Source organism: Sphingobium sp. YBL2 (assembly GCF_000943805.1).
GTDB classification, from domain to species: domain Bacteria; phylum Pseudomonadota; class Alphaproteobacteria; order Sphingomonadales; family Sphingomonadaceae; genus Sphingobium; species Sphingobium fuliginis.
In genome coordinates this window covers 1,015,001-1,130,343 of sequence record NZ_CP010954.1, presented here as the reverse complement: position 1 = coordinate 1,130,343, position 115,343 = coordinate 1,015,001, and the positions used below count along the sequence as shown (strand labels likewise).

Annotated in this window: 93 protein-coding genes, 2 rRNA genes and 1 pseudogene (1 of these 96 cut by a window edge); 40 read left to right on the top strand and 56 right to left on the bottom strand. The window is 65.2% G+C overall.

Annotation, left to right across the window (positions count from 1 at the left end):
* Positions 1-5: 5 nt before the first annotated feature.
* Positions 6-527 carry a MarR family winged helix-turn-helix transcriptional regulator gene (locus TZ53_RS05345; RefSeq protein WP_044662872.1) on the top strand — a complete coding sequence of 174 codons (522 nt, stop codon included), beginning with the start codon at positions 6-8 and terminating at the stop codon, positions 525-527.
* Between the two features lie 181 nt (positions 528-708).
* Here TZ53_RS05345 and TZ53_RS05340 read toward each other — a convergent pair whose 3' ends face one another.
* Positions 709-1,683, bottom strand: coding sequence for an SDR family NAD(P)-dependent oxidoreductase (locus TZ53_RS05340; RefSeq protein WP_025552002.1), 975 nt, complete (start codon positions 1,681-1,683; stop codon positions 709-711).
* Between TZ53_RS05340 and TZ53_RS26650 the strand changes: the two genes are divergently transcribed.
* Positions 1,682-1,870 carry a hypothetical protein gene (locus TZ53_RS26650; RefSeq protein ID WP_128830886.1) on the top strand — a complete coding sequence of 63 codons (189 nt, stop codon included), beginning with the start codon at positions 1,682-1,684 and terminating at the stop codon, positions 1,868-1,870. The genes TZ53_RS05340 and TZ53_RS26650 overlap by 2 nt on opposite strands.
* Here TZ53_RS26650 and TZ53_RS05335 read toward each other — a convergent pair.
* Together TZ53_RS05335 and TZ53_RS05330 are read right to left on the bottom strand one after the other, a co-directional pair.
* Positions 1,849-2,643, bottom strand: a pseudogene (locus TZ53_RS05335) (SDR family NAD(P)-dependent oxidoreductase). The gene TZ53_RS26650 and the pseudogene TZ53_RS05335 sit on opposite strands and share 22 nt — an antisense overlap.
* An 11-nt stretch (positions 2,644-2,654) precedes the next feature.
* Entirely contained in the window at positions 2,655-3,269 is a 615-nt protein-coding gene (locus tag TZ53_RS05330; RefSeq protein WP_025550578.1) for an EthD family reductase, read from the bottom strand.
* Positions 3,270-3,352: 83 nt separating this feature from the next.
* Between TZ53_RS05330 and TZ53_RS25555 the strand changes: the two genes are divergently transcribed.
* Positions 3,353-3,982 carry a TetR/AcrR family transcriptional regulator gene (locus tag TZ53_RS25555; protein WP_025550580.1) on the top strand — a complete coding sequence of 210 codons (630 nt, stop codon included), beginning with the start codon at positions 3,353-3,355 and terminating at the stop codon, positions 3,980-3,982.
* Between the two features lie 138 nt (positions 3,983-4,120).
* Entirely contained in the window at positions 4,121-4,909 is a 789-nt protein-coding gene (locus tag TZ53_RS05320; RefSeq protein WP_025550582.1) for an SDR family oxidoreductase, read from the top strand.
* 37 nt (positions 4,910-4,946) lie between these two features.
* Here the strand turns inward: TZ53_RS05320 and TZ53_RS05315 are convergent, their stop codons facing one another.
* Positions 4,947-5,849, bottom strand: coding sequence for an NADP-dependent oxidoreductase (locus tag TZ53_RS05315; protein WP_025550584.1), 903 nt, complete (start codon positions 5,847-5,849; stop codon positions 4,947-4,949).
* 169 nt (positions 5,850-6,018) lie between these two features.
* Here TZ53_RS05315 and TZ53_RS05310 point away from each other — a divergent pair, with 169 nt between their 5' ends.
* A complete protein-coding gene (locus TZ53_RS05310) occupies positions 6,019-6,957 on the top strand; it encodes an SDR family NAD(P)-dependent oxidoreductase (protein WP_025550586.1) in 939 nt (312 codons plus the stop codon).
* Here TZ53_RS05310 and TZ53_RS05305 read toward each other — a convergent pair.
* From TZ53_RS05305 to TZ53_RS05275, 7 genes are all read right to left on the bottom strand, one after another.
* Positions 6,954-8,036 (bottom strand): phosphotransferase, encoded by a 1,083-nt coding sequence (locus tag TZ53_RS05305; protein ID WP_044660655.1) that lies wholly within the window; start codon positions 8,034-8,036, stop codon positions 6,954-6,956. The genes TZ53_RS05310 and TZ53_RS05305 overlap by 4 nt on opposite strands.
* 277 nt (positions 8,037-8,313) lie before the next feature.
* Positions 8,314-8,925, bottom strand: coding sequence for a TetR/AcrR family transcriptional regulator (locus TZ53_RS25550; RefSeq protein WP_025550590.1), 612 nt, complete (start codon positions 8,923-8,925; stop codon positions 8,314-8,316).
* Between the two features lie 41 nt (positions 8,926-8,966).
* Complete coding sequence (locus tag TZ53_RS05295; RefSeq protein WP_044660654.1) at positions 8,967-9,359, bottom strand: SMP-30/gluconolactonase/LRE family protein; 393 nt, start codon at positions 9,357-9,359, stop codon at positions 8,967-8,969.
* 164 nt (positions 9,360-9,523) lie between these two features.
* Positions 9,524-10,528, bottom strand: a complete 1,005-nt coding sequence (locus TZ53_RS05290; RefSeq protein ID WP_025550594.1) for a phytanoyl-CoA dioxygenase family protein — start codon at positions 10,526-10,528, stop codon at positions 9,524-9,526.
* Between the two features lie 85 nt (positions 10,529-10,613).
* On the bottom strand, positions 10,614-12,938 hold the full coding sequence (locus TZ53_RS05285) for a TonB-dependent receptor (RefSeq protein ID WP_025550595.1): 2,325 nt from the start codon (positions 12,936-12,938) through the stop codon (positions 10,614-10,616).
* 81 nt (positions 12,939-13,019) lie between these two features.
* A complete protein-coding gene (locus TZ53_RS05280; protein ID WP_025550596.1) occupies positions 13,020-13,451 on the bottom strand; it encodes a carboxymuconolactone decarboxylase family protein in 432 nt (143 codons plus the stop codon).
* Positions 13,448-14,302 carry an SDR family NAD(P)-dependent oxidoreductase gene (locus TZ53_RS05275; protein ID WP_025550597.1) on the bottom strand — a complete coding sequence of 285 codons (855 nt, stop codon included), beginning with the start codon at positions 14,300-14,302 and terminating at the stop codon, positions 13,448-13,450. The genes TZ53_RS05280 and TZ53_RS05275 overlap by 4 nt, the downstream gene beginning before the upstream one ends.
* A gap of 219 nt (positions 14,303-14,521) precedes the next feature.
* Between TZ53_RS05275 and TZ53_RS05270 the strand changes: the two genes are divergently transcribed.
* Positions 14,522-15,550 carry a GlxA family transcriptional regulator gene (locus TZ53_RS05270; RefSeq protein WP_083199093.1) on the top strand — a complete coding sequence of 343 codons (1,029 nt, stop codon included), beginning with the start codon at positions 14,522-14,524 and terminating at the stop codon, positions 15,548-15,550.
* Between the two features lie 56 nt (positions 15,551-15,606).
* On the opposite strand, the gene TZ53_RS05265 is transcribed toward TZ53_RS05270, so the two are convergent.
* From TZ53_RS05265 to TZ53_RS05250, 3 genes are all read right to left on the bottom strand, one after another.
* Positions 15,607-18,180: a TonB-dependent receptor gene (locus tag TZ53_RS05265; RefSeq protein ID WP_025550601.1), complete on the bottom strand. Its 2,574-nt coding sequence runs from the start codon at positions 18,178-18,180 to the stop codon at positions 15,607-15,609.
* Between the two features lie 509 nt (positions 18,181-18,689).
* The gene (locus TZ53_RS05255; RefSeq protein ID WP_044660652.1) at positions 18,690-19,964 is read right to left on the bottom strand and encodes a hypothetical protein; all 1,275 of its coding nucleotides are present in this window, start codon (positions 19,962-19,964) and stop codon (positions 18,690-18,692) included.
* A 193-nt stretch (positions 19,965-20,157) separates the two neighbouring features.
* Positions 20,158-21,003, bottom strand: coding sequence for a sterol desaturase family protein (locus TZ53_RS05250; RefSeq protein WP_025550607.1), 846 nt, complete (start codon positions 21,001-21,003; stop codon positions 20,158-20,160).
* An 84-nt stretch (positions 21,004-21,087) separates the two neighbouring features.
* Between TZ53_RS05250 and TZ53_RS25545 the strand changes: the two genes are divergently transcribed.
* Entirely contained in the window at positions 21,088-21,930 is an 843-nt protein-coding gene (locus tag TZ53_RS25545; RefSeq protein WP_052628098.1) for a LysR family transcriptional regulator, read from the top strand.
* 160 nt (positions 21,931-22,090) lie between these two features.
* On the opposite strand, the gene TZ53_RS05240 is transcribed toward TZ53_RS25545, so the two are convergent.
* Positions 22,091-22,990: a LysR family transcriptional regulator gene (locus tag TZ53_RS05240; protein ID WP_025550700.1), complete on the bottom strand. Its 900-nt coding sequence runs from the start codon at positions 22,988-22,990 to the stop codon at positions 22,091-22,093.
* Positions 22,991-23,093: 103 nt separating this feature from the next.
* Between TZ53_RS05240 and TZ53_RS05235 the strand changes: the two genes are divergently transcribed.
* Entirely contained in the window at positions 23,094-25,082 is a 1,989-nt protein-coding gene (locus TZ53_RS05235; RefSeq protein ID WP_025550698.1) for an oxidoreductase, read from the top strand.
* Positions 25,076-26,047 carry a TauD/TfdA dioxygenase family protein gene (locus TZ53_RS05230; RefSeq protein ID WP_044660651.1) on the top strand — a complete coding sequence of 324 codons (972 nt, stop codon included), beginning with the start codon at positions 25,076-25,078 and terminating at the stop codon, positions 26,045-26,047. Before TZ53_RS05235 ends, TZ53_RS05230 begins: the two co-directional genes overlap by 7 nt.
* A 105-nt stretch (positions 26,048-26,152) precedes the next feature.
* On the opposite strand, the gene TZ53_RS25540 is transcribed toward TZ53_RS05230, so the two are convergent.
* From TZ53_RS25540 to tcuA, 13 genes are all read right to left on the bottom strand, one after another.
* On the bottom strand, positions 26,153-26,797 hold the full coding sequence (locus TZ53_RS25540) for a TetR/AcrR family transcriptional regulator (protein WP_128830827.1): 645 nt from the start codon (positions 26,795-26,797) through the stop codon (positions 26,153-26,155).
* Between the two features lie 101 nt (positions 26,798-26,898).
* Positions 26,899-27,450, bottom strand: coding sequence for a hypothetical protein (locus tag TZ53_RS05220; RefSeq protein ID WP_025550693.1), 552 nt, complete (start codon positions 27,448-27,450; stop codon positions 26,899-26,901).
* 453 nt (positions 27,451-27,903) lie between these two features.
* Positions 27,904-28,053 (bottom strand): hypothetical protein, encoded by a 150-nt coding sequence (locus TZ53_RS26645; protein WP_157009776.1) that lies wholly within the window; start codon positions 28,051-28,053, stop codon positions 27,904-27,906.
* Positions 28,054-28,114: 61 nt separating this feature from the next.
* Entirely contained in the window at positions 28,115-29,029 is a 915-nt protein-coding gene (locus tag TZ53_RS05210; protein WP_025550689.1) for an NAD(P)/FAD-dependent oxidoreductase, read from the bottom strand.
* Positions 29,030-29,033: 4 nt separating this feature from the next.
* Complete coding sequence (locus TZ53_RS05205) at positions 29,034-30,035, bottom strand: SDR family oxidoreductase (RefSeq protein ID WP_025550687.1); 1,002 nt, start codon at positions 30,033-30,035, stop codon at positions 29,034-29,036.
* A gap of 146 nt (positions 30,036-30,181) precedes the next feature.
* Positions 30,182-31,192 (bottom strand): methyltransferase, encoded by a 1,011-nt coding sequence (locus TZ53_RS05200; RefSeq protein ID WP_229742586.1) that lies wholly within the window; start codon positions 31,190-31,192, stop codon positions 30,182-30,184.
* Positions 31,185-32,009, bottom strand: a complete 825-nt coding sequence (locus tag TZ53_RS05195; protein ID WP_044660649.1) for a cyanophycinase — start codon at positions 32,007-32,009, stop codon at positions 31,185-31,187. Before TZ53_RS05195 ends, TZ53_RS05200 begins: the two co-directional genes overlap by 8 nt.
* Positions 32,002-32,886 carry an isoaspartyl peptidase/L-asparaginase family protein gene (locus TZ53_RS05190; protein ID WP_044660648.1) on the bottom strand — a complete coding sequence of 295 codons (885 nt, stop codon included), beginning with the start codon at positions 32,884-32,886 and terminating at the stop codon, positions 32,002-32,004. Before TZ53_RS05190 ends, TZ53_RS05195 begins: the two co-directional genes overlap by 8 nt.
* Entirely contained in the window at positions 32,879-35,656 is a 2,778-nt protein-coding gene (gene cphA / locus TZ53_RS05185) for a cyanophycin synthetase (protein WP_044660647.1), read from the bottom strand. Before cphA ends, TZ53_RS05190 begins: the two co-directional genes overlap by 8 nt.
* Positions 35,657-35,819: 163 nt before the next feature.
* Complete coding sequence (locus TZ53_RS05180; RefSeq protein WP_025550679.1) at positions 35,820-37,292, bottom strand: aldehyde dehydrogenase family protein; 1,473 nt, start codon at positions 37,290-37,292, stop codon at positions 35,820-35,822.
* Positions 37,289-38,710 carry an MmgE/PrpD family protein gene (locus TZ53_RS05175; RefSeq protein WP_165363357.1) on the bottom strand — a complete coding sequence of 474 codons (1,422 nt, stop codon included), beginning with the start codon at positions 38,708-38,710 and terminating at the stop codon, positions 37,289-37,291. The genes TZ53_RS05180 and TZ53_RS05175 overlap by 4 nt, the downstream gene beginning before the upstream one ends.
* A 1-nt stretch (position 38,711) precedes the next feature.
* Positions 38,712-40,118, bottom strand: a complete 1,407-nt coding sequence (locus TZ53_RS05170) for an MmgE/PrpD family protein (RefSeq protein WP_025550674.1) — start codon at positions 40,116-40,118, stop codon at positions 38,712-38,714.
* A 24-nt stretch (positions 40,119-40,142) separates the two neighbouring features.
* Positions 40,143-41,672 carry an FAD-dependent tricarballylate dehydrogenase TcuA gene (gene tcuA / locus TZ53_RS05165; protein WP_044660645.1) on the bottom strand — a complete coding sequence of 510 codons (1,530 nt, stop codon included), beginning with the start codon at positions 41,670-41,672 and terminating at the stop codon, positions 40,143-40,145.
* Positions 41,673-41,879: 207 nt separating this feature from the next.
* On the opposite strand from tcuA, the gene TZ53_RS05160 reads away from it, so the two are divergent.
* The gene (locus TZ53_RS05160) at positions 41,880-42,818 is read left to right on the top strand and encodes a LysR substrate-binding domain-containing protein (protein WP_025552300.1); all 939 of its coding nucleotides are present in this window, start codon (positions 41,880-41,882) and stop codon (positions 42,816-42,818) included.
* Positions 42,819-43,308: 490 nt separating this feature from the next.
* On the opposite strand, the gene TZ53_RS05155 is transcribed toward TZ53_RS05160, so the two are convergent.
* From TZ53_RS05155 to TZ53_RS05145, 3 genes are all read right to left on the bottom strand, one after another.
* Entirely contained in the window at positions 43,309-44,487 is a 1,179-nt protein-coding gene (locus tag TZ53_RS05155) for a mandelate racemase/muconate lactonizing enzyme family protein (protein WP_165363356.1), read from the bottom strand.
* Positions 44,484-46,139 (bottom strand): GMC family oxidoreductase, encoded by a 1,656-nt coding sequence (locus TZ53_RS05150; protein ID WP_044660643.1) that lies wholly within the window; start codon positions 46,137-46,139, stop codon positions 44,484-44,486. The genes TZ53_RS05155 and TZ53_RS05150 overlap by 4 nt, the downstream gene beginning before the upstream one ends.
* Positions 46,140-46,256: 117 nt before the next feature.
* Entirely contained in the window at positions 46,257-47,144 is an 888-nt protein-coding gene (locus TZ53_RS05145) for an SMP-30/gluconolactonase/LRE family protein (RefSeq protein ID WP_171009945.1), read from the bottom strand.
* A gap of 231 nt (positions 47,145-47,375) precedes the next feature.
* Between TZ53_RS05145 and TZ53_RS05140 the strand changes: the two genes are divergently transcribed.
* The 3 genes from TZ53_RS05140 to TZ53_RS05130 are packed head-to-tail and all read left to right on the top strand — an operon-like array spanning position 47,376 to position 51,294.
* Complete coding sequence (locus TZ53_RS05140; RefSeq protein WP_044660642.1) at positions 47,376-48,866, top strand: aldehyde dehydrogenase; 1,491 nt, start codon at positions 47,376-47,378, stop codon at positions 48,864-48,866.
* Between the two features lie 21 nt (positions 48,867-48,887).
* Positions 48,888-49,634 (top strand): cyclase family protein, encoded by a 747-nt coding sequence (locus tag TZ53_RS05135; protein ID WP_044660641.1) that lies wholly within the window; start codon positions 48,888-48,890, stop codon positions 49,632-49,634.
* On the top strand, positions 49,627-51,294 hold the full coding sequence (locus tag TZ53_RS05130) for a thiamine pyrophosphate-binding protein (protein WP_052628095.1): 1,668 nt from the start codon (positions 49,627-49,629) through the stop codon (positions 51,292-51,294). Before TZ53_RS05135 ends, TZ53_RS05130 begins: the two co-directional genes overlap by 8 nt.
* Before the next feature lie 212 nt (positions 51,295-51,506).
* Here TZ53_RS05130 and TZ53_RS05125 read toward each other — a convergent pair whose 3' ends face one another.
* A complete protein-coding gene (locus TZ53_RS05125) occupies positions 51,507-52,958 on the bottom strand; it encodes an MFS transporter (protein WP_025551962.1) in 1,452 nt (483 codons plus the stop codon).
* Positions 52,955-54,823 carry an NAD(P)/FAD-dependent oxidoreductase gene (locus TZ53_RS05120; protein WP_229742588.1) on the bottom strand — a complete coding sequence of 623 codons (1,869 nt, stop codon included), beginning with the start codon at positions 54,821-54,823 and terminating at the stop codon, positions 52,955-52,957. The genes TZ53_RS05125 and TZ53_RS05120 overlap by 4 nt, the downstream gene beginning before the upstream one ends.
* A gap of 192 nt (positions 54,824-55,015) precedes the next feature.
* Here TZ53_RS05120 and TZ53_RS05115 point away from each other — a divergent pair, with 192 nt between their 5' ends.
* From TZ53_RS05115 to TZ53_RS05100, 4 genes are all read left to right on the top strand, one after another.
* Positions 55,016-55,492 carry a hypothetical protein gene (locus tag TZ53_RS05115; protein ID WP_025551965.1) on the top strand — a complete coding sequence of 159 codons (477 nt, stop codon included), beginning with the start codon at positions 55,016-55,018 and terminating at the stop codon, positions 55,490-55,492.
* Positions 55,493-55,537: 45 nt separating this feature from the next.
* Positions 55,538-56,962 carry an NAD-dependent succinate-semialdehyde dehydrogenase gene (locus TZ53_RS05110; protein ID WP_044660640.1) on the top strand — a complete coding sequence of 475 codons (1,425 nt, stop codon included), beginning with the start codon at positions 55,538-55,540 and terminating at the stop codon, positions 56,960-56,962.
* Positions 56,963-57,069: 107 nt separating this feature from the next.
* Positions 57,070-57,966 carry a TauD/TfdA dioxygenase family protein gene (locus TZ53_RS05105; RefSeq protein ID WP_197565236.1) on the top strand — a complete coding sequence of 299 codons (897 nt, stop codon included), beginning with the start codon at positions 57,070-57,072 and terminating at the stop codon, positions 57,964-57,966.
* A gap of 42 nt (positions 57,967-58,008) precedes the next feature.
* Complete coding sequence (locus tag TZ53_RS05100; protein WP_044660639.1) at positions 58,009-59,616, top strand: thiamine pyrophosphate-binding protein; 1,608 nt, start codon at positions 58,009-58,011, stop codon at positions 59,614-59,616.
* A gap of 139 nt (positions 59,617-59,755) precedes the next feature.
* Here TZ53_RS05100 and TZ53_RS05095 read toward each other — a convergent pair whose 3' ends face one another.
* Positions 59,756-60,505 (bottom strand): SDR family NAD(P)-dependent oxidoreductase, encoded by a 750-nt coding sequence (locus TZ53_RS05095; RefSeq protein WP_044660638.1) that lies wholly within the window; start codon positions 60,503-60,505, stop codon positions 59,756-59,758.
* Between the two features lie 123 nt (positions 60,506-60,628).
* Between TZ53_RS05095 and TZ53_RS05090 the strand changes: the two genes are divergently transcribed.
* On the top strand, positions 60,629-61,015 hold the full coding sequence (locus TZ53_RS05090) for a carboxymuconolactone decarboxylase family protein (RefSeq protein WP_044660637.1): 387 nt from the start codon (positions 60,629-60,631) through the stop codon (positions 61,013-61,015).
* Between the two features lie 182 nt (positions 61,016-61,197).
* Here the strand turns inward: TZ53_RS05090 and TZ53_RS05085 are convergent, their stop codons facing one another.
* From TZ53_RS05085 to TZ53_RS05065, 5 genes are all read right to left on the bottom strand, one after another.
* Complete coding sequence (locus tag TZ53_RS05085) at positions 61,198-62,175, bottom strand: LacI family DNA-binding transcriptional regulator (RefSeq protein ID WP_044662865.1); 978 nt, start codon at positions 62,173-62,175, stop codon at positions 61,198-61,200.
* Between the two features lie 175 nt (positions 62,176-62,350).
* The gene (locus tag TZ53_RS05080) at positions 62,351-63,289 is read right to left on the bottom strand and encodes a DUF6282 family protein (protein ID WP_025551921.1); all 939 of its coding nucleotides are present in this window, start codon (positions 63,287-63,289) and stop codon (positions 62,351-62,353) included.
* 16 nt (positions 63,290-63,305) lie between these two features.
* Entirely contained in the window at positions 63,306-64,064 is a 759-nt protein-coding gene (locus TZ53_RS05075) for an HpcH/HpaI aldolase family protein (RefSeq protein ID WP_238320118.1), read from the bottom strand.
* Positions 64,065-64,092: 28 nt separating this feature from the next.
* Positions 64,093-64,995, bottom strand: a complete 903-nt coding sequence (locus TZ53_RS05070) for a hypothetical protein (RefSeq protein WP_044660635.1) — start codon at positions 64,993-64,995, stop codon at positions 64,093-64,095.
* Positions 64,996-65,024: 29 nt separating this feature from the next.
* Positions 65,025-67,955, bottom strand: coding sequence for a TonB-dependent receptor plug domain-containing protein (locus TZ53_RS05065; RefSeq protein ID WP_025551926.1), 2,931 nt, complete (start codon positions 67,953-67,955; stop codon positions 65,025-65,027).
* Positions 67,956-68,503: 548 nt separating this feature from the next.
* Here TZ53_RS05065 and TZ53_RS05060 point away from each other — a divergent pair.
* The gene (locus TZ53_RS05060) at positions 68,504-69,880 is read left to right on the top strand and encodes an MFS transporter (protein WP_044660634.1); all 1,377 of its coding nucleotides are present in this window, start codon (positions 68,504-68,506) and stop codon (positions 69,878-69,880) included.
* A 109-nt stretch (positions 69,881-69,989) separates the two neighbouring features.
* Here the strand turns inward: TZ53_RS05060 and TZ53_RS05055 are convergent, their stop codons facing one another.
* Positions 69,990-70,916, bottom strand: a complete 927-nt coding sequence (locus TZ53_RS05055) for a 3-keto-5-aminohexanoate cleavage protein (protein ID WP_044660633.1) — start codon at positions 70,914-70,916, stop codon at positions 69,990-69,992.
* 83 nt (positions 70,917-70,999) lie between these two features.
* Here TZ53_RS05055 and TZ53_RS05050 point away from each other — a divergent pair, with 83 nt between their 5' ends.
* Positions 71,000-71,455 carry a PaaI family thioesterase gene (locus TZ53_RS05050; protein WP_044660632.1) on the top strand — a complete coding sequence of 152 codons (456 nt, stop codon included), beginning with the start codon at positions 71,000-71,002 and terminating at the stop codon, positions 71,453-71,455.
* Here the strand turns inward: TZ53_RS05050 and TZ53_RS05045 are convergent.
* From TZ53_RS05045 to TZ53_RS05025, 5 genes are all read right to left on the bottom strand, one after another.
* Positions 71,443-72,255 (bottom strand): amidohydrolase family protein, encoded by an 813-nt coding sequence (locus TZ53_RS05045; RefSeq protein WP_044660631.1) that lies wholly within the window; start codon positions 72,253-72,255, stop codon positions 71,443-71,445. The genes TZ53_RS05050 and TZ53_RS05045 overlap by 13 nt on opposite strands.
* Positions 72,245-73,159: an amidohydrolase family protein gene (locus tag TZ53_RS05040; protein ID WP_044660630.1), complete on the bottom strand. Its 915-nt coding sequence runs from the start codon at positions 73,157-73,159 to the stop codon at positions 72,245-72,247. The genes TZ53_RS05045 and TZ53_RS05040 overlap by 11 nt, the downstream gene beginning before the upstream one ends.
* A 20-nt stretch (positions 73,160-73,179) precedes the next feature.
* Positions 73,180-74,133 (bottom strand): alpha/beta hydrolase, encoded by a 954-nt coding sequence (locus TZ53_RS05035; RefSeq protein WP_044660629.1) that lies wholly within the window; start codon positions 74,131-74,133, stop codon positions 73,180-73,182.
* The gene (locus TZ53_RS05030; protein WP_025551181.1) at positions 74,133-75,506 is read right to left on the bottom strand and encodes an MFS transporter; all 1,374 of its coding nucleotides are present in this window, start codon (positions 75,504-75,506) and stop codon (positions 74,133-74,135) included. Before TZ53_RS05030 ends, TZ53_RS05035 begins: the two co-directional genes overlap by 1 nt.
* A 90-nt stretch (positions 75,507-75,596) precedes the next feature.
* Positions 75,597-76,394 carry an SDR family NAD(P)-dependent oxidoreductase gene (locus TZ53_RS05025; protein WP_052628092.1) on the bottom strand — a complete coding sequence of 266 codons (798 nt, stop codon included), beginning with the start codon at positions 76,392-76,394 and terminating at the stop codon, positions 75,597-75,599.
* A 296-nt stretch (positions 76,395-76,690) separates the two neighbouring features.
* Between TZ53_RS05025 and TZ53_RS05020 the strand changes: the two genes are divergently transcribed.
* From TZ53_RS05020 to TZ53_RS05000, 5 genes are all read left to right on the top strand, one after another.
* Positions 76,691-77,236, top strand: a complete 546-nt coding sequence (locus TZ53_RS05020; RefSeq protein ID WP_025551184.1) for a carboxymuconolactone decarboxylase family protein — start codon at positions 76,691-76,693, stop codon at positions 77,234-77,236.
* A gap of 222 nt (positions 77,237-77,458) precedes the next feature.
* Positions 77,459-78,805: an MmgE/PrpD family protein gene (locus TZ53_RS05015; RefSeq protein ID WP_025551185.1), complete on the top strand. Its 1,347-nt coding sequence runs from the start codon at positions 77,459-77,461 to the stop codon at positions 78,803-78,805.
* Complete coding sequence (locus tag TZ53_RS05010; protein ID WP_025551186.1) at positions 78,798-79,595, top strand: SDR family NAD(P)-dependent oxidoreductase; 798 nt, start codon at positions 78,798-78,800, stop codon at positions 79,593-79,595. Before TZ53_RS05015 ends, TZ53_RS05010 begins: the two co-directional genes overlap by 8 nt.
* Positions 79,596-79,629: 34 nt before the next feature.
* Positions 79,630-80,511, top strand: coding sequence for an NAD(P)-dependent oxidoreductase (locus tag TZ53_RS05005; protein ID WP_025551188.1), 882 nt, complete (start codon positions 79,630-79,632; stop codon positions 80,509-80,511).
* Positions 80,512-80,542: 31 nt separating this feature from the next.
* Complete coding sequence (locus TZ53_RS05000) at positions 80,543-81,334, top strand: N-acyl homoserine lactonase family protein (protein WP_044660628.1); 792 nt, start codon at positions 80,543-80,545, stop codon at positions 81,332-81,334.
* Positions 81,335-81,358: 24 nt separating this feature from the next.
* Here TZ53_RS05000 and TZ53_RS04995 read toward each other — a convergent pair whose 3' ends face one another.
* Together TZ53_RS04995 and TZ53_RS04990 are read right to left on the bottom strand one after the other, a co-directional pair.
* Complete coding sequence (locus TZ53_RS04995; protein WP_044660627.1) at positions 81,359-82,393, bottom strand: ABC transporter substrate-binding protein; 1,035 nt, start codon at positions 82,391-82,393, stop codon at positions 81,359-81,361.
* 21 nt (positions 82,394-82,414) lie between these two features.
* Positions 82,415-85,330, bottom strand: coding sequence for a TonB-dependent receptor domain-containing protein (locus tag TZ53_RS04990; protein ID WP_157009775.1), 2,916 nt, complete (start codon positions 85,328-85,330; stop codon positions 82,415-82,417).
* Between the two features lie 335 nt (positions 85,331-85,665).
* Between TZ53_RS04990 and TZ53_RS04980 the strand changes: the two genes are divergently transcribed.
* Positions 85,666-86,463 (top strand): DUF2189 domain-containing protein, encoded by a 798-nt coding sequence (locus TZ53_RS04980; RefSeq protein WP_025549805.1) that lies wholly within the window; start codon positions 85,666-85,668, stop codon positions 86,461-86,463.
* 5 nt (positions 86,464-86,468) lie between these two features.
* Here the strand turns inward: TZ53_RS04980 and TZ53_RS04975 are convergent, their stop codons facing one another.
* The gene (locus TZ53_RS04975) at positions 86,469-87,374 is read right to left on the bottom strand and encodes a LysR family transcriptional regulator (protein ID WP_044660625.1); all 906 of its coding nucleotides are present in this window, start codon (positions 87,372-87,374) and stop codon (positions 86,469-86,471) included.
* 96 nt (positions 87,375-87,470) lie between these two features.
* Between TZ53_RS04975 and ilvD the strand changes: the two genes are divergently transcribed.
* Positions 87,471-89,324, top strand: a complete 1,854-nt coding sequence (gene ilvD, locus TZ53_RS04970) for a dihydroxy-acid dehydratase (RefSeq protein ID WP_044660624.1) — start codon at positions 87,471-87,473, stop codon at positions 89,322-89,324.
* Positions 89,325-89,571: 247 nt separating this feature from the next.
* On the opposite strand, the gene TZ53_RS04965 is transcribed toward ilvD, so the two are convergent.
* A complete protein-coding gene (locus TZ53_RS04965) occupies positions 89,572-90,003 on the bottom strand; it encodes a MarR family winged helix-turn-helix transcriptional regulator (protein ID WP_025549807.1) in 432 nt (143 codons plus the stop codon).
* Between the two features lie 95 nt (positions 90,004-90,098).
* Between TZ53_RS04965 and TZ53_RS04960 the strand changes: the two genes are divergently transcribed.
* The 5 genes from TZ53_RS04960 (at position 90,099) to TZ53_RS04940 (ending at position 96,747) form a co-directional block, all read left to right on the top strand.
* The gene (locus TZ53_RS04960; RefSeq protein WP_025549808.1) at positions 90,099-91,250 is read left to right on the top strand and encodes an HlyD family secretion protein; all 1,152 of its coding nucleotides are present in this window, start codon (positions 90,099-90,101) and stop codon (positions 91,248-91,250) included.
* Entirely contained in the window at positions 91,247-92,803 is a 1,557-nt protein-coding gene (locus tag TZ53_RS04955; RefSeq protein ID WP_025549809.1) for a DHA2 family efflux MFS transporter permease subunit, read from the top strand. The genes TZ53_RS04960 and TZ53_RS04955 overlap by 4 nt, the downstream gene beginning before the upstream one ends.
* Positions 92,804-92,813: 10 nt before the next feature.
* Complete coding sequence (locus TZ53_RS04950) at positions 92,814-94,253, top strand: efflux transporter outer membrane subunit (protein ID WP_025549810.1); 1,440 nt, start codon at positions 92,814-92,816, stop codon at positions 94,251-94,253.
* Between the two features lie 290 nt (positions 94,254-94,543).
* The gene (locus tag TZ53_RS04945; RefSeq protein ID WP_025549811.1) at positions 94,544-95,827 is read left to right on the top strand and encodes an HD-GYP domain-containing protein; all 1,284 of its coding nucleotides are present in this window, start codon (positions 94,544-94,546) and stop codon (positions 95,825-95,827) included.
* Between the two features lie 62 nt (positions 95,828-95,889).
* On the top strand, positions 95,890-96,747 hold the full coding sequence (locus tag TZ53_RS04940) for a class I SAM-dependent methyltransferase (RefSeq protein WP_025549812.1): 858 nt from the start codon (positions 95,890-95,892) through the stop codon (positions 96,745-96,747).
* Between the two features lie 47 nt (positions 96,748-96,794).
* On the opposite strand, the gene TZ53_RS04935 is transcribed toward TZ53_RS04940, so the two are convergent.
* Positions 96,795-97,196, bottom strand: a complete 402-nt coding sequence (locus TZ53_RS04935; RefSeq protein ID WP_044662863.1) for a DUF2147 domain-containing protein — start codon at positions 97,194-97,196, stop codon at positions 96,795-96,797.
* Positions 97,197-97,255: 59 nt separating this feature from the next.
* On the opposite strand from TZ53_RS04935, the gene TZ53_RS04930 reads away from it, so the two are divergent.
* Positions 97,256-97,954: a methyltransferase domain-containing protein gene (locus tag TZ53_RS04930; RefSeq protein ID WP_025549814.1), complete on the top strand. Its 699-nt coding sequence runs from the start codon at positions 97,256-97,258 to the stop codon at positions 97,952-97,954.
* Here TZ53_RS04930 and TZ53_RS04925 read toward each other — a convergent pair.
* The 3 genes from TZ53_RS04925 to pncB form a co-directional block, all read right to left on the bottom strand.
* Positions 97,884-99,017, bottom strand: a complete 1,134-nt coding sequence (locus TZ53_RS04925; protein WP_044660623.1) for an NAD(P)/FAD-dependent oxidoreductase — start codon at positions 99,015-99,017, stop codon at positions 97,884-97,886. The genes TZ53_RS04930 and TZ53_RS04925 overlap by 71 nt on opposite strands.
* Positions 99,014-100,078, bottom strand: coding sequence for a type III polyketide synthase (locus TZ53_RS04920; RefSeq protein WP_025549815.1), 1,065 nt, complete (start codon positions 100,076-100,078; stop codon positions 99,014-99,016). Before TZ53_RS04920 ends, TZ53_RS04925 begins: the two co-directional genes overlap by 4 nt.
* 81 nt (positions 100,079-100,159) lie before the next feature.
* Positions 100,160-101,464: a nicotinate phosphoribosyltransferase gene (gene pncB / locus TZ53_RS04915; RefSeq protein WP_044660622.1), complete on the bottom strand. Its 1,305-nt coding sequence runs from the start codon at positions 101,462-101,464 to the stop codon at positions 100,160-100,162.
* A 420-nt stretch (positions 101,465-101,884) separates the two neighbouring features.
* On the opposite strand from pncB, the gene TZ53_RS04905 reads away from it, so the two are divergent.
* The 6 genes from TZ53_RS04905 to TZ53_RS04880 are packed head-to-tail and all read left to right on the top strand — an operon-like array spanning position 101,885 to position 109,707.
* Positions 101,885-101,974, top strand: coding sequence for a potassium-transporting ATPase subunit F (locus TZ53_RS04905; RefSeq protein WP_037483019.1), 90 nt, complete (start codon positions 101,885-101,887; stop codon positions 101,972-101,974).
* A 13-nt stretch (positions 101,975-101,987) separates the two neighbouring features.
* Positions 101,988-103,691 (top strand): potassium-transporting ATPase subunit KdpA, encoded by a 1,704-nt coding sequence (gene kdpA, locus TZ53_RS04900; protein WP_044660621.1) that lies wholly within the window; start codon positions 101,988-101,990, stop codon positions 103,689-103,691.
* Positions 103,692-103,704: 13 nt separating this feature from the next.
* A complete protein-coding gene (gene kdpB / locus TZ53_RS04895; RefSeq protein WP_025549817.1) occupies positions 103,705-105,735 on the top strand; it encodes a potassium-transporting ATPase subunit KdpB in 2,031 nt (676 codons plus the stop codon).
* 23 nt (positions 105,736-105,758) lie between these two features.
* A complete protein-coding gene (gene kdpC, locus TZ53_RS04890; RefSeq protein ID WP_044660620.1) occupies positions 105,759-106,343 on the top strand; it encodes a potassium-transporting ATPase subunit KdpC in 585 nt (194 codons plus the stop codon).
* Entirely contained in the window at positions 106,340-109,000 is a 2,661-nt protein-coding gene (locus tag TZ53_RS04885; protein WP_044660619.1) for a sensor histidine kinase, read from the top strand. Before kdpC ends, TZ53_RS04885 begins: the two co-directional genes overlap by 4 nt.
* The gene (locus TZ53_RS04880; RefSeq protein WP_044660618.1) at positions 108,997-109,707 is read left to right on the top strand and encodes a response regulator; all 711 of its coding nucleotides are present in this window, start codon (positions 108,997-108,999) and stop codon (positions 109,705-109,707) included. The genes TZ53_RS04885 and TZ53_RS04880 overlap by 4 nt, the downstream gene beginning before the upstream one ends.
* A 134-nt stretch (positions 109,708-109,841) precedes the next feature.
* Here TZ53_RS04880 and TZ53_RS04875 read toward each other — a convergent pair whose 3' ends face one another.
* Positions 109,842-111,737: a potassium transporter Kup gene (locus TZ53_RS04875; RefSeq protein WP_025549819.1), complete on the bottom strand. Its 1,896-nt coding sequence runs from the start codon at positions 111,735-111,737 to the stop codon at positions 109,842-109,844.
* 214 nt (positions 111,738-111,951) lie between these two features.
* Between TZ53_RS04875 and TZ53_RS04870 the strand changes: the two genes are divergently transcribed.
* Entirely contained in the window at positions 111,952-112,242 is a 291-nt protein-coding gene (locus tag TZ53_RS04870) for a hypothetical protein (RefSeq protein ID WP_044662862.1), read from the top strand.
* A gap of 122 nt (positions 112,243-112,364) precedes the next feature.
* Here the strand turns inward: TZ53_RS04870 and rrf are convergent.
* Positions 112,365-112,479 (bottom strand): 5S ribosomal RNA (gene rrf / locus TZ53_RS04865).
* Positions 112,480-112,644: 165 nt separating this feature from the next.
* Positions 112,645-115,343, bottom strand: a 23S ribosomal RNA gene (locus TZ53_RS04860); it runs 96 nt beyond the window's last position.

Genomic DNA, 115,343 nt, shown 5'->3' with positions numbered 1-115,343 from the left:
CGAACATGCCTCGCAAGCCTCTGGACCAACTCAACGCCGGCCGTTCCTTCTATGCACAGCGCATGCCCGAGATGGAGAGCGAGCATTTCGGGCCGCTCTGGCATTTGTTCACGGTCGGGCATCTGGTCACGACCGATCTGGACGGCATCGCGGGCAAGCTGGGATATAGTTTCGCTGATCTCGACCTTCTCGGCACGCTGGCGATCGATCAGGACATGCCGCACCGGGCGACCGATCTCGCCTCCACCCTCCATATATCCAATGCCGTGATCTCGACCAGGATCGCGCGCCTGGAAAAGGCGGGCGTGCTGAAGCGCCAGCGCAACCCGGAGGACCGACGGGTTTTCGACCTGGCGCTGACGCCGCCGGGACGCGCGCTCATCGAGCGAGCCATTGTCGACATTGCCGCGCAGTCGAAGCTGGTCCGCTTCTTCCGCCAACTCAGCCCCACCGACCGGCAGACCTTGTCCCGGCTGCTGGGCGACCTGCACCAGCGGTTCGACCGCGAATTCATCGGCGGGCTGTAGCACCGCCAGGTCTGGAGCGCGCTGCACTGAATCGGACGCGGGTCGCGCGCTCCAAATTCCGTTTCCGCATCCTTTCGGGCGGAAAACCGGTTCTCGCCCTTCGACAGGCTCAGAACAGGCTTTTCCGCCCGATGCTTTAGCCCGATGCCCGGTCCGCCAGCGACCGCGAGGCATGTTCCGGTCAGATCAGGCCTTGGCGGCGCGCCGCTTTGGCGACGGCGGTGAATTCATCATAGACGGTCAGAGGTTCATGAACGATGGCATCGTCCGTGACGCTGCCCCAGTGAGCGGCAATATCCTCCACGCTGGGCGGCATAGGCCCCATCGGCGCAACCCAGCCATCGGCGGCGCAGATGCGCACCTTCGCGTAACGGCCGCTATTCTGCGAATAGATGCCGTGGGTGGAAGTGCATTGTTCGCTGACCAGATAGACTGCCAGCGGCGTATTGAACGCCACTTCGATGCGGCCCTCGCTCGCGGCGTAATCGGCGCCTTGCACCGCCTCCGCAAAGGCGGGGATTTCCATGAAACCAGCGTCCATTTCCGCTGCCAGCCGGGATTGCGCGGTGGGCAGCAGCAGGTTCGACGTGATGCCATAGGCCGATCCCTCGATGGCGACGATATGGCTGAGGCCCATGAGGCCGCCCTTTGCCGCTGCGTAATTGGCCTGCCAGGCGTGGCCGAACATGGCGGATGCCGAACCGGTGAAAAGGAACCGGCCGTAGCCGTTTCGACGCATTGCGCGATAGGCGGGCTGGGCGACATAGATGGCCCCTTTCAGATGCACGTCGATGATCGCGTCGATCTGCTCATCGGTCAGATCTTCGAACCGGCCATTGCGCAGGAAGCCTGCATTGTTGATGCAGATGTCGACCTTGCCGAAGGCATCTAGCGCGGTCTGGACAATGGCCGCACCTCCCTGTCGCGTCGACACGCTGTCGTAATTGGCGACCGCTTCCCCGCCCTTGCCGCGAATTTCCTGGACCACCAGGTCCGCCGCATTATGCGATTGCCCCTGCCCCGATCCGCTGCCTCCCAGATCGTTCACGACGACCTTCGCGCCGCGCCGGGCAAGCTCCAGCGCGTAATCCTTGCCCAAACCGTTGCCTGCGCCGGTGATGATCGCCACGCGGCCGTCGAAACGCAAATCGGTCATGTCCATCCTCTTCTTCCATTCTCTTTCGGCCCATGCGTTCGTCACGCGCAAACAGGCGGTCATCCATGGCGAGCGGCAGCCGGGGCGATCCTATCCCTTCGCCCGACCGGCGCCAGCATGGGCAAGAAAGATCGGCTATTCGATGAAAACAGGCGTCAGGGGTACTCAGTTTACGCTCTGGACCTGACCGCCGTCCACGCGGACATTGGCGCCGGTCATGTATCCGGCATGCGGGCTCGCGATCATGCAGACGACATGGGCGATCTCCTCGACCCGGCCGATGCGGCCGACGGGGATCGGCGTCAACTCGCGAGCGGCGCGGGCTTCTGCTTCCTCCAGGGAAATGTCGCCCCAGCCCATGTTCCGCTTGAGATTGCCGAGCCATGCCTCGACTGCCGGAGTGAGGATCATGCCGGGGCTGACACTGTTCGCGGTGACGCCGCAGGGTCCCAGTGCCTTCGCCAGGCTGACGGTCATGTTCAGCATGGCCGCCTTGGCCGCGCCATAATCCGGGCCGAAGGCGATGGGCTGCGTGGCCGCGGCACTGGCGATGTTGATGATGCGGCCCCATCCTTTCGCCTGCATCGCGGGCAGAAGCCGCCGGATCATCCGCGCGGCGGCAATGGCGTTGAGCTGATAGGTACCCTCCCAACCCTCTTCGTCCACCTCCGTTCAATGCATGGCAGAGGTGCCCACGGCGCCGCCGGCATTGTTCACCAATATGTCGACCTCCCCGACTGCCTTCGCCACCGCGTCCGCCCCTGCATCGGTGGAAAGATCGCCAATCGCCACGCAGACGCCGCGGCCAATCGAATCCGCCACGGCACGCGCCTTTTCCGCATCGCGGCCATGCACAATCACGGCGCAGCCTTCCGCCGCCAATAGTCGGGCTATGCCCGCGCCGATGCCGGAACTGCTGCCCGTCACCAGCGCGCGCTTGTCTGCCAGTCCAAGGTCCATGCCTGCCTCTCCTATGCTTTCACGATATGCTCGATGGCGATCATGGTCGCGTAATCGCTGACGAACTCGGCCACGTCCGCCGTAATCACGGCGATGTCCTCCGGGCTTCTGAACAACCCGTCGCGCAGCGCCGCTTCGCTTGGAAAATGAAGATGGGCCATGCCGAACCAGGGAACCGCCGGCGAAAAACGATCCTGCACATAGCGGTTCATGCCGACATGGATTTCGCAGGCGAGCGGGATATGTTCGTTCCAGTGCCGTTCCACATCCTGTCGTGGCAAAGCTTCGATGGCGCGGATGAAGGAAAGCTGGGAAAGGCCCGGCGTGATGCCGATCGGCAAGCGCGCAGCCGCTGCCTTGCCGACGATCTGGGCGGAGGAGCGCACCTCCACGTCTTCCCAATCGGAGCGGATGCTGTGGGCATCGAGCGCGGCGTCGGACCAAAGTTCGATCACCGCATCGTAAACCGGCGGCGTCGGAACACCGCCGGGCTCAGCCGGAGCATTCAGCCCTTTATGCACGACGATCCGCTCGGCCGCCTTGGCCCAGGTCTGCGCCGCGGCCCATTCGGGCGCGGATGCGGCCATGACGGACCGCGGTCCGCGCAAAAGGATGACCCGCTTCATCTTGCCCTCTCCCTGATCGCTCTTGCGCGACCGACTCGCATTTAATAAAATAAACGGTATAGTTTTATTTCGATGGAGCAAGCGTGCCCGGCGAAGACATCACAAGACCGCGCCGGGGGAGGCCGACCAATGCGGATGCGCCGGTGCGCGAGGCCGGACTGATCGAGGCAGCGGCGCGCGCCTTTCTGATGCACGGCTATGCCGGCGCGAGCATGGACCATATCGCCGCCGTCGCCAGGGTCAGCAAGGCGACAATCTATGCCCGCTTCAACAACAAGGCCGCGCTGTTCGAGGCCGTCGCCCTCCACAGCGTCGCGTCCATGCGCAGCGATGTGCGAAGCATCGCGACCGAGGGGCGGGAACCCGCCGGGGTGCTGACGGACTTCGCCCTTCGCATCACCGGCGAAGTGGCGGAGGCGGAGCGGATCGCCCTGCTCCGTCTCGCCATCGCCGCGAAGGAACGCTTCCCCGACATAGCCAAGCGGCTGCACGGCCATATCGCTGATACGGTGGCGCCGATAACCGCCTATCTCACCCATTTGCGGGAGGCGGGGTACGAGATCGACGATCCCGCCCAACTGGCCCAGCACTTCATCAATCTGGCCAATGGGGGGCTGCGTTTCCTCCTGACCGACGACTTCACGGACGAGGCGTTTCGGCAGCAATGGGCGACCCGCGTGGTCGCATTGTTCCTGCGAGGGATAGAGCGCTGAGCGGCAGACGGCATCCATGTCGATAGGGACATGCATCAAGCATGCATTGTTTACGCGCTTCTCCCCCCTCCGATTGTCGACCTCGCGCTTTTCTGAGACGTCTGGGGGCGAGTGGGCGAGTGGGCGAGGAGACGGCATATGAGGCGCTGGCTGATCACAGGCATTTCGAGCGGCATCGGCGCGGCGTTGGCGAAAGCCGCTCTGGCGCGGGGCGACCATGTCACTGGCGCCGCCCGCGACGCGCAAGCGATCAGCGCATTCGAAGCGGAGGGCGCAGGCCGCACCAGGGGAATCGTCGCGGACATGAGCGATCCCAGGCAGGTTTTGAGGCTTGCATGCGAAGCGCTGGCGGCCGGGCATGTGGACATATTGGTCAACAATGCCGGGCAGAGCCTGTTCGGCGCGGTCGAGGAGGTCGATCTGGATGATGCGCGCGGGCTGTTCGAGGTCAATTTCTTCAGTCCCTGGGCATTGACCCAGGCGCTGCTGCCGCATTTCCGCTCGCGCGGATCGGGCACGATCGTTCAATTGTCGTCGGGCTGCGGTCTGAACGGCACGCCCGGCCTCGGCGCTTACTGCGCGAGCAAATTCGCGCTGGAAGGCTTGACCGAAACGCTGGCGCTGGAGGTTGCAGCCCTGGGCATCCGCACCATGTTGGTCGAGCCGGGCGCGATCGCCACCCGCTTCATCAGCCATGGCACGCGCGAGGCGCAGCTCCGCATTGCCGATTACGGCTTTCTGTCGGGGCAGGGCAAGACGGTGCTGGACGGCTATTACGCCACCGCCGCCAGCCCGCCGGAAGCGGTGGCGGAGGCGATATTGGCGGCGCTGGACGGCGAAACGCTGCCCCTGCGCCTGCCGGTGGGAGAGGATATGCGCGGGGCGCTGGCGCAAAAGGCATCGGCGCTGGCTGCGCTGGCCGGTTGACGATGCGGCACTGAAGACTGCGCTATCGCAAGGATTTTCAGTTCGTCAGGATGACCTTGCCGTTCAATCCGCCCGCATCGACCAGCCGCTGCGCTTCCGCCGCTTGATCGAGCGGCAGGATGCGGGCGATGGGCACGGCGATCCTGCCCTGCGCGACGGCGGCGCCCAGACGGACGGCGTCGGGACCGCTCGGGACGACCGCGAAAAATTCTGGCGCAGACGGCAATTCGTCGCTCGGGATCGGCGTGGTGGCGGCGGTCAGCACCCGGCCGCCGGGCTTCAGATGCCGGCAAAGCGCGCCGACTGCTTCGCCGCCCACAGTGTCGATGACATGATCGAAGGACGCGCCGCTCCAATCCTCCTTGCCCAGGGCGATCACATCGTCAGCACCCAGAGCGCGCACAGCCTCGACATGAGCGGCGCGGACGGCGGCGGTCACATGGACGCCCCGCTCCTTCGCCGCAAACAGGGCGAAACGGCCGACGGCGCCCAGCGCGCCCGTCAGCATCAGCCTCTGGCCCGCCTGAAGGTCCAACCCGCGTTCGACCATCTGCAATCCGGTCAGGCCAGCGGTAGGTATCGCGGCGGCGGTCGGCAGATCGAGGCCATCGGGCACCGGCGCCAGATGATCGGCGGCCACGGCGACCTGCTCGGCATAGCCGCCCTTGCGAAACGGATCGAGCATGCCGAAGACGCGGGCGCCGGGCGCAAAGCCCTCCCCGCCGATGACTTCGCCCGCCACGTCATAGCCCAGGACATGAGGGAAACCGACAGGCGCGAAGCTTTCGAACAGGCCCGCCCGCCATTTGCCGTCCGCCGGATTGACGGCCGCGGCCAGGATGCGCACCAGCGTTTCCCCCTGCTTGGGCTGCGGTGGCGGCAGATCGGCAGGTTCCAACACCTCCGGGCCGCCATGGCGGTTGATCACGATCGCCTTCACCCCTGCATCTCCTTCATTCGGCCAGGATCATCGACGCGCTCCGTTGGCGCTGATCTTGTGGCGAAGCCGGGCATCGGCGGGAAGCATGTCAGGCGCAATCATCACGTCGGTGATTAGGGTCTTAAGGTGCCAGCGGCTACTCTCCCGGCACAATTGATGGGAGCAGGATATGCAGAGACTGAAGGGCAAGGTGGCCGTCGTGACCGGCGCGGGCCGCAATATCGGCCGGGCCGAAGCGATGCTGCTGGCGGAGCAGGGCGCGAAGGTCGTCGTCAACGATCTGGGCGGCGGCCCTTATGGCACGGAGAGCGGCGACGCATCGCTGGTTGAAACCGTCGCGCAGGAGATACGCGACGCGGGTGGCGAGGCGATCGGCCAATATTCCAGCGTGGCGACCCGCGAGGGCGGCGAGGCGGCGGTGCAGGCGGCCATCGATGCCTTCGGCCGGATCGACATTCTGGTCAACAATGCGGGGATCGTCCGCCCGGCGCGGATAGACCGGATGACGGACCAGGACTGGAATCTCTGCATGGACGTCAGTCTGACGTCGAGCTTCTTCACCTGCCGCGCCGCGGCGGCGCATATGATCGCGCAGCGGTCCGGCGTAATCGTCAATACGGGGTCGCCATCGGGCTTCGGCCATTGGGGCATGGCCAATTATTCCGCCGCCAAGGAAGGCCTTCTGGGCTTCACCCGCACCATTGCGCGCGACCTGGGGGAATTCGGCATTCGCGCCAATCTGATCCGCCCGGTGTCGCATCTGACGGGCACGCATACGCCGGAAATCGACGAGACCATCGCTGAATCGGCGCGGCTTGGCATTCCGCTGCTGTGGAACAAGCCGATGGCGCAGCCGCGCATGACCGCCCTGCCCGCCCATGTCGCGGCGCTGGTCGTATGGCTGTGCACCGATGCCGCCTCCCATGTCAGCGGGCGGGACTTCTACATCCAGGGCGACGAAGTGGCCCTGATCCCCGAACCTGAAGCGATCCGCACCAGCATCCATCCCGGCGGCTGGACGCTGGACGCGTTCGACGAGCAGGCGAACCGCGACTATCTGTTCGGCTCGATCCAGAACCGGTTCGTGCGAACGCCTGATCCGGTTTAAAGCGGACCAACCGGCGGGGCGGCATGATCGACCGCCGCCCAGCCGAAACGCGGCGCGGTGGCGGCGTTATTCTCCTCCGCCTGCCATTCGACCGGATTCACCATCCAGTAGAACAGGCCATAGACGATATGCGCGCGGATGGCGCGCCATGCCTCTTCCTCGGACGGCGGATGGGCCACGCCATGGCGGGCCAGCGCGGCAAGATAGCCCGCGACCAGATCCCTCTCCCAAGCCCGCCGGTCCAGCGGATCGAGCGCGGAGATGTAGAAATAGGTCACGTCCTGCGCCCAATGGCCGCGACGCGTGGTCTGCCAGTCGAGGAAGCCCGGCCGCCCCTCGCGGGTGAGATACATATTGCCCAGATGCGCGTCGCCATGGATGACGCAACGCGGACCCTGCTCCCCGAAAAGGCGCAATTCCTGCAGCGCCGCATGAACCCCCTCCCGGTCGCGGCAAGCCGCCGGAATGCCGAGCGACCGGGGCAGCCCCATATAATGCGCCCATGTTTCGGGCTGGAGCTGACCGCGCCCGAAATCGCCCCAGGCTTCGTCCGGCAATGGATCATGGCGCATCAGCCAGCCAAGATCGCCATCGTCCTCCAGCGCGGGACTGTTCCACCAGCGCGCGTGCAACGCGGCCATGTCGTCCAGGAAAGCGGCGGCCTGATCGCGGGTCAGCGGCTGCTGCACGCGGCAGATATGGGCGCCGGTCGGTCGCAGATCCTCCATGACCACCATCCCCTGATCGGCATTCGCCGCGGCGTAGAGGATTTGCGGCAGCCCCAGCAGCAGGCGCGGCGCCAGCTCCGCGAAAAAGCGCGCCTCCGTCTGGTAGCAGAATTTCACCAGCTCCCGATGCTCGGCAAGACCCGCCTTGATGCACAAGGCCCGCGGCAGGCCATGGCCCCGCCCGGCGTCATTATAGGTCGCCGTCACCATCATCTTGGTGCCCGTGCCCCAAAGGATTTCGTGGACGTCGAGCCTCTCGACCCGCGTTCCGGGATAGCGCGGTGCCAGAGCTTCGCCCAGCCAGGAGGCGGTGACGTCTTCAGGGACCAACGGCAACCATGGTTCTTTCATGCAGCCTCCTCCATATGCAGCTTCGATAACAGGCAGGCGACCAGATGCCCGACGAGCGTTTGCAGCAAGACATGCCCTTCCCCGTCATCGCAGCGCCGGCGGGGAATTCGGCGTCCATGGAGCGCTTGACCCCGGCGGAAAATAAGGTTCGCATGGGATGGTCCGGCAGATCGCAACATAGCCTAAGAAATCCCGCCCAGGGCTGAGGGAGCCGCCGACGCGCCCGGTGCCGGCCACAGCCGTTCCCGGCCATCCGCGATCGGAGCAAGACCCTGCTTCACATTCCCTTCACGCCCTGAAGAACCAGTCTGACGATGGCGGCGACGTCCATGTGCAGATTGTCCGTACCCACCAACAGGCGATGCATCGGCGCCAGCACGGCGAGGTCGTAGAGGAAGCAGGCGGCCCTATCCGGATCGCGTACACCGCAATTGAGGAGAGGCTGGCGCAGCATGGCCTGCGCCTGCGTCAGCCCGTTCCGGTTCGCCGCCAGTGCCAGCGCAGGCAGATTTGTCGCCTCCGCCACCAGCAACCGGTACATGGCGAGCGCATCCTCGTCCGTGGCCATCGCGTTGAGGGCACCGACCATGCGGGTCAATATCGCCTCATCGCTCGCGGCTTCGCGGCCGATCCGCTCGATCATGGCGAAACGGCGGGCGATGAACTGCTCCAGAACCGCTTCGAGAACCGCGCGCTTGTCCGGAAAGCCGGCATAGAGGGTCCTTTTCGACATGCGCGCCAGCGCGGCAATGGCGTCCATCGACGTGCCGGAAAAACCCTCCCGCCGAAACAGATGCGCCGCGGCGTCGAGAATGCGGGAGCGAGCGTCCAGCACATCCAGTTGCGGGGGCATGACACGCCCGACTATCGCATCATCGTCGGCCGTCACGGCTGCTGGGTCAGATCGGGGTCGAAGTCTTGCCGAATGGGTCATGACCGGTGTTCGTCCCTCATGCCACGAAAGCGAGCGGCAGGCCCGGCCCCGGGCGAACGGCCGCGCAGCAGCCGACCCGTTCCGGCTGCCGTGATCCAGACATCCCGGCCATTCTCGGCGCCGAAGGCGATGTTCGTCACCATGCGATCATCGATCGGCATGTCGCCGCGCAGGCCGATGGCGGGATCGACGATGGTGATACCGCCTCGCCCAATGGAGACGATGCAGACATGCCCGCCCGCCTCCACCGCGAAGCTGTCCGGCATGATGTGGCCCGACGCCGTGGCGGCGACTTCGCCGCTGAGGCGCCCATCGCCCAATTCCACCACCAGCGCCGATCCATCGGAAAGCGCCACCGGCCTTTCCGGAATCAGAAGGCCGCTTGCCATGACCTCCACGAACCTCTCCCATGCCTGCTGCCCTGTTCGACAGTCAGGTAGAGAGGATCGATCCCGTTCGGGCAACGGCTTTCACACAGGCGCCGACAATGCATCACAAGTCCGTACGACCGGCCTTATGGCGCCGGGACGTGCCGGCTGTTCCGCGGGATGTTTCAGTGCTGCGGACGGATGAACATGGCGGTGCCGTGGTCGGATGCGACATAAACGGGATCACCGATCTTCACCAGTTGCGGGATTTCCTCCAGCGCCAGCGGCATGCCCGTCAGCCGTCCTCGGGTTATCCGGCAGAAACTGTCCTCATCGATGCGGAAGGTGCGCTGTTCCCCCTCCTTCGTTTCCACGGCGATGGCGCAGGCGTCGAGCGCGGCGACCGTGCCGACGGTCGGGATATTGCCCGATTTCGGCATGCCGCGAATATCCATCGACAGGCGGAAATGGCGGTCGGACCGGTTGGCAAGTCCGCTATGGGGCGTTTCCAGGCTGAACACCAGCAGGTCGCCGGGTTGGTAGAGGGCGCGGCACCAGGCATCGGCCGGGATCACATCGTCGCCTATGCCCTGGGGCGGCCGGGGAAAATCATTCATCCGGGGACGGTGCAACCCTTCGGCAACAGCCAGGCCGCCCGTCTCCTCATCGATTGGAGCGAGCGGCATCCAGCAGATTTTCAGTGGCAGCCCCTTGTTGTTGGGACCATCGCAATGGACGAAGTTGAACCGCGAGTCCGGCCGACCCGTGCCCGGCGGCAGCGCGTGATATTCGGTATTGGGCACCCAGAAGACCTCTTCCCCGAACAGCTCCTCGAAAAAGGCGCGGATCGCGGGCTCCGCGACGAATTGATCCCGCGGATAGCGCGCCAGCAGCGGATCGGTGGCCGGCGTGCCGTCGTTGCGGATCGGAAAATCGTCGAGCGGTGCGCCATTATACACGGCCGCGTCGTCGCGCGCAGGGTCGACGACTCCCAGGTCGCGCAAGACATCCAGGTAGACGGCGCGCAACCGGCCGACAGCATCCCTGTCCAGCACGTCGCGGAAGAACCAGTAGCCGTCCCGATCCCATGCGGCATCCAGCGCCGCGCGATCGCCCAGCAGATGATTGGCGGTCCTGAGCTCGCGCATTGGCGGGGTATCAGGCGAGGTGGAAGTAATCATGTCGGCCATGTCCGGTCTTCCCATAAACGTCGGGCCAGGCCGACCCGCATCCGTCCCGCGAAACAGGACGGATGCGGGGCAGCCGCCCCTTTTTTCAGAAATGATAGCGCAGGGTCACGCCATAAGTCCGCGGCAGGCCGGGCGTGTGGCTGGTGTAGCCCAGGCTGTCGAGGTTGATGAGCAGGAAGTCGTATTTCTTCTTGGTCAGGTTGTTGACATAGAGGGCGAGGTCTAAGCCCGATCCCATGACCCGGTTCCAGCTCGCGTCCAGATTCACCAGATTATAGCCCTCTGCATCCGTATAGCCCGGCACAACCGTATCGTTCCCGACATAATCGTCGGTATGATAATAGCTGATCCCGATGGACGCATCGCCCTGAGAACTGTCCAGCGGTGCGAGCAGCCGCGCGCCCAGCGTGTAGACATTGCGCGGCGCGCGGGCGAAGGGATCGTTGCTGTGGTCGCTGCCGTCCGGATAGATGAACTTCGTGAACTTCGCGTTGGTATAGGCATAGTTGGCCGACAGTTCCAACATGGACACCGGACGGAACAATATGTCCGCTTCGATGCCCCAGATGCGCGCCTTGCCCGCATTGGTCGTGACAGTGGTGGGGGGCAAGGCCAGCGGATCGGTCAGCAACCGCTGGATGTCGTTATATTTGGCGTAATAGGCGGCCAGATTGGTGCGCAGGAACATGCCGCCCATGCGCCAGTCGGCCTTCACCCCCAATTCGACATCGTCCACCGTTTCCGGCCTGAAGGTCCGGCGCAGCCCGGCCTCGGTCGAGGCGCGGGCGCCGAAGCCGCCGGTGCGGTAGCCATGCCGGTGCGCAAGGTAGATCAGCTTGTCCTGCGCGATCTTATATTCCAGGCTGAGATTGTAGGTGACTTCGGAAAAGCTGTCGCCCACGTTCAACTCGCACTGCGAAAGCGGCACGGCGGTTTCCGGCGTCGCGGGATTATTGTCGAGGTCGCGGGTGAAACGGCATGCGGTGGCCGTGCGATTGCGGATCGTCGCCTCGCGCTTGTCTCGATTGTAGCGAACGCCGGCCGTCAGGCTCAGGCTGTCGTTGAAACGATAGGTGCCCTGCGCGAAAGCGGCGAAGCTGCGGTTGCGGCCCGCCACATCGGTATTGCTGAACGCAGCGGTGGGATAGCCGAAAATATCTTCCGGCTCGACCAGGCCCGGATCGACGCTGCCGACCGTGGAAAGACCCTGGTTGCGACCCTTTTCCCAGAAATAATAAAGGCCGGTGATCCAGTTGAAGTTTTCGGTTTCGCCCAGCAGTTGCAGTTCTTCCGAAAACTGCGCGGTCCAGTCTATCCGCTGCTGTGGATGCAGCGAATTCATGCTTCCATCCATATCGTCGAAGATGTTGTCCTTGACGTGACGATAGCCGACGATGTTCTTGACCGTCAGCATGTCGTTGAGCGGAATGGTCGTGGTGTTGGCGATGTCGTGCGTCTCCACCTTGGTGAAGATGTTCGATCCATTGGCGATGCGATAGGGGCCCCGCGCCTGCTGTTCGGCGAGCAATTGCTCCAGCGGGCGATAGCCACGCGCCGCGCGGACGGCGGCGCCGTTCAGCGATCCGGTGGAACGGACCTTGGCGAGAAAGCTTGCCGTGCCGCCATCGTCTTCGTGGAAATAATTATAGACGGTCAGCGATTCGACGCCGCTGTCGTTCTTCATCAGCACGGAGGCGCGCACACCCTCCTGCGCGGTGTCGTTGACGTTGCGGCCCAATATCTCGTCATAGACGAAGCCGTCGTCGCGCTGACGCTGGCCGGCGACGCGCACCAGTATATTGGGCGACAGGGGCACGTTCAGCATGCCCTCCACGATGAAGGTGTCCAGATTGCCGTAGGTGACGCCGACGCGGCCTTCGAAATTGTCGGTCGGCCGGTTGGGACGGATGATGATCGCGCCGCCGGTCGTGTTGCGGCCGAACAGCGTGCCCTGCGGCCCGCGCAGCACTTCCACCGATCCTATGTCGAACAGCGCGCCATTGACCCCCTGCGTGCGCGCAAGCACGATGTCGCCCATATAGGTGGAAACGGACTGGTCCGCGAGCAGGGTTAGTTCCTGCTGGCTGAGGCCACGGATCGCGAAATTGGGCAGCGAACGGCTGCCGCCCTGTCCGGGAACCGACACAAGGCTGGGGACCACGCGGCTGAGGCCCGCGACATTCGAAATATTGGCGCGCTCCAGCGTAGCGCCTGACACCGCACTGACGGAGAGCGGCACATCCTGCAACCGTTCCTCACGCCGCCGTGCCGTTACGACGATGTCGTCACTGCCGAAGGCGGCCTGCGCATGCTGGAGTTCCTGTTCGGGCGCCGCCTGCGCCGATGCAATTGCCGGAGCCGCTGAAAGCAGGCAGGCACAGGACGACATCCAGAAACTCGAGATTTTCATGACAACCTCCCCTGAAACATTGATGTTCGCTTTTGTTGTGAAATCGTGACCGCCTCGCCGCCGGGCCGGTCGGTTGCCTCGTCACAGCAGGCCGCGTTCCTCCGACGTCGGCAGATCTTCGGGCGATATGCCGGCCTCGCGCATGGCCATGATCACCGCTGTCTGGGCAGAGGCGATGCAGGGGAAACCGACATAGGGCGTCAGTTGGACCAGCAGCCCTTCCAGTTCCTCCACCGTCAGGCCATTGGCCAGGCCGATCTTGACATGGTTTTTCAGCTCCAGCGATTGACGCGACGCGATCAGCGCGGAGATGACGGCTATGCTCTTTTGCTTGCGGTTGATGCCTTCATGCCGCCAGGCATCGTGAAAGGCCCAGCCTGCCGCCATGCGGGTAATATCCGACCCGAAACGGTTCGATGTCGCGGCTTCGTTGAAGGCGCCGCCGAAGCGTTCGCCCATGACGCCAGTGATGAAGGCGACGCCCGATTCCTGTTTTTCATCCAGTTGGCTCATTGATTCGGTCCTTCTGTTCCCGCGTCGGCCGCCAGTTCCGCTTCGGCCAGGAAATGCGCGGCAATGGGGCCGATCCGCGTGACGCCACCGTCCACGGGCAGCAGAACGCCGGTGATGAAGCGCGCATCGTCGCTCGCCAGAAAAGCCACTGCCCTGGCGATGTCCCAAGCATCCCCTTCGATGCCCAGCGGCGCGATGGCCCGCCGCAATGTACGCAGACCTTCGGGCAGCACATGCATGGCATGGGGCGTCATGATATGGCCGGGCGCAACCGCGTTGACGCGGATGCCATCGCGGCCATGCAGGACGGCGATTTCGGCGGCAAGTTGCGCCATCGCCGCCTTCGACGGGCCATAGGCTATCGATCCATGGGCCCGTATCCCTGCGATGGAGGATATGTTGACGATCGATCCCCCGCCCGCCGCCTTCATGGCCGGTACGGCATGACGGATCATCAGCATCGCGCTTTTGAGGTTGACGTCGATGACCCGCGTCCAGCCGCTCTCGTCCGCCGCGTCCAATGCAACGGGATCGGATATGCCGACATTATTGACCAATATGTCGAGCCGCCCGGTATGCGCGACCGCCTGCTCCACGAAATGGCGGCAGTCGGCATCGACCGTGACATCGCCGGCCAGCGTGAAGGCCTGTCCACCGGCAGCATCGATGCGGCGGCGCGTTTCCTCCGCGCTTTCCCTGTCGCGGTCGACCAGCGCGACATGCGCGCCCTCCCCCGCCAGCAGCATCGCGATGGCGCGGCCGGTGCCGATGCCGTCGCCCTGGGTCCCCGCGCCCGTGACGATGGCCGAACGTCCCTTGAGGCGTGGATAGAATTTAGTGGGTTGCGGCATGGATCAGGCCCGGTCCTGCCTGGGCCCATCACGTGTCGGAAGACATGAAAATGCCGTCTCCGGCGCGCCTGTTGCGCGCCCGGCCATTTGCTCGATCATGCGAAACTCTCCCAATGGCCAAGTCCATGGCCTATTTTCTATGCATGCATCATGCGACTCTCCTGGCACTGGCGTCAGGTGTGGTTTTGACATCATGACGGGGGTAAATTACCATCCTGTATGGCTCGAGATATTGCAGTGATCGGATTTGACGGCGCATGTCTCGCCAGTGTCGGCTTGTTCCTGGATCTGTTCGGCCAGATGCGCCTGCGCGTGGCCGATCAGTTTCGAACAAGAGACGACATCGGCATGCACACACGCGCCAAATTGTTGGGACCAAGCCCAAGGCCAATTCAGGTCCTGGGCGGATGGAAGTTGCAAGTGGAAGATGGGCTGGAGGCAAGGCCCCATCTCTATATCCACGTGCCCGACTTCTATTGTCCGGAGGAAGAGACGCCGGAATATCTTGCCAAACTCCATTCCGTAATCGACTGGCTCCGCAGTCAATATGCAGGCGGCGCGCATCTGTCCGCCACTGGGCGGGGAATAGAATTGTTGGCGGAGGCCGGGCTGACGGGCAATGGGCCCGTGCCGGTGACGCGAGGCGCAGCCGCGGAATTCCGCAGGCGTTATCCGCATATCCGCGTCAACACGACGGACCCCATTGCCGAAGTCGACCGGATCATGATGGCCCGCGGGATGACGCACGAAATGAGCCTGCTCACCCGCCTGATCGGCAGGCTGTTGTCACCGACCATGGCAGGGACGCTGGCGGACGCGATGGGCATGGAATCGGACCGGCCCGGCCTGTCGGACGATCCCCTGGTCGCAGCGGCGCAGATGTGGCTTTCCGAACGGGCGTCGCGCGGGCTGCATATCGGCATGCTCGCGACGCATCTTGCGGTGAGCCCGCAGACACTGATCCGCCGGTTCCGCGCGAAGCTGGGCATGACGCCGCGGGACTATCTGCGGCTGGTGCGGATGCGCAGCGCGCAGTCGCAGCTACGCGATACCGATCGCCCGGTTTCGCAGATCGCGACGCTGATCGGCTATAACGATCTCAAATCCTTCCAGCAGGCGTTCCGCCACCATAGCGGGATGAGTGCGAGCCATTATCGCGCCCTCGTCCGGAACGGCGGCGATCCGCTTCCCTCCCCATCCGGCGCGGTGGGCGGCTCCGATTTCGCGATGCCACTGATATTGTGCTGAAGCTGCGGATAATGCGTGCGAATGGGGGACCGGCAGATGGCCGATCCCCCGATCGATCAGAACTGGACGCGGAATTCGCCGCCCATCGTCCTTGGCGGTTGCAGATAGGTCGCTGCCTGGGGATAGGGCTGCGACGCATTGAGCGCATTGCCCGCCGGGAATAGCTGGCCCAGATCGACATGGTTCAGCAGGTTCTTGACCCAGAAGGCCAGTTCGCCCTTCACCCCGTTGCCAAGCGGGATTTCGGAGATGCCCGTGCGCATATTGATGCGGTTGGTGAAAACGCCGGGATTATAGCGCGGCGAAGGCGAAGCAGCGGTTCCGGTCGAATTGACCACCGTCAGCAGCTTGTAGGGCGCGCAACATGTCATTTTCGAGCTGCGCGTCCAGTCGAAATGGATGTTGAAGACGCCGGGGTCGAGCGGCCGGCTGAAGTCCACGGAAACGGAGCCGGCATGTTTGGCCGCGCCTACGCCCAGCAGTTGGAGGAAGGATGCGCCGGGGTGGGCCGCCATATCGGCGGGCGATACGACCAGGGCGCCGGCACAATTGCCGGCCGGGGCCGCCGCGCACGGACCCGACGACAGGATGCTCGTCCCATTGGGTTTGAACGTGGTCAGTGTCCGCGGATCGATCCCGATCAACCGCTTGTTGCTGTCGACATAGGTATAGTTCGCCGCCAGGCTCAGCCCCGGCACGATCCGGGCGCTCAGTTCCACTTCCAGCCCCTTTGCCCTGTAGGGAACGGTGACGTTGAACGTGTCGGAAATGCTGGGGTTCGTTGCCGGGCTGGTCTGAATGGATTGTTGCTGATCCTCGACCTTATATTTGAAGGCCGCGATGTTCAAGGTCACGCGCCTGTCGAACCATTGGGACTTCATGCCGATTTCCCAGGACTTCAAAACTTCGGTGCCATAGGCGGTGAACACCTGCGAACGAACATTGGCGCCGCCATCCCGGAAGCCGGAGGCATAGCGGACATAGGTGTTCATGTCCTCGGTCAGCTTGACCTTGGCCGTGAAGGCGGGATCGACGCGCTTTTCCTTCGCCTCGTTGCGCAACTGCGTCGGCAGGATCACACCGTTGAAGATGTCGCGCCGGGCCCTCTTGGTGTCGTCGCTGTAACGCAGGCCCGCGGTCAGTTCCAGCCGCTCTTCCAATATGGGTGGCGTCCAGCTTGCCTGACCGTAGGCCGCATAGGCGTTCGTCTTGGAAAATTGGCGGATGAAGCCGCCATTGGGCGCGAAAGGACTGTAATAGGGGGCGCGGCTGGGGCCGCCGCCCGGCGTGCAGGGCGCGCCCGCTATGCCCGCCGGACAATTGGTGGAAAAGCCGGAATCACGTTCATCCTGCACATCTTCGTAGAAATAGATGCCGCCGACCGTGACGTTGAAGCTGGACGTCGTGTAGATCGCCTGAAGTTCCTGGCTGAAGACCTTGGAATCCAGATAATTGCTGGCCCATGCCTGCACGGGCGACGTTCCCAATGACGTAACCGCCCCGCCATAGTTGATGGAGCGACGCAATCCGGTGATCGACTTCAGCGTCAGCGCGTCGCTGGCGCCATAGGTCAGGTTCAGCACATGACCGCGATTCTTCGTGATGAAATAGAGCGAGGGAATCGCGAAGGGCGCACTGTCGGGATATTTGTCGAGATCGAGCGGAAACTGCTGATAGCGTCCTCCATCGGTCGTGAAGATCGTGGCCGGGCCTGTGGGCGGCACGGTGATGCCGCCATTGGGGTTCTCGATCGTGCCGATATTGGGAGACACCAGGATTTGCGGAAAGGCCTGATCGTCCTTTGCCCAGACATTGTCATAGGCATAGAAAATGTTGAGATCGCCGAAATCGCGTTCCACCGCGACCCTGCCGCCATAGGTCTTGAGCTGACGGAAGTCCCTGTCATAGTCTCCAGTCTTCCAGTGAAAGGATGAATAAGGGCTTGAAACGGGGGTTATGTTTTGCAGGAGAGCGCTCTTGACGTTCCGGAAATACCCACCCCGCTTGCGGTACATGCCCGACAACTGAATACGGAATCCCGCGATTTCCGGCATATCTAGACGCCCCTTGAGCTCATAGGCATCGAAATTGCCGATGCCGGCGCGGAAGTCTCCTCCCAGCACGCCGCTTGGCCGGCGGGAAACGATCTGCACAACGCCCGCCTCCGCATTGCGGCCGAACAACTGTCCCTGCGGCCCACGCAGCACCTCGATGCGTTCAGGCGTGATAAGGTCGAGCGCGCCGCCCTGGGCTCGCGGAATGTTGATGCCGTCGATATAGAAGGCCACGGCATTGTCCTGCGTGCCCTGGGACGCGTCCGATGTCCCATAGCCGCGCATCTGGAGCGCTACCCCGGTCTCAGTCCCGTTGAGCGGATAGGAAGTAAGACCGGCGATCTTGCCCGGCCCCAGATCATTGAGATTTTCGATACCCCGGCTGCGCAGCGTGTCTCCACTCAGCGCGGTGACGGCAAGCGGCACTTCCTGCAGTCGCTGTTCGCGCCGTGTGGCGGTCACGACGATGTCTGCATCTCCAGCCGTGGCGCGGCCGCCCTGATCCTGCGCGCTGGCAAGAGAGGGCATGGACAGGGCGGACAGGGCCGCACTGGCGAAAAGAAGCTGCTTTTTCATGGACGTCTCTCCCTATGATTTTGTTCTATGAGCGAGCGATGCGAATGCGCCTCCCGAACGGTTCCAAGGATGCATGGGAACCCGGCGCGGGTGATCCGGAGCAGGCGGAATCATGCCGAGACAAAGAAAGCACCTGCCCGCATCGCAATTGATGAAGCAGGCGGATCATGTCCGGAAATATGGCCAGGCGCCGCGCAGATCGCATCGTCCCTCCCCTTCGGACAGAACATCCGCCGTTCTCGCGGTCTGGATGCCGGCGGCTTCAACCGCCTGTCCTTGATCCGGCATATCAGCGCCAGAACGGTGCAAGGCTAACTACGGCGCATATTGCATGCAAGTGCGCCTACATAGATCGTATTTGTGATCTCTCCGACCATGGCCTCGGATGGAAAAGCCGGTTCAAGGCTCGATCGAGTTTTTACAGCGGTTGGGCACCAACAAGTGGCGGCTCAAAGCGCATCTGCGATGATCAGGCTGAATTGATCTGTGAAGACCCTGCGACCTTCCGCTCAATCGACCGCGAAGCGCCGGTCATAAGCAGCCTGGCGGCGCGCGATCTGTGCCTGCCTTTGCCGAGGCGTCACCTTCGCAACCGCTGGCGGCAAAGCCTCCCCAAGCCGCGCCAACGCCACTTTCCGGCTTTCGATCGACGGGGCTTCCGCATCGGGATCGGGGAAGCCCTGCCAACGGTGCAGGACCAGCACATCATGCAGCCCGCATGGATTCAGCCAATTATGCACGCCCGGGTCCGCCATGGAGAGGACATAGGTGAAGCGTCCGTCCGCATCCGGCGCCATTTGCGCATTGGTCAGGCTGATCTGCCTGTCGCGATTGGGCAGGCTGCGCAACCACAGGTCATGCAGGACGATGTCGCGATAGGTTGCGCCCGCCGCATTGGCCGTGATGATGACCGCTTCATCCTCGCGCAACGTGAAGTGGCCCAGGCTGCCCTGCTGGGTCACCAGTCCGCCCACAGACCCCGCTCCCTCGGGCGGCGTCATCATCTGTGGGCCGTTGAAGAACAGACGCTGGGCATAATAGGCATAGAATACATCGGACAGGATATTGCGAATGGCTGTAGCGGCCAGTTCATCTTCCGTCAGCGGGGGTCGCGTCGGCGGGTCGAGCCTGCGCACCTGCAACGCATCGGGCTGCTGCCGTTCCCAATCCCCCATGGAATCGCGGATGAAGAGATAGAGCGTCCCTGCCGGTATCTGGAGATGATTCCGCCGTTTCCCGGCAGGCATATCATCCAGGGTGAGCCTGTACCGGCCGTCCTCGTCAATCTCCATGGCAAGTTGTTCGAGCGATGCCAGCGTCGCGGACGTGGTGCTGTTGCTGACCAATTGGAAGGTGACGTAAGTGGACGGTTCGACCTGCCTTTGCCCCGTCAGTTCATAGCGTCCGCCTGCCGCGACGGGAATGATGCGATAGGCGTTGTTGGGATTGTCTCCACCCCATTTCGCGCCGGGCACCTTATGTCCGAACCATTGGCCGCCTTCACTATATACACGCAATATGCGGGGATGATTGGCATCCGTATTGGCGGCAACCAGCGTGCATTTGAAACAATAATCGGAAACATGGTCGTCGAACAGCGCCATCTGGTCGGCAGGCATGAGCCTGTCCGTCACGCGCCGCCACATGATCTCCGCACGGGCGCGAGCCGCCCTGACGTCCGGCCGCTCGAACAGTCGCATGGCGAGCCTCTCGAGATCGCGCTGGTCGACATTGGCCACCGGATTGGCGGCGGACAGAAAATAATCGCCAGTGTCAAGGGGCATCACATCCTTCTCCCATGCAGGCCGGCTATCACCAACAGGATCGACCATCCTATAGAACGATCGTTCTTATATTCGGCTTGAAGCCGCCAATCCATGGAGATATGATGCACTTGGTAAACTAGTTCCGTCAAGCTCTGGCTTCACCGCGGGGCGCGACGCCAATATCTTCGGACCCGAGGCATCCGGTGGCTGCTCAGGCCACTGCCCCCTCCGCCGCATCCGCCTCTCCGCTTTCCTTCGCCTTGGCGGGCATGCGCACCAGCGGATAGAACACCTCCTCCGCCCAATGGGGCTGCGCACCGGGCACGCCATAGCGCCAGGGCCGCCCCTGCGGAATGTGCAGCGTTCCGAAAATCCAGTCGAGAAAAGCGAAGGTGACTGCATAGTTGCGATAGGATGCGCCGTCCTTGCCATAGCCATGATGGCTATGATGCATACCCGGACTGATCAGCAGATGCTCGATCGCGCGGAACATGGTGCCGAAACGCGGATGTCGCCGGATAGCGTCATCCCAGCGAAAATGGCTGTGGGTGATGAGGTTCCAGCAGAAGATGGTGAGAATGACGAGGCCCACCGCGATCCCCTGCCCCAGATAGACCGCAAAGCCCGTAATCCATGCGGTCGGCACGACGAACGACCAGAACAGATTGATGCGCTGTGTCACCAGCACGTTCATGTACCGCCCCGCATGATGTGTCCGGTGTATCTTCCATAACCAGCGAAGCGCCGATCGGCGCTGCCCCTCATGCGCCCACCGATGTCCCCAGTAGAAGGCGAATTCCACCAGCAGGAACAGGCTGACATAGGAGGGCAGCAAGGGAAGGTGGGCGAGCGCACCCTTCCCCTGCGGCAGCAGCAGCGCGGCCGCGCCAGCGATCAACAGCCCGGCCAATATTCGCGTGACCAGCGGATTGAGCAGGGCGCACAGGCCGAGCACCAATATATCGTCGCGACGATAAATGCCGCGATGGCGGCCCATGAGAATTTCCGTTGCCAGGACGATCGCCGTCACGGCAAGCACCGGACCATAATAGGACATTGTTTCTCTCCTTGTCCGGCAATTTAGGCTGGCTTCGGGGAGGCTTCCAATTCATTGACAGTGTGATTTCGATGAGTTCAGCACATGGACATCCGTAAACTTCGCCATATCGTCGCATTGAGTCAGGAACGGCACTTCGGCCTGGCCGCAGACCGCCTTGGCGTGACGCAATCGGCTCTAACGCGCAGCATCCAGGCGGCCGAGGCGGAAATCGGCCTGCGCCTGTTCGACCGCGGGCGCGACGGCGTATATCCGACGCGCGCCGGCGAAGCGCTGTTGGCTGACGCGGTGCCGCTGCTCCGCCAGATGGCGAATCTTGAACGCAATATGGCGCTGCTTTCCGACCGCGGGTCCGGGGAAGTATGTTGCGGTTTCGGCCCCCTCGCCGCTGCATTGCTGTTGGAGACCATGCTGTCCCATGTCGCCCGCGATCATGGCGGCCTGAGGGTGCGGACGAAATTGGGCGATGTCGGGGAACTCCAGGCGTTGCTCCAGGAAGGGGAACTGGACTTTGCCGTCCTGGCCCATGTCCTTGTGGAAGACCGGCCTGACCTCAGCTTCAGGCGCATTGGCCGGACGCGGTTGGGCGCGTTGGTGCGACGCGGCCATCCCCTTGCCGGCCGCACGGTGGGGGAGGAGGACATCGCAGGCTATCCCATCATCGGCGGAACAGGCGGCAGCCCGATCTACGCGCCCACGATCAGTTGCGACAATTTCGAGATTGCGGGCCTGGTTACACTGGCAAGCGACGCTGTCTGGATCACGGCGGAGGCTTTGGCCGAAGATCGATACGCGCTTATTCATGGTCTGCCAGTCGCTCAGCCGCTGGAGTTGGTGGTGGCATCCCTCGCTCGACGTACATTATCGGTCCAGGCGCTGTTGCTGATCGATCTGATCGTCGCGGCCCTGCGACACCGATCGGCCTAGAGCCAATCGACATTCAGAAGATGACGAGCCGAGCCGAAGGCCACCGAAGGTAAAATGGTGGTTTTCCGTGACCCGGCGCGCAGCCTACTCAAAGTAGGTGAGCACCGGAAGCACGGAAAAGCGTCATTTGCAGGCCATCAGGGCTGAATGTCGATTGGCTCTAGGCGGAACTGCCCCAGTCGACCCGGCTTTGCAGGAACTCCGCCACGGCGCGGACGGCCTGACGCTTCATGCGATCCTGGGGAATGAAGAGCTGGACGTCGACGCTTTCCCGGTTCCACTCCGTCAATACCGGCTTCAGCAGACCCGATGTCAGTTCCGGAGCGACCAGCATTTCCAGCGTCTGGGCTATGCCGACTCCGGCGACCGCTGCGGCGGCTATGGCGTCGCCATGATTGAAGGTGGCGACGCTGGCTGGGCGTAGCGACCGCCGCTCCTTTCCGCGAACGAATCGCCATTGACCAACCGGCCGATCGACCGTGGCGTAAAGCACGCAATCATGATCGTGAAGATCGTCAGGCGTCACCGGTTCGCCGCGACGCGCCAGATAATCGGGCGAAGCCACCTGCACGAAACGGGTACGGCCCAGATTGACGACTTCCCCCTTCCCTTCCGCCGGTACGCCGACGCGGATGAGCAGGTCGAACGCTTCGGGCCGGAACATCATGGTGCGGTCCCCGACGCTAAGGTCAAGGACGATGCGAGGATGAAGGGCGCGCAACTGCGACAGGGCCGGCACGACGAAGCGCAGGCCGATCGCGCCCGGCGCGTCCAGCGCGACGCGGCCACTAGGGCCCATGTCGCTCATCCGCATCCGGCTTTCGGCCTGTTCCACCGCTTCCAGAATGGATCGCGCTTCTTCCAGAAACAAATGGCCCTGAGGGGTGAGGGCGAAGCGGCGTGTCGTCCGGTGGATCAACCGCGCGCCCAGCCGGTCTTCCAGCCGGGCCAGATGGGTGGAAACCATGGTCGGGGAAAGAGCCAGCCGCTCCGCCGCACGGACGAAGCTGCCCGAATCCACGATCGCCACGAACACTTCCAAACCCGTCAGCCGATCCATGATTATCTCTCATCATTGCATAATGTGTCTCGAACTGTGGTGATTATCCGCTCAGATAGCAATGCTAGAAAGAGGCGACTTCAATAATAAGCTGAGAGGAAGCATGGCCTATCCGCGCCTGTTCGATCCGTTCCGGATCGGCAATCTGACGCTCAAGAATCGCATCGCCATGGCCCCGATGGAAACGCATCTGGGCGAACCCGACGGCGGCGTGAACGAAGCGATCATCGCCTATTACCGCGAGAGGGCGCGGGGCGGCGCCGGCCTTATCATCACGGAATTCACCTGCGTCGACGCGGAAACCGGCTTCAGTTCCAACGTGCCGCAATTGCGGTTGGACAATGACCGGTTCAAGGCCGGTCACGCGCGACTGGTCGCCGCCATTCACGCGGCCGGAGCGAAGGCGGTCATCCAGATTTCGCACGCGGGGCGGCAGACCAAGGAAAGCGTGATCGGCCGCCAGCCGGTCTCATCCAGCGCGATTCCTCTTAACAGCATCTATATGAACGCCGTGCCCCGGCCGCTGGAGGATGAGGAAATCCACCACATCATCGGGCGTTATGCGAATACGGCGCGGCTCGCCATGCTCGCGGGCTATGACGGCGTGATGCTGCATGGCGCCCATGGCTATCTGATCCAGCAATTTCTTTCCCCGCTGATGAACCATCGTGACGATGAATGGGGCGGCGATTTCGAGCGCCGGCTGCGCTTTCCCACCGAAGTCATCAAGGCGGTGAAGGCGCAGATCGGGAACAAGCCGCTAATGTACCGGATGTCCGTGGTGGACGGCGTTGAAGGCGGCATCACCATCGAGGACAGTGAGAAGATTGCGCCGCGTCTTTGCGAAGCCGGTGTGGATGCCGTCGACATCAGCTGGGGCTTTCTGGAAAGCGCCCATCTCATCCTGGAGCCGATGTCGGTCGAGGAAGGGGATCGCCTGCCCTATGCCCGCCGCATCCGGGAAGCGACCGGCAAGCCGGTAATCACCGCAGGCGTGATGCGCTGGCCCGACAAATGCGAGCAGGCAGTGATCAATGGCGACACCGACATCGTGTCGCTGGGTCGCGCGCTGCTGGCCGATCCGATGTGGCCGATCAAGGCGCAGCGCGGATTGGTCGACGACATCCGGCCATGCACCTCCTGCAACTGGTGCATTCGCGAACTGGCGCAAAGTCGGTCGGTCGCCTGCGCGGAAAACCCCCGTTGCGGCAAGGAGACGGAAGCGGAACTGGAGCGTTTCGCCAATGGCCTGAAAGCGGCGGTGATCGGCGCGGGCCCGGGCGGCATGGCCGCGGCCCTGCTTCTTGATCAGGTCGGCTTTGCCGTCACCCTGTATGAAAAGCGCCAGCGTCTGGGCGGCAATCTTATCACCTCGGCCGTTCCTCCCGGAAAGGACAAGCTGTTCTGGTATCATAAATTCCTGCTGAACCGGGTCGAACGCAGCACCATCACCGTGCGCGCCGGGACGCAGGCGACGCGGGAGGTGATTGAAGAGGACCAGCCAGACGTCCTGATCCTCGCCAATGGTTCGCGGCTGGCGCCGCTTGACCTTGCGAGCTGGGGCAATTTGCCGACCGCGCCAGCCTATGAAGTGCTGATGGGCGAAACGGATGTCCCGCCATCGACCCCTGAACGGCCGATCGTCATCTATGGCGGAGGTGAAACGGGAACGGAGACAGCGGAATATCTGGCGCAGGACGGGCATCATGTGCTGCTTGTCACCCGTTCCGACGCCAAGTTCCTCGCCCGCAACGCCGAAGTGCTTTACCGCGGCGCTCTGTTGCAGCGGCTGCATGGCAATGCTGCCATCCGCATTCTCGACAACACGACGCTGCATGCCGTCGATGGCGAGCATGTCACGCTCTCCGGCGATGGCGCGCTGACGGATCAGCCGGCCGCGGCCCTGCTGCTGGCCCATGGCCTGGTGCCCGACAGCGAATTGCCGGACGCTCTCACCGGTCTCGACATTCCGATGATCCGCATCGGTGACGCCGCGCAGGTTGCGCGGATCGGTGAAGCGGTGCGCGACGCCTATCGCGCGGTGCAGGATCTGCGCCGCCTCATCCTGCAACCGGAGCCGATCGCATGCTGAACATCGCCACCACCATCGAACGCCGCCCGCTCGACGCACCTTTCGGACTGGAAATCGTCGGCGCGGACCTGACCCGCGATCTGGACGGCGCGACCCGGAAGGCGATCCATGATGCATGGATCGACGCGGGAATCCTGCTCTTCCGCGACGTCCGCAACGACGACATGGCGCAGATGCGCCTCAGCACCATCTTCGGGGAAATGGAACCCGCAGCCACGGCCGATCTGAACGATCCCGTCAATCAGTTCATGATGACGCTGGCCTATGATCCGCAGGACCCCGCGGGCCGACCCAACCCCTTCTATCGCGTGGATGGCATCGATCGCGCAGGCTGGCTGGGCTGGCATTGGGATCAGAGCTTCATGCCTACAATCGTGCGCGGCGCCGTGCTGCGCATGACGGAACCGGCCCGCACCATGGGGGAAACCGGCTTCATCGACGCGATCCAGGCCTATGACCGGCTGTCGCCGGACATGCAGAAACGCATCGAGGGGCTGGAGGTCGTTTACGAATTCAACCCCGATTTCTGTTCCGGTCAATTCGGCTTCCCCACCGACATAGAACGCCTTGACGTCGGCGCGACGGTCAAGCCGGGATCGCATTACAATTTCCCGCCTGTCGTCCATCCGCTGGTGATCACCCAGATGGAAACGGGCCGGAAGGTGCTGAAACTCTCGCCCATGCATGCCCGCTATGTGCTGGGCATGGAAAGGGCGGAAAGCGATGCGCTGCTGACAGAGCTGGCGGCACATCTGGGTGATCCAGCCCATGCCTATTTCCACAAATGGCAGGAAAACGACATGGTCGTCTGGGACAATTGGCGGATCGTGCATTCCGCCAATGGCGTTCCGCTCGACTGCAAGCGCAGCGCCCGGCGCACGACCATTGCCGGCGACTATAAGGTCGGGCGCTATCTCGACCCAACACTCGATCGGGACCGCGAAGTGAAGCGGCTGGTGGACTGAACGATGGCGGAGCCGTTACTGACCGGCGCGACGATGCCGGTCAGCGACGATGGCCATGCATCATGGATATGATCTATCCGCCGGACGAAGGAATGCCGAACGGCATCAGGACCAGCCGCGGAGGAACCTTCCGGCGATTTCCCGCGCCCGCCCTTCGCGGTGGACGAAGCCAATATCATCGACCATCACCCGAAATCCCTGGGTGATGAGGCCTTGCAGGTCGAAGGCGGCGTCCTGCGGATCGCCCGGGCGCAGCACGCCGTCCGTCATCAGCCGTTCGAAATAATCGCTGATCGGCCGGAAGCCCTCATAGGCATTGGCAAGCAGCATCGCGCCCAGATGAGGAAAGTCGCGCCGTTCCGCCACCGCGATCTGGAGCAGGGTCCGCCCCATGGGGCGGCATATCGCGACCTCCGTATAGGTGGCGATGAACCGCTCTATCGTTCCCAAGGGGTCGGCCACATCCAGTTCCAGCGCCCAGAGACCGGACCGCACCGCTTCCATGCTGCGATGGATCAGCGCGGTGAACAGCCCTTCCTTGCTGCCGAAACGGCGATAGATGGTGGTCTTGCTGACACCCGAACGCTCGACCAGCCGGTCCAGGCTGGTGCCGCCGAAGCCCGTCAACGCGAACTCCTCCAGCGCGATGTCGAGCAGCCGGTCGATGCGCCGGTCGACCTCTGCGCGCGGCAGCCGACCGCCCTGCCAGCGCTTCCCTGCCTGTCCTGTCGTCATGGTCTCGCCGCTCATCCTGCGCGGATAACCCGGCGCGCCGCGCAAACCAAGGGGCAGTCCGCGCCGGTTCGCGAAATCGCTCCTGCGGGAAGCGGCACCGCCATTATCGGCGCCCTTCAATGGCGTTGGAGCGCGCGCTTGGCCTCTGGCGTGATGGTATAGACCGCTTCGCGCTGCGCCCCGCGATTGGGATGATCGACCCGATACCCCTGATAGTGGCGGCGCAAAAGGCCGGCGCGGACCAGGTCCGATACGACCCGGCTCACATTCGTCCGTCCCGATCGCAATATTCGCGACTGAACTTCCTGTTCGAGCTGCCGTTCCACCTCTTCGGGATCGGCCATATTGCCCGGACGCGACATCAGATCGGCGTGAACCGCATCGATCATGGCGCGACGCCGACAATCCCGTTGCGCGAGAGGCGCCAGCGCCTGGCAAAGCCAGTCACGGACCGGCACCCTCCCCTTGCCGCTGCCGACATAAGGTCCCACGCTGTCGTTGGAACCCGCTTCCTGAGCGATCAGCTTCAGCACCAGCAATGCATAGCGGGGCCGCTTCGACACCGTCGATATGCGTTCGACAAGATCGGGAAGCGCGGACGTCACGGGCAGCGAGGGCGGCCGGGACGCCGACGGTGATTGCTCGAAGAGATCAGGCTGGTGGAACATATGTGGAATCTAGCACATGCTGAGTCCGTGTGAATCCCCCTCTGCGGCGATCTTCCAACAAAAAGCACGGATGACACTTTACCCGGCAAGCGCGTGGGATTTCGCAGTCCATTGCCATTTCCTGCGGCTCGATCTGAACGGCCAATGGTCGTGACCTGTCCGGCGCCGCGAAGAATGCTCTTCCTTTCCGAAAAATCAGCCGTGACACTTAATCCCCCGCGCGCGAATTCGGTAAAGTGTCACACATGTCATTCAGCGCGGTTCCCATTCTTCGACAGGTTCGCGACGGCTTTTCTGCACGATGATCTAATATAGTTTTACGCGATAACGGATTTGCCGGAACGGCCGTGAAATCGGGTCGTTGCAGAATAAACCAGCCATCAGGGGTGAAGATGTTATGAAAATGGCTCCCGCGTTTCTCATTGTCGCACTGACCGCATGCGCACCTTCCGATCAGGGCGATTCCGGTGATTCCACTTTCGCGCCGAGCAACACGACCGCAGGCACGGTGCCCGACGGCATTCCCGGCGAAGGCCCCGGCAGCGCCATGACGGATGGCGAGACCAGCACGCGGGGCGCCGTTTCCGCCAGCGACAGTCCCACGGCAACGCAGGGATCTTCAGGTTCCTCCGCGGCACAAAATGGGTCCGGGCGATAACGCGCCTTATCGGAAGAGCGAAATCTTCGCCGCCAGATCGTTTCGGATCGTCGTGGCGGCGACGCCCCCCTCCCCCATGGCGTGGCTGATCTGGTCCAGGCCCTTGGCCACGTCGCCGGCCGCATAAAGGCCCGGCACGCTCGTTCGCTGATGGTCGTCGACGATGAGGCAGCCGTCGTCCGTCGCTTCGGCCTCCAGCATCATCGCCAGTTCCGACCGGATGATCGATCCAAGCGCCGGATAAACCGTGTCATAGGCTTGCGCCCCATTCGGCGTCGGCACCGATATGCTTTCGCCGTCGATGCGCAGCGGTTCGCAAGGACCGTTCACCAGGGCGATGCCCGCCTCCTCCAGTCTTACCCGCTGGTCGGCGGACAGTTCATGATCGCCCTCAGGTGAAATCAAGCTGATGTCGGGGGAATAGGTGCGCAGGAACATCGCTTCGTTCGTCCCGCGCGTGCCCGTTCCGATGACGGCGATACGCCGGTCGGTGACTTCGTAGCCGTCGCAGATCGGACAATAGCGCAACAGCCCCTGCCGAAGCGCGGCATCGTGCACATCGGGCGATATGGGCGGCGCATTGTTCACCACGCCGGTCGCCAGCAGGACGCTGCGCGCCTGCCATGTCTCGGTCCCGATATGCGCCAGGAAAATATCGCCGTCCTTTTCCAGTCCCGTCACCAGCCCTTCCGTCACCTCACCTCCGAATTCCGCCGCCTGCCGGCGCATGAGCGCGAGCAGCTCCCGGCCCGATATGCCGCCGGGATAGCCTGCATGATTGCGGGTATGCGGGATCAGCGCAGCGCGGCTGTTGCCCGCGTCCGCGATCCTGATCCTCAAATGGAAGCGGGCCAGATAGATGGCCGCCGTAAGGCCGGCGGGGCCTGCGCCCACCACCAGGCAATCCAGGGGCTTCGTCATTCCGCTAACGCCCGGGCTGCCGGCGCGGCGTCAGCAGGCCGAGTAGCAGAACCCCGGCCGCCACACCCGCGCCGGTGGCCAGGGCGGCCTTCCGCCGTTTCGTCGCGGGTTTGCGGAACCCGCCGTCGATACCGCCGCTGTCCCGTGGCGGATCGAACAGATTGCCGCGCGTGACCGGCGCGCGTTCCGCAGAGGCAAAATAGCGCCCGAACGCCAGATTCCCGATCCGGCTGAGCAGCGAGGGCGCCAATGGATGGGCGAACCGCACGGCCCAGGTCGGCGTCCCCAGCAGCAGGCTGTCGCGGGGCCGGTCCGCCAGGCGCACCACGGCGGCCGCCACCCTCCTTGGATCGAGTATGGGCGGCGGGGCGGTCAGCGCCTTGCCGGTATAATTGCCGGCGTGGCGTAGCGCGGGCGTATCGACGAAGGCCGGATAGACGTCGCAAATATGGATGTCCGGCCATTCGGTCATTTCCGCGCGCAATGCTTCCGAAAAACCGCGCAGGCCGAATTTGCTCGCCCCATAGGCGGCGGCATAGGGCGTGCCGGTCAATCCGCCTAGCGAGATCATGTTGACGAAAATGCCGTGCCGCTGGGCCATGAAGATCGGCAGCACCGCATGGGCGTCGTTCATATGGCCGATGAGGTTGGAACGGATCGTCCGTTCGTGCACCTCGATCGGGACGTCCACGAACTTGCCGACGGCTCCGACGCCGACATTGCTGAACCAGAGGTCGATCGACCCGCAAAAATCGCGCGCCGACCGGGCGAGCTGACGCACTGCATCCGCATCCGCCACGTCGAGCGGTACGACCAACACCTCCGCCCCGGCCCTGCGGCACGTCTCCGCCACGGCTTCCAGCGCCTCGCCATCCCGTGCCGCGAGGACCAGCTTTCCTCCCCGGGCTGCGAACGCCTGCGCCGTGGCCTGGCCTATGCCGCTCGACGCGCCCGTGATGACGATATGGGTGCAGGGCGTTCGCGTGCCCCCGCGGCTCTTGTTCATGATCGCTCCTGTCAGCCTGTTCACCGATAAGCGCGAGAACGGGACTCCCGTTCCTGATCCTGGTTCCGAAAGCCGATTTTCCTTGCCATGGGTTAGGCCGCGTGGACGAATTCGGAATGTGGGGAAATGGCCAGTTGCGGGGCGCGTCAGTGGCGCCTCGTGAAGATAGCGGCGACCAGCGCGATGCGTTCGACATCGCGATAGGCCGGGCCTTCCAACTCTTCCCCGAATATGTCCGGGTCGATTTCGCTATAGCACAGAGTGCAATCCCGGCTTTCCGCCAGCGCCGACAGCCTTGCGCGCAGGGCGTCCGCCCCGCCGACGATGGCGCTGCCGGTGTAGAGCAGCAGGCGACCCTCCCGCTTCAGCCGGGACAAGGCGCTTTCGGCCATCCTCCAGGCCACGGCTGCGCCATGCCCGTCCCCGCCGTCGCGATAGGCGCGGCCTTGCCGATCCCTGATATAGGGCGGATTCGCCACGATCAGGTCGAAATCGCCCGCCACCGGGTCCAGCGTGTCGGCCAGCACATAGCCGGCGCCGAACCCGGCCACGCCCGCATTGATCCGCGCGAAACGCAGGGCGGATGCGTTGACGTCGGTCATGACAATGCAGGCCTGGGGGCATGAGCGGGCAGCGACGATGGCGCCGACTCCGGTACCGGCGCCCATATCCGCGATCCGCGCCCCTCGCCGCGCCGGGCGCATCGCAAGCCCCTGACGGATCAAGCGCGCGAACCGGTAACTGTCCGGGCCGAAGAACACGGCATCGCGATCCACCGTGGGGTAGCTGGAATGAAGGAACAGATCATCATCCAGCGAGGAGACCCGCACGCGGCTCCTCATCATCCCGTCCGCCCGGTGCTCGACCATTTCCGCCCGCTTCAGGCACTCCATTACGGAGCGATCGAGAAGGTCGGGAGAGAAGGGCCGGTTCCACCCGAACACATCGCGCAGGTCACGCGCCGGACGGGCGGCGTCGCGCGCCAATATGCGCGAATGGGAAAGAGGCGTCGGCGTTACAAAGGCATAGCGCCGCTTCTTCAGAAGCAGCAGGAGTTCGCGCAGCGCTTCTTCCTCCATGGCCGCATCTTCCGGCTTGCGCGCCAGCATGGCGGGAGGGGGAATTTCAGCCTTCCGGAAGGCAGAGAGATCATGCATGCCGAACCCCTGCCTGATTGGAACCTGGCGCTTCGGGGCAGCGCCGCTTGAGGTCGAAGCAGTCGCCCTGGCTCAGGACATGCAGGCGGACGTCATGCATGGACAGGGTGCGCTCCGGACTCGCTTCGGCAATATTGGAGTGGGTGACGCCTGAGCCGTCGACGATATAGACCGCCCCGGAACCGATCACGCAGAAACGGTGCCCCTGGACCAGGATGGCGGTATCCTCATCGATGCCGATGCCCAGCACGCGCGGATTTTGCGCCACCGCTCCCATCAGGCGGCCGATGCGTCCGCGCTCCGCGAAATGCTGGTCGATGATGACATCGCGGATCAGACCCAGGCCGGGGGCCATGTGCAGGTCGCCGATGCGGTGCGATTCCTGGCTACTGCCCTTGACCAGCATGGTCTCGCTCATCACCGATGCGCCGGCGGACGTTCCCGCCACCACGCCGCCTTCCAGATGAATCTGCCGGACCATCTTCTCCACCGGCGTGTCGCCGATCTGGCTGGAAATGCGCAGTTGATCCCCGCCGGTGAAGAAAATGCCCTTGGCATTTTCGAACAGGGTCGCCGCGCTGGATTCCAGCGTTTCGCCCCGTTCATGCACGTAAAGTTCCACCAGATCGTCAAGGCCCAGATCGCCAAAGGCCTTCCGGTAGGATTCGAAATAGCCGTCGGGCTGGTGGCTCGCCACCGTGGCGATCACCAGTTTCCCATCCTTCACCCGCTCGGCCACTTCCTTAAGGATGCGCTTTTCGCCTTCCTTGTCTTCGCGCCCGCCGATGATGATCAGCGGGCCTCCTTCCTCAGCCATCAAGCAGACCCTCCAGTTCCTGTCGGTGGACAGCGCCATGCGGCTCGGCAAGACGGCTGCCGTGGATCGCGACCGCGAAATGGTCGCTGTTATGCGCGACGCCGAAACGCCCGTGGCGGTCGATCAGGATCGCGCCCCCTTCCCCGCCCACGCGGTCGAGCTGCGCAAGGCCGGTTTCGGCGGCGGCGCAGAGCGGTCCGGCTTGCAGCGCGTGCATGACATGCGCGGCGATGGTCGTGCGGATGATCATTTCGCCGTCACCGGAAAGGGACACGCCGCCAATGCCGTCATCGGCATAAAGTCCGCAACCGGGAAGCGGCGAGTCCCCGATCCGGCCCGGATGCTTGCCCGGCAAACCCCCGGTCGATGTCCCGGCCGCGATATGCCCCTGCATGTCGATCGCGACGCAGCCGACGGTATCATGGGCCTTGGCATATTCCGATGCCATGCGGTCGGGCGCGATCATCTCGGCGGGATCGCACAGCGCTATCTGCTGCTCCTCCGCAAAGCGTTCCGCCCCCTCTCCGGCCAGCAGCACCGGCCGGGCCGGGATCAGAGCACGCGCGGCGACGATCGGGTTGCGGATGCGGCGGACGCCCGCGACAGCGCCCACCGAAAGATCGCGGCCGTTCATGATCGCCGCGTCCATCTCGACCGCGCCGTCGGCGTTCAGGACGGAGCCGAAGCCCGCGTTGAAGATGCTGTCATTTTCAAGGACGCGAATGGCCGCCTCGACCGCCGCGACGGCGCAGCCGCCAAATTGCAGCACGATCGCGCCCGCCGCGGCGGCTGCCCGGCACCCTTCGCGGTTACGGTCGTGCAGCGCGACGTCGATCGTCTTCGCCCCGCCATGGACGATCAGGGCCCATTCAGACATGGGCCGGCACCATCTGCTCTCCGGCCGCCGCCGGCGACCCGAATTGCTGTACCTGTCGCCAGACCTTTTCGACCGATGTGGGCAGGATCACCAGCAGGTCGCCGGGCCGGCCCTTGCACAGCACGGCCTCGACCGCCTCGAACTCATCCACGATCCGGTGGATGCGCTCGTTCGGCATGCCGGCCCTCAATGCGCCCTGGGACAACAAGGCATTGGTCTCGCCCCGGGGCCGGCCGCGTCCGTCCGGCGCCTCGCGGAATATGATCTCGTCGAAGACGCCGGCCGCGATCTGCCCCATCTCGACAATGTCGCAGTCGCGCCGGTCGCCGGGAATGCTCACCATCCCCACCGCGCGTCCATGGGCGCCGCGCAGCCGGTCGACCACCTGTCCCAGGGCGATCAGGCCAGCAGGATTATGGGCATAGTCGACGATGATGCGGATGCCGTCCCGCTCCATCATGTTGAGCCGCCCCGGCGACTCCTCGAAGCTGGAGGTGAAGGCGCGCAGCCCTTCGCGGATCGCGTCCAGCGGGACGCCATGGGCGAAGCACATCGCCACCGCCGCCAGGGCATTGGCGATGTTGAATTCCGCTATGCCGCCCAGCGTGGCCGGGATTTCCGACGCGGGCATCAGGGCGATCCGCTCCTCGCCGCGATGGATGACGATGGTGCCGCCCGTCTCGTCCGGATCGCGGGTGACCGCCAGGCCGCCCGCCAGCAGGTGACGGCGCAGCATTTCCGCCATGCGCGCGCCGCCTTCGAGCGAGAACCAGACGATCCGTCCCCGCGCATGGCGGGCGATGCGCCGGCACATGGGATCGTCGGCGTTCAGGATCGAAAATCCCCTGCGGGCGACATTCTCCACCACGACGCCCTTGACGTCGGCCAGCGCTTCCACGGTATCGATGCCCTTCAGGCCCAGATGATCGGCGGTGACGTTGAGCACGGCGCCGACATCCGCCCCGTCATAGCCCAGCCCCTCCCGCAATATGCCGCCGCGCGCCGTTTCCAGCACCGCCACATCGACGGAGGGGTTGCGCAGGACCATGCGCGCGCTGCGCGGCCCGCTGGCGTCCGCCTTCTTCAGCAGATGGCCGTTGAAATAGACGCCGGACGTGGTTGTCATGCCGACGTTCAGGCCATGCTGGCAGAGGATCCGCCCGACCATGCGCACCGTGGTCGACTTGCCGTTCGTCCCGGTGATGGAGAAGATCGGGATGCGGCTGGAGCGGCCACGCGGAAAGAGGGCGTCGATCACAGGACCGGCCACGTCGCGGGCCCTGCCGCTCGATGGTTCGAGGTGCATGCGGAAACCCGGCGCGGCGTTCAGCTCCACGATGCCGCCGCCCGTCTCCCGCACGGAACGGGCTATGTCGGGCGACAGGAAATCGATCCCGCAAATGTCCAGTCCGGCAGCGGCGGCCGCCTGCTCGGCGATCAGGCGATTGTCCGGATGGATGTCGTCGGTCCGGTCCACCGCCGTTCCGCCGGTGGAAAGGTTCGCCGTGTCGCGCAGGCGAACCCTCTTGCCAACGCCCGGCACCGTTCCAAGCGTCATGCCGTCTTTGGCGAGCAGGGCGATCATCGCATCGTCCGCGACGATACGGGTCAGCGCATTTTCATGCCCCCGCCCCCGCCGCGGATCGTCGTTCACCCGGTCGATAAGCTGGCCGATGGTGCTGAAGCCGTCACCCACGACTTCGGCGGGCATGCGCTGCGCCACGGCGACGACCTTCCCGGCCACCATCAGGATGCGGTGATCGTCGCCGGGCAGCTGCTCCTCCACGATGACCCGGCGGCCATGCTGCCGGGCGCGCATCACCGCGGCGCGAAGCGCGGCCTCGTCCCGGACCTGCGTGGTGACGCCGCGTCCATGATTGCCGTCGAGCGGCTTCACCACCAGAGGCATGCGCAGCCGCCGCGCCGCGCCGACCGCTTCTTCCTCGGAACGCACGACCACGCCCCTGGGGACCGGCAGGCCGGCCTCGTCCAGCAGCTTCTTGGTCAGGCTCTTGTCGCCTGCGATGTCGACGGCGATCTGCGACGTGTCGCCGGTGATGCTTGCGCGGATGCGCTTCTGCCTGCTGCCATAGCCGAACTGGATCAGGCTCTGCTCATTGAGGCGCGTGACCGGGATGCCCCTGCGCCGGGCGGCCGCCACAAGCGAGGCCGTGGTCGGACCCAGCGCGTTCCGGCGCAATATCTCCCGCAAGGACCGGATCAGGGCATCGGCATCCTGCGGATCGGCGGGCATCTGAACGCCCAGCTTCTCCAGCCCCTTCACCTCGCCCAGACCTTCCGGCAGCAGCGAAGCGACCAGTGCGATGGCGAAGGCGCCCGCCGCCATGCCGGCCTGTTCGTCGCCATAGGTGAAAAGGATGTTGTAGAACCCCGGCTTCCCCTTGACGGAGCGCGTCTTGCCCCGGCTCACCGGGCTTCCCGCCATGGTCTGGAGTTCCAGCGCCACATGTTCGATCACATGGCCGAGCCATGTCCCCTGATGCAGCCGCCGGACGAAACCGCCGGCCTGTCGATAGCTGCAACCATGATTGGCGAGGCCGGGCAGGCGGGCCAGCAACTGTTCGGTGAAAAGCGGCAGGCGGTCGGTCGGCCATGCCTCCAGCCTGCCAAGGTCCACCTGAATGCGGGCCATCGGCCGCATGCCGAAGATATGGGCGCCGCGATACAGGCTGCGCTCGACAACGGTCAGGCAGGGTCCCGACGCGACCGCACCGGGATCGGCGGTCGCGTGCTGGAATATCTCATTCATGAAGAAGCTCCACTGGGCTACCTGGCCGGCAGCTCCGATCCAACGGGCTCGGCCGACTTCCGTTCCAGCGGAATTGGGGATGAAGGGCAGGTTTAACTTATGTCATGTCGATTTCCCGGGACCGACAACTGTCCATCGACTTGCCCTCGGGACTCGAGGGTCCTCAATCCGCAAATGGATCAGGCGGAATCGCGTGGGACAGATCGATGACGACCGTCTTGGTCTCGGTGAACTCCCGGATTGCGTCGAACCCGTTTTCGCGCCCGATCCCGCTCATCTTATACCCGCCATAGGGCAGCATGAAGTGCACGGGGCGGAAAGTGTTGACCGATACGAGGCCGCTTTCGATGCGGGCAGCGACGCGATGGGCGCGGGACACATCCCTGGTCCACAAGCCGCCGACCAGCCCATAGCGCGTGTCGTTGGCAAGGGAGACGGCTTCTTCCTCGCCATCGAACGGCATGACCGCCGTCACCGGCCCGAATATCTCCTCCTGCGCCAGACGCGACCGGTTGTCGACATCGGCAAAGACGGTGGGCTGGACGAAATAGCCTCTTGAAAGGCCCTCCGGCCGTCCTCCTCCCGCCAGCAGGCGCGCGCCGCTTTCATGTCCCAGACCGATATAGGCTTCAGTCTTGTCCCGCTGTTCGGCGGAGGTCTGTGGCCCGATATGGGTGCGGGGATCGAAGGGCGGGCCAGGACGTATCCGCTTCGCCCGCTCGGCCAGGCCGGCCGCGAAACGTTCATAGATCGGCCGCTCCACGAAGATGCGCGATGCGGTGGAGCAGGACTGCCCGGTCGAGCGGAAGGCGCTGTGCGTCGCGACGGACAGCGCCCTGTCGAAATCCGCATCGGCAAAGACGATGAACGGAGACTTGCCGCCGCATTCGAAGGAGCAGCGCTTCAGGTTCGCGCTCGCGCCCTGCATGATGCGGATCGCGGTTTCATGCGATCCGGTGAAGCTGACCTTCGCGACGCCGGGATGGGCGGAAAGCGCCGCGCCCACGGCGCCGTCGCCCGGCAGCACATTGACGACGCCGGCGGGGAAGCCCGCTTCTTCCGCCAGCGCCGCCAGAGCGAGCAGGCTGGCCGGAGTCTGCTCGGCGGGCTTCAGGATCATGACGTTGCCGGCGGCGAGGCCCGGCCCCAGCTTCCATGAGGCGAGCGAGATGGGGGAATTCCACGGCAGGATCGCCGCCACCACGCCGACCGGCTCCAGCCTGGTATAAGCCAGCGCGTCGGGCCGATAGGGTATCTGCTCCCCATTCACCTTGTCCGCTGCCCCGGCGAAGAAGGTCAGCCAGTCCGCTGCCCGCTGCACCTCGCCCAGCGTGTCGCGCAGCGGCTTGCCATTGTCGCGGCTCTCGATCTCGGCCAGCCGGGCGGCGTCGCGGCGGACCAGGTCCGCGAACCGGGCGATCAGCGCGCCGCGTTCGGTCGGCGCGGTGCGGCCCCATGGACCGGCCATGGCGGCGCGGGCGGCGGCGACCGCATCCTCGACATCGGCCGCATCGGCGGACGCGACCTCCGCCCAGACATCCTCGGTGGAAGGATCGATGCTCGCGATTCGGCCAGCGGCGCGGGGCGCGACCCATTCGCCGCCGATGAACAGCCGGTCGAACCGCTCCACGCTCATGACGCCTGACGCAGCGTTTCGACCGCCCGGATAGGACGCAGCATGTCCGACAGGGACTCCGCCTCGGGCGTTTCGCCCATGGCTTCGGCCACCGACACGGCGCCATCCCCGAAATGCCAGCGCGTGTTGCGCTCGAACTTCGCCAGCACGTCGGCGCGGGAGAGGGCCGCTTCCGGCGATCCGGGATGATAGGGCACATGCTTGAAATAGCGGCGCCCCGCCGCCTGCACGGTCAGTCGCGCCGGGCAATGGGCCGGATAGTCGGACTCCGGATCGACCGACGCCTCGATCTTCTGCGCGAGGGTCAGGATGCGATCATCGTCCAGCCGCTCGGACAGGAAGGTCTCCAGCCCGACATCGCCATCGACCAAAGCCGCCGCGACCCCGAAGAACAGGCTGAACCGGCCTTCATGCGGCGTCTTCGGCGCTTTCTTGCGGTCGCGGGGTTCGGTGACGAGCGTCAGGCCCGGCTCCGCGAGCTGGCAATGCACGCTCTCGATCTCCGCCACCGTCACCCCATCGCGGGCAAAGTCGGCCAGCACCTGCTTCGATGCCTCGATGAAGGCGTGCAGCAACTGGCAGCAGGGATAGGGCTTGTAGGCGGTTTCCGGCAGGTACCAGCGCGTGCCCAGCCCCTCGGCAGCGCGGGCGAAGTCGAGCTGACCGGTGATCGGGGTCAAATGCGTCTCGAAGAAACCGAACTTGCCCTCGAACACCGTGTCGGGACCGGTGATCCCCGCCATGGCGAGGTCGATGGCGAGCATGCCCGCATGCGCGCCCCAGCCGCCGTGCAATATCTTGGACGTCGAGCCGGTACGGGTCGATTCCTGAATGCCGGAGGCGAAGGTGCCCGCAATGCCCATGGCGTCCGCGATCTGCGCCGGCGTCGCGCCGCGCAGCCGCCCGATGGCCGCCGCCACGCCGAAGGAGCCGATCAGCGAACTGGTATGATAGCCGCGCTCCAGGAAGCGGTCGCCGGCCACGAAGCCCAGCCGGATCATCACCTCATAGCCGACGACGGCCGCGTCGATGGCCGCCGCGAGGGACAGGCCCTCCGCCTCCGCCGCCGCCAGCACGGCGGGCACGACGGTCGATCCGGGACGGGCCAGGGAGGAGCCATGCTTGTCGTCCATCTCCAGCGCCTGGGCCAGCGATCCGTTGACCAGCGCCGCCAGTTCGGCGCGGGCCTGCCTGTCGAAGCCGAAGAGGGAGGCGGCCTTCACATCGCCCTTTCCCTTGGCCCATTGCGCCACGAGACGCCCGAAGGCCGCGCCGCTTTCCTCCTTGGGATTGGCCCCGGCGATGGACACGCCGATCGAGTCGATCATGTGCCAGCGCGCCGCCTCCCGCACTTCGGGCGGCATCCCGGCCGAAGGGAAATGCGCGGCGAATTCACCGAATGTCTGCGATAATGTCATGTCAGCGGACCTGTTGCAGCGCGGCGCCAAGGGCGATGGCGGGCGCTTCCTCATTTTCCAGATTGTCGATGATGCGTTCGATCTCGGCCACGGCTTGCCCGGTCAGTTGACGGCTGGCGAGATCGCGGAATTTCTCCTTCAGCACCTCGTCCGACATCGGATTGCGCCAATGGCCGCTGCGATAGGTCTGCTCGTGGAAATGCTCGGTCCCGTCCTTCATCGTCACGGTGACGCGGACGGCGCGCATCTGGTGCTTCTCGCGCGCGTCCAACTCGGGATCGACATAGACCTCGATCCGGTTGGCGAGGTCGATGATCTTCGGATCGGTCAGCTTTTCGTCCGTATATTGGTCGATGAAGGCATTGCCCTCCAGCAGCGTCACCGCGCCGGTATAGGGCAGGTTCATCTGCGCGCTGATCGTCTCCCCATTGGGGACATAGGGCCAGCCGCAATGGACGAAGACCATCTCGGTCGTGCCGACGCGGACCTTCTCCACATCCTCGCCCCGGATGCCTGCCTTTTCCCGGATGGCGCGCAGGGCGTCCACTGTGGTCTGGCTGCTGGCGAGCGAGGAATAGCGCTTGAAGCCGTTGCGGCGCATCTCCCAATCGGTGCCCAAGCCGTCGGTGGCGAAGCTCAGATCATATTCGGCGGAGTAAGTGGAGCAGAAGCCGCCATAGGGCGCCTCCAGCACGTCGCGCACGCCGGTCAGCCCCTCGCGGGCGCAGAGCGCGGCGATGATGCCGTTCTGCGACGCCTTGCCGGAATGGAAGCGCTTGGCCATCGCGCCGAATTGCGACGCCATCAGCCCCGCCGCCTGGCTGCCCGCCAGGCCCAGCGCGCTCACATATCGATCGGTGTCGAGGTCCAGCAGCTTGGCGATGGCGGCCGCCGAACCGAAGGTGCTGGTAAGGCCGCAGGGATGGAACCCGCGATGGAAGGCCGACGGGCTGACCGTGTTGCCGATGCGCGTGCCCAGCTCATAGCCCGCGACGGTGGCGCGGATCATGTCCTTGCCGGTGAAGGCGCCGAATGCGCCCTCCGAACAGGCGATCACGGCGGGGACGACGCCCGCGCCATAATGCGACATGGACTGGTCGTGGCAATCGTCCAGTTCATAGCCCTGCGCCGCCGTGCCGTTGATGAAGGCGGCGCCGAGCGGATCGGCCTTGACCTTCATGCCCCAGGCGCTGGCGCTGGGCTTCTGGCCGAGAAGGCCGACGGTGCGGACCACCGCCTGCACCCAGGGGGTCGGCGCGCCGAACACGGCGCAGCCCAGGCTGTCGCGGATGCACTGCTTGGCGTTCAGGATCAGGTCGTCGGGAATGTCCCGATATTGCAGGGTCGCGGCGAAATCCGCGATGTCGCGGGTTGCGCCGGGGACGACGAATTTGCTGGGTGCGTTCATGGAGGAACTTTCTTCGATAAGGGATCAGGCGACGGACAGCGCGGGCTTCCGCGATGCGGACTTGGCGTAGGCGGCGGCGCTGCCGCCCGCGAGGCGGCCGAAGACGGCTCCGCTGGTCAGGCCGCTCGCGCCGGGATAGTTGAAGTAGAATATGCCGCCGACCATCTCCCCCGCCGCGAACAGGCCGGGGATGGCGTGGCCGTTGGTGTCGATGACCTCGCCTTCCGTCGAAACCCTGATGCCGCCGAAGGTGAAGGTGACGCCGCAAGTCACCGCATAGGCTTCGAACGGCCCGGTATCGATGCTGTTGGCCCAGTTGCTGCGGACGACGCCGTTGCTGGAGGCGCTGCGTCCGTCCTTGATATTGGGGTCGAACGGCATGTCGGTCTTCACCGATGCGTTGAATTCCGCGACCGTTTCCAAGAATTGATCCTTGTTTATTTCTCCGATCCTGTCGGCCAGCTCCTCGATGGATTGGGCGACGACCTTGGTGACCTGGCGCGTGCGATATTCGTCGCGCAGCAAATGATTGACCTTGGAGTCATAGACTTGCCATGCCACCTGTCCGGGTTGCTGCAATACCGCCTGCCCATATTTCGCATAGGTGTAGTTACGGAAGTCGGCGCCTTCGTCGACAAATCGTTTTCCGTCGCGATTGACCATGATGCAGAGCGGATAGGAATGACGCTGATATTGTGGCGTCAGTGCGAGATCGCCGAAATCCTGTGCGTTGCGTTCCCAGGACACGGCATGACAACCCGACCAGTGCCCATAGGATTGCGCGCCGGCGGCGAGAGCCATGGACAGGCCGTCGCCGGTGTTGAAGCGCGAACCGCGAACCTTCGCCAGATCCCAGCCCGGCCCCAGATAGCGGGCGCGCCATTCGGCATTCGCCTCGAACCCGCCGCAGGCCAGCACGACGGCCCGCGCATGGATGGTTTCGATCTCGCCCTGCCCATTGAGCAGCGTGACGCCGGAAATCCCGCTTTCGTCGCGCAGCAGATCGCGGACCCAGGCATTGTAGCGGATTTCCACGCCGCGCTTTTCCGCCGCATTGTACAGCGCATCGACCAGGCCGGGGCCGCCGCTGGCCACGGCGATGGTGGCGCCGCCCCAGAATTTGAAGCGGCCGTTCACGCGATAGGCCTGCCGCCCGAAATTGGGGAAGAAGCGGACGCCCTGATCGCGCATCCACAGGATGGTCTCCCGGCTGCGCTTCACCAGGATTTCGCACAGGTCGGGATCGGTGCGATATTGGGTGATCTCGCCCATGTCGTCGAAAAACTGTTCCTCGGTATAGGTGCCGAAGTCGCTGACCGCGACTTCCTCGTCCGTGAGATCCGGGCAATAGGCGCGGATGTCGTCGGCGCCGTCATAGACGGTGCGCATCAGCCCGTCGGTATAGGCGGAGTTCCCGCCCCGCTCCTCCACCGGGGAACGTTCCAGCAGGAGGACACGGCTCCCCTCATTGGCGGCGCTGATCGCGGCGCAGAGCGCGGCATTGCCGCCGCCCACGACCACGATGTCGAAATCGGATTGTTGCTGTTCCGGCATTCCCGTCCCTCTTGATCCAGGCCAATCCCTGATTCAGGAAAGCGCTGCCGCCCTCCCCTCCAAGGCAAGCGGGCGGGTACGCCGGTGAGACCGGTCACAAGGCTGCCCCGCCGCTGTCATGCCAGCCACTTTTAGGGGATTGCTTTATGCGCGCACGGAATATTATAGCATTCTGCCATATCAAAAATTTATGGTGAGGATGGCCGGATGAAGCTGCAACAGCTCCGCTATGTCGTTGAAATCGTGCGGCATAACAATCATCTCTCGGCGGCGGCCGATGCCCTCAACACCTCGCAGCCCGGGGTGAGCCGGCAAATCCAGTTGCTGGAGCAGGAACTGGGTTTCGAGATCTTCATGCGCACCCGCAACCGGATCATCGACCTGACCGAACCGGGCCGCGTCGTCTTTTCCATCGCGCAGCGCATCGCGACGGACGTCGCCGCGCTCAAGTCGCTGAAGGAGGACATGCATTCGGGCAATCGCGGCGTCTTCACCATCGCGACGACGCATACCCAGGCCCGCTATGTGCTGCCCAAGGTGGTGGAGAAATTCGTCGCCCGCTATCCCGACGTGAAGCTGGTGCTGAAGCAGGGCGACCCGGAGGAAATCTGCGCGCTGGTGGAGGCGGGCGACGCAGACCTGTCGATCGGCACGGAAACGACGCGGGATTTCCCCAATCTGGTGAAGCTCGACTGTTTCGACCTGCACCGCTGCATCGTCGCGCCGGTCGGCCACCCGATCCTGGCCGTGCCGGAACTGACGCTGGAGGAGATCGCGCGCTATCCGATCATCACCTACGACACGCGCTATAGTGGTCGGTGGAAGGTGATGAAGGCCTTTTCCGACGCCGGACTGGAGCCGAAGATCGTGATGAGCGGCATCGACGCCGATGTCTGCAAGACCTATGTGGGGATGGGGCTGGGAATTGGGATATTGGCGTCCATGACTTATGACCCGGAGCGCGATGTCGGTATTCGGGCGCGGGATGCATCGCATCTGTTGCCGTCGAGCACGATCAAGATCGTGCTGCGGCGGAATACCTATTTGCGGTCGTTCCTGCTGGACTTCGTGCATTCGGTCGCGCCGAATCTGACGCCCTTGCGGGTAAGGCGCGCGGTGCATGAATTCCAGACGGTGGCGGGTTAGAGCCAATCGACATTCAGAAGATTACGAGCCGAGCCGAAGGCCACCGAAGGTAAAATGGTGGTTTTCCGTGACCCTGAGCGCAGCCTACTCAAAGTAGGTGAGCACTGGAAGCTCGGAAAAGCGTCATTTGCAGGCCGTCAGGGCTGAATGTCGATTGGCTCTAGAATTCATCCGGCGCACCATGTCTCTACGAAGGCATTCGAACGGACAAGCGGCTGATAGGAAGCGGGTTCGGGCGACGGGAATTGGCCGATTCAGGACCTTCCTTCTCCCTTGAGGGAGAAGGACAGGAAGCCTTGGCGACGAAGGGGCCCAGGCTGATCTGGATGAGGGGGAGCGGGCCTGCGGGCCGTGCGATCCCCTGGATCGCAACCCCCTCACCCGGCTACGACTAGGCAGCAAGCTGCCAAGTCTGCGCAGCCCTCTCCCTCGAGGGAGAGGGGTAAGTGGGTGTCCGCTTTGCACCCAATCGGCAGAGGTTGGCGCCGATCTACCCGGTCACTTCCAGCTTCTGGAGCGTCATGCGTTGCAGCGCCGCTTCATCGACGGCAAGGCCCAGGCCCGGCCCCGTCGGAACCGTCACAGCGCCATTCTCTATCGCCATGGCGCCTTCCGCGATCAGGGGATCGTCGCCCAGCACGCCCACGCCGAAGACGAACTCCGCCGCGCCGAAGGTGCGGGCCGCCGGGACCGAGGCGCAGAAATGCGCGGCCGCCGCCGCTTCGAGTTGGGAGGCGACCGCCAGCCCTCCGCAATTGATGCCGATGCCGTGCGCCTCGCCCAGCGCCGCGATCTTGCGGGCGGGGGTCAGGCCGCCGACCTTGTAGAGCTTGATGCAATATACATCCGCCGCCGCCGCATCCGCGATGTGGGCCGCGTCCTGGAGCGTGAACAGGCTTTCGTCGGCCATGATGGGAACGCCGCCCGCCTTGGCCCGGATCGCGGCCATGGCGCGCAGATCGGCCCGCTCCACCGGCTGTTCGCAATAGCCCACATCCATGTGGCGCAGGGCGTTGAGAGCCGACACCGTGTCCGCCGCCGTCCAGCCGGTATTGGGATCGACGCCGATCATGATGTCCGGCCCGACCGCCGCCCGCACCCGTTCGAAATTGGCGACGTCCGTCCGCCAGCCGCCCTTGCCCGCCGCCTTCAGGCACAGCACCCGGATGCCGAATTCCTCGACGGCGCGGCGGGCGTCCGCGACCATCTGCGCGGGATCGTCATAGAGGCTGACCGACCATTCCAGCGGGATCGCGGCATTGGCCCGCCCGCCGATCAGCGCGTGGATGGGCAGGCCCACCGCCTTGCCGAATGCATCGTGCAGCGCGATGTCGACCAGCGCCCGCGCCGCCGGATTGCCCGCCAGCCGCGATGTCAGCAGGCCGTCGATCGATTCCAGGTCGCACACCCGCTTGCCGATCAGCAGCGGTCCGTAGATGTCCCTGATCGCGCCGATCACGCTATGCACCGTATCGGCGACGAAATGGCCGGGGCTGATCGGACGGATCTGGGCGATGCCGGTCACGCCCTCCGCATGGATCTTGAGCAGGACGGGCTTGCCCAGCAACTGGTCCGAAGGCCCGGTGTCGTAGCTGCCGCTGGAGAATGTGCGCTTCAGCCGGACCGGCAGTTCGGTGACGTGCAGTTCTATCCTCTCGATGCGCATCATGCGGCCGCCCGGCTGTCGTTGCGCCATTGCGCCAGCACGATGTCGGCGCCCCGTTCCCCGAGCGCGATGGTCGGCGCATTGGTGTTGGACGAGGGAATGGTCGGGAAGATGGAGGAATCGATCACCCGCAAATTGCCGACGCCGCGCACCCGCAGTTGCGGATCGACCACCGCCTCCGCATCGGTCCCCGCCTTGCAGCTTCCGACGATATGCCAGGTGGTCTGCGTCGTTTCCCGGATATAGTCGATGATCTCCTCATCGGTGACGGTGGCGTCACCGGGCCGCGTCTCCCGCACGATCATCGCCCGCATCGCGGGATGGGAGGCGACGTTCCGCACCGCCTTGATCCCCGCCAGCAGCACGCCGACATCATGCGGATCGTCGCAATATCTGGGGTCGATCTTCGGATAGGCGACGGGATCGGGCGACTGGATATGCGTCCAGCCGCGCGAGCGGGGCCTGAGGCCCATGACGCCCACGGTAAAGCCCGAATGCGCGTCCAGCCCGTCCTGCGGCCTGCGCGCGTAGCGATCCTTGCCGGAAAAGGGCTGAAGCTGAAGCTTCAGGTCGGCGCGCGGTTCATCGGGGGAGCTGCGCATCACGATATGCGCCACCGCCGAGCAGATCGACAACAGCCCCTTGCCGAACAGCGCGAATTTCAGGCCTTCCTTCACCTTCACCGTCGGGCGCTGCAAGGCGTCGTTGATGGTGATCGGCCTGGTGCATTCGAATGTCAGGCGGGTATTGGGATGGTCCAGCAAATTCTCGCCCACGGCGGGCATGTCCCTGATCACCTCTATTCCATATTCGCGCAGCAGCGACGCATTGCCGATGCCGGACAGCTCGAGCAGCTTGGGAGACTGGACCGGGCCTGCGGACAGGATCACTTCCTTGCGGGCGTCGATGCGCGTCAGTTCATTGCCACGCCGGACCTCCACACCCGTAGCCACGCCGTTTTCGATGATCACCCGCGTCACCAGAGCGTCGACCATCACGTCCAGATTGGGACGGCCCCGCGCCGGCTTCAGATAGCCGACCGCCGAAGAGGAGCGGAAACCGCGCCTGGTCGAATATTGCAGATAGGACGCGCCCTCATAATGGCCGTCATTATAATCCTCGACATAGTCGAACCCGGCCTGGCAGCCCGCTTCCACGAAAGCATCGGCCAGCGCGTCGAAATGCTTGAGGCTGGTGACGCCGATCGGCCCGTCATGGCCGCGCACCGCCGGATCGCCCTGGCGGTAGCTTTCCATCCGCTTGAAATAGGGCAGCATGTCGGACCAGCCCCAGCCCGGCAGGCCCAGCGCCGCCCAACTGTCGAATTCCGCCGGATCGCCGCGGACATAGACATTGCCGTTGATCGAGCTGGAGCCGCCCAGCACCCGCCCCCGCGTCCATAATTGGGTGCGGTTCTTGAGCGCGGCCTGCGGTTCGGTGATGAAGGGCCAGGTGTGATTGGGGTCCTTCAGCAGGTTCACGACCATCAGGGGTATGTGGATGCTGATGCTGCTGTCGCGCCCGCCCGCCTCGATCAGCAGCACCCGTTCCCGGCCATCCTCCGACAGACGATTGGCAACCGCGCATCCGGCCGACCCCGCACCCACGACGATGAAATCATAAGGCCCTTCGTTCCGGCCAGCCCTTGCGTTCACGCTGCATCCCTCATCGATATTCTGGTTGGCCGGACATTATGGCCGGGTAGCATGCAATACAATATAATCGCGGAGGAGCAGCATATCGTTATCGCATGCCGAAACTGTCGGCGCCGGTCAGGACTGGGGCTTCACCGTCACCGGCGTGCGCCAGATCTCGCCCTTTTCCGCCTCCGTCACGTAAAGATAGCCGTCATGGATGGTGAGGTTCGTCGTCCAGCGGCCGGCTTCCTTCGGCAACTTCATATAGCCGAGCGTGAAGCCGTCCATATCGGCCACGCCCACCGCCCCGGCCAGGAATTCCGCCCAATAGAGCCGCCCGTCCGCGTCCATGGTCATGCCGTCCGGCCCGATCCCGCCATCGGTATGCGCCAGAATATAGGGGCCGCGCTTGCTCTGCGCATTGGCGACCGACGGCATGGTCATGATCGCCTTCGCGCCGTAGAGGCCGATATTGACGAACTTGCCGTCGGGCGTAAGCGCGACGCCATTGGGATAGGGCAGCCTGTCCGCCAATATCCTGGCCGAACGGGTGCCGGGCGCGAAATAGGCGACGCGCCCCACCCGGTCGAGATAATTGGAATTGTCCGCCAGCGTCACATAGATGCCGCCCTGTTCGTCGAAGACGAGGTCGTTGGCGACAAAGGATTTGCCTTCCACCCTGTCCGCGAAGACTGTGAGCGACCGGGACCGCGGATCATAGGTCAGGATGCCGCGCGCATTGTCCGTGATGAACAACCGCCCGTCCTTATGGAAGCGCGCGCCGTTGGGATTGCCCCCCGTGCTGAGCTGGGTGACGCATTGGCCGCCGACGACCTTGACGATTGCGCCGTTGAACAGGCTGACGGCCCAGATGTCGCCATTGCCGTCGAAATTGATCCCTTCCAGAAACTGGCCGCAGGTGACGAGCTTTTCGAACCGGCATTCGCCGCATATGTCCTTCAGGGTCGAAGCCTGCACGGCCATGGCGCCGGTCATCGCGACGGCGCAGCCCAAAAGCTTCATCAATTTCCGGATTGCCATTCCACCTCTCCCATGCTCCGCTGTCCTGCGCGCATTTCCGATGCGAAATCATCCGGATCGAGGGGATCGAAGGCCAATATCCAAACGGCATTCAGGAGAAGCGCTGCTTATGGTGGAACCGGGGGGCACCATAAGCTTCCGTTATTCTCGCTCACCGGAAACATATTGGAGGGCATAGCGTCGGCGGGCTAGGACTGTGCCAAAGGCGGGAGGATGACATTGGCTGAGCGGCAGGATTACGACCTTTTCATCGGCGGGCAGTGGGTGCCGCCGGAAATGAACGAGCGCTTTCCCACCGTCAATCCGTTCGACCAGAATGTCTGGGCGACAATCTCGCAAGCCGGTCCGTCCGACGTCGCCGCCGCCGTCGCCGCCGCCCGGGAGGCCTTCGAACGGCGCTGGCGCGGGGTGCCGGGGGTGGAGCGCGCCCGGCTGATGCACCGCCTGGCCGACCTGATCGACCGCGACGCCGACCGGCTGGCCAGGCTGGAGTCCACCGACAATGGCAAGGTGATACGCGAAACCCGATCGCAGATGCGCTTCTGCGCGCGGGTCTTCCGCTTCTTCGCGGGCTATGCCGACAAGATATTCGGCAAGGTCATTCCCGTCGACCGGTCCGACATCTTCGACTATGCGACGATGGAGCCGCTGGGGGTGATCGGCGTCATCACGGCATGGAATTCCCCCATCGCGCTGCTGGCGAACAAGGTGCCGGCGGCTCTGGCGGCGGGCAATGCGGTGGTGGTGAAGCCGTCCGAGCATGCGTCCGTCACCACGCTGGAATTCGCGCGGCTGGTGGAGGAGGCGGGATTCCCCAAGGGCGTGTTCAACGTCGTCACGGGGGACGCGCGTACCGGAAGGGCGCTGGTGGAAGGCGGCGGGCTGGACAAGATCAGCTTTACCGGCAGCAGCCATGGCGGGCGGGAAATCGCCGCCGCCGCCGGGCGCAACCTGACGCCCGTGATCCTCGAACTGGGCGGGAAATCGCCCAACATCATCTTCGAGGATGCGGACCTGGGCAAGGCGACCGTGGGCGCGCTGGCGGGCATTTTCGCGGCGACGGGGCAGACCTGCATCGCCGGGTCGCGCCTGCTGGTCCAGCGGTCGGTCCATGACGGCGTGGTGGAAGAACTGGCGCGCCGGGCGGCGAATATCCGGCTGGGCGATCCGCTCGATCCCGCGACGGAGATGGGCACGGCGGCCAACCGGCCGCAGTTCGACCGCATCCTGTCGTTCATCGAGTCCGCGAAGGCGGACGGCGCGCGGCTGATCACCGGGGGCGAAGCGGCGCGCGACGGCATTCTGCGCGACGGGCTGTTCGTCAAGCCCACCATCTTCGCGGACGTCGACAACCGCATGCGCGTGGCGCAGGAGGAGATTTTCGGGCCCGTGCTCTCCATCATCCCCTTCGATACGGAGGAGGAGGCGATCGCCATCGCCAACGACCAGAGCTTCGGCCTGGCGTCGGGCATCTGGACGCAGAGCCTGAACCGCATGCACCGCGTTTCCGCCGCGCTCCGCACCGGCATGGTGTGGGTCAACACCTATCGCGCCGTGGCCGTGCAGACGCCCTTTGGCGGGGTGAAGGACAGCGGCTTCGGCCGCGAGCGCGGCGAAGAGGGGTTGAAGGAATTCCTGACCACGAAGAATGTGATGATCAACCTGTCCGAAAGCGAGCGGGACCCGTTCCAGGTGCAGACCTGAACGGCAGAAGAGGATGAGCCGATGTGCGATCAATGCCCCAAGGCGCCGGATGGCTGGATAGGCTGGCTGGACCTGCCGGCAAGCAGGCCGGTCCAGCCCGCCGGTCCCTGGGTCGACCTGACCCATGATGTCGGCCCGGACATGCCCTGCGCGTCGATCTTTCCGAGGCCCAGCTTCGGCAAGCTGCGTTCGCTGCCCCAGGACCCGTTCAACGTCACCGACATCCACATGGTCGCGCATGCCGGGACGCATGTCGACGCGCCGCTGCATTATTTCGAGGACGCGCCCGACATGGCGTCGATCCCGCCGGAGCGGCTGAGCGGCGAAGGCGTCGTCTGGCGCATCGAAAAAGGGCCGGACCAGATCATCTCCGTCGCGGAGCTTGAGCAATGCCGCCCGCTCCTGCAGGCGGGCGACATATTGGCGGTGGACACCGGCTGGGCCGCCCGCTTCGGCACGCCGGACTATGAACGGCATCCGAGCTTCAGCCCCGAAGCCGCGACATGGCTGCTGGAAAGGCGCATCAAGATGCTGGCCTGCGACTTCGCGACGCCCGACCTTGTCTATCATCTTCGGCAACCCGGTTTCGACTGGCCGGTCCACCGCACGCTGCTCGCCAACGGCATATTGATCTGCGAGCATTTGACCGGGCACGCCGCCTTCGCCGGGGATCGGGTCGAGTTCCTGTTCGGCGCCCTGCCCATCGCCGGAGGCGACGGTTCGCCAGCGCGGGTGCTGGCCCGCAGGATCGCCCGAGCCGGTGTATAGCGGGGACCGGTATCTGGCCGACGCGCTTGCGGCCTGCGGCGCGACTCATTTCTTCCATGTCCCGTTGCTGCTGCCCGGGGCGGTCAAGGCGATGCAGGCTGCCGGGGTCCTGCCCGTCGTCGCCCATGGCGAGAAGGCGGCCGCCTATATGGCGGACGGCTATGCGCGGGCTTCGGGCCGGATCGGCCTGTGCGGGGCGCAGCAGATCGGCGCGGCCAATCTGGCCGCCGGATTGCTGGACGCGTTGATGGCGCGATCCCCGGTGCTGGCGCTGACCGGCGGCAGCACCGCCGCCACCCGCGACCGCAACCAATATCAGGAGGTCGACCAGCAGCCCATTTTCGCCGGGCTGACCAAGATGACGTCGCGCACCGACCTGGTCTCGCGCCTGCCCGACATGCTGGGCCAGGCCATGCGGGTGGCGACCGGCGGCGCGCCCGGCCCGGTCCATCTGGAACTGGCGGGCTTCACCGGCGCAGTGCTGAACGATCCGATGGACCCTGCGCCCCTGCCCGATCCGGCCTTCGCTTCATGCCCGGCGGTCCGCCATGCCGCGCCCGCCGCCGACATCCGCCGCGCCGCCGACCTGCTGCGCCATGCCATGCGTCCCGTCGTCATCGCTGGATCGGGCATCCGCGCGAGCGGCGCGCAGGAAGCGCTGGCGGCCTTTGTGCGGCGGCACGGGCTGCCCCTCGCCACCTCGCTCGACGCCAAGGCGGTGTTGCGGGAAAGCGATCCGCTCTCGCTCGGCGTCTGCGGCATCTATTCGCGGGAAGCCGCCAACCGGGCGGTGAGCGAGGCCGATCTGGTCCTTTTCGTGGGGACCATGGCGGGCAGCATGACGACCACCGGCTGGAAGGTGCCCCAACCCGGCATCGCCGCGATCCAGATCGACGTGGACGCCCGCGAACTGGGCCGCAACTATCCGTTGCAGGCCGCGCTTTGCGGCGATCCGAAAACCATATTGGAACAATTTTCCGCTGCGCTGACGGACATGCCGGTACGGCGGGACTGGCTGCGGCATGTGGAAGAATTGCGCGCGGACTGGACGCAGGCGGCGGCGCCGGCCGAAATGTCGGACGCCCTGCCGATCCGTCCCGAACGCCTGTGCCGCATCCTGTCGGAAGAACTGCCGGAAGGCGCGCTTCTGGTGGTCGACACCGGCCATGCCGCCGCCTGGGCGGCGCGCCACATCTATCTCGACCGGCGCGGGCAGGGCCTGCTGCGCGCCGCCGGATCGCTCGGCTGGTCCTATCCCGCCTCGCTCGGCGCCAAATGCGCGCAGCCCGACCGGCCCGTCCTGTGCTTCACCGGCGATGGCGGGTTCCTGTACCATATGAGTGAAATGGAGACGGCGCGGCGTTACGGCATCAACACCGTCACGATCGTCTCCAACAATAACGGCCTCAGCCAGGAAAAGCCGGTCTGGGCCGACAATGCCGACCATGATCATCACTGGCGCTTCTCCCCGGTCGACTATGCCGCCGCCGCGCGCGCGTTCGGCTGCAAATCCTGTCGGGTCGAGCGGCCGGGCGAGTTGGGCCCCGCGCTGCGATCCGCCATCAAGGAGGATGCGCCTGTCATCGTGGAGGTCATGACCGACATATTGGCGCTGCATCCGCCCGCCTGGACGCCCTCCGATCCGGCCCGGTTCTATTAGGTGGATTGGCTGCGTTCCGAAGAGGCTGGATGACTGATTTTTGGTGGAAAGCGGACATTCCCCCTCCCGCAGGCGGGAGGGGGTTAGGGGGTGGGCTGGCGCGACATCAGCGTGAATTTTCAACGGCTAAGCTGGAAGCTCGCTGCGCTCGCGCCCACCCCTAACCCCTCCCGCCTGCGGGAGGGGAATGTCTTGGATTGGCCAATAGGCGTTCATTTCGGTCTGTCCTGCTCCGCACGCGGCACATGGCCGCTCATGGCCGATCCGGCATCCGGGGCGAAGCGCCGGTTCACGAAGAAAGCCGACAGCGAGATCAGGGCCACGGCGACCAGTGCGGCGGCAAAATCCTCCCGGTGGGGCGTGGCCGATCCGCGGACGGCCATGCTCGCCTGGATCGCGACGGAGGCGGTGCAGATGCCCAGCGACAGCAGCAATTGCTGGAATGTGGAATAGAGGCTGGACGCACGGCTGATCCGCGCCGCCTCCACGCCTTCATAAGCCACCGTGTTGTAGACCGAGAACTGAAAGGACATGAAAAAGCCCGCCAGCGTCAGGACCGCCATCATCAGCGGCACCGGCCAGTCCGCCCGGAACGCCGCCGCCAGCCCGTAGCAGAGCGAGGACAGCAGGCCGTTCACGATCAGGCTGCGCCGGAAGCCCAGACGGCGCAGCACCGGGGAAACGATGGCCTTCGACACCAGCGATCCCACCGCCGTGGCGAGCATGATCGCCCCGCTCACCGCCGCGCTGAAGCCGAATCCCACCTGGAACATCAGCGGCAGCAGGAAGGGCTGCGCGCCCTGGGTGATGCGGGTCAGCGATCCGCCGATCAGCGACAGGCGGAAGGACCGGTCGCGCAGCACGGTGAGGTCCAGCAGCGGATCGGGCCGGCGCGCCGCATGGCGGACATAGGTTCCGGCCATCACGCCCGCGACGGCGAGCAGCAGCAAGGCCTGCCCCAGCCGCCCCGGCTGGCTCGCGCTTTCGCACCCGAGCAGCAGGGTACCGAGGCCGGCGGCGCAGATCAGGAAGCCCGGAATGTCTGCCCGTCCGGGCGCATCGGCGCGGCCATTGTCGATATGGAGGGAGATGGCGGCGATCCCCGCCAGCCCGACCGGCAGGTTGACGTAGAATATCCAGCGCCAGTCCAGATGGGTGACGATCAGCCCGCCTATGGGCGGCCCCAGCATCGGGCCCAGCAGCGCAGGCGTGACCAGCCAGGCGGTCGCTGAAACCAGATCCTGCCTGCGCGTGACGCGCAGCAGGGCGATCCGCCCCACCGGGGTCATCATCGCCCCGCCCGCGCCCTGCACGAAGCGGGCCATGCCCATCTGGGCTGCCGATGTCGAAAAGGCGCAGAGCAGCGAGCCCGCCATGAAGACCAGTATCGCCGCCCGCAATACCGACCGCGCGCCGAACCGGTCGGCCAGCCGGCCGCTCAGCGGGATGAAGGCCGCCACCGCCAGCAGATAGGCGGTCAGGACCAGACCGAGGGCATTGACCGGTTCCCGGAAGTCCCGCGCGATGGTGGGCAGCGCGGTGGTCAGCACGGTCGCGTCGATCTGCTCCATGATCATGGTGCTGGCGACGATCAGCGCGACGACGCGGTAATTGCCCCGGCTGGAACGATCTGCGGATGGAGCGGCCGTGCAGCCGCCGCTCATGCCCCCTGCGATGCCATGAGGCCGTCTTCCGGGAGGCAGAGGGGCGCCCGCATCACGGCTTCGGGCTGGTGGACGGGGGTATCGATCCCCTCCATCCGCGCCTTGATCTGAAGGGCGAGATGCAGCGAGTGGAAGCGCGACTGGGCCAGATTGCCGCCATGGAACCACAGCCCCTCCTGCCGAGTCGGCTTCCACATGTTGCGAAGCTCCCCCTCCCAGGGACCGGGGTCCATGGCGGTGCCCGATCCCAGGCCCCAGCAGCGGCCCACCTTTTCAGCGACCTCCCGGGAGATCAGCATCTCGGCCCAGCCGTCCATCGGGCCGTAGCCGGTCGCGTAGATGATCGCGTCGGCCGCCACCTCGCTGCCGTCGGTCAGCACCAGGCCGCCGGGGGCGATGGAGGCGACGCCGACGCCGCTCCGCACCCTGACCTCTCCGTCGCAGATCAGGTCGGAGCCGCCGACATCGATATAATAGCCCGAGGCGCGGCGCATATATTTGCCCGCTATGGCCGTCCCGTCCTCCCCGAAATCGAACTGGAAGCCGGATGCCGCCAGCCGTTCGTAGAAGGCCGCGTCCTCCCGGCGTATGCGGTCGCAATTATGGCGGTCCATCGCTTCCTTCAGGCGGAAGGGCGTGGATGCGGTGATCAGGTCGGCCCGGTCGGTATCGATCCCTGCCGCGATCCCCTTCTCCGAATAGGGGCCTTCTTCGGAAATGCGGCGCAGCGCGCTCGCCTTGATGACGGTGGTGGGCGACCGCTGGATCATCGTGACCTTCGCGTCGTTCGACCAGAGGTCGACGCAAATGTCGTGCGCGGAGTTGTTGGAACCCACGACCACGCAGGCCTTGCCGGCAAAGGCCGCGCCATCCGCATATTGGCTGCTATGGCACTGCACCCCGCGAAAGCTGTCCGCGCCGGGGAAGACGGGCATGTTGGCGATGCCCGACAATCCGGTGGCCAGCACCAGCTGCGCCGGGCGCAGGACCATTTCCCGCCCCGCCCGGTCGACCGTCACCGTCCAGCGTTTCGCGGCTTCGTCATAATGCGCCCTGGTGCAGCGGGTGGAGCCCCAGAAGTCCAGTTCCAGCACCCGGGCATACATTTCCAGCCAGTCGCCCATCTTGTCCTTGGCGGTATAGACCGGCCAATGGTCCGGGAAGGGGATATAGGGCAGATGGTCGATCCAGACCGGATCGTGCAGGTAGAGCGACTTGTAGCGGCTGCGCCAGGCATCGCCCGGCTTTTCCAGCGCGTCGACGATGAGGGTCGGGACGCCGAGCCGCTTCAGCCGCGCGCCCAGCGCCAGCCCGCCCTGGCTGCCGCCGACGACCAGGCAATAGGGCTGCACCTCCGTCCCCAGCGTCCGGGCGGTCGCGGCCCGCGCCTCCGACCAGGTTTCCCGGTCCTTGATGGCGCGATGGACGACGCCCTCCGGCCGGCGACGCCCGCCCGGCTCCTCAAAGCCCTTGAGTTCCTGCAGGGCGGTGAGCAGGGTGAAGCACCGGCCGTCCTTCAGCCGGACATGGCCCTTGCCCCGGCCCGCGCCGGTCTCGAAATCGAACCAGCCTTCGATCAGCCCGTCCCTTTCGGCGGCGCCGCCTTCCGGGCGCGCGGTGAAGGGGAGGACGGGATCGGCCTGCGCGTCCAGCATTTTACCGATGGCCTCGCGCCCCTCCATCGTCGCGATGTTCCAGGTGAAGGCGACCAGATCGCGCCAATAGCATTCGTCGGGCGCGAAAAGAGCAAGGACGGCGCCGGTGTCGCGGGCAGCCAGCGCGGCCTGAAATCCGTCGAGCCAGTGTTCCAGCGCCCGGTCATGCTGTCCGCTCTTCACCTTCTGCTCCTCTTCCGCCCCGCGCACGGCGGCCCCTCAACCTGCCATCTTCGGTGGCAAAATCCCATCGGCGGAAAAAATAAGTATTCTGGCGCGAGTATAACCAAAGGTGATCGGACAGGGCGTCATGCCCTATTCTATGTTCTTGTGAGAGAGCGGCGGGAAGGCATCCCCCGCTGCGACAATAGCGCCGGCAGGGACAGGACGACGGAATTGGCGATGACATCCGAAGAAAAGATCATGCTGACCCAGCTCCTGCTCGCCAATGCGACGGACTATTGGTATGAGGTGGACGTCAATGGCGGTCTGGACACCCGCGACTATTATCTGGAGGACGCCACCTTCTTCAACCTGAAGGGGCGCGAGGCGATCCATCAGTTCTACGTCTGGCGGCAGAGCCGGGGGCCGCGCGTCAACCGCCATGTCATCGCGAATTTCCGCGCCGAGCTGATCGAGCCCGGATTGGCGCGCACGAACAATGTCATGATGCTGTTCGCCGGGGACGGGACGCCGGTGCTGCCCTCCCACGCGCCGATCCAGATCGCGGAGCAGATCGACCATCTGCTGCTGTGCGAGGATGGCCGCTGGCGTTTCCGCACGCGGGAATTCGTCAACCTGTTCAAGAGCGACACGCCGACCACCGTGCCGCCGCGTGCGTGGTATGAGAAATGGAGTCCCGGCAGCCTGAAGGATTGATGCGACGAGTGCGGGTGCGGGCGGAATGCGGGCGAAGGACGGTCAGTGAAGCGCGAACAATGTTTCATCGCGGGTGAATGGGTCGGCAATGGGGAGTGGATCGCGGTCGACAATCCGGCGACGGGCGGGATCATCGGCCGCGTTCCGGCGCTGGGGCGGGAGGAGAGCCGGCGGGCGATAGAAGCGGCGGCCATGGCCATGCCCGCCTGGGCGGCGCGCCCGGCCGGCGAAAGGGCCGCGATCCTGCAACGCATCGCCGCCCTGATGCTGGAGCGCGCCGACGATCTTGCCGCCCTGCTGACCGAGGAACAGGGCAAGCCGCTGGCGGAGGCGAAGGGCGAGATCGCCTATGCCGCGTCCTTCTTCCAATGGTTCGGGGAGGAAGCGAAGCGCGCCTATGGCGACATCATTCCCGGTCCCATGCCGGACAGGCGCATCATGGTGCTGAAGCACCCGGTGGGCGTCGTGGCCGCGATCACCCCCTGGAACTTCCCCGCCGCCATGGTCGCGCGCAAACTGGCCCCGGCGCTTGCGGCTGGGTGCGGGGTGGTGCTCAAGCCTTCGGAACTCACGCCCTTCACCGCATTGGCGATAGCGCAGATCGCTGACGAGGCGGGCGTGCCCCGGGGGCTTCTCAACGTCGTGACCGGCGACGCGCGGGAGATCGGGGCCGAAATGACGGGCAATCCCGTGGTCCGCAAGATCAGCTTCACCGGATCGACGGCGGTCGGGCGGCTGCTGATGGAGCAGGCGTCCCGCAGCATCAAGAAACTCAGCCTGGAACTGGGCGGCAACGCGCCCTTCATCGTCTTCGACGACGCCGATCTGGATGCGGCCGTCACGGGCGCGATCCAGTCCAAATATCGCAATGCAGGCCAGACCTGCGTCTGCGCCAACCGCTTCTATGTCCAGGCGGGCGTCTATGACGCCTTTGCCGGGAAGCTGGCCACCGCCACCGCGAAACTGCGGGTCGGCGAAGGGACCCGCACCGGCGTGGACATCGGTCCCCTGATCGACGAACGGGCCGTCGCGAAGGTCCAGCGGCACGTTGACGATGCCGTGGCGAAGGGCGCGCGGATCGTGCTGGGCGGCGGTCCCGCCCCCGACGGCCCGCGCTTCTTCACCCCGACGATCCTGCGCGACGTGAAGCCGGGCATGCAGGTGCTGGAGGAGGAGACCTTCGGCCCCCTGGCGCCACTGGTGAAGTTCGATGACGACGCCGAAGCCATCGCCCTTGCCAATGACAGCGAATTCGGACTGGCCGCCTATTTCTACGCGCGCGACGTCAACCGCATCTGGCGCGCGGCGGAAGGCATCGAATCCGGCATTGTCGGCATCAACACCGGCCTCATTTCGACCGAAGTGGCGCCCTTTGGCGGCGTCAAGCAATCGGGCATCGGCCGGGAGGGGTCGCGTTACGGGCTGGATGATTATCTGGAGCTGAAATATCTCTGCCTGTCTCTTGCTTGAACCGGGGCCGCATTTGTGAGAGACAGGTTTGTGACCGGTACCAAATCGCTTTCGGGGCCAGGGCCCCGCGCAATTGACAGGAGAAGATGATGTCCAGTCATTCGACCATGTTGGACAGGAACGATATGCTGACATGCACGCCGGTCCATCCCCATTTCGCCGCGCGGGCGGAGGGGATCGACCTGCGCCGGCCGCTGACGGAGGAGCAGAAGGCTGCGGTCAAGGGCGCGATGGACCGTTATGGCGTGGTCGTCTTCCCCAACCAGATGATGAGCGACGACGAACAGGCCGCCTTCGCCGAACAGTTCGGCACCATCGAGGAGACGCCGACGCTGGTCGACCAGGAACGGCGCCGCATCGCCAATATGAAGATCAACGACATCTCCAATCTGGGCCCGGACGGCCGGATCTGGGGCGCGGACGACCGGCGGCGCATGTATAATCTGGGCAATCTGCTGTGGCACAGCGACAGCAGCTTCAAGCCGACGCCGGCCTATTGGTCGATGCTCCAGGCCCGCGTCATCCCGCCGGTCGGCGGCGCCACCGAATATATCGACACCCGCGTCGCATGGGACCATCTGCCGGACGAACTCAAGGCCATTGCAAAGGACCTGATCGCCCGTCATTCGCTGATCTATTCCCGCGAGCAGATGGGTTTCGACGCATTCAGCCCGGAGGAGGTCGAACGGTGCACGCCGGTGCCGCAACGGCTGGTGCGGCTGCACAGGGAATCCGGTCGGCTTGCCCTCTACCTCTCCGCCCATATCGGCGCCATCGAGGGCTGGCCCCGTCCCGAAGCCATGGCGCTGATCCGGGAACTCACCGAATTCGCGACCCAGCGCCCGTTCGTCTATGCGCATCAATGGGCGGTCGGGGACCTCGTCATCTGGGACAATCGCTGCACCATGCATCGCGGCACGCGCTATGACGACAAGAAATATCCGCGCGACATGCGCCGGGTGACGCTGGAGGACAGCGCCCCCACTTTGGAACAGCCGATCTGATAAAGCCGATCTGGCAGGGCATGCGCCCGGAAGGAAGACAGAATGACCGTTGGAACGGTAAGCGAGGCCATTGTCGCCCGCCTCGCGGAAAAGGGCGTGCGCTTCATCTTCGGCGTGCCGGGGGGCGAGTGCAATCTGGACTTCATCGCCGCGGCGGAGAAGCAGGGCATGCGCTTCATCCTGACGCGGACGGAGACGTCGGCGGCGATGATGGCCTGCGTCACCGCCGAAATCACCGGAGCGCCCGGCGTGGCGATGACGACGCGGGGGCCGGGCCTTGCCGCCGCCGCCAATGGCGTCGCCTATTCCGATCTGGATCGTGCCGCGATGCTGCTGATCGCGGACGGCTATGAAGACGATCAGGCCTATATCAGCCATCAGCGGATCGACCAGACGGCGATATTGGCGCCGATGCTGCGCGCTTCCTCCAACCTGCGGAACGGCGATCCCATGGCGGAGGTCGACCGGCTGATCGACGCCGCCATGGGCAATCCGCCGGGCCCGGCCTATCTGGAGGTCGCCGGTTCCTTCATCCGCCGCCGGGCCGAAGCGGCGCCTGCCCCCCTTTCCGCGACCCGCCTTCCCGCGCCGGGCCCATCCGCGCTGGCGGAGGCGAAGAGGCTGGTCGCCGCGGCCCGCCGACCCATCCTGCTGGCAGGGCTTCAGGCGCGGTCTCCGGATGGAACCGCCGCCTTGCGCGCCTTTGTCGCGGCGACCGGCTGTCCCGTCCTCACCACCTACAAGGCGAAGGGGGTGGTGTCGGAAAATGCGCCGCTCGGGCTGGGCCTCTACGCCAATGGCGTGCCCGAACAGCCGTTGATCGGGTCGGCCGACCTCATCATCCTCTACGGCTTCGATCCGGTCGAGGGACCGCCGCAGCCCTGGCGCTATGGTGCTGTCCCGACGGTCGAACTCACCAACCACGCCTATGAGCATCCGCTGTTCGCGCCGACCGCATCCGTGATGGGCGACATAGCCGCTTCCATCGCCGCCCTGCACGATGCGACGGACAGCAGCGGGTGGGAGCCGGGAGAGCTGGCGCGGCGCAAGGAAGCATTATGGGCGGCGGCGCAGATTTTCGGCGGCAGCGGCATTTCCCCGGCGGCGCTGGTCCGCGCGGCGCGTCAGGCGGTGCCGGGGGACAGCCGCATCACCATCGACGCGGGCGCGCATATGCTGCCGGTGCTGCATATGTGGCGGTGCGACGAACCCAACCAGTCCCTGATCTCGCGAGGGCTTTCGACCATGGGCTTCGCCATTCCCGCGGCCATCGCCGCCAGCCTGGCCGATCCGGGCCGCACCACCGTGGCCTTCACGGGGGACGGCGGCGCGATGATGTGCCTGGGCGAACTGGGCACCGCCGTGCAGAGCGGCGCGAAGCCTATCGTCGTCCTGTTCAACGACTCCTGCCTGACATTGATCGGGGCCAAGCAGCGGCGGCGGCAACTGGCTCCGGCGGGGGTGGATTTTTCCCACACCGATTTTGCGCAGGTGGCCGCCGGTTTCGGCTGGCACGCCCGCCGGGTCGATGAGGAAGGCGGGCTGGCCGAAGCCTTCGCCGATGCGCTGGCGAGCGGGCGTCCGGCGCTGATCGATGTGACGATCGATCCGGCGACCTATGACGATCAGATTCTGGCTATTCGGGGGTAGGAACCGGGCGGTTCGGGTGGGGGCGTGCCTCTAAAGGCTTGGTTTTCCTTTGGGGCACGCGCCCACCCCTCGATCCCCTCCCCTGAAAAGGAGGGGAAGAGCCGACATCGGGGCTGCGATCTGGCCGGATGGCCTCTTCTCACCCGGCCAGATAAGCGCCGTCCACCGGGATGATCGCCCCCGAAACATAGCGCGCCGCGTCCGAGGCGAGATAGACCGCCGTTCCTGCGATCTCGTCCGGCTGTCCCTGGCGGCGCAGCGGCGTCCTTGCGAGGATGGCGGCTTCGCGGTCGGCCGTCTTTTCCCGGTCCGGAACCAGCGTGGTTTCGATGAAGCCGGGGGCGATGGCGTTGACCCTGATCCCCTCCCCGCCCCATTCGACTGCCAGCGCCCGGGTCAATTGCATCACCGCGCCCTTGGACGCGGCATAGGCCGCCGCATTGGGCGCAGCGACGAAGGAGCGGATGGAGGCGAGGTTGATCACCGCCCCCCGGGTGGCGCGAAGCTGCGGATGGAAGGCCCGGCACATGTTGAACGGGCCGCCGACATTGATCGCCAGCGTGCGGTCCCATTTTTCCCGCGCGCCCGGCTCATCGATGCGGCCGGGATAGATCACCCCGGCATTGTTCACCAATATGGAGACCGGGCCGACATCCCGCTCCAGCCGCGCCGCCAGCGTTTCGCATGCAGCGGCATCGGAAACGTCCAGGCCGAAGGCGGTGGCCTGGCCGCCTGCGCCGGCGATGGCCCGCGCCGCTTCGGCGGCTTCCCCCTCCTGCACGTCGGTCAGCACGACATGGGCGCCCGCTTCGGCCAGCCCCTGTGCAATCGCCCGTCCAATGCCGCGCGCCGCGCCGGTCACAACGGCAATCCTCCCATCCAGCCGCATCCTCGATCCTTCCTGAAAAATAGGGCTTATGTCGTGATTTTTATGGTTGTTACCGGTATCGCATCCGCATAGTCTTTCGGCAAGCCCGAATAGCGGTTCAAACCATCGGCAGAGGAGATCATCATGGCAACGGAAGATTATGAGCGCGGACTGGCGTTGCGCAAGGAAGTGCTGGGGGCCGACTATGTCGAACGGTCCTTCGCCAATGCCGACGATTTCAGCCGCCCCATGCAGCAATTGTCGACCGAATATTGCTGGGGCAGGATATGGTGCCGGGAGGGATTGTCCAGGCGCGACCGCAGCCTGCTCAACATCGGCATGATCAGCGCGCTCAATCGGCCCCACGAGCTGAAACTGCATGTGAAGGCGGCGCTGACCAACGGCCTGTCCCGCGATGAGATACGCGAAGCATTGCTTCAGGTGGCCATTTATTGCGGCGTGCCTGCGGGGCTGGATTCGACGCGGATCGCGCGGGAAGCCTTTGCGGAAGTGGATCAGGCGGCGGAGTGAGGCGCGGGAATTCAGCCGGACCCTGGTGAAAGGTTCGCGATCCGCCCCTGAAATATCGTGCAAAAAAGCCTGTCCTGGGCCTGTCGAAGGATGGGGCCGGTTTGCTGCCTGAAAGGATGCGGCAACGGAAAACCCGAGCGTGCGCTCTGGAGCAGATCCGATCCGGCTGCTTGGAAAACCCTCTAGGAACTGGCGCGCTGGACGATTTCGAAGCCCAGGTCGATGGTCGTCACCGGCATGGTGCGTTCCTCGATCCGGTCGAGGATCATCTGCGCGCTGCGCCGGCCGATCTCATATCGGGGCAGGCGCAGCGAGGTGATCGCCGGGCTGACGTGGCGCATCAGGTCGAGATCGTCGAAGCTGGCGATGGCGAGCCGGCCGGGCACCGCCCATCCCCGCCTGTCGCATTCCAGCAGCGCGCCGACGGCCAGCACGTCGCCCGCGCAGAACAGCGCGTCGGCGTCCGGCACATTCGCATCGATATAGGAAATGGCCTCCGTCCCGCCGCCGAAACCGCGGGAGACGGCGACCACATGCTTGCGGTCGGATTTCTGCCCGATCTCCGCCAGGGCGTCCTGAAAGCCGCGCTGGCGTTCGGCGGCGCGGGGATTGGCGGCCAGCCCGGCGAAGACGATCCGCCTGTAGCCGAGCCGCGCCAGGTGCAGCGTCATCGCCTTGGCGGCGGCGCGGTTGGAATAGCTGACGACCATGTCGACCGGATCGACCGGGAAATCGCCATTTTCCACCACCGGCGTGTCCGACGCCTTCAGCATCCTGACCGCCGTGGGCGAATGGTTGCTCGAATGCAGGATCAGCCCACCCACGCGCTGCGCCAGGAAGGCGGCGATCACCTGCTCCTCATCCTCCGGATCGTCGGAGCTTTCCGCCACCATCAGATGATAGCCGAGCGGACGAAGCACGTCCGATATGCCCTTCACCGTCTGGGAGAAGATGGAGTTTTCCAGGCTGGGCAGGACGAGGCCGATGACGTTGGAGCGGCGCGACGACAGGCTGCGCGCCAGATGGTTGTGGACATAGCCCAGTTCCTGCACCGCCTCCAGCACGCGATTGCGCAGCGTTTCATTGACGGATTCCGGGCTGTTCAGCGCACGCGACACCGTCATGCGGGAGACCTGCGCGCGTTCCGCGACGTCGCGCATCCGGATCGTCCCATTGGCTTTCTTCGATACCGGCAAGTGGCTCCTCGTTTCGCATCGTTTCATGCGGAGGGATGCACTCCGCAGATGGAAGCTCGTTACCGTAACTTGGCGGGGCGTGCCATGATAATCTGACGGCGTGCGCGGTCCCCCGCGCCGCGCAGGCCGTCAGTCCCCTTCAATCCTCCAGGCCCAGCAGCCGCAGCGCGTTGGTCGAGATCATCTTGCGGATGTCCTCGTCCGAATAGCCAAGGCCGATGCAGTTGCGGATCACGCCCCGGAAGCCGTCGACCGGGCGGTCGTTGCCCACCTGCCCCAGGTCGGACGCCAATATGGTGCGGTCCACCGTGCCGGCCCTGATCAGCGCGTCCAGCTCCTCTGGCGGGAACATCGCCTGTTCGCGGCCGATCATCTGGATGAACATGCACAGCGAATGTTCGATATAGGCGCCCATCGTCACCAACTGCCTGATGTCGTCCAGCGAGGCGCCGATGATGAAGGTGGGATGGTTCACCAGCAGCCGCTTGACGCCGCGCTTCCGCGCTTCCTCGAACACCGGGAAGATTTCGGAGATATGGAGGTGGCCGCCGGACAGGATCACGTCATGTTCCGCGATGATGTCGAGTATCTCCTTCACCTCGTCCTTCAGCGCGCCGTTGGCGTCGAGCGGCGTCAGCGGATCGGGCGGCAGCAGCGGCTTGCTGGTGTGGGGGAAGCCCTTTTTCCGCTTCTGGTCCGCCTCGACATGGTTCTTCGAGGCGAAGGTCGGCATCCACACCAGCCGGGCGCCCAGGGCGATGCCGTGATCGACGGCATATTTGTTGAAGCCGCCGGTCGTGTTGTTGAGCGGCACGCCCGAAAACAACTGCACCTTCAAATGGCCGTGCGTTCGGTTGAGCAGTTCGGTGATCGGCGTGGCGGAATAATAATGATCCTTGATCAGCATGGCGCGGAAGCCCGCGTCCGCCGCATCCTGCAACGCCTCCATATGGTCGAGCGACCGGGGCATGACCGACGGGCCGCTATGGCAATGCATGTCGACCGCGCCGACCAGCAGGCTGGAAATCCGATCCTCCAACGCCTGATCCGCGACATTTTCGTCCAATAGTGAAACCATGTTCGCCTCTTTGCTTTCAGCGCCCCAACGCATTTCTCGTGTCGTCCATCAATCTGCGCGCCGCATGCGCGAACAGGGTCGTGTCGGCGCTGATCATGACGAAGGAATAGCCTGCCTCGCGGCAGCGCACCGCTTCCTCCGGCGTCTGCACGGCGGTGCCGCAGGGCACGCCCTTCGCCCTGGCGGCCGCCAGCACCTTCGCCTCCAGCCCGCGCAGGGTCGGGTGCGATCCGGGCAGGCCCGAACTCAGCGCCAGATCCCCGAAGCCGATGAACACGGCATTGAGCGCGGGGGCGGCCAATATGCCGTCGATCTGCTCCAATGCGCCCATATCCTCGATCTGCACGCCGCGCATGACATGGTTGCGCCCCCGCTCCAGATAGTCGGCCGCGCTGTCCAGCCCCCAGCGGGCCGCCCGCGAGGTATAGCCCATGCCCCGCGACCCCAGTGGCGGGAAGGCCATGGCCGCCGTCACGTCCGCCGCGATCTCCGGCGTCTCCACCCGGGGGACCAGCAGCCCGTCTATGCCCGCGTCGAGCAGCCTCTGGACCGCGCCGCCGCTGCGGTCCGGCAGGCGGGCCATGGCATAAAGCCCCACCGCCTGCGCCGTGGCGATGGCCTGATAAGCCGACTGGAAGCTGTGCGGCGCATGTTCCATGTCCACCACGGCGAAGTCGAAACCGGCATGGCCGATCAGTTCGACCGTCTCCAACGAGGGAATCTTCGCCCAGGTGCCGACAAGGAATGCGTCCTTCGCCTTCAACCGATCGATCAAGCTTGGTTTGCGATCCAAAATATCCCTCCTATTGCGCCGGCATCGGATAGTCGCTCTCGTTCAGCACCCATCCGGGCTTCAGCGAGAAGTCGAGGCGCGGCGGCGCGAAGATGTCGACCAGTTGATTGACGTCGGAATGCCAGGTGGAGGTGTGGATCACCTGCGCCGGGATCACCGTCACCGATGGCGAGTCCACCGTGGCATGGACATCGTCATGCCATTTGTTCATGTCCACGGCCCAGGGCCAGCGCATATGGTGCCGCCATTCCCCCTCCAGCGCGAGCGAACATTGTTCGAAATCGTCATGATGGTGCGGCGACACCCTGGTGAGATCGCGCGGCCCCTTCTGCCTGTTGGGGATGTTGAGCATGATCGTGGTGCAACGCCAGATGCGGCCGAACCGGCCGCCTTCGACCGGCACGTCGAGCGAATAGTGGCGGACCCTGTACCCGTCGGGCGGTTCCGGCCATGGCCGGAAGGGCGGGATGTTCGCATGCCGATCCGCATAGGCGTCCGCATTGGGGCATTTCGCCACCAGATCGGGCGACTGGGCGGAGAAGATGCGGACGACGCGCCCGCCCTTCTCCAGCACCAGCCGGCTGTCCCCCGGAGGCATGACGAACAGCGCATATCCCCCGCTCCGTTCGGTCCGGTCCCCTGCGGCGGCGATGGCGGGGGTGTCTTCATCGGGCAGCAGGACCATATATTCGTCCGCCTGCCCGGTCCGTTCGAAGATCGCGCCGGGCAGCGCCTCGCTATAGGCGATGACGAAATTCTGCCCCCGCACATACCAGCTTTTGCCGCGGGCATCCTCCTCCACCGGCGGATCGCGGTAGAACAGGCCATATTCCGCGTCGTAGAGCCGGTCCACCGGCGCGGCCCCGGCGGGCGAGCCAGCCAGTGTCGAACGAAGGTCGGTCTTGTCGTACATCGATTACCTCCAGTACCCGCCCCATATCGTCACCACCGCGTCCGCACCCCGATCTTGAAGAAACGCCCGATCGGATCGAAATGCAACGGATTGCCGATCAGCCGCAGTTCCTCCGGCTGGTCCTTGTCGAAGACATTGTTCACCGTGGCGAAAATCTCGAAGGACTCGTTGACCTTCAGCGTTCCCGTCATGTCGAGATAGAAGCGCGAGGAAATATGGTTCTCGCTGATGCTGTTGGGATCGTTGATGTCATAGCCGTCCTGTTCCGGCCCGATCTTGGTCGGGTCCAGCAGGGCGCGGGGAATGTAGCGCCCGTGGAAGGTCATGGACCAGGTCGGCCGCGAATAGGTGATCACCCCGTCCAGTTTCCAGCGCGGCACGCCCTGGATGTTCGTCACCGATCCGGCATTGCCGGTCCAGTTGTCGAGCTGGGTCTTCACCCCGGTCGCGTCGATGGTCGACAGGTCGATCACATAATTGCCGTTGACCTGGAAATTGAAGTTCCCGCCCAGAGCCGGCACCTGGAAGTCGGAGACGAGTTCCAGACCCTCCGCATGCAGCTTGCTGAGGTTCTGGAAATTGGAGAAGACGGTGTTGATCGACCCGTTCGGATTGAACTGGATCAGGTTGCAGAGCAGGTTCTTCTGCTTGCAGGCATTGGCGATCGCGGTGCCGGTCAGGGAGTCGATCGCGCCTTCCACCTTGATGTCATAATAGTCGATCGACAGGTTGAAGTTGCGGATGAAGGACGGCCTCAGCACCACGCCGGCGGTGAAGGTGTCGCCCTTTTCCAGGTTCAGCCCCGGATTGCCGCCCGTCACCACGAACTGGCTGGTCGTGCCGCCGACGAACGGATCGGGCAGCGGGAGCTGGATCGTCGTGGCGTTGGGGCTGGATTCGCGGGCGGATGGCGCCCGGATGTCGCGCGAGCGTGTCACGCGGAAGGTGATGTCGTCGATGGGGCGGTAGACCGCGCCCAGCTTCCAGGTGGTGGCGTCGCCGAAGGGATCGTAATGCGTCTGGCGGATCGCCCCGTCGACATCGAGCGAGCGCCCGAGCGGAGAGTCCTTGAGCAGCGGGACGGCGACTTCCAGATAGCCTTCGACCACGCTGGTCTTCGTGAAGGGAAGCGCCGAGCCGTTGGCGGCGATGAACCGTCCCGCGGCCGTATTCGGATCGACCTCTCCCTCCGCCGTGTCGCGGCGCCATTCGCCGCCCAGCGCGAGTTTCACGTCGCCGGCCCAGGTGGAGAAGAGCGAGCCGCGCAGGTTGACGGCGGCGGCGTGCTGTTCGAACCGGCGGGTCTGCCATTCGGGCACGATATAGCGGTCGATGGCCGCCTGGCTGATATTGCCGAAGCCGAACAGGTTGATCGGTATGCAGCCATTGGCCGGGTTGGCGATGGTGGACCGGCAGATCGGCGTGCCCGCCGCTATGCCCGGCAACCCGGCGGGCGCAGACACCACGTCCAGCGCATTGTTCCATTCGGCCAGGCGGTTGTTGTCGGCGCCGACCCGGCTGTCGACGCGGCCATAGGTGTAATAGGCGTCCCAATCCCACTGGTCGGACAATTGTCCCTTGAGAGCGAAAGCGCCGCGATAGGTGTCCACCTTGCTCGTCGCCTTGGACAGGCTGCCCAGCGCCCAGCTTGAGGAATTGATGACCAGATGGGTGATCGCCGGATCGGCGGCGAGGATGGTCGCGCGGGTGGCATCGGACACATAGGGATTGTTGATATTGATCGCGACACCTGCGTCGAGCGGCGCGGAACGCGCGGTCGGACCGCCCGTGACCTTCGAATACATGAATTCGACCGAGGCCGTGATGGAATCCGTCAGTTCATAATCGGCATGCACCGTCCCCGACACATGCTTGGTCGGCACCATCAGCGGCAGCGGACTGAGGCCCAGCGCATAGGGCTGCGTCGGGTCGTCGAGCTGCTGCAATATGCCGCTCAGATAATTGCCGAACTGATAGGGGACCAGATTGCCGTTGGAATCGAACTGCTTGCCGCGCAACGCATTGGGCAGGGAGGTGGCGCCGGTGTTCAGCACCTGCTGACCCAGGGTGATCGTGCCGCCCGTGCCATTGGGCTTGCGCGCGCCGACGACGATGCCGTTCTCATTATAGACGAAGGACGTGCCCTGAAGGACCAGCGTGGCCGGAAGGCCGTTGGTGCTGGTCCGGGTGGCGGTGTTATAGCCGGGATTGGGCACATAATTGGTGTAGCGCGTGCACCAGCTCCGTTCCTCGCACGGGCCGATGCCGCCTTCCCTTGCATATTCGATCGCCGCGACGACATGCCCGCGCCCGCCCGCGAAATCCGTGCCGCCCGCCGCGCCGACGAACAGGCTGGAGGCGTCGCCCCGCTGGCTGATGCCATAGCTGGCATTCGCCTTGAAGCCGTTGAGCTTCGTATCGAGGATCAGGTTCACGACGCCCGACACGGCGTTCGCGCCATAGGCCGCCGATGCGCCGCCGGTCACCACTTCGGTCCGCTGGATCAGCATGGACGGGACGCCGTTGATGTCGACCGTGCCGTCATCCGCGCTGGGCACGAAGCGGCGGCCATCCACCAGCGTCAGCGTCCGCGTGGCGCCCAGCCCGCGCAGGTCGAGCGTGCGGGCGCCGATATTGCCGGACACGCGGAAAAAGGTCGAAGCCGGCGTATTGATGGGGCGGAAGGACGGAATCTGGTTCAGCGCATCCGCCACATTGTCGATCGCCAGTTGCTGAAGCCTCTCTTCCCCCACGACATTGACCGGCGTCGGCGCGTCATAGCCCTTGCGGCCGACGCGCGAACCGGTGACGACGATGTCCGCATCGCTGACGCCTGCGGCGGCGTCCGACTGCGCCTGCGGAGGATTGTCCTGCGCCATGGCCGGCGACAGCGCCGCAATGGTCGCGCATGTCAGCGCGAAGGCCGAGCTGCGGCAAAGCAATGCACCCTGCAAGTTCATTTCACCCCTCCTCCTCTTATTTTTCCTGCCAGGCGACGTCTCAACGGTGGCGGAATATGTGTTACCGGTATCTCAGAGACGGGGCGCTGTCAAATGGCGCCGGATCGGAAATTTGCGATGCCGGCGGGTCTGGCGCAGGACAGCAGCCATGATTTCGGGCCCTGGCTGCCTGTTCAGGCAAGGAAAAGCGCCTCTTCACTATGCCGCATGTTCGGGGCCCATGATCAGAGCATAATTTGTGGATATAGCATAGGACGAGATTTTTTGCTGAACCGGCGAAGCTGCGGGCGTTGCGTCGTTCCGGCGCGCCTACGGGTGGGGAATCCGCGCTCCATCAGCCTGAATGGACGGAAATTCGGGGCAGGAACAGGGACGGCGGCGCTTCTTCCGCCGCGCTTCCGCGACCATCGCGACAAAGCCGCGCGCCTGCATGCTTGGAATGTTGAGACCGGTATCATTGCGCCCGGCTTTCCGGAAGGCTAAGACGCTTCAACAAGCAGGGGCGGGAAACCGCTTCGTTTCCGATCGTAAAGGGAGAGGATCGCAAGATGGACAGCCTGACCGCTGCTCATGCCGACAGGACGGCCGCCAGTCCGCTGGAACTGCGCGTGGGGGACGCGCTCGACAATCTCCGCACCTTTCGCGTCGGCATCTTGGCGCCCTTGCTGATGGGCTTCATCATGCTGTTCGATTCCTGGGACAGCATCGCCATCGCCTATGTCATGCCGTCGCTGTCGCGCGAATGGGGGCTGCATCCCGCGATGATGGGCGCGCTCATCTCCTCGGGATATATCGGCCAGTTCCTGGGCGCCATAGCCCTGGGATCGCTTGCCGAACGGTTCGGGCGCATGCCGGTGTTCGTCGGATCGGTCCTGGCGATGGCGACGCTGGCGATCGCCTGCACGGTGGCGCCGGGGCCGGAGGCGCTGCTGGCGATCCGCTTCGTCCAGGGACTGGCGATCGGCGGGGCGTTGCCGGTATCGATCACCTATATCAACGAACTCGCGCCGACGATGACCCGTGGCCGCTACTTCATGATCTTCCAGTGGCTGTGCATGAGCGGCTATGCGGCGGCATCCCTGTCCAGCACGGTCATCATACCGGAACTGGGATGGCGCTGGCTGATCGGGCTGGGCGGCATTCCGCTGCTGCTGCTACCGGTGGTGATGCTGACCCTGCCGGAATCGCCGCGCTGGCTGGCCCGCACCGGCCGCGCCGGGCAGGTTCCGGGCGCGCTGGCGAAGCTGGGGGGCAGGATCGACCTGTCGGACGGCGACCTGCGGCAGGCCGCGCCGCGCCTTCGGGAGCCGGCGAGGATACCGATTTCCGCTCTGTTCGCGCCGCAACAGCGCGCATCGACGATCATCCTGATGAGCATCTGGTTCACGGTCGCCTTCACCAATTTCGGGCTGACAACCTGGGCCCCGTCGATCTTCGTGACGGTTTACGGCATAGCGCTGGCGGACGCCCTGCGCTATGCGGCGGCGACGCCCATATTGTTCCTGCTCGCGACGCCGTTCATCGGTGCGACCATGGATCGGGTGGGGCGGCGGCCCTATGCGATCGGCGGCTGCCTGGCGGCGGGACTGGCCTTGCTGTCGCTCGCCCTCTTCCGCTTCGAGACCGGACCGCTGGTGGCGCTGGTGGTGGTCGGCACGCTGGGCAGCGCGCTCAGTTCCTTCATCCAGTGGCCCTATACGGCGGAGAGCTTCCCCACGCATCTGCGCGCGGTGGGCATGGGCGTTTCCAGTTCGATGGCGCGCGCCGCATCCATGCTGACGCCGCTGTTCGTCGGCGTGATATTGAGCACCGGGGCCGCCATTTCACTGGTCTACAGCGCATTTGCGGCCTTTGCCTTCGGGGCGGCGCTGCTCTGGATCTTCGCCACCACGGAAACGGCGCGGCGGAAGCTGGAGACGATTTAGGCTCAGGGCCCGCATAATCATCTTTCCCGATCGAATCCTGCGTCATGCTGAAACAGGTTCAGCATGACGCTTCTTGGGCCATTACCCGCAGATCAGGGTGAATGGCGGATCAGAGGTTGATATTGGCCCGGCCCTTCAGCCCCAGCATCTGGCGCGCCTCCTCCGCGGTTGCGACTTCCAGGCCCAGCTCGTCCAATATCCGGCGGATCTTGAGCACCTGGTCGGCATTGCTGTTCGCCAGTTGCCCCCGGGAGATGAACAGGCTGTCCTCCAGTCCCACGCGAACGCTCGATCCCATCAGCGCGCCCATGGTGCACACGCCCATCTGGTGCCGTCCAGCGCCGAACAGCGACCAGATATAATCGCTGCCGAACAGCCGGTCGGCGGTCTGGCGCATGAAATAGACGCTGTCGGCGTCGGCGCTCATGCCGCCGGTCACGCCCAGCACCGACTGGATCAGGAAAGGCGGCTTCAGCAGTCCCTTGTCCGCGAAGAAGGCGATATTGTGGAGATGGCCGATCTCGTAGCATTCCATCTCGAACCGGGTGCCGCCCGGACCCAATGTCTCGATGATGTGGCGTATGTCGCGGAAGGTGTTCTTGGCGACCAGATCTTCCGTCGCCTCCAGAAAGGGCTTTTCCCAGTCATATTTGAAGTCGTGGCGGCTCGCCAGTTCCGACAGGTTGATGTTCATGCAGCCCATGTTGAGCGAACAGAGTTCGGGACTGACCTGAACCGCCGCGCGCAGCCTTTCCTCCAACGTCATGCCGGGTCCGCCGCCGGTGCTGATGTTGATCACCGCGTCGGTTTCCGCGTGAAGTTGCGGCAGGAACTGCATGAAGACCTCGGCGGACGGCGTCGGACGGCCGTTTTCGGGATCGCGGGCGTGCAGGTGCAATATCGCCGCGCCCGCCCGGTGGGCCGCGATGCCCTCCTCGGCGATCTTTTCCGGCGCGACCGGCAGGAACGGCGACATGGTCGGCGTATGCATGCTCCCTGTCAGCGCGCAGCTTATGATGACCTTTCCCTTCTTCATATCATTTGCCTTTCCATCATCCTGTCCCTAGAGAAATTGGTACCGGTATCTCACGCCCGCGGCAAGCGACAATGGAGACCCCCATGAGCCCAATCGAACAATCCGCCCCGCCCGGCTGGCGCGTCAAGGAAGGCGCCGACGTCGATCCCTTCCAGCATCTGAACGGTCCCTTCTATATCGCGGACCCCTTCGAACCCGCGGCGGAGGAAGCCGTCCGGCTGGGTTTCCGGGTCGCGCCGCATAATTGCAGCTATTCCGGTTTCGCCCATGGCGGCTGGCTGTCATCCATTCTCGACGTCTGCCTGGGCCAGAACGCGCAGGCGGGCTGTGCCGTTTCCCACGCGCCGACCATATCGCTGTCCGTCGACTTCATGCGGGGCGCGCAACCGGGCGACTGGCTGGAATCCCGTCTCCGCCTGCTGCGCGCGACCCGGTCCCTCGCCTTCTGCGACGGCGTGCTGCTGGGGCCCGATGGTGCTGTCGCGCGCGGCAGCGGCGTCTTCAAGCTTCCCTCCACCCGCTCCGGTCAGGCGAAGTAGAAATCATGGGCGCTGCGATGGATCGCGGCGCGCACCGCCGCGTCGGGCAGCCAATAGCCAAGCTGGTCCAGCGTCTGCCGATGCGTCACCGTCCCTTCCGCCCCCACGAAGGGCGCGTCGCTGCCCCAGAACAGCCGTTCCGTCCCGACCCGCTCGACATAGGCCTGCGCGAACGTGCGGGCTATGTCCTGATCGGGCCGGCGGAAGCCGCCGGACAGCTTCACCCAGGCCATGCCGTCCTGACAGGCCCGGACCGCCGCCTGGAAGCCGAGGCAGTCCAGCCCCTTTTCCGCATCCGGCCAGCCGAAATGGTCGATCACCACCTTGACCCCGCTGGGCCTGAGGCCGTCCAGCACCGATGGCAGACGGTGCGCCTCCACATTCACATGGACATGCATGTCCATGTCGCGCAGCCGGTGGAACAGGCGATTATAGCCGTCGGCAGCGAAATCCGGCAGGTCGGTGTGGAAAAGCTGCAAACGCACCCCCACCACTCCGTCGCGGCGCATGCCCTCCAGATCGTACATCCCGATTTCCGGATCGACGATCACGGTTCCGCGCAGGCGCCTGTGCTGCCGCAGGGCGCGGATGACATAGTCATTATAGGTTCCGAACAGGCTGGCCGCCGCGATCACCGCGAAATCGACACCGCTGGCGTCCAGCGTGTCGAGATAGGTTTCCACCGTATAGGCATAGTCGGGCCTTTTCCACGCCCTGCTCCAGAAGGGCATGGCGGGCCCCCAGATATGGGCGTGCGTGTCGACCCGGACCTCGGCGCTCATCTGGACCTCAGCGCTCATAAAGCCTCTCCGCCGTTTCATAGAGGAAAGCGCGGCGTTCGTCGGGGCCGAGTTGGGCCGCCGCCCTTCGCGCCGCCGCCGCCTTTTCCTCATAGGGCCATTCGCTCTGGCCCAGATCGGAGCCCCACATCAGCCGGTCCGCGCCGAAGACATCCGCCAGCCGCCGGATGAACGCGGCCGGTTCCGCCTTCTGGTCGGCCAGCCGCTCCATGTTGATCTCCGTGAACTTGAAGCTGATATTGGGCAGCCCTTCGAAGATCGAGATGGTATCGGCAATGCCGAAATCCGGCGGCGGCGGCATGCTGCTGTCCAGACCCGCCGCGACATAGCGCGCCTTTTCCGGGTTGGAGAGGGTGTGCGGCGTGCCGATATGATCGACGATGATCTTCAGCGACGGCAGATATTCCGCGATGAACTTCAGGGCCGGCAGCCCCCAGGACAAATGCCTGCGGAAGAAGATGATCGCCACCGGCGTTCCCAGTTCGGCCGCCGTCCGCCAGCATTCCATGGCATTGGGCGAATTCATCCAGGCGGTATCGAAGAATTCGAAATGCGTCTGGGCGAAGCGCAGGCCGCGCACGCCGTGGTTCAACACCATGTCCCGGTATTTGGCGGGCGTTTCGGGGTCCTGCGCGTCCAATATCACCACCGGCACGAAACGGTCGGGATATTTCCTGCCCGAATCGACGATATAGCTGTTGTCATAACCATAGACATGGCCGCGCTGTACAATGCATGCCTTGCCGACGCCATTGCAGTCCATCCGGTCGATCAGCCATTCGGCGGTGGCCGTGTAGTTCATCTGCGTGACATGGGTCGTGCCGCGCATGGGCGACGGCGGATAGGCGACATCGTCATCCGCGATCAGATGCGCATGGGTGTCGAAAATCGGGTCTTCTGCCATATTCAAGCTCTCCTGCTGGCTCAGGCGAACAGCCTTGCGCGCAATTCCTGCGCCATGCCGGACAAGGCCCGGTCGGATGCGCGCATCATTTTCGGCCACATCAAAAAGCCGTGGATCTGGTCGGCATGGCGGATATGCTTCACCGGCACGCCGGCCGCCGCCAGCCGATCCGCATAGGCGTCGCCCTCGCCGCACAGGGGATCGAAACCGCAGGTCAGCACCCATGCCGGTGCAACACCCTCCAGCCGGGGCGCGCGCAGCGGCGACATGCGCCAATCGGCGGGGTCCGCTCCGTTGCGATAGGCCGTGCGGAACCACCGCATCATGTCCGCGGTCAGGCCGAAACCATCGGCATTGCGGCGGTAGGACTCATGCTCCTCCACCAGATCGGTGACGGGATAGATCAATATCTGCGCGCTGAGCGGCAGGCCTTCATCGCGTGCCCATAGCGCGCAGGCGGCCGCGAGATTGCCGCCGGCCGAGTCGCCCCCGACGGCGATCCGTCCTGCGTCGATGCCCAGCGCCGCAGCATCGCGATGGGCATGGCGGAGCGCGGCCATGCAATCCTCCAGCCCCGCGGGAAAGGGATATTCCGGAGCCAGCCGGTAGTCCACCGACAGCATGGCGATGCCGGCCCGCTCCGCCAGCGAGGCGCAGAACCATGCGCCATAGGCGAGGTCGCCGGTCATCCAGCCGCCGCCGTGAAAATAGAGCATGGCGGGCAGAGGCGCATCGTCCGGCACTTGCATGGGCCGGTAGAGCCTGAGGGGAACGGGGCCGCGCGGCCCGTCCGCCCAAAGATCCGCCTCCCGGACGGGCGGCGGCGGCTTTCCCAGCGTTTCCAGCGACGTGCGGATCGCTGCCCGCGCCTCTTCGACGCTCAGAAGATGGAGCGGCGGCCGGCCGCTCGCCTCCATGAGGTCGAGCACAGCGCGGGCGTCGGGGTCCAGCCCGGCTTGCAGGGTGGCCGCCATCAGATCGCGTCCAGCCGCATCCGGGCGGTTTCCCGCGTGGCCGTGACCCACAGGATCAGCGCCCCGGCGGCGCAGAGGCCGAATATGCCGAAGACGATGGCGACCGACGCGCCGCTGGCCAGGATCGCGCCCACCACGACCGGCGTCAGGGTGGATGCGCCGCGCGCCAGCGAACTGCTGAGCCCCAGCGCGACGGCGCGGACATGGGTGGGATAGGTTTCCGCCGTATAGGGCCAGAGGACGATGGAGCCGGTGAAGATCGAGAGCTGACCCGCGATCACCAGCGGCACCAGGATCGCCACGTCCTTCGGCAGGGTGAAGCCCAGCGTCAGCAGCGCGACGGTCGCGATCAGCGATCCGCCGATCGCCAGCGGACGGCGGCCCACGCTGTCGATCACCAGCGCGATGGTCGGCGCGAGGACCAGGAACAGCAGGCTGGCCGTCGCGGAATAGCGCAACGCCGTCGCCACCGGGATATGGAAGACCGACACATAGATGGACGGCAGCCAGGTCGTCAGCCCGAAACTGGCGAAGGAGGTGAAGAACCAGAGCAGCATGACGACGGTCGTGCGGCGGCGGAATTCGGGCGCGAACAATATGGTCGCGGGCAGGCGGGGCGCTGGCCCGGCGGACGGTTCGGACGAACGGAGCGCCTGTGGATCGGCGGCGGCATAGCCGAACTTGCGCAGCGCCTTCGCCGCGTCGTCCGCCCGGCCGCTGCGCACCAGCCAGCGCGGTGATTCCGGGAGCAGCAGCAGCACCACCGGCAGGATCAGCAGGGGAATCGCCCCGAAGGCGAACAGCCAGCGCCATCCGAGATGAGGGATGACGACCGTGCTGGAAAAGGATGCGGCGGCATAGCCCGCCATGGTGATGAACTGGAATATGCCGAAATAGCGGCCGCGCGTGGCGGAGGGCGCGATTTCGTTGATATAGGTGATCGACACCGGCAGCGCGCCGCCGATCGCCACGCCCTGGACGATGCGCAGGGCAAACAGTGCGCCATAGCCCGGCGTCAGCGCGCAGAAGATCGCCAGCAATCCCATCCAGACGACGGAGACCAGGAATACCGGCATACGGCCGAAGCGTTCGGCCAGCGACCCAAGCAGGATCGCCCCGACGAACTGCCCGGCATAGCCGGCCGAGATCAGGCTGCCCGCGGCGACCGGCGTCAGGCCCCATTCGCGGGTGAGCGAGGGCATGACATAGGCGATGGCGATGCTGTCCCATGAATCGAACAGCATGACGAAGCCCAGCAGCAGCGGCGGGACGATCCGCAGCCGGGCGGAGGTGATGCTATCGAGCGCTGCGCCCACCGCCGCTTCCGGGCCGGAACCCGTGCGCACCGCATCGATCGGGGCTCCACCGCTCATCTGATTGCCTCCGGCGCCATCTCCGTCACCTCCGCTTATTCGCCCTTTCCGGGGCGCTTATGGTCTTTGCTATCGTGAATTCATGGTCGTTCAGGCGGCGATCACGCCTCCGTCGACGGATATGATCGATCCGGTGACGAAGGATGCCGCCTGCGAAGCCAGCCAGACCACCGTGCCGGCCATCTCCTCCGGCTGCGCGACGCGGCCCATCGGCACGGATGCGGGCCGCACGTCGCTCACCTGGCTGCGGCCGGCGCGCATATTGTGCAGCAGGTCGGTCTGGACCGGTCCGGGCGCGATCGCGTTCACCCGGATATTGTGGGGGGCAAGCTCTATGGCGGCGGACTTGGTCAGCCCTGCGACGGCATGTTTGCTGGCGGAATAGGCGCCGACATAGGCGAGGCCGGAGAGCGCGGCGGTCGAGGCGAGGTTGATGATGGAGCCCCCCTGCCCCGCCGCCAGCATAGCCGGAATCTCATATTTCATGCTCAGCCAGGCGCCGCGCACGTTGATCGCGAACAGATTGTCGAAATCGCGCGCCGCCAGATCCTGAATGGCCGCCGCCGGGCCGGGGATGCCGGCGTTGTTCATCGCGATGTCCAGGCCATCCATGATCCCGGTCGCGGCTGCCACCAGGGCTTCGACGCTTGCCTCATCGCGGACGTCCACGGCGCGATAATGAACGGATTGCCCGCTGTCCGACGCGATTTCACGGGCCAATGCCTCCCCCCTCTCCTTTTCCAGCCCGGACATGACCAGGCTGGCGCCGGCTGCCGCGATGGCGCGGGCGCAGGCCAATCCTATGCCGCTGTCGCATCCCACGACCAATGCCTTGCGCCCCAGCAGCGTAAAGAGATTGTCGGACATGGAAACACCCTTCTCGATCATGATTGGCGCTTGAAGCGGCGCTGGAAAGGCGTTGCGCAGCCATTGGGAAGGCGGCCGCTCCCGATCCTTTTCACCATCCTCATTGAATCTTTATGAGATACCGGTACCATAGGATGGTTCGGTTTAGCTAGGGCCAAAGTTCGCGAAGAATGCCATATGCCGTCGCTTCAGCATAATGTTATTGGATAGCCAATGCTTTCCCGATGTGCTGGAATTGCGCGAAATCCGCTAAATGCCGTGCCGTTCTTGGCTGCCCTGTCCGCAAGCGCCGGCAGGACCCGGAAACAGGAGATTTCGTGACACGCATTCCTTATCCAGACCCCGCCGGCCTGTCGGAAACGAAGCGCGAAGTGCTGTCCGGGGCGTTCGGTCGCGTGCTGAACATATCGCGCATGGCCATGCATGCTCCCGACCCCTTCTGGGCGCCGCAGCGCGCACTGGGCCGCGCCGCCATCTTCGACATCAGCATCACGCCACGCCAGCGCGAGCTGATCATCCTGCGCGTCGCCTATCTGTCGCGTTCCGACTATGAGATCTATCATCATGAAAGCATTGCCGCCGCGCTGGGCCTGACGGAGCGGGAGAGGCAGGGGCTGGAAAGCGGCGACTTCAGCGTCTTCGCGGCGGAGGAGCAATGCCTGTGCGATTTCGTCAGCGAGCTGGTGTCGGACGTTTCCCCTTCGGACAGGAGTCTGGCGGCCATGCAGGAATATTTCGGCCTGCCCACCCTGTTCGAGATCCTCTTCATCACCTGCACCTATATGATGCTCGCGAGAGTGGCGGCCGTCAGCGGTGCGGAGATCGACGATGAAGCCGTGACCAACTGGAATCTGCGACGCTGAGAATGCCCTGGAGCGCGGGACAGGCGTAGCGCGGAGGGCCGTTGCGCGCCTGGCCCCGCCCGACCGAAAACCGGGCCGAACCTGCCGCCCAGGAAAATTGGGACTTGTGCCATGCGGGTTCGCGGCGTATCCCAATCGTGATACCGGTATCTTCAATAACGATCTGGAGGGGTCCGAGGGGTGATAGCCGCTTCGCAAAAACTGTCGGCCTGGGTTAGGCAAATGCGGTTCGATGATCTGCCCGACGATGTTGTGACCGCGACCATGCTGCGCGTCATCGACGTGGTGGGGCTTTCCATCGCGGGCAGCCAGCGCCCGTTCGGCATGTCGGTGCGCAGCGCCACCGCCGGCCTGCATCCCGGAACGGAGGCCCGCATCTGGGGCGGGGCGGCGCGGTCGAGCGTGTCGGGCGCGGCCTTCGCCAACGGCGCGCTGTCGCAGGCGCTGGAATATGACGACACCCATAATGAATCGATCGTGCACATGAGCAGCCCCGCCGTCGCGGCGGCGCTGGCGCTGGGCGACCGCCTGCGCTGCGGCGGGCGCGACGCGATCCTGGCCATAGCCATCGGCAACGAGATCAGTTGCCGCGTCGGCAGCCTGGCGCCGGGTCAGTTCCACAAACGGGGATTCCACCCCTCCGGCCTGTTCGCGCCGTTCGGCGTGAGCTGGCTTGCGGGAAAGATGCTGGCGCTGGAGGAGGATGCGATGATCCGCGCCGCCGGGATCACCGGCAGCTTCGCCGCGGGGCTGATCCAATGCTGGGTGGACGGCACCCAGTCCAAATTCCTGCACCCCGGCTGGGCCGCGCAGAGCGGGATCGCCGCGGCGACACTGGCTGAGGCCGGCGTCACCGGTCCCGCCGAGGTGCTGGAGGGGCGCTTCGGCCTCTATGCGTCGCATCTTCAGGACGAGGCCGTGACACCCGACTGGCGCCGGCTGACCGATGCGCTGGGCGAGGAATGGGAAAGCCGGAACGCCTCCTTCAAGCCCTTTCCCGCCGCCCATGTCATCCATCCCTATGTCAGCGCGCTGCTGCGGCTGCGCGAGCGTCACGGCCTGTCGGCAGAGCGCATCCGCGCCATAAGGTGCGATGTCGCGCCCTATATCGTCGGCATCGTGTGCGAGCCGCAGGGCGAGAAGCTGCATCCGCTGACCGATTCGCACGGGCGGGTCAGCCTGCAATATACGCTGGCGGAGGCGCTGGTGCGGGGCAGGCTGGGGAAGGACGCCTATCAGCCGGAATATCTACGCGACGAGGCCATTCTCTCCCTGGCGCGGCGGGTCGAATATCGGGTCGACGGGTCCCTCCCCGGCCCGGAGCAGTTCAAGGGGGTGATTTCCGTGGAACTGACCGACGGCACCGTCCTTGAGGAGATCGAGGAACATAATCGCGGATCGTCGGAAAATCCGATGACCACCGATGAGATCGTGGCGAAGTTCAACGAGAATGTGGCGGGAACGCTGACCGCAGCGCAGGCCCGGCGCCTTGTCGACGCCGCACTGGCGCTGGACCGGTGCGAAGACGTGTCGCGCTTTACCGAACTGACGGTGACGGACCATGAATGACGCAGGAAGACTCGCCGGCCGCAATGCGCTGGTCACGGGATCGGTCGGGGGGCTGGGCCAGGCCATGGCGCGCAAGCTGGCGTCGGCCGGCGCGAACGTCATGCTGCACGGGCTGGAAGATCCGGAGGAAGCCGCCTGCCTGGGCGAGGCGATCGAGCGGGATTATGGCGTGCGCGCCGTCTATTGCCGCGCCGACCTGCGCCAGGCGTCGGCCGTGCGGGACCTTGTCGACCATACCGAGCGGACGCTGGGTCCGGTCCATATCCTGATCAACAACGCCGTCGTCCGGCATTTCGCGCGGATCGAGGATTTCCCCATCGACAAATGGACCGAGGCGCTGGCCGTCAACGTGACCGCCGCCTTCCTTGCGACGCAGATGGTCCTGCCGAAGATGAGGGAGGCGCAATATGGACGGGTGTTCAACATGACGTCGGTCTATGGCTATCGGGGCACCGTCAACCGGGTGGACTATGTGACGACCAAGACCGCGATCCAGGGACTGACGCGCGCCACCGCGCTGGAGACGGCGGGCAGTCCGATCACCTGCCATGCATTGATGCCCGGGTCGGTGCTGACGCCCCTCTGGTCCGACCGGCTGGAGCGGATGATGATCGAGGAAGGGCTGACGCGGCCGGAGGCGGAGACGCGCTTCCTGGACGGGAAGCAGCCCAGCGGCCGGTTCGTCGATGTCGACAGCGTCGCGGAGGTGCTGCTGCTGCTGTGCGGCCCCGCCGGAACGGATATGAATGGGGCCATATTGCCGATCGAGGGCGGATGGATGGCCCGCTGATGCCAGCGGCAGGGCGATGTTTGAGGAGCAGTCGATGACGCAGAGCCGGAATGTGGGATTTATCGGCCTTGGCAGCATGGGAAGCGCCATGGCGCCCCGGCTGCTGGAAAACGGCCATGCGGTGATCGCCTATGACGTCAATCCTTCGGCGCGGGCGGCTTTCGCGGCGGCGGGCGGCCTGGCCGGCGACAGCGTGGAGGAGGTCGGCAACCGGGCCGACATGGTGTTCACCAGCCTTCCTTCCCCCCAGATCGTCCGGCAAGTGGCGGCCGAGCTGGCGGGGACGAGGGTCGGGATCGTGGTCGACCTGTCGACCATCGGTTCGCGCGCCTCTGCCGAGGCGGCGGGCCTGCTGGCGCAGCATGGCAGGTCGTTCGCCGACGCGCCGGTCAGCGGCGGGCGCGCCGGGGCGCTGGCGGGCAAGCTGACGCTGATGCTGGCCGCGCCGGCAGCCGTGCAGGAGGAGGTCGCGCCCCTGCTTTCCCATTTCGGCAAGGTGATCCCGGTCGGCATGCAGCCCGGTCAGGCGCAGACGATGAAGCTCATCAACAACATCATGTCGGTGGTGGCGCTGGCCGCGACGTCGGAGGGGATGGCGATGGGGGTCAAGGCGGGGCTGGACCCGCATGTGATGCTGGACGTGCTCAACATGTCGAGCGGGCAGAACAGCGCCACCCGGGACAAGTTTCCCCGCGCCGTCGTCCCGCGCACATTCGACTTCGGCTTCGCGACCGGCCTGTCGCTGAAGGACGTCCGGCTTTGCCTGGACGAAGCGCAGGCATTGGGCGTACCCATGATGCTGGGCAATCTGGCCAAGACGATGCTGGACATCACGGCGGCGCAGTTCGGCGCGGATGCCGACTTCACGATGATGGCGCGGGTCGTGGAGCAATGGGCCGGCGTCGAGATCGGCTGAACGCCTGACGCGAGATTTGGGAGGGAAGTCGTTGGAGGATTGCTATCAGGTCTATGCCGTCCAGTACGGCCATCACGATCGCACCGCATCGGCCAATTTCGTCGGCGGCGATCCGCACGACCGGCCGATGCCGCTCGACTATTTCGTCTGGGCGATGGTGGGCGACCACGGCACCTATATACTCGACACCGGTTTCGACGCGGCCATGGGGATCAAGCGCAACCGGCAGTTGGTGCGGCCCGTGAACGAAGGGCTGAAGACCATCGGCATCGACGCCGCCGCGGTCAGCGACGTCATCATTTCCCACATGCATTTCGATCATGCGGGCAATCATGCGATGTTCCCGCAGGCGCGGTACCATGTGCAGGATGCGGAAATGGCCTATTGCACCGGCCGCTGCATGTGCCACGAGCCGCTGCGCCACGCCTATGAGCCCGGCGACGTCCAGGCGATGATCGGGCGGCTGTTCGACGGCCGCCTGCAATTCCACGATGGCGACAGCGAACTGGCGCCGGGCCTGACCCTGCACCGGGTCGGCGGGCATACGCGCGGATTGCAGGTGGTGCGGGTGAAGACCCGGCGCGGCTGGGTGGTGCTCGGTTCCGACGCCGCGCATCTCTACGCCAATTTCGAGCAGGCGCGGCCCTTCCCCTCCTTCGACAGCATGACCGACATGCTGTTCGGCTTCGACAGGATGCGGGAACTGGCGAGTTCGGAAAACCACATCATTCCCGGCCATGATCCGCTGGTGCTGAGCCGCTATCCCCGGGCGCGCGACGGCGTGGCGGGGGTGGTCCGGCTGGACGCCGAACCGGCGTCCTGAGGGCGGAACGCGGGGCGCTGCCGCTCAGCGCGCCCGCGCCTCCCGCAACAGGCTGGGGTCGATCAGCCGGGAAAGCGTTGCGCGGTCGCGCGGCGGGCGGCCGTCGATCTTCGCGAGCCACTGCTCCTCCTCCACCATCACGTCCAGCAGGTCGTCGGGAAGCGCGCAGGGAAAGCGGTGATGATGCCATGACTGGCGAATGAGTTCGAGATTCTGGCCGGTCCGTTCCGCCAGCATCGCCTGCATTTCGCCGGGATCTTCCTCCGCCTTGCGGCAGCCGGCCAGCAGTTCGCGCAGGAAGGCGACGACCTGTTTCCGCTTCGCCGGATCGCGGAGCGTCCCGGCCCTGGCGTTCAGGCTGTATATTTCGCGATAGGCGCCCTTGGGCTGGATGCTGAGGCCATTGTCCCCCAGCGCGAGAGCCGCGCGTTCCGCTTCGGGTTCCCAGGTCGACAGCGCGTCGACATCGCCCTTGATCACCGCGTCCGCGCCGGCCCTGGCGGTCAGGGGAACGATGGTGACGTCCGCCTCGCCCAGCCCCGCGCCCTTCAGCAGCCTGTGGAGGTAGAAGGCGGCGGAGGTCTTGACGAACACCGCGATCCGCTTTCCCTTCAGGTCCGCGACGGAGGCGATGCCGGAGGAGCGCCGGGCGAAGATGCGGTACAGGCCTTCCGTCGTGGTGACGACGATGCGGACGTCGGGATGCTTCAGCGACATGCGCAGCGTCTGCGTTTCGGCATTGCCGGCGAGATCGGCCATGCCGGGATTGGGCGGCGGCGGCGCGCCCTCCGCATGCCCGCCGACCGAAGCGGCGAGCGCGGGGTCGGGCGCCGCCCAGAGGTTGGGAACCCCGCCGCTGGCGGTGACGACGGTTCCGGGCGGCGCATTCTTCGCCGCCAGCAGAGCCGGCCCGAACTCCAGCACGGATCGATGGCCGAAGACGGAAAGCGGTTCGGCCGGAGCCGTTGGGGCATTGACCGCCGCCGACGGCGCGGCGGCGCATCCGCAAAACGCCAGGGCCGCCATGGCTGCGGCCAGAGCCGCCTTGTTACCGCGCATCGTCATTCTCCCCCAAGGGCGTCAATAGCGGAAGCGCACGCCGAGCCGATAGGCACGACCCACCAGGTCATAATAGGTCCCGTCGAAGGAAGGGAATGGCGGATCGGTGTCGAGCAGATTGTCGATCGTCCCGAACAGTTCCACCTTCCTGTCGTTGTCCTCGCTGCGGGTCAGGACAAGCTTTCCGCCCAGATTGAAGTAGATGCGGCTGGGAATCCTGTTGATGTTGAGGCTGGTCGCCGTCCCCGGCACGGCGGCGGTGTCGATCTTGCCGTCGTTGATGTAGCGCGCCTGGAGGTTCACGCCGAAATCGTCGGTGTCATAGGCGATGGTCGCGTTCATCGTCAGGTCCACCATGCCGACCGTGCCGCCATTGACGGGCGTTCCATTCTGTCCGGAACGATCGATGGCCCCGGTCGTGTCCGTCAGCCTGTAGTCCCAGACATAGGTGGCGAGCAGCCGCGTGCTGAGATTGCCCGCGCCGAGGGGCATGCGATAGGACAGTTCGATGTCGACGCCGCTGGTCTGGAACCGGTTGAGGTTCAGATAGGGCGTCACCATCTCCGTGATCGGACCGTTGGCGACGGGGCGGGTGATGAAGGCGCAGCGGCTGGCGTCGCCCGCGACGCAGGAGTCGAGGACGACCTGCGCGACGGAGGTGTTGATGACGCCGTCTATGTCGATGTCATAATAGTCGACCGACAATTGCAGGCCCGATGCCCATTGCGGCTGATAGACGAACCCCGCCGTCAGCGAATTGGCGACTTCGGGTTCCAGGTTCCTGTTGCCGACGGAGAAGGTGCGCACCGTATAGGCCGTATTGGTGACCGGGTCGATGATGCGCGCGTTCTGATTCCTTTCCGGCGTGAACATTTCGGTGAGATTGGGGGCGCGGACATCGCGCGAGCGGGTGGCGCGGACGCGGAATTCATCGGTGATCGACCAGTTCACGCCCGCCTTCCAGGTCCACACGCTGCCCGCGCCGCTATAATCGGCGTAGCGGGCGGCGGCGTTGACATCCAGATGGCGGAAGAATGGCCTGTCCGCCGCCAGCGGAACGAGCAGCTCCACATAGCCTTCCTTCACGTCGAACGATCCGTCCACGAAGGCGGAGTTGGCGCTGGAAAAGGCGCGGGCCGCCTCCAGCGGGCTGGGGATGGAGAGCAATGTCTCCCGGCGATATTCGATGCCGGTCGCGATGGACACGGGGCCCGCCCAGGTCGAGAAGGGTTCCGCCTGGAGATTGCCGGCGACGACCGTCTGGGTCGTCTTCTGATGCTGGAGCGAGAGGCCGGTCACATAAGCCTTGGCCGCGTCGCTGGCCGTGCCGGTGCCGAAGATATTATAGGGCACGCAGCCCGCCGCCGCGTTGCGGATGGCGGCGTTGGGGCTGAGCAGGTCGCGGCAGACGGGGATGGAAACGCCGTTCTGCGTCACGTTCACCACATCGATGGCGCGGCGCCAGTTCGCCTCGATCCGCTGGCCGATGACGCCGCGGATGAACCGGTTCTGGCCATATTGCGCATAGACGTCCCATTTGATGCCGCCGAAGGAGCCCTCGGCGCCGATCAGGCCGCGGGCGGTCTCATTCGCCTTGCTGACGATCTGCTGGAAATTCTCGGTCCCGAACCGGCCGAGCTGGAAGCTGGTGAGCGCCGGCGCGCCGGCCGGCCGCGTCGCATTGTAATTGTCGATCGCCGCCCGCGTCGCCGCCGGGATGAAGGGATTGTCGGCGCTGACGACGATGGGGGAAAAGGCGCTGGTGCTGGGCGACTGGGTGCCGAAATTGCGCGTGCCGATGCTGGGCACGGTCCAGTCGACATGGGCGTAGTTGCCCTCCGCGAAGAAGCTGGTGTCGCCGCTTTCGAAGCTGACCCGGCCCATGGCGACGACGCGCTCATGCGGCTGCCTGATGTTGACGCCGGTCCAGGAACCGATGCCGTACCCGTCGCCGCCGATCTGGTCGTCGCCCCATACTTCCCCGAAGTTGAACTGGAAGGGAGTGCCGTCCGGCGCGAAGGCGGTGCCGCGCAGCGGTCCGGTGGCGATCAGGCCGCCGGGCGTCTGGGAGGCGTAGTGGACGTTCTTCGTCCAGATGCGCGCGGGCTGGCCGTTGGTGGCGAAATTGGGATTGGTGACGAACCACCATTCCTCCCGCCCCCAGTCGCGCGTGTAATTGTCACCCACCCCCTCGTCATAGGAATATTCCGCGCCCAGGATGATATGGCCCGCGCCGTCGGCAAAGCTTGTCCCGCCGCCGAGCGCGACCTTCATGTTATAGCCGTCGCCTTCCTCCGAGATGCCGGCCTGCGCTTCGCCGCGAAGCCCGGTCAGCTTGTGGTCGAGGATGATGTTGACGACACCGGCCACGGCGTCGGAGCCCCATGCGGCGGACGCGCCGCCGGTCACCACCTCGGCGCGTTCGACCAGGAAGGTGGGAATGAGGCTGAGGTCGACGGTGCCGACATTGGACGTCGGCACGAAGCGATGGCCGTCGACCAGGACGAGGGTGCGGTTGGCGTCCAGCCCGCGCAGGTCGGCATAATAGCCGCTATTGGTGAAGGTGCGCGCCGCCGACGGGTTCTGGCTGGGGCGGAAGGCGGGCGCCTCCTGCAGCACCGAGCCGATGCTGATCGCTGCGCGGTTCTGCACCTGCTCCGCACCGATCACGGAAATGGGCGTGGGGGCGTTGAAGCCGTCCCGCACGATGCGCGAACCGGAAACGACGATGTCGGCCTCCACCGGCGGATCGGACGGCGCGGGGGGCGAGGATGGGGCCGGGATCGAGGAGCCGGCCGGGGCGGCGTCCGGCGGTTCCGAAGCGCCATCCGCCGGGGCCGCCGCACCCTGCTGCTGCGCGAAGGATGGACCCGGCGGAGCCATGGCGGCGAAGGCGATACCTGAAAGCAGGGCAAGTCTGGTCGACGCAACGCGCATGTCATCCCTCCCGATTGCCCGCGTGACGCAGGTCTGTCGTTCTGTTCGCAGAAGCGGATCGTAGAAGCGGACCGTCGAAAAATCGCTGAACGAAATAACATTCACAATAACTGAGAAACATGCCGGAGGCGCATCATCCAGCAGTGGTGCGACAGGCGAAGCCAAGCAGGGGCATCAAAGGGCTGGCGGGTGCCGTGTTCCGGGTGTAGGATGCCGCCATTGGCCATGAGGCGCTCCCTCATGCCGAGAGATGCTCGCCCCGGAAAAGCGCGCATGTCCCGACAGAGGACATATAAGAACAGGAGCTTCATGGCTCTCGGTCAGGAGAGCGAACCATGGCAATGGCTCACCCGTCCCAGGCGGCGTCCGCCGGGCAAGATATTTCCATCCGCACCATCACGTTCGACGATCTGCGCGTCGCCCTGCGTCAGGGGTGGGACGATTTCCTCGCCAAAAGGGGCGATCTGGTGTTCATCGGCTTCATCTATCCGATCATCGTCGCGCTCGCGATCATGTCGGCCAGCCGGATGTCGATCCTGCCGCTGATCTTTCCGCTGGTGGCGGGCGCGATCCTGCTGGGGCCCGCCTTCGCCAGCGGTTTCTACGAACTGGCGCGGCGGCGGGAGGCCGGGCTGGACGCGCGCTGGCGCCATTTCCTGGACGTGATCCGCAAGCCGGGCGGGTCCGCCCTGTTCGACCTGACCTGCGTGCTGGCGCTGCTGTTCATGGCGTGGATGGCGACGGCCTGGTTCATCTATCATGCGACGCTGGAAAATGTGCCCGGCTCGACATCCTCCGTGGGCGCTTTCCTGTCGGCCATATTCGGCACGTCGCAGGGCTGGCAGATGATCGTGCTCGGCAATCTGGTCGGCTTCGGCTTCGCGCTGCTGACGCTGGCGGTCAGCGTCGTCTCCTTCCCCATGGCGGTGGACAAGCCGGTCAGTTGGGGCGTCGCGGTGCGCACATCCTGCCGCGTGGCATGGCATAATCCGGTGACGGTCGCGGCCTGGGGCCTGATCGTGGTCGCGCTGCTGGTGCTGGGCGCCCTGCCCGCGCTGGTGGGGCTGGCGGTGGTGCTGCCCGTGCTGGGCTATGCCACCTGGCACCTCTATACGCGCGCGGTCGTCCGGTAAGGCGATCAGCCCCCGGCCATGTCGAGGGCGATGCCCAGCAAGGCGCGCAGCGTCGGCGCCTCGTCCGACCGGCGCCACGCCAGGCCGGTTTCCAGCATGGGGGCAAGGCCGGCCAGCGGCAGATAGCGCACGCCCGTGCGCGCGAGGTTGCGCAGCGAGGCGGGGACCAACGCCAATCCCATGTCGGCGGAGACGAGGCTGATGATCGTCTGCATCTGGATCGCCCGCTGGCGCACATGCGGCTCCCGCCCCTGGGCGCGATAATGGTCGATGACAAGGTCGTGGAAGGTGGGCGCGACGTGACGCGGGAAGAGCAGCAGCGGCTGGTCGAGCCAGCCCTCCCCGGCCAGCCTGCCGTCCTCCACCAGCAGGCGGCCGTCCTTCACCCAATTCTCCGGCACGGCGGCCACCAGCGGCTCGCGCAGCAACGGGCGATAGTCGATGGCCGCGGGCAGGCCGGATGCGGGCGGGATCAGCAGCCCGGCGTCGGTCCGCCCTTCCACCAGCGCCTCCACCTGCACGTCGCTGGTCGCTTCCACCAGCGTCATGTCCACCCTGGGGAAAGCATTGGCATAGCGCCGCACCAACGTGGGCAGGATGCTGTAGTCCGCCGAACTGACGAAGGAGAGGACAATCCGCCCGACCGTCCCGGCCTGCAGGCGCCGCGCCACGGCAGCGAGGTCGGCCACGGCCCCCACGGCGGGCCGGACATGCTCCAGCCATTGCCGTCCAAAGGGGGTGAGCGCCACCTGCCGCTTGGTCCGGGCGAAGAGAGGCGCGCCCAGTTCCCGCTCCAGCGCCATGATCGACTGGCTGAGCGGCGGCTGGGTCATGCCCAGCCGTTCGGCGGCGCGGCCGAAATGCAGTTCCTCCGCCACGGCGAGGAAATAGTTGAGCTGGCGCAGATCCATGTCATTCATCCTGCGACCTTATAGCGCGGCTGCAATATATTTCACAACCTGTCCGCAAAGGCGTAAGGCGGCCGGACAGGAACCGAGGACAGACCCATGCCGCATTATCGTTCACGCACCAGCACCCATGGCCGCAACATGGCGGGCGCGCGCGGCCTTTGGCGCGCCACCGGCATGAGGGACGAGGATTTCGGCAAGCCCATCATCGCCATCGCGAACAGCTTCACCCAGTTCGTGCCGGGGCATGTGCACCTCAAAGATCTGGGCCAGCTTGTCGCGAGGGAGATCGAGGCGGCGGGCGGCGTCGCCAAGGAATTCAACACCATCGCGGTCGATGATGGCATCGCCATGGGCCATGACGGCATGCTCTATTCGCTGCCCAGCCGCGACCTGATCGCGGACAGCGTCGAATATATGGTGAACGCCCATACCGCCGACGCGCTGGTGTGCATTTCCAACTGCGACAAGATCACGCCCGGCATGCTGATGGCCGCGATGCGCCTCAACATCCCGACCATCTTCGTTTCGGGCGGTCCGATGGAGGCCGGCAAGACCGAGCTGCGCGGCAAGACCGTCGCGCTGGACCTGGTCGACGCCATGGTCGTCGCGGCCGACGACAGCTATACCGACGAGGAAGTGAAGGTCATCGAGCGGTCCGCCTGCCCGACCTGCGGTTCCTGCTCCGGCATGTTCACCGCCAATTCGATGAACTGCCTGACCGAAGCGCTGGGGCTGTCGCTGCCGGGCAACGGATCGACGCTGGCCACCCATGCCGACCGCGAAAAGCTGTTCCTGGAGGCGGGCCGCACCATCGTCGACCTCGCCAAGCGCTGGTACGAGCAGGACGACGCGTCGGCCCTGCCCCGCAACATCGCCACCTTCGCCGCGTTCGAGAACGCGATGAGCCTGGACATCGCCATGGGCGGGTCGACCAATACGGTGCTTCACCTGCTCGCCGCCGCCTATGAGGGCGGGGTGGATTTCACCATGGCCGACATCGACCGTCTGTCACGGCGCGTTCCCTGCCTCTGCAAGGTCGCGCCGGCCAAGAATGACGTGCATATGGAGGACGTCCATCGCGCGGGCGGCATCATGGCAATCCTGGGCGAGCTGGAGCGCGCCGGGCTGGTCGACGCCAGCCTGCCGACCGTCCATGCGCCGACGCTGGGCGACGCGCTCAACCGCTGGGACATCGGCCGCACCAATAGCGAGGAGGTCCGCAACTTCTTCCGCGCCGCGCCCGGCGGCGTCCGCACCACCCAGGCGTTCAGCCAGAACGCCCGTTGGGAGGAACTGGACACCGACCGCGAGACCGGCGTCATCCGCAGCGCGGCGCATCCCTTTTCTAAGGATGGCGGGCTGGCCGTGCTGTTCGGCAATATCGCGCCCGAAGGCTGCATCGTGAAGACGGCCGGGGTGGACGAATCCATCCTGACCTTCCACGGCACGGCACGGGTCTATGAAAGCCAGGACGCTGCGGTCGCCGGCATCCTGGGCAATGAAGTGAAGGCGGGCGATGTCGTCGTCATCCGCTATGAAGGGCCCAAGGGCGGGCCGGGCATGCAGGAAATGCTCTACCCGACCAGCTATCTGAAGTCGAAGGGGCTGGGCAAGGCCTGCGCCCTGATCACCGACGGGCGCTTTTCCGGCGGCACTTCGGGCCTTTCCATCGGCCATGTGTCGCCCGAAGCGGCGGAAGGCGGGCTGATCGCGCTGATCGCGACCGGCGACCCCATCCTCATCGACATTCCCAATCGCGTGATCAGGCTGGACCTGGACGACGCCGTCATCGCCGCCCGCAAGGCGGAAATGGAGGCGCGCGGCGCGAAGGCGTGGAAGCCGTTCGGCCGCAAGCGCCATGTGTCGCCCGCCCTGCGGGCCTATGCGGCGCTCACCACCAATGCGGCGCGCGGCGCGGTGCGGGATGTGGGCCAGGTGGAAAAGGATTGATATTCAGGGCGCGCCGCATTCGACCCCGCGGCGCGTCGTTCCGGACGATTGCCCGCGGGCCGTCAGTGGAGGAGGATATAAAGCGTGCCGGTCAACGCCAGGGCCGACGCGCTGCACAGGCTCAGCAACCCGACGCTGCATTGGCACATGCTGTAATGCATACGCTCCATCGCACTCTCCCTTGCCGCCGGGCTTATGCCGGTCGGGCGGGGCGATGATAACAGAGAATATCGCGCGAATCAAAAGGTCAGGCGTCGTCCAGTCCCTGCAATAATTTTTGCAGCGCAGCATGGAAATGCCGCCGTTCCGAAGGGTTCAGCGCCTTCAAAAGCTTTCCCCCCAGTTGCAGGCGGAGAGGCTCCGTCACGGCGACCGCCGCCTCTCCGGCCGGAGTGATGGCCAGCCGCTTCACCCGCCGATCGTCCCTGTCCGGCACCCGCTGGATCAGGCCCTCGCGCTCCAGCCCGTCCAGCGCCTCCGTCACCGTGCGCGGCGCGAGATTCATGATCTCGGCAATGTCGGCGGCGCGCGCCGTTCCCAGCTGCGCCTTTATGCACATCAATATCTTGGTCTGGGCGAGCGATGCGCCCTGTTCCGTCATCGCGCGGTCGAACGATCTGCGGATCAATGTGATGACCCGAAACAGGTCGGTCAGTAGCTGTTCGTCGGCGCCATTCATGAGGAACCTCAATAAATGGTATTGCGCTATGGTGCAAGCGCGAGCATAGGGGACGGTATTGCGATCTGCGGGTTCCATCGATGAGTTCTGAGACAGTGGCTTCTTCTCCCCCCCATGGCGACGACTCGGGCCAGAGCCGCTCCTCCGCGCTCAGAAGCCCGCGTGCACGCCTGATCCTGCTGCTCGTGGCGCTGGCGCTGATCGGCGGCGGCGTGCTGTGGCTCATCCGCTTCGAAACCTTCGGCAAATATCAGGAATCGACCAACGACGCCTATATCCAGGCCGATTCGATCACCGTCGCGCCCAAGGTGTCCGGCTATGTCGACCGCGTCTTCGTCGATGAGAACCAGGATGTGAAGGCCGGCCAGCCGCTGGTTCAGATCGATCCGCGCGATTACCGGGCGCAGGCGGCCCAGTCCGTGGCGCAGATCGACGTGGCCAAGGCCAATGCGGCCGGGGTCGTCGCCCAGATTGCTGAGCAACGCGCCGCCGTCGCGCAGGCCGAGGCCGATCTGAACGCCGCCAACGCCAATGCCACCTTCGCCGCGCGCGAGGTGGAGCGCTATCGCCCGCTGGCGGCCAGCGGTGCGGAGACCCGCGAGCGCCTGTCGGAGCTTCAGAACCAGGCGACCCAGGCGCGGGCGAGGGCCGCGGCGGCCAGGGCGACACTGACCAGCGCGCAGAAGCGGATCGCCACCCTGCAGACACAGGTGCGGCAGGCGGAAGCGCAGGGCGAGGCCGCGCGTGCGCAGCTTTCGGCCGCCAGCACCAATGTGGAGGCGACGATATTGCGGGCGGCGGTCGACGGGCGGATCGGTGACAGGAGCGTCAGGCAGGGCCAGTTCGTTCAGGCCGCCAGCCGGCTGATGACGCTGGTTCCCAAGGCCAGCCTCTATGTCGAGGCGAATTTCAAGGAAACGCAACTGGGCCTGATGCGCGTCGGCCAGCCGGTGACGATCGCGGTGGATGCGCTGCCCGGGATCGAGCTGCCCGGACGGGTCGCCAGCATCGCGCCCGGCACCGGCGCCCAGTTTTCGGTCCTGCCGCCGCAGAACGCCACCGGCAATTTCACCAAGATCGTCCAGCGCATCCCGGTGCGCATCGCCGTCAGCGCCGGCCCCGAAACCCGGAAGCTGCTGGTCCCCGGCATGTCCGTCGAAGTGTCCGTCGACACCCGTTCGGCCCGGAACGCCGCCGCGCAGATCCGCCGGGAGCAGGAGCGGCATAACGCCCGGATCGGCCGATGAACGCCACCGCCGCTCCGGCCGCGCCGCCCCTTCCCGAACGCGCCGACACCGCCGCGTGGCTGGCCGTCATCGCGGGAAGCCTGGGCGCGATGATGGCGACGCTGGACATTTCCATCGTCAATTCAGCGCTGCCCACGATCCAGGGCGAGATCGGCGCCAGCGGCACGGAGGGCACCTGGATCGCGACATCCTATCTGGTCGCGGAGATCATCGTCATTCCGCTGGCGGCCTGGCTGGAACGGCTGCTGGGGCTGCGCACCCTGCTGCTCGCCGCCGCCTTTCTGTTCACCGGTTTTTCGATGCTGTGCGGCGTGGCCGGCGACCTTACCACCATGGTCATCGGCCGCGTCGGCCAGGGCTTTACCGGCGGCGCGCTGATCCCCACGGCGATGACCATCATCGCCACGCGCCTTCCCCGTTCGCAGCAGCCGATCGGCAATGCGCTGTTCGGCGTCACCGCCATTCTTGGGCCGGTGCTCGGCCCGCTGGTCGGCGGATGGCTGACGGAGAATATAAGCTGGCACTACGCCTTCTTCCTGAACCTGCCCGTGGGCATCGTGCTGATCACCCTGCTGCTGGTGACGATGCCGCATCAAAAGCCGCGCCTCAGCGAATTCCGGCAGGCCGACTGGCTGGGCATCGCGGGCATGGCGCTGGGCCTGGGCGGCCTTACCATCGTGCTGGAGGAGGGGCAGCGGGAACAATGGTTCCAGAGCAGCGAGATCGTCCTGATGTCGGTCATCTCCGGCATCGGCTTCATCCTGCTGTTCGCCGGACAATATTTCGCGAAAAGGCCCGTCATCCGGCTGAAGCTGCTGCTCGACCGGCAATTCGGGGCCGTTGCGCTGATGGGGCTGGTGATCGGCATGATGCTGTACGGCACCGCCTTCGTCATTCCGCAGTTCCTGGCGGCGATCGCCGGCTATGACGCGCTGCAATCGGGCCGCATCGTCCTGCTGTCCGGCATTCCGAGCCTGATGCTGATGCCGCTCACGCCCCTGCTGATCCGGCACCTCGACATCCGCATCGCGGTGGGCGCCGGGCTGCTCGTCATGGCGACGAGCTGCTGGGTCGACACGGTGCTGACCAATCAGGCGGTAGGCCATGATTTCGTCGAGTCGCAATTGCTGCGCGGCGTGGGCAGCGTATTCGGTTTCCTGTTCCTCAACCAGGCGGCCATCGCATCGGTCCCGCGCGAGGATGCGGGCGATGCCGCCGGGCTGTTCAACGCCGTCCGCAATCTGGGCGGATCGCTGGCGCTGGCGGGCATCGCCACCATCCAGGACCAGCGAAGCTGGCTGCACAGCCGCCGCATGGAGGAAAGCCTGAGCGCCAATAGCGGGCAGGTGCAGGATTATATCGGCGGCCTCGCCCATTCGCTGGGCGGGCAGGACGCCGCGCTTCGATCGCTGGCAGGCACGATCCAGCGGGAAGCGCTGGTGATGACCTATAACGACATCTTCACGATGCTGGCGGTCGGCATCATCGCCGTATTGCCGCTGGTGCTGTTCCTGCGTCCCTTGCCCAAGGGGCAAGCGGTCGCGATGCATTGAGGCTGGTTCCATGCGTTTCCCCCAGACCGTCCTTCCTCCGGCCATCCTCCCGCTGCTGACGCTCGCCGCCTGCACCGCCGGGCCGGATTATCAAGGGCCGGAAGCGGCCAGGCCGGTCAGCCCGGCGGCGCAGTTCGTCAGGGCGCCCGCCGACGCCGGCCCGCAGGCGCCCGCCGCCGCGGCCTGGTGGACGGCGCTGGGCGACCCGGTGCTGGACGCGCTGGAAAGCCGCGCGCTGGCCGCCAGTCCCGGCGTGGCCGTGGCGGAGGCAAGGGTGCGGCAGGCCCGCGCCTCGCTGCGGACGGAGCGCGCCAATGCCCTTCCCAATGTCAATGCCTCCGCTCTTTACGTCCATGCCACCGTGCCCGGCGTCGACCTCGGCAATTCGGAGGAGGACAGTTCCGATGGCGGCGACAGCCAGTCGCTCAATTTCTACAATCTGGGCTTCGACGCGAGTTGGGAGGTCGATCTGTGGGGTGGCCGGCGGCGGGGAGTGGAGGCGGCACGGGCCCAGGTTGAGGCGGCGCAGGCCAATGTCGCGGACGCGCAGGTCAGCCTGACCGCCGAAATCGCCCAGGCCTATGTCAATCTGCGCGACCGGCAGCAGCGTATCGCGCTGGCGCAGCAGGCCACGGCCCGGCAGCGCGAGATGCTGCGCCTGACGGAACAGCGCCACGCCGGGGGAACTGCCTCCGCGCTGGAGGTGGAACAGCAGCGCAACCAGCTGGAGCAGAGCGACGCCGCGCTGCTGCCGCTGAGTGCGGAGCGCGACGCCTATCTGAACGCGCTGGCTACCCTGGCCGGGGAAGCGCCCGGCGCGCTCGACGCCATGCTGGCCGCGCCCGCGCCCGTGCCGCTGCCTCCCGCGCAGGTCGCGGTCGGCGATCCCGCCGCGCTGCTCAGGCGCCGCCCCGACATCAGGGCGGCGGAGCGCCAGTTCGCCGCCGCCACCGCCAGGATCGGCGTGGCGGAGGCCGCGCGTTTTCCCAGCCTCAGCTTCATGGGCCTGATCGGCATCGGCGGCACCGATCCGGGCGATCTGGTCGACCTCGACACGCTGGCGGCGATCGCCATGCCGCGCCTGAGCTGGAGCTTCCTCGATTTCGGCCGCAACGCCGCCCGGGTCGGACAGGCCGAAGGCGTCCGGGACGAGGCGGCCGCGCAATATCGGCAGGCGGTGCTCAATGCCCTGCGCGACGGCGAGGACGCGCTTTCCCGCTTTGGCGCGCGGCGGCTGAGCGTCGCCAGCGCCGCCCGGTCGAAGGCCTCGGCTGAGCGCGCCGCCGCGCTGATGCGCCAGCGTTTCGAGGCGGGAACGGCCACCCGCATCCAGCTTCTCGACGCGGAGCGGCAGAGCCTGTCGGCGGCTCAGGCGCTGACCCAGGGAACGGCGGCGATGACGGCCGACTATATCGCCCTGCAAAAGGCGCTCGGCCTCGGCTGGCAATAGGGAATTTAACCTTTCCGCAAGGCTTTGGGAGCGAAATGCCGCGCTGGAGCGCGTTGCCTTGTATCGGGCACAGGCCGCGCGCTCCAAGTTTCTGTTGTCGCATCGTTTTAGGCAGAAAACCGGTTCCCGTCCTTCGACAGGGCTCAGGACAGGCTTTTCCGCACGATGCTCTAAAAGTCCATATTGTCCGATGGAAGCGCGACATGCTCCGGGGGAGGAGTCCGGCAGGGACGGGAGAGCGCGCTTCGGATCGGACGGGAGGGACTTTCAAGTCGGGGCCGCGCATCATCATGTTGAAGAGAATTCGTACCGAGCATGTCGAATTGGGCATGTTCCTCCACAAGATGGAAGGGTCATGGTTCGCCCACCCCTTCTGGAAGAGCAGGATGCTGCTGGAGGATGCCGAACAACTGGAAACGTTGAAGGCGAGCAAGGTCGAATGGGTGCAGATCGACACCTCTCGCGGCGCTGACCTGAAGCCCAGCGAAGCGCCCGCCCCGCCCCGCGCGCCGGCTGCCGACCAGCGTGACCGTCCGTTCGGCCGCGCGGGCGCCACCATAGCCCGGCGCGGGGCGCCGCCGCCAGTCAGCCGTCCGTTCGACCCGCTGTCGAAGGACAGGCTGCCGGCCAAGGCGGAGATGGTTCATGCCAACCGCCTCGCCCGCAAGTCGGTGCGCGCGATGCAGAAGATCTTCGACGATTCCCGACTGGGCAATGCGATCAAGCTCAACAGGCTGGAAACGATGATCGATGAGATCTCCAGCTCCATCCAGCGCAATCCCCACGCCTTCATGGCGGTGACGCGGCTCAAGAACACCAGCGAATATCTCTATCTGCACGCCCTGTCGGTCTGCGCGCTGATGATCAGCCTGGCGCAGCAGCTCCGCCTCTCTCCGGAAGAGGTGCAGCAGGCCGGGCTTGCCGGATTGCTGATGGACGTCGGCATGGGCCATGTGCCGCAGGAAACCTGGGACAAGGACAGTCCGCTGACGCCGGAGGAATGGGAGGTCGTGAAGAGCCACACCACGCTGGCGCATGAATTCCTGGCGCTGGGCGGCGAAATGCCGGACGCCGTGCTGGACGTCTGCCTCCATCACCATGAGCGGTTGGACGGCAGCGGCTATCCCCATGGGCTGAAGGGCGATGAAATCGGACGGTTCGCCCGCATGGCGGCGATCTGCGACACCTATGACGCGATGACGTCCAACCGCATCCACCGTCATGGCGAGGACCCATCCCGCGCGCTGCTGATGCTGGACGAGGCGCAGACGCTCTACGACCCCGAAATCTTCCAGGCGTTCCAGCGCGCGGTCGGCATCTATCCCATCGGATCGCTGGTCCGCCTGCGCTCGCACCGGCTGGCGATCGTGGTCGAGCAGAATGCCGACGACCTGACGCTGCCGGTGGTGCGGCCCTTCTATTCGCTTTCCGACCGCAGCTTCGTGAAGGCGGAGGACATAGACCTTTCCAACTGCTTCGGCGCGGACCAGATCATGACCCGCGAAACGCCGGAGGGTTGGGACATGACCGAATGGCCCGCGCTCAGCGCCAGGCTGCTCGCGGCGGCGGGATGAAGGCGGGGGCCCTGCCCTGAAAATTCGTTGCGCCTGCCCGCCGGGCAAGGGATATAGGCGGCATGATCGTGCCGGATATGCCCTCTACCGCGGCGGGCGTCGCCGTTCATTATGACGAACTGGACCTCGCCTACCGGCGGATCTGGGGCGAGCATGTGCATCATGGCTATTGGCGGAGGGGGAGCGAGAGCCCCGCCGAAGCGGCCGAAGCGCTCGTCGAGGAGGTGGAGGCGCGGCTTGCGCCGGAACCAGGACAGAGGCTGTGCGACATAGGATGCGGCTATGGCGCCACCGCCGCCCGGATCGTCGCCCGGCACGACGTCCATGTCACGGGCCTCACCCTCTCCTCCGCGCAGGAGAAGGTGGCAGGCGCGCGTGCGCTGTCCCGCTTCACCTGCCTGCGTCGGGACTGGCTGCACAATGATCTGCCCGATGCGGGTTTCGACGGCGCCTATGCGATCGAAAGTTCCGAACATATGGTCGACAAGGCCCGCTTCTTCACGGAAGCGGCACGGGTGCTGCGGCCCGGCGGGCGGCTGGTCGTCTGCGCCTGGCTGGAGGGCGAAGGCGCGCGGCCATGGGAAGTCCGCCACCTGCTGCGACCCATTTGCCGGGAGGGGCGGCTTCCCGGCATGGGCAGCCGGGCGGATTATGAGGCGCTGGCCGCCCAAGCGGGGTTCGCGCTGCGCGACCATGAGGATGCCAGCGTCCGCGTCCGCCGCACCTGGACGATCTGCCTGCGTCGGCTGGCGGTGGCCATGATCCGCGACCCGGCCCTGCGGAGCCTTGCGCTCAATCCCCGGACCCGGAACCGCGACTTCATCCTCAGCCTGCCGCGCCTGATCCTGGCGCTGCGCACCGGCGCGATGCGCTACGGCATCTTCCTGTGGGAGAAGGACAGCGCCGGTCCTAGGGTGTGAGGGGATTCAGCCCATGGCGACCTGCGTCCGATTTAGCGCAGCGTGCTCTAGCGCAGCCGGGTCCAGCGCTGCGACTGGCACAGGAACAGCACGCATCCCGTCAGCCTGAGCGATCCGTCCGCGTTCAATCCCAATGTCGCGCGGTAGCTTCGCCCCGATTTCGGGTCATAGGCGCGGCCGCCCTTCCAGATCGCGCCGTCGCGGCGGAAACCCCAAAGGGTGAGCAGGCCCAATATCGGCTGCCCGCGCAACTTGGGGTCGGGATTGTTGACATCGGTCGCCGGCACGCCCGGTCCCTTGTCCAGCACTTGCGCGATCCGACCGCACATCTGCCCGCCGCACGGCGCGATCTGCACCACGCCCTTCCGGTCCTCGGTCAGCCAACGGCCCTCGACGGACGGCGGCGAGGCCGCCGCCGCCATGATCAGGAGCGCGGTGAAATATCCCATGGCATGCACCTCCATGCCCATGAAGATATGCTATGATGCCGGAGAAGAAGAGAGGGCATATGGCCGACCTTTCGATCCGTTCGCGGCAGGAAGAGCAGATGGACGCGCCGGACCTGGACCCCGCCGTCTATGAGCGGGTGCTGCACGACCTCGCCCGCGTGAACCGCTGGACCTTCACTGCCTGGCCCACCATCGCCTTCCTCAACCGCGCGGTCGGTCCGGCCCGGCATTTCCGCCTGCTCGATGTCGGTTTCGGAGACGGCGACGTCCTGCGCGCGGTCGCCCGCTGGGCCCGGAAGCGCGGGATAGAGGCCGAGCTGATCGGCGTCGACCTCAATGAAAAGAGCCTTGCCGCGGCCCGCCACGCGACTCCGCCCGAACTTGCCATCGACTATCGGGCCGGCGACTATCTGGACCAGCCGGAGCAGTTCGACTTCATCATCTCCAGCCAGGTGACGCACCATATGACGGATGCGCAACTGATGACCTTCCTGCGCCATATGGAGGCGGAGGCGCGGATGGGGTGGCTGATCTGCGACCTGCACCGGCATGGATTTGCCCATTGGGGCTTTCCGCTGCTCGCCCGCCTGCTGCGCGTCCACCGCATCGTGCGGGAGGATGGCCGGCTGTCCATTGCCCGGTCCTTCCGCCCCGGCGACTGGGCGGAGCTGTTGCCCCAGGCGGGCATCAGCCTGGACGATGTGCGGATCGTGCGGCGCTTTTCCTTCCGCCTGTGCGTGGAGCGGATATGCGGGTGAGCAGCGCGGCCTGAACGCCCAGCCCCGGCATCAGGCCCAGCAGCCGCATCAGCAGCCCGCGTCCCCATGGTCCCGCCGCCCCGTGGCGCAAGGCTTCGGCAATCGCCAGCGGCCGCCGGCTGCGGCGGCGCCACTGGTCCTGCCAGCCCATCGCCGCCTGCGCTCCACCCCGCAGATAGGCCTGCGCGGCGCTGGTCCCGCTGTGGAGCGCGATGGCGATGCCGTCGCCGGCCAGGGAAGCGATCACCGCGCCCTGATCCCCGATGCGGAAGAGTCCCGGAACGCTCGCCGCCGCGCGCCAGCCATAGGGCACGCCGGCAATCGCTTCAAAAGAGGGCGGCATGTTTCCAGCCATGCGGCGGGCCAGATGGGGCGCCTCCGCCATGATCGCCTGCATCAGCGCGGGCGCGCCATCCGACAGCCGGTCCCGCGCAACGGAAAGGCAGAGATTGGCGGTGCCATCCTCCTGCAACAGCAGGCCGGCATAGCCGCCGTCGAACAGGTGCATCTCGATCACGCCCGTCAGGTCCGCGCTGCCGGGCAGGGTCGCGCGAAACCCGACGCAGGGCGGTTCCCGCCGGGCGGTGAGATCGCGGGCCAGCCCGCGCAATTCATGCTTGCCCGTCGCCAGGAACAGCGCATCGCCGGCCAACTGCCCGCCATCGTCGAACCGGATCGAACGCGCTGCGGGGTCGGCGGCGCGCACCGCCCGGCCCCGCTGGACGACGGCTCCCGCCCGCGCCGCGCGCGCGATCAGCGCTTCGTCCAGCGTCCGCCGCGACAGCCCCGCCGCGACATGGGGCAGCGGCAGTTCCAGATGCCGGCCGTCCGCCACCAGCCGCAACCGCCGGATCGGCCGCGCGCCCAGCGCGACCGCGTCGACACCCAGATCGCCCAGTGCCGCCAGCGCATCCCAGCCGAGGAAGCCGCCGCACACGCCATCATGCGGGCCGCTCCGGCGGTCGAGGAGATGCACCTGCGCCCCCGCCCGAGCCAGGGCGATCGCCGCCGCCGCGCCCGCCGGTCCGCCACCGACGACCAGAGCGGGCAGGCGCGCCGTCATGCCAGCCCTTCGAAACGGAATCCTTCGGCCGCCAGTCCCGGTCCGAAGGCCAGCGCCACCCCCCGCCCCGCGTCCGCCAGCATGTCGTGCAGGATGAACATCAGGGTGGAGGAGGACATGTTGCCGAACCGCGCCAGCACGCTCCGCGACGGCGCCAGGGCATCGCGGCTAAGGTCCAGTCCCTGCTCCACCGCGTCCAGGATCGACCGGCCGCCTGCGTGCACCGCCCATCGGTCTATCCCGGCCATATCGTCGCTTCCCCACAGGCGGCGGCGCACCGAGGGATCGCCCAGCGCCGTCAGGATGCGCCCCGGCACCTCTCCGGACAGGTGCATGACAAAGCCGCTATCCCCTATGTCCCAGCGGATCAGTTCCGCCGAATCCGCGAGGTTGAGCGAGAAGGGCCGGTCGATCGCGACGCCGGCGTCCTCCCCCGTCACCAGAGCGGCGGCCGCGCCGTCCGCGAACTGGAGCATCATCAGCAGCCGCTCGATCTGCCATTCCGGCTGGAAATGCAGGGAAGACAGTTCGACCGTCACCACCAGCACCCGCGCATCGGGTTCCGACCGGACGATGTGCCGCGCCGTCCGCAACGCCGCGACCGCCGCATAGCAGCCCATGAAGCCGACCAATGTGCGCTCGACCCCCTCCAGCCCCAGCCGTTCGGCAATGATCTGGTCGATGCCGGGGGCGACGAAGCCGGTGCAGCTCGCCACCACCAGATGGCTGATCCGGTCGAGCGGCACCTGCGCCCTCAACCGCGCGATCGCCTCCATCGCCAGGCGGGGCGCATGATCGGCATAGCAGCGCATGCGCAGCGAGGTCGGCGGCATTTCGCCCGCGTAGAAGCCGCCGGGATCGACCGGCGATCCGCCCTCGGCGGTCGGCGGCAGCACGCACCAGCGATGCCCGATGCCGGACCGCTCCGCCATGCGCTGGAACAGCCGGCGCTCGCGCGGATCGTCCAGTTGGCCGGTCGCCCAGCGAATGAAGGGTGCATGCATGTCCAGCGCGGGGACGGCGCACCCGATGGCGTTGATGCGAGCGCGCGTATCGGTCATCGGGTCGTCATGGCTCCTGTCTTCGTGGAACGTCCGGGTGGGGGGAAAGGATCAATCGCGGCAGCCTGGCCCCTGCCGCCCTTAGACCTCCACTTCCTTCTCCAGACGTCCCTCTCCCCCGAAAACCTGCAAATATCGGGCGATCTCCTCCGGCTCGCCTGTCGCCTTGGCGGGGTTGTCGGACAGCTTGACCGCCGGGCGGCCATTGGCCTCCACCACCTTGCACACCAGCGAGATCGGATCGAGCCCGGTCGTGGCAAAGGGCGCGCAATCCCTGAAATCATTGGTGAGGTTGGTGCCCCAGCCAAAGCTCATCCGCACCCGCCCGGCAAAATGCCGGTAGGTCGCCTTGATGCTGTCGACATCCATGCCGTCGGAGAAGATCAGCAGCTTCGACCGCGGATCGCGTCCCTTTTCCCGCCACCAGCGGATGATCCGCTCGCCCCCCTCGATCGGCGGCGCGCTGTCGGGGCGGAAACCCGTCCAGTCCGCCACCCAGTCCGGCGCATGGCGCAGGAACGCCGCCGTGCCGAAGGCATCGGGCAGCACGACCAGCAGGTTGCCGGCATAATGATTGCGCCAATCCTCCAGCACGCGATAGGGGGCGGCGGCCAGCCCCTCATCCCCCTCGGCCAGGGCGGCCAGCACCATCGGCAGCTCATGGGCGTTGGTGCCGATGGCCTCCAGATCGGCGTCCATCGCCAGCAGCACATTGGACGATCCGATGAACCGGCGGCCCAGCCGTTCCTTCAGCGCCTCCACGCACCAGCGCTGCCAGAGGAAGCCGTGCCGCCGCCGCGTGCCGAAGTCGGATATGACGAGGTCGGGCAGTTGCGCCAGCCGCTCCACCTTCTCCCACAGCTTCGCCTTGGCGCGGGCGTAGAGCACGTCCAGTTCGAACCGCCCCCGTCCCTTCATCGCCGCGCGGGATCGCAATTCGTTGATGATCGCCAGCGCCGGGATTTCCCACATGCTGCTGTGGGTCCAGGGGCCGTGGAAGCACAGTTCATATTGGCCGTCGACCTTGCGCAGGTCATAGTCGGGCAGGCGGAAATCGGCCAGCCACGCGATGAAATCCGGGCTGAACATCTGCCGCTCGCCATAAAAGCTGTTGCCCGCCAGCCAGATCAGTTCCTTCTTCCCGAAGCGCACGGACCGGGCATGGTCGAGCTGCGCGCGCAATTCGCCCTCGTCGATGACCTCGGCCAGACGCACGGATTGCGTGCGGTTGATCAGTTTGAAGGTCGCCTGCACATCCGGGTAGAGGTGACGGATCATCTGGAGCATCAGCAGCTTGTAGAAATCCGTGTCCAGCAGGCTGCGGACAATGGGGTCCAGCCGCCAATTATGATTATAGGTGCGGTTGGCGATGTCGGTGTAAACCATCGAAATTCCGTTCAGCCCGTGACCGGCCCCAGTCTATGCGCGACAGGCGCGACTGTCAGCCATCGTCGCCAATCGAACCGGATATGATCCCGTTCCCCTTCATCTGCAAAGACGGCGCCGTCCTCGTCCATCCGTGACCCGGCCGGCCGTGTCCTGCGGCCATGATGGCCGGAACCCGCGCCGCGCGCCATTTTCATACGCAATTTCTATGCCCTGCCCTTTTCCCCTCTCTCGATTTCAAACGCCGCCCTGTCCTAATTGAGCGGCGGCAGACGATGGCCCGTCCCGCACCCCGCGCGACAGCTTCGGCTGCGGGAGTTTCCTTATGCAAGACATGCTCTGGATCGGCTTGATCCTGATCCTTCTCGCCGCCAGCCTCGGCTATGCCGCGCTGTGCGGGCGGGCGTGAGGGCGGGCGCCATGACCATCGACCTCTGGCTCGCCGCATTCACCGCCATCGGCCTCCTCCTCTATCTGGTCGCCGTGCTGGCGCGGCCCGAACGCTTTTAGGGAGGCGCGTTCCATGACCTTTCAGGGATGGCTGCTGATCGCGGCCTTTGTCGGCCTGTTGCTGATCCTCGTGAAGCCGGTCGGCCTCTGGCTGTTCGCGCTTTACGAAGGACGCCGCACGCCGCTTCACGGCCTGCTCGGCCCTGTGGAGCGCGGCTTCTACCGCCTTTCCGGCATCGATCCGCGGGAGGAACAGGGCTGGCGCCGCTATGCGGTGCATATGCTGGTCTTCAACACGGCGCTGCTGCTCCTCACCTATGCGCTGCTGCGGATGCAGGCGGTGCTGCCGCTCAACCCGCAGCATCTGGGCGCGGTGAGCGGGCATCTCGCCTTCAACAGCGCGATCAGCTTCACCTCGAACACCAACTGGCAGAGCTATGCCGGGGAATCGACCATGTCGAACCTCAGCCAGATGCTGGCGCTCACCATCCATAATTTCCTTTCCGCGGCGACGGGCATTGCGCTCGCTTTTGCGCTGTTCCGGGGATTTGCCCGGCGCAGCAGCGCGACCATCGGCAATTTCTGGGCCGATATGGTGCGGGTGACGCTCTATCTGCTGCTGCCGCTCTGCGTCCTCCTCGCGATCTTCTACATGGCGAGCGGCGTGCCGCAGACGCTGGCGGGACCGGTCGAGGTCACGACGCTGGAAGGCGCGAAGCAGACGCTCGCCCTGGGACCGGTCGCGGGTCAGGAGGCGATCAAGATGCTGGGCACCAACGGCGGCGGCTTCTTCAACGCGAACAGCGCCCACCCGTTCGAAAATCCGACGGCGCTCACCAATTTCGTGCAGATGCTGTCGATCTTCGCCATCGGCGCCGGCCTCACCCACAGCTTCGGCAAGGCGGTGGGCAATGTGCGGCAGGGATGGGCCATCCTCGCCGCGATGATGGTCCTGTTCCTTGCCGGCGTCGCGATCACCTGTTGGCAGGAGGCGGCCGGCAATCCGGTCCTCCATCATCTGGGCGTTCCCGGCGGCAACATGGAGGGGAAGGAGGTGCGTTTCGGCATCGCCGCCTCCGCCCTCTTCTCCGTCATCACCACGGCGGCGAGCTGCGGCGCGGTCAACGCCATGCATGACAGCTTCACCGCCATCGGCGGCCTCGTCCCCCTGTTCAACATGCAATTGGGGGAAGTGGTGGTCGGCGGCGTCGGCGCGGGCATATACGGCTTCCTGCTGTTCGCCATCCTCGCCGTGTTCGTGGCGGGGCTGATGGTCGGCCGCACGCCGGAATATGTCGGCAAGAAGATCGAGAGCCGGGAGGTGAAGCTCGCCGTCCTCGCCATCGCCGTGCTGCCGATGGCGATACTGGGCTTCACCGCGATCGCGAGCGTGTTGCCGGCGGGCCTTGCCGGCCCGCTCAACAAGGGACCGCACGGGTTCAGCGAGATCCTCTACGCCTTCACCAGCGCGGTCGCCAACAACGGATCGGCCTTTGCCGGACTGACCGCCAACACCCCCTTCTACAACGGCCTGCTGGGCGTGGCGATGTGGATCGGCCGCTTCTTCATCATCATACCCATGCTGGCCATAGCCGGCGGACTGGCGGCGAAGAAGTACACGCCGGAAACCGCGGGCAGCTTCCCCACCACGGGGCCGCTGTGGACCGGGCTGCTGGTCGGCATCGTGCTGATCGTCGGCGGCCTCACCTTCCTCCCCGGCCTTGCCCTTGGCCCCATGGCCGATCATCTCGCGATGGTCCGTGGCCAGCTCTTCTAAGGATCACAAGCCCATGCCCCGGTCCGAAACCCGATCGCTCTTCACCGCCGACCTCATCCTGCCCGCGATGGGCGACGCTTTCCGCAAGCTGAACCCCAGGGACCTGATCCGCAACCCGGTGATGTTCACGACCGCCGCCGTGGCGGTGCTGCTGACGCTGTTGCTGGCCGTGGGGCAGGATCATCTTGCCCCTGGCTTCAAGCTGCAACTGGTGGCCTGGCTGTGGCTGACGGTTCTGTTCGGCACCTTTGCCGAGGCGCTGGCCGAAGGACGGGGCAAGGCGCAGGCCGCTTCGCTGCGCGCGACCAAGGCGGAACTGACGGCCAGGCGGCTGAAGGGCGACGCGGTCGAGACCGTCCCGGCGAGCGCGCTCAGGATGGGCGATGTCGTGCTGGTCGAAACCGGCGACCTCATCCCATCCGACGGAGAGGTGGTCGCCGGCGTCGCTTCGGTCAACGAGGCCGCCATTACCGGCGAATCCGCGCCGGTGATCCGGGAGGCGGGCGGCGACCGCAGCGCGGTGACGGCGGGCACGCGCGTCATTTCCGACCGGATTCGGGTGCGGGTGACGGTCAATCCGGGACAGGGCTTTCTGGACCGCATGATCGCGCTGGTGGAGGGCGCCGAACGGCAGAAGACGCCCAATGAGATTGCGCTGACGCTGCTGCTGGTCGGCCTGACCATCATCTTCCTGATCGCCGTGGGCACGATTCCGGGCTTTGCCAGCTATGCCGGGGGCGCCGTGCCGGTGGCGATCCTCGCCGCCTTGCTGATCACGCTGATTCCCACGACCATCGCCGCCCTCCTCTCCGCCATCGGCATCGCGGGCATGGACCGGCTGGTGCGCTTCAACGTGCTGGCCAAATCGGGCAGAGCGGTGGAAGCGGCGGGGGACATAGACACGCTGCTGCTCGACAAGACCGGCACCATCACCGTCGGCGACCGTCAGGCGACCGAGTTCCGCCCCGTCGGCGGAACGTCCCCGGCCGAGTTGGCGGAAGCGGCGCTGCTCGCCAGCCTGGCCGACGAAACGCCGGAGGGCCGCTCCATTGTCCTGCTGGCGCGGGAGAAGTTCGGGCAGAGCGCGGATGCGCTGCCCGAAGGCGCGGTGGTCGTTCCCTTCACGGCACAGACCCGCATTTCCGGCGTAACGCTGGCCGGTTCGACCATCCACAAGGGGGCGGTGGACAGCATCCTGCGGGCCAATCCCGCCCTAGACAGGGAAGCCGCAACCCAGGAACTGCGCCGCATCACCGACGAGATCGGCCGCGCGGGCGGCACGCCTCTGGCAGTGGCGAAGGATGGGAGGCTGCTTGGCGCGATCTTCCTCAAGGACATCGTCAAGGCGGGCATTCGCGAACGCTTCGGGGAACTGCGGCAGATGGGCATCCGCACGGTGATGATCACCGGCGACAATCCCCTTACCGCCGCCTCCATCGCGGCGGAGGCGGGGGTGGACGACTTCCTCGCCCAGGCCACGCCGGAGGACAAGCTGGCCCTGATCCGCAAGGAGCAGGAGGGCGGCCGGCTGGTCGCGATGTGCGGCGACGGCACCAATGACGCCCCGGCGCTGGCGCAGGCGGATGTCGGCGTCGCCATGAACACCGGCACCCAGGCCGCGCGGGAGGCGGGCAATATGGTCGACCTCGACAGCGATCCGACCAAGCTGATCGAGGTGGTGGGCCTGGGCAAGCAATTGCTGATGACGCGCGGCGCGCTGACCACCTTTTCCGTCGCCAACGACGTCGCCAAATATTTCGCGATCATCCCCGCCATGTTCGTGGCGCTCTATCCGGGGCTGGGGGTGCTGAACATCATGGGCCTTGCCAGCCCGGAAAGCGCGATCCTGTCCGCGATCATCTTCAACGCGCTGATCATTCCCTGCCTGGTGCCGCTGGCCCTGAGGGGCGTGACCTACCGGCCCATCGGCGCCGGGCCTCTGCTGGCGCGGAACCTCGCCATCTATGGGCTGGGCGGGCTGGTCGCGCCGTTCGCGGGCATCAAGCTGATCGACCTTGCCGTGAATGGACTGGGTCTGGCGTGACGGACGGCGGAAAGGATAGCAGAATGTTCACCGACCTTAAAACCTCCCTTCGACCCGCGCTCGCGATGACGCTGCTCTTCGCGCTGCTGCTGGGCATCGCCTATCCGCTGGCGCTGACCGGCATCGGGCAGGCGCTTTTCCCGTTCCAGGCCAATGGCAGCCTGATCAGGCAGAGCGGCAGACCGGTGGGCTCCACGCTGATCGGCCAGAATTTCGCCAGCGACCGCTATTTCCATTCCCGTCCGTCGGCGGCGGGCAAGGGCTATGACGGGCTCGCCTCCTCCGGTTCCAACCTGGGGCCCGCCAGCAGGGCGCTGGCCGACCGCGTCGCGCGCGACATTCAGGCCCTGCACTCACCCGGTCGTCCCGTTCCGTCCGATCTGGTGACAACCTCCGCATCGGGGCTGGACCCCCATATCAGCCCCGATGCGGCCTTTTTTCAGGTCGGGCGGGTGGCGAAGGCGCGCGGTCTGGAGCCGGGCCAGGTTCGCGCGCTGGTCGACCGGAGCATAGAGCGACCGCTTCTGGGCTTTCTGGGGGAAGCGCGGGTCAATGTCCTCGAAATCAATCGACGGCTGGATGGCATCGGCGCTAATCAGGCGGGATGAGCGAACCGGACCGCCGCGATCCAGAAGCCTATCTGCGTCAGGCGGCGCGGGAAGGCCGCGGGCGTCTGAAGATATTCCTCGGCGCGGCGCCGGGCGTCGGCAAGACCTATGAGATGCTGATCGACGGCATGCAGCGCCTGAAGGCCGGCGTCGACGTGGCGGTGGGCGTGGTCGAGACCCATGGCCGGCGGGAGACGGAAGCGCTGCTCCACGGCCATGAGGTCATTTCCCGGCGCGCAGTCGATCATCAGGGCCATAGCCTGGGCGAGATGGATCTGGACGCGATCCTCGTCCGCCGCCCCGGGCTGGTGCTGGTGGACGAACTCGCCCACAGCAACGCGCCGGGCAGCCGCCATCCGAAACGCTATCAGGATGTGGAGGAGCTGCTCGACGCCGGGATCGACGTCTATTCGACCGTGAATATCCAGCATGTCGAAAGCCTGAACGACGTCGTCGCCTCCTTCACCCGCGTCCGGGTGCGCGAGACGGTGCCGGATTCCATCCTCGAAACGGCGGAGATCGAGGTGGTCGACATTCCGCCCGACGAGCTGATCGATCGGTTGAAGGAGGGCAAGGTCTATATCCCGGCGGAGGCCAGCCGGGCGCTCAACCATTTCTTCTCCAAGTCCAATCTGACCGCGCTGCGCGAGATGGCGTTGCGCCGCGCCGCGCAGGCGGTGGACGCGCAGATGCTGGACTATGTGCGCGCCCATGCGCTGGCAGGCAGCTTCGCGGCGGGCGAGCGGGTCGTCGTCGCCATCAGCGAACTGCCGAGCGCGCAGGGGCTGGTCCGCGCCGCCAAGCGGCTGGCCGACGCACTGAAGGCGCCCTGGACCGCCGTGCATATCGAAACGCAGCGCAGCCTGGCCTTCACGGCGGAGGAGCGCGGCCATCTGGCCGACACCATGGCGCTCGCATCGCGCCTGGGCGGAACGACCGCGACCATCCCCGCCCCCAGCGTCGTGGCGGGGCTGCGCCAATATGCGGCGGACGCCCGCGCCACCCAGATCGTGATCGGCAAGGCGAGCCGAAGCTGGTGGTTCGAACTGCGGCACGGGTCGGTGGTCGACCGTCTGGTCCGCGCCATGGAAGACGTCGCCATCCACGTCCTGCCGGGCGACCGGTTCGCGCCGCCCCGCCGGACCGCCCGCATGGGGCCATGGGGCAAGCCCGCCGACTATCTCTGGTCCACGGCGATGATCGCGCTGATGACCGCCATAGGGCGGCTGCTGGTCCAGACCATCGCGCTCGGCAATATCGCCCTGCTCTATCTGGTGCCGGTGATGTTCGCCGCCGCCAGCTTCGGCCTGCGCGCCGGGCTGTTCGCGGGTCTGCTTTCCAGCCTCGCCTATAATTTCTTCTTCCTGCCGCCCACCGGCACGCTGACCGTCAGCAATCCGGAAAATGTCATCTCCATCCTCGTCCTGCTGGGCGTCGCCATCGTCACCAGCCAGTTCGCCGCCCGCGTCCGCGCCCAGGCGGACCTGGCCCATGGCAGCGCCCGGCAGAATGCGGCGCTGGCGGGATTTTCCCGGCAACTGACCGCGGCGGCCAGCCAGGACGAGCTGATGCATGCCATCTGCGCCGAAGTGGGGCGAATGTTCGACGTGCGCACCGTCCTCCTCCTCCCATCGCCCGACGGTCCGCAACTGCGCGCCGCCGTGCCGCCGGAGGACCGGCTGGAGCAGATAGAGAAGGCCGCCGCCCAATGGGCGATGGACAATGAGCAGCCCGCCGGGCGCGGTTCCTCCACATTGACGGCGTCGGACTGGCTGTTCCACCCGCTGCGCACGACGCGCGGCGTGCTGGGCGTGCTGGGACTGGCGCGGGAGGATGCGGGGGAGCCGTTGCGGTCCGACCAGTTGCCGCTGCTCATGAGCCTGCTCGACCAGGCGTCCATCGCCTTCGACCGCATGGCGCTGGAGGAGGAGATGCTGGACGCCCGCCAGATCCGCGAGCGCGACCGGCTGCGTTCCGCCCTGCTCTCCTCGGTCGGGCACGACCTGCGCACGCCGCTCACCACCATCATCTCCGCCGCGCATGAACTGAAGCGCCAGCACCCCTGCGACCTTGCCGACACGGTGGAGGCGGAGGCGTTGCGGCTGACCCGCTTCGTCGCCAATCTGCTGGACATGGCGCGGGTGGAGGCGGGCGCCCTGCCGCTGAAGCTGGAGCCCGTGGACCTGTTTGACGCGGTGGCGGGCGCCGTCCACGATACGCGCCAGTCGCTTGGCCGGCATGAGGTGAAGGTCGACATATTGCCCGATATTCCGCTGGTGCGGGTCGATCCGACGCTGCTGCACCATATCCTCATCAACCTGCTCGACAATGCGGGGCGCTATGCCGATCCGGATACGCCCGTGACCATCCAGGGCCAGCGGCTGCCCGACGCGATCACCCTGTCGGTGATCGATCAGGGACCGGGCATCCCGCCGGGGAGCGAGGCGCGCGTCTTCGACACCTTCACCCGCATGGAGGGGTCGGACCGGGCGAAGCATGGCACCGGCCTTGGCCTTGCCATCGTAAAGGGCTTTGCCGAGGCGATGGGGCTGGGCGTATCGGCCGCCAACCGGGCCGATCCGCCCGGCGCCTGCTTCACCCTGCGCTTTCCGCAGGCCTCGATCCTGTCTCCGCTTGCTGACGAGGACATGCCATGACCACCCGTTCATCCGGTCGCCACAAGGTGCTGATCATCGATGACGAACCGCAAATCCGTCGCCTGATCCACGCGGCGCTGACCCGCGCCGACCATGCGACGGTGGAGAGCGCCAATGCGCGCGAGGCGCTGGACAAGTTGCGGGAGGAGCGACCCGACATCTGCCTGCTCGACCTTGGCCTGCCCGACCGCGACGGGCTGGAGCTGGTGCCGCTCATCAAACGGGATTCGGACGCCAGCCTGATCGTCATATCGGCGCGCGACGCGACCGAGCAGAAGGTCGCCGCACTGGACCTGGGCGCGGACGATTATCTGACCAAGCCCTTCGATACCGACGAGATGCTTGCCCGCGTGCGCGTGGCGCTGCGCAACCGCATGACCAAGGATGGCGGCGTTTCGATGGTCCGCGCAGGGGATGTGGCGATCGACCTGATGGCGCGGATCGTGACAAGGGGCGGACAGGAAGTGCATCTGACGCCGAAGGAATATGGCGTGCTGGCGCAACTGGCGAAATATCCGGGGCGGGTGATCACCCATCAGCAGATCATGGCGCAGGTCTGGCCCAACGAGCATGCGCATCATGTCGAATATCTGCGCGTGCTGGTGCGAACCCTGCGGCAGAAGTTGGAGGACGACCCGCAGCGGCCCCGCATCATCGCGAACGAACTGGGGATCGGCTACCGGTTGAAGGAAGCGGATGGGGGTTGAGCCCCCCTCCTCCCTCTAGTCATCATCGGCACGGAGCGGAAATCCACCCTCCATAAGAAGCCCCAGACGGCACGTCCGGGGGATGGGTTCCCGCCTTCGGGAATGACGGGGTGAAGTTCAAAAATGAAGGGGAATCAGATTTCGACCTGCGACCCCAGTTCCACCACCCGGTTCGTCGGCAGCTTGAAGAAATCCATGGGCGTCACGGCATTGCGCATCATCCAGGCGAACAGCTTTTCCCGCCAGATCGCCATGCCGGGCTTTTCCGACGGGATCAAAGTCTGGCGGCTGAGGAAATAGCTGGTCTGGCTGACATTGATGGGGCCGCCGCAGCCCTGGACCGCTTTCATCGCGGCGGGAATGTCGACTTCCTCCATGAAGCCGTGGCGCAGCACCACGCGGTAGAAGCCTGCCCCCAGTTCCGTCACTTCGGAACGGCCGGTGAGCGGCAGATGAGGCACGCCCTCAGTCCGCACGGTCAGGATGATCACCCGCTCGTGCAATATCTTGTTATGCTTCACATTGTGCAGCAGCGCCGGCGGCACGCCCTCCACACGGGAATTGAGGAAGATCGCCGTGCCCGGCACCCGCTTCAGGGAGCCGGAGACGGACTGGATGAACAGTTCGACCTCCATCGCTCCTTCCAGCAGATAGAAGTTCATGATCTTCCGCCCGGTCGACCAGGTCGTCAGGATGATGAACACCACCGCCGCCACCAGCAACGGGAACCAGCCGCCATCGGGAATCTTCGTCGCGTTGGACAGGAAATAGGCGCCGTCCACAGTGAGGAACAGCCCCGTCACGCCAGCGGCGAGCAGCCTGTTCCAGCGCCATACGCTGAAGGTCAGCACCGCCATCATGCAGGTGGTGATGACCATGGTCCCCGTGACGGCAATCCCATAGGCGGCGGCCAGGTTGCTCGACGACTGGAAGCCCAGAACCAGCAGCACGACCAGGAACAGCAGCGCCCAGTTGACCAGCGGCACATAGATCTGCCCCGCCGCCGAAGCGCTGGTATGCGCGATCTTGAGGCGCGGCAGGAAGCCGAGTTGCACCGCCTGCTGCGTCACGGAAAAAGCGCCGGAAATCACCGCCTGGCTGGCGATCACCGTGGCGAGCGTGGCCAATATGACCAGCGGCAGCCGCGCCCATTCCGGCGCGAGCAGGAAGAAGGGGTTCTCCGCCGCCTCAGGCAGGTCCAGCAGCAGAGCGCCCTGGCCCATATAATTGAGCAGCAGGCAGGGAAAGGCGGCGTAGAGCCAAGCTATGCTGATCGCCTTGCGCCCGAAATGGCCCATATCGGCATAGAGCGCCTCCGCCCCCGTCACCGCCAGTACGACCGAACCCAGCGCCAGGAAGGCGAGCTTCGCATCGAGCGCGAAGAAATGGATGGCCCACATAGGGTTGACGATGGCGACAATCCCCGGATGGCGCACGATGTTGAGGATGCCGAGCGCCGCCAGCACCAGGAAATAAACCGCCATGATGGGCCCGAACAGCGCGCCCACCCGGGCGGTGCCATGTTTCTGGATCAGGAACAGCCCGATCAGAATGACGATGGCGATGGGAAGGACGAAGGGCGCAAATCCGTCATTCACCGTCTCCAGCCCTTCCACGGCCGAGAGCACGGATACGGCGGGGGTTATGATCGCGTCGCCATAGAATAGCGCTGCCGCCAGAACGCCCAATATGGCGATGGTCGGCGTCCATCGGCTCTCCCCCAGCTTGCGGGAGATCAGGGCGAGCAACGCCATGCTGCCGCCTTCGCCATGATTGTCGGCGCGCATGATGATGAACACATATTTGACCGTGACGATGAGCGTCATGGTCCAGAAGACCAGCGACAAGACGCCATAGATATGGGCAGGATCGACCGCCAGCGGATGGTGGCCGACGAAGCTCTCCTTCAGGGCATAGAGCGGCGAGGTGCCGATATCCCCGAACACCACGCCCAGCGCCCCCAATGCCAGAAGCGACAACTTCCCCTGCGGATGGCTATGGCCCACCCCCTCGCCCGCTCGATCCGTCATCCGTACCGTCACTCGCTGTTGCCGGGCCGCCCATCGCATGAAGCCGCATTATATTTCCAGTGGGGCTTTATGCGATCGGCATAGGATTCGCATAGGAATGCCGGAAAACTCCCCCGAATCCTATGAAATTTCAACGCGGACGATCGGTTCTCGCTCTCGATAAGCTATGCGGGAATGCGCAATTGAACATTCTCCGGGAAGGAGAATGCGGCAAATGTCGGACTGGCATGAACATCTGGTGGCCAGGATCGGGTTGAGGTTGGCGGGCCTGATCCTGTTGATCTCCACCTGGCCAGAAGGCGGGCTGCTGCGCAGGCTGGTCATGGAGAATCCGGCAGCGGACATGACCATGCCGGAATTTGCGCTGGCCGCGCTGCTGTTTCTAAGCGCAAGCGCGGGTGCGGCCCTGACGATGATGGGCGCGCGTCTTTGGCAGCCGGTAGAGCTTTCAGCGCGTTGGTCCAGCGCCATGGGTGATTTACCCAGGGTTGGAGGGTGGGTTTGAGGTATGATTTGGGCTGGTGGTTTGCCGGTTTGCCAGCGCGACCTGAGGGGGTGCGCTTGGGGGGCATTGCGCCTGGGCGCAGGAGATTGCGAATGGGTTATATGTGAAGCGCGAGCTATAATGCCTGGCGACGCCCTACTCTTCCGGGGCTTGAGCCACAGTACCATCGGCGCAGACTGGTTTCACGTCCGAGTTCGGGAAGGGATCGGGTGGGTCACAGACGCTATGGTCACCAAGCAATAGAGCTTGCGCTTCGGGTTTTAATCGGTGCCGTGCACTTGGGCGTTTCGGTTGAGAAACGCGTCATCAAATGAGTTGGTTTGTTTATCTGGCATGAGGTTGATCACCACGCTCGATGGCAGACGCTGGTTTGTGTCCAGTGTTGTCATTGATGGTGGGACTCTCAGGCGCGATCAGAGCAATTAGGACCGGTTAGCTCCATATGTTACCACACTTCTACATCCGGCCTATCAAGGTCGTGGTCTACGACCGCTCGAAGAAATCTTATCTTGAGGGAGGCTTCCCGCTTAGATGCTTTCAGCGGTTATCCCGTCCATGCATAGCTACCCTGCTGCGCCCTTGGCAGGACGACAGGTACACCAGAGGCATGTTCAACCCGGTCCTCTCGTACTAGGGTCAACTCCTCTCAAATTTCGACGCCCACGGCAGATAGGGACCAAACTGTCTCGCGACGTTCTGAACCCAGCTCACGTACCACTTTAATTGGCGAACAGCCAAACCCTTGGGACCTGCTCCAGCCCCAGGATGTGATGAGCCGACATCGAGGTGCCAAACGATTCCGTCGATATGAGCTCTTGGGAATCATCAGCCTGTTATCCCCGGCGTACCTTTTATCCGTTGAGCGATGGCCCTTCCACGAGGGACCACCGGATCACTATGACCGACTTTCGTCTCTGCTCGACTTGTCAGTCTCGCAGTCAGGCGGGCTTATGCCATTGCACTCTAACAGACGGTTTCCAACCGTCCTGAGCCCACCATCGCGCGCCTCCGTTACTCTTTAGGAGGCGACCGCCCCAGTCAAACTACCCGCCACAGAGGGTCCCTGCACCGGATGACGGTGCGAGGTTAGACATCAGAAAACAACAGGGTGGTATTTCACCTATGGCTCCACGCGGGCTGGCGCCCACGCTTCAAAGCCTCCCACCTATGCTACACAGTTCTTTCCTAATGCCACTCTGAAGCTGCAGTAAAGGTGCACGGGGTCTTTCCGTCTAACCGCGGGTACTCCGCATCTTCACGGAGAATTCAATTTCGCTGAGCATATCCTGGAGACAGTGGGGAAGTCGTTACGCCATTCGTGCAGGTCGGAACTTACCCGACAAGGAATTTCGCTACCTTAGGACCGTTATAGTTACGGCCGCCGTTTACCTGGGCTTCAATTCAGAGCTTGCACTCCTCCTCTTAACCTTCAGGCACCGGGCAGGCGTCAGGCCCTATACGTCGTCTTGAAGCCGACTTAGCAGAGCCCTGTGTTTTTGCTAAACAGTCGCTACCCCCTGGCCTGTGCCCCCCACAAGTGCTTGCGCATATGTGGGGCCTCCTTCTTCCGAAGGTACGGAGGCAATTTGCCGAGTTCCTTCAGGATACTTCTCTCAAACGCCTTGGTATACTCTACCATTCCACCTGTGTCGGTTTAGGGTACGGTCTATACGGTGGGGCTATTTCCTGGGACAACTTCCCTGCCCGGACCAATCCAATAAGGCCGAACAAGTTACGCCATCCGTCACACACCACCAGGCCCACGAATATTAACGTGGTTCCCATCGACTACCCCCTTCGGGCTCGTCTTAGGGGCCGGCTTACCCTGCTCAGATTAGCTTTAAGCAGGAACCCTTGGAATTTCGGCGACAGTGCATCTCACACTGTTAATCGCTACTCATGTCTGCATTCGCACTTCCGATACCTCCACGGTCGGTTACCCTCCCGCTTCAACGGCCTACGGAACGCTCCGCTACCGCTCAGTCAAAAGACTGAACCCTAAGCTTCGGTGCACGTCTTGAGCCCCGTTACATCTTCGCCGCAGGATCTCTTATTTAGACCAGTGAGCTGTTACGCTTTCTTTAAAGGATGGCTGCTTCTAAGCCAACCTCCTGGTTGTTTTGGAAATCCCACATGCTTTCCCACTTAGACGTGACTTGGGGACCTTAGCTGTAGGTTAGGGCTGTTTCCCTTTTGACGACGGACCTTAGCACCCGCCGTCTGTCTGCCGGACTAGACTCGTTGGTATTCGGAGTTTGGTTAGTATTGGTAGATCTCGCGACCCCCGCAACCATCCAGTGCTCTACCCCCAACGGCAATCATCCGACGCTCTACCTCAATAGATTTCGCGGAGAACCAGCTATTTCCCGGCTTGATTGGCCTTTCACCCCTAAACACAACTCATCCGATAATTTTTCAACATTAAACGGTTCGGCCCTCCAGTGCGTGTTACCGCACCTTCAGCCTGGTCATGCCTAGATCGCCGGGTTTCGGGTCTAATGCATCGAACTCAATCGCCCTGTTCAGACTCGCTTTCGCTGCGCCTACACCTAACGGCTTAAGCTTGCTCGATACACTAAGTCACAGACCCATTATGCAAGAGGTACGCGGTCAGGTCTCAAGGACCCTCCCACTGCTTGTAGGCATCCGGTTTCAGGTACTGTTTCACTCCCCTCATCGGGGTGCTTTTCACCTTTCCCTCACGGTACTGGTTCGCTATCGGTCATGTACGAGTATTTAGGCTTGGAGGGTGGTCCCCCCATGTTCAGACAGAGTTTCACGTGCTCCGCCCTACTCAAGTCCTGATGTTTCGCTTTCACATACGGGGCTGTCACCCGCTATGGCGCCACTTTCCAGAGGCTTCTGTTAACTAAACACCAGGCGCTGGCCTGGTCCGCGTTCGCTCGCCACTACTAACGGAATCTCGGTTGATGTCTTTTCCTCCGGGTACTGAGATGTTTCAGTTCTCCGGGTTCGCTTCACCAAAGCCTATTTTATTCAGCTTAGTGATACCTCTCCCATTTAACGCTGTGCCCGATCGCTCGGGTGCAGCCTTAAATGGTGAAGGTGGGTTGTCCCATTCGGAAATCGCGGGATCAAAG

Excerpts from the sequence above, each read along its gene's own strand:
- TZ53_RS05010 (WP_025551186.1), top strand. The coding sequence starts at position 78,798 with ATGAATGACGCAGGAAGACTCGCCGGCCGCAATGCGCTGGTCACGGGA.
- TZ53_RS05175 (WP_165363357.1), bottom strand. The coding sequence starts at position 38,710 with ATGACATTATCGCAGACATTCGGTGAATTCGCCGCGCATTTCCCTTCG.
- TZ53_RS04965 (WP_025549807.1), bottom strand. The coding sequence starts at position 90,003 with ATGAATGGCGCCGACGAACAGCTACTGACCGACCTGTTTCGGGTCATC.
- TZ53_RS04925 (WP_044660623.1), bottom strand. The coding sequence starts at position 99,017 with ATGACGGCGCGCCTGCCCGCTCTGGTCGTCGGTGGCGGACCGGCGGGC.
- TZ53_RS05040 (WP_044660630.1), bottom strand. The coding sequence starts at position 73,159 with ATGGCAGAAGACCCGATTTTCGACACCCATGCGCATCTGATCGCGGAT.
- TZ53_RS05060 (WP_044660634.1), top strand. The coding sequence starts at position 68,504 with ATGGACAGCCTGACCGCTGCTCATGCCGACAGGACGGCCGCCAGTCCG.
- TZ53_RS05080 (WP_025551921.1), bottom strand. The coding sequence starts at position 63,289 with ATGGTTTCACTATTGGACGAAAATGTCGCGGATCAGGCGTTGGAGGAT.
- TZ53_RS05100 (WP_044660639.1), top strand. The coding sequence starts at position 58,009 with ATGACCGTTGGAACGGTAAGCGAGGCCATTGTCGCCCGCCTCGCGGAA.
- kdpA (WP_044660621.1), top strand. The coding sequence starts at position 101,988 with ATGACCTTTCAGGGATGGCTGCTGATCGCGGCCTTTGTCGGCCTGTTG.
- TZ53_RS04920 (WP_025549815.1), bottom strand. The coding sequence starts at position 100,078 with ATGACCGATACGCGCGCTCGCATCAACGCCATCGGGTGCGCCGTCCCC.
- TZ53_RS05155 (WP_165363356.1), bottom strand. The coding sequence starts at position 44,487 with ATGATGCGCATCGAGAGGATAGAACTGCACGTCACCGAACTGCCGGTC.
- TZ53_RS05065 (WP_025551926.1), bottom strand. The coding sequence starts at position 67,955 with ATGAACTTGCAGGGTGCATTGCTTTGCCGCAGCTCGGCCTTCGCGCTG.
- TZ53_RS05005 (WP_025551188.1), top strand. The coding sequence starts at position 79,630 with ATGACGCAGAGCCGGAATGTGGGATTTATCGGCCTTGGCAGCATGGGA.
- TZ53_RS05085 (WP_044662865.1), bottom strand. The coding sequence starts at position 62,175 with ATGCGCGACGTCGCGGAACGCGCGCAGGTCTCCCGCATGACGGTGTCG.
- TZ53_RS05220 (WP_025550693.1), bottom strand. The coding sequence starts at position 27,450 with ATGTTCCACCAGCCTGATCTCTTCGAGCAATCACCGTCGGCGTCCCGG.
- TZ53_RS05105 (WP_197565236.1), top strand. The coding sequence starts at position 57,070 with ATGTTGGACAGGAACGATATGCTGACATGCACGCCGGTCCATCCCCAT.
- TZ53_RS04955 (WP_025549809.1), top strand. The coding sequence starts at position 91,247 with ATGAACGCCACCGCCGCTCCGGCCGCGCCGCCCCTTCCCGAACGCGCC.
- TZ53_RS04875 (WP_025549819.1), bottom strand. The coding sequence starts at position 111,737 with ATGACGGATCGAGCGGGCGAGGGGGTGGGCCATAGCCATCCGCAGGGG.
- ilvD (WP_044660624.1), top strand. The coding sequence starts at position 87,471 with ATGCCGCATTATCGTTCACGCACCAGCACCCATGGCCGCAACATGGCG.
- TZ53_RS05195 (WP_044660649.1), bottom strand. The coding sequence starts at position 32,009 with ATGGCTGAGGAAGGAGGCCCGCTGATCATCATCGGCGGGCGCGAAGAC.
- TZ53_RS05115 (WP_025551965.1), top strand. The coding sequence starts at position 55,016 with ATGACATCCGAAGAAAAGATCATGCTGACCCAGCTCCTGCTCGCCAAT.
- TZ53_RS04995 (WP_044660627.1), bottom strand. The coding sequence starts at position 82,393 with ATGCGCGGTAACAAGGCGGCTCTGGCCGCAGCCATGGCGGCCCTGGCG.
- TZ53_RS04990 (WP_157009775.1), bottom strand. The coding sequence starts at position 85,330 with ATGCGCGTTGCGTCGACCAGACTTGCCCTGCTTTCAGGTATCGCCTTC.
- TZ53_RS05305 (WP_044660655.1), bottom strand. The coding sequence starts at position 8,036 with ATGAAAGAACCATGGTTGCCGTTGGTCCCTGAAGACGTCACCGCCTCC.
- kdpB (WP_025549817.1), top strand. The coding sequence starts at position 103,705 with ATGCCCCGGTCCGAAACCCGATCGCTCTTCACCGCCGACCTCATCCTG.
- TZ53_RS04945 (WP_025549811.1), top strand. The coding sequence starts at position 94,544 with ATGTTGAAGAGAATTCGTACCGAGCATGTCGAATTGGGCATGTTCCTC.
- TZ53_RS05140 (WP_044660642.1), top strand. The coding sequence starts at position 47,376 with ATGACATTGGCTGAGCGGCAGGATTACGACCTTTTCATCGGCGGGCAG.
- TZ53_RS05295 (WP_044660654.1), bottom strand. The coding sequence starts at position 9,359 with ATGGCAAGCGGCCTTCTGATTCCGGAAAGGCCGGTGGCGCTTTCCGAT.
- TZ53_RS04905 (WP_037483019.1), top strand. The coding sequence starts at position 101,885 with ATGACCATCGACCTCTGGCTCGCCGCATTCACCGCCATCGGCCTCCTC.
- pncB (WP_044660622.1), bottom strand. The coding sequence starts at position 101,464 with ATGGTTTACACCGACATCGCCAACCGCACCTATAATCATAATTGGCGG.
- TZ53_RS04950 (WP_025549810.1), top strand. The coding sequence starts at position 92,814 with ATGCGTTTCCCCCAGACCGTCCTTCCTCCGGCCATCCTCCCGCTGCTG.
- TZ53_RS25540 (WP_128830827.1), bottom strand. The coding sequence starts at position 26,797 with ATGAGCGGCGAGACCATGACGACAGGACAGGCAGGGAAGCGCTGGCAG.
- TZ53_RS05050 (WP_044660632.1), top strand. The coding sequence starts at position 71,000 with ATGAGCCCAATCGAACAATCCGCCCCGCCCGGCTGGCGCGTCAAGGAA.
- TZ53_RS05190 (WP_044660648.1), bottom strand. The coding sequence starts at position 32,886 with ATGTCTGAATGGGCCCTGATCGTCCATGGCGGGGCGAAGACGATCGAC.
- TZ53_RS05090 (WP_044660637.1), top strand. The coding sequence starts at position 60,629 with ATGGCAACGGAAGATTATGAGCGCGGACTGGCGTTGCGCAAGGAAGTG.
- TZ53_RS04870 (WP_044662862.1), top strand. The coding sequence starts at position 111,952 with ATGTCGGACTGGCATGAACATCTGGTGGCCAGGATCGGGTTGAGGTTG.
- TZ53_RS05055 (WP_044660633.1), bottom strand. The coding sequence starts at position 70,916 with ATGAAGAAGGGAAAGGTCATCATAAGCTGCGCGCTGACAGGGAGCATG.
- TZ53_RS05240 (WP_025550700.1), bottom strand. The coding sequence starts at position 22,990 with ATGGATCGGCTGACGGGTTTGGAAGTGTTCGTGGCGATCGTGGATTCG.
- TZ53_RS05030 (WP_025551181.1), bottom strand. The coding sequence starts at position 75,506 with ATGAGCGGTGGAGCCCCGATCGATGCGGTGCGCACGGGTTCCGGCCCG.
- TZ53_RS05270 (WP_083199093.1), top strand. The coding sequence starts at position 14,522 with ATGGCTCGAGATATTGCAGTGATCGGATTTGACGGCGCATGTCTCGCC.
- cphA (WP_044660647.1), bottom strand. The coding sequence starts at position 35,656 with ATGAATGAGATATTCCAGCACGCGACCGCCGATCCCGGTGCGGTCGCG.
- TZ53_RS25545 (WP_052628098.1), top strand. The coding sequence starts at position 21,088 with ATGGACATCCGTAAACTTCGCCATATCGTCGCATTGAGTCAGGAACGG.
- TZ53_RS05145 (WP_171009945.1), bottom strand. The coding sequence starts at position 47,144 with ATGAAGCTTTTGGGCTGCGCCGTCGCGATGACCGGCGCCATGGCCGTG.
- TZ53_RS05330 (WP_025550578.1), bottom strand. The coding sequence starts at position 3,269 with ATGAAGCGGGTCATCCTTTTGCGCGGACCGCGGTCCGTCATGGCCGCA.
- TZ53_RS05210 (WP_025550689.1), bottom strand. The coding sequence starts at position 29,029 with ATGACGAAGCCCCTGGATTGCCTGGTGGTGGGCGCAGGCCCCGCCGGC.
- TZ53_RS05320 (WP_025550582.1), top strand. The coding sequence starts at position 4,121 with ATGAGGCGCTGGCTGATCACAGGCATTTCGAGCGGCATCGGCGCGGCG.
- TZ53_RS05025 (WP_052628092.1), bottom strand. The coding sequence starts at position 76,394 with ATGATCGAGAAGGGTGTTTCCATGTCCGACAATCTCTTTACGCTGCTG.
- TZ53_RS26650 (WP_128830886.1), top strand. The coding sequence starts at position 1,682 with ATGTCCATCCTCTTCTTCCATTCTCTTTCGGCCCATGCGTTCGTCACG.
- TZ53_RS05160 (WP_025552300.1), top strand. The coding sequence starts at position 41,880 with ATGAAGCTGCAACAGCTCCGCTATGTCGTTGAAATCGTGCGGCATAAC.
- TZ53_RS05235 (WP_025550698.1), top strand. The coding sequence starts at position 23,094 with ATGGCCTATCCGCGCCTGTTCGATCCGTTCCGGATCGGCAATCTGACG.
- TZ53_RS05230 (WP_044660651.1), top strand. The coding sequence starts at position 25,076 with ATGCTGAACATCGCCACCACCATCGAACGCCGCCCGCTCGACGCACCT.
- TZ53_RS05135 (WP_044660641.1), top strand. The coding sequence starts at position 48,888 with ATGTGCGATCAATGCCCCAAGGCGCCGGATGGCTGGATAGGCTGGCTG.
- TZ53_RS04980 (WP_025549805.1), top strand. The coding sequence starts at position 85,666 with ATGGCAATGGCTCACCCGTCCCAGGCGGCGTCCGCCGGGCAAGATATT.
- TZ53_RS05170 (WP_025550674.1), bottom strand. The coding sequence starts at position 40,118 with ATGAACGCACCCAGCAAATTCGTCGTCCCCGGCGCAACCCGCGACATC.
- TZ53_RS05265 (WP_025550601.1), bottom strand. The coding sequence starts at position 18,180 with ATGAAAAAGCAGCTTCTTTTCGCCAGTGCGGCCCTGTCCGCCCTGTCC.
- TZ53_RS05345 (WP_044662872.1), top strand. The coding sequence starts at position 6 with ATGCCTCGCAAGCCTCTGGACCAACTCAACGCCGGCCGTTCCTTCTAT.
- TZ53_RS05255 (WP_044660652.1), bottom strand. The coding sequence starts at position 19,964 with ATGCCCCTTGACACTGGCGATTATTTTCTGTCCGCCGCCAATCCGGTG.
- TZ53_RS04975 (WP_044660625.1), bottom strand. The coding sequence starts at position 87,374 with ATGGATCTGCGCCAGCTCAACTATTTCCTCGCCGTGGCGGAGGAACTG.
- TZ53_RS04940 (WP_025549812.1), top strand. The coding sequence starts at position 95,890 with ATGATCGTGCCGGATATGCCCTCTACCGCGGCGGGCGTCGCCGTTCAT.
- TZ53_RS05280 (WP_025550596.1), bottom strand. The coding sequence starts at position 13,451 with ATGAGCCAACTGGATGAAAAACAGGAATCGGGCGTCGCCTTCATCACT.
- TZ53_RS05035 (WP_044660629.1), bottom strand. The coding sequence starts at position 74,133 with ATGGCGGCCACCCTGCAAGCCGGGCTGGACCCCGACGCCCGCGCTGTG.
- TZ53_RS05200 (WP_229742586.1), bottom strand. The coding sequence starts at position 31,192 with ATGCATGATCTCTCTGCCTTCCGGAAGGCTGAAATTCCCCCTCCCGCC.
- tcuA (WP_044660645.1), bottom strand. The coding sequence starts at position 41,672 with ATGCCGGAACAGCAACAATCCGATTTCGACATCGTGGTCGTGGGCGGC.
- TZ53_RS05015 (WP_025551185.1), top strand. The coding sequence starts at position 77,459 with ATGCGGTTCGATGATCTGCCCGACGATGTTGTGACCGCGACCATGCTG.
- TZ53_RS05205 (WP_025550687.1), bottom strand. The coding sequence starts at position 30,035 with ATGAACAAGAGCCGCGGGGGCACGCGAACGCCCTGCACCCATATCGTC.
- TZ53_RS05285 (WP_025550595.1), bottom strand. The coding sequence starts at position 12,938 with ATGAAAATCTCGAGTTTCTGGATGTCGTCCTGTGCCTGCCTGCTTTCA.
- TZ53_RS05125 (WP_025551962.1), bottom strand. The coding sequence starts at position 52,958 with ATGAGCGGCGGCTGCACGGCCGCTCCATCCGCAGATCGTTCCAGCCGG.
- TZ53_RS05310 (WP_025550586.1), top strand. The coding sequence starts at position 6,019 with ATGCAGAGACTGAAGGGCAAGGTGGCCGTCGTGACCGGCGCGGGCCGC.
- TZ53_RS05095 (WP_044660638.1), bottom strand. The coding sequence starts at position 60,505 with ATGCGGCTGGATGGGAGGATTGCCGTTGTGACCGGCGCGGCGCGCGGC.
- TZ53_RS05275 (WP_025550597.1), bottom strand. The coding sequence starts at position 14,302 with ATGCCGCAACCCACTAAATTCTATCCACGCCTCAAGGGACGTTCGGCC.
- TZ53_RS05070 (WP_044660635.1), bottom strand. The coding sequence starts at position 64,995 with ATGTACGACAAGACCGACCTTCGTTCGACACTGGCTGGCTCGCCCGCC.
- kdpC (WP_044660620.1), top strand. The coding sequence starts at position 105,759 with ATGTTCACCGACCTTAAAACCTCCCTTCGACCCGCGCTCGCGATGACG.
- TZ53_RS05180 (WP_025550679.1), bottom strand. The coding sequence starts at position 37,292 with ATGAGCGTGGAGCGGTTCGACCGGCTGTTCATCGGCGGCGAATGGGTC.
- TZ53_RS05290 (WP_025550594.1), bottom strand. The coding sequence starts at position 10,528 with ATGGCCGACATGATTACTTCCACCTCGCCTGATACCCCGCCAATGCGC.
- TZ53_RS05340 (WP_025552002.1), bottom strand. The coding sequence starts at position 1,683 with ATGACCGATTTGCGTTTCGACGGCCGCGTGGCGATCATCACCGGCGCA.
- TZ53_RS04935 (WP_044662863.1), bottom strand. The coding sequence starts at position 97,196 with ATGGGATATTTCACCGCGCTCCTGATCATGGCGGCGGCGGCCTCGCCG.
- TZ53_RS04880 (WP_044660618.1), top strand. The coding sequence starts at position 108,997 with ATGACCACCCGTTCATCCGGTCGCCACAAGGTGCTGATCATCGATGAC.
- TZ53_RS05250 (WP_025550607.1), bottom strand. The coding sequence starts at position 21,003 with ATGTCCTATTATGGTCCGGTGCTTGCCGTGACGGCGATCGTCCTGGCA.
- TZ53_RS05045 (WP_044660631.1), bottom strand. The coding sequence starts at position 72,255 with ATGAGCGCTGAGGTCCAGATGAGCGCCGAGGTCCGGGTCGACACGCAC.
- TZ53_RS04930 (WP_025549814.1), top strand. The coding sequence starts at position 97,256 with ATGGCCGACCTTTCGATCCGTTCGCGGCAGGAAGAGCAGATGGACGCG.
- TZ53_RS04885 (WP_044660619.1), top strand. The coding sequence starts at position 106,340 with ATGAGCGAACCGGACCGCCGCGATCCAGAAGCCTATCTGCGTCAGGCG.